The 115,343-nt window shown below is 48.7% G+C and carries 104 protein-coding genes (1 of these 104 running past the window's edge); 61 read left to right on the top strand and 43 right to left on the bottom strand.

What is annotated here, in order from left to right; genetic code table 11:
• The 12 genes from ACFQNF_RS11750 to ACFQNF_RS11695 all read left to right on the top strand — a co-directional run.
• A protein-coding gene (locus tag ACFQNF_RS11750; protein WP_380188148.1) for an EAL domain-containing protein crosses the window boundary here: on the top strand, window positions 1-1,923 show its 3' portion. It extends 642 nt beyond the left edge of the window; the window shows 1,923 of its 2,565 coding nt (coding positions 643-2,565); its start codon lies beyond the left edge, outside the window; it ends in the stop codon at window positions 1,921-1,923.
• A 49-nt stretch (window positions 1,924-1,972) separates the two neighbouring features.
• A complete protein-coding gene (locus ACFQNF_RS11745; protein ID WP_380188147.1) occupies window positions 1,973-3,289 on the top strand; it encodes a sensor histidine kinase in 1,317 nt (438 codons plus the stop codon).
• A gap of 43 nt (window positions 3,290-3,332) precedes the next feature.
• On the top strand, window positions 3,333-4,982 hold the full coding sequence (locus ACFQNF_RS11740) for an ATP-binding protein (RefSeq protein WP_380188146.1): 1,650 nt from the start codon (window positions 3,333-3,335) through the stop codon (window positions 4,980-4,982).
• Window positions 4,983-5,100: 118 nt separating this feature from the next.
• Entirely contained in the window at window positions 5,101-6,429 is a 1,329-nt protein-coding gene (nosR, locus tag ACFQNF_RS11735; protein WP_380188145.1) for a response regulator c-di-GMP phosphodiesterase, NosR family, read from the top strand.
• Window positions 6,429-6,977 carry a response regulator gene (locus ACFQNF_RS11730; RefSeq protein WP_380188144.1) on the top strand — a complete coding sequence of 183 codons (549 nt, stop codon included), beginning with the start codon at window positions 6,429-6,431 and terminating at the stop codon, window positions 6,975-6,977. Before nosR ends, ACFQNF_RS11730 begins: the two co-directional genes overlap by 1 nt.
• A gap of 205 nt (window positions 6,978-7,182) precedes the next feature.
• Complete coding sequence (locus ACFQNF_RS11725) at window positions 7,183-7,788, top strand: glutathione S-transferase N-terminal domain-containing protein (RefSeq protein ID WP_380188143.1); 606 nt, start codon at window positions 7,183-7,185, stop codon at window positions 7,786-7,788.
• Between the two features lie 56 nt (window positions 7,789-7,844).
• Complete coding sequence (locus ACFQNF_RS11720; RefSeq protein ID WP_046351696.1) at window positions 7,845-8,246, top strand: ClpXP protease specificity-enhancing factor; 402 nt, start codon at window positions 7,845-7,847, stop codon at window positions 8,244-8,246.
• Between the two features lie 224 nt (window positions 8,247-8,470).
• Window positions 8,471-8,770 carry an antibiotic biosynthesis monooxygenase family protein gene (locus tag ACFQNF_RS11715; RefSeq protein ID WP_380188142.1) on the top strand — a complete coding sequence of 100 codons (300 nt, stop codon included), beginning with the start codon at window positions 8,471-8,473 and terminating at the stop codon, window positions 8,768-8,770.
• Between the two features lie 25 nt (window positions 8,771-8,795).
• Entirely contained in the window at window positions 8,796-9,836 is a 1,041-nt protein-coding gene (locus tag ACFQNF_RS11710) for a cobalamin B12-binding domain-containing protein (RefSeq protein ID WP_380188141.1), read from the top strand.
• Complete coding sequence (locus ACFQNF_RS11705; protein WP_380188140.1) at window positions 9,836-11,116, top strand: ATP-binding protein; 1,281 nt, start codon at window positions 9,836-9,838, stop codon at window positions 11,114-11,116. The genes ACFQNF_RS11710 and ACFQNF_RS11705 overlap by 1 nt, the downstream gene beginning before the upstream one ends.
• A gap of 153 nt (window positions 11,117-11,269) precedes the next feature.
• Entirely contained in the window at window positions 11,270-13,651 is a 2,382-nt protein-coding gene (locus ACFQNF_RS11700) for an alpha/beta hydrolase family protein (RefSeq protein WP_380188139.1), read from the top strand.
• A 354-nt stretch (window positions 13,652-14,005) separates the two neighbouring features.
• Window positions 14,006-14,230 (top strand): hypothetical protein, encoded by a 225-nt coding sequence (locus ACFQNF_RS11695; RefSeq protein ID WP_099400171.1) that lies wholly within the window; start codon window positions 14,006-14,008, stop codon window positions 14,228-14,230.
• Window positions 14,231-14,718: 488 nt separating this feature from the next.
• Here the strand turns inward: ACFQNF_RS11695 and ACFQNF_RS11690 are convergent, their stop codons facing one another.
• Window positions 14,719-14,943, bottom strand: a complete 225-nt coding sequence (locus ACFQNF_RS11690; RefSeq protein WP_380188138.1) for a hypothetical protein — start codon at window positions 14,941-14,943, stop codon at window positions 14,719-14,721.
• Window positions 14,944-15,052: 109 nt separating this feature from the next.
• On the bottom strand, window positions 15,053-15,274 hold the full coding sequence (locus ACFQNF_RS11685; protein ID WP_380188137.1) for a hypothetical protein: 222 nt from the start codon (window positions 15,272-15,274) through the stop codon (window positions 15,053-15,055).
• Window positions 15,275-15,429: 155 nt separating this feature from the next.
• Here ACFQNF_RS11685 and ACFQNF_RS11680 point away from each other — a divergent pair, with 155 nt between their 5' ends.
• Together ACFQNF_RS11680 and ACFQNF_RS11675 are read left to right on the top strand one after the other, a co-directional pair.
• Window positions 15,430-16,668 carry an HlyD family secretion protein gene (locus ACFQNF_RS11680; RefSeq protein ID WP_380188136.1) on the top strand — a complete coding sequence of 413 codons (1,239 nt, stop codon included), beginning with the start codon at window positions 15,430-15,432 and terminating at the stop codon, window positions 16,666-16,668.
• Window positions 16,669-16,797: 129 nt separating this feature from the next.
• The gene (locus tag ACFQNF_RS11675; protein ID WP_380188135.1) at window positions 16,798-18,918 is read left to right on the top strand and encodes a peptidase domain-containing ABC transporter; all 2,121 of its coding nucleotides are present in this window, start codon (window positions 16,798-16,800) and stop codon (window positions 18,916-18,918) included.
• A 218-nt stretch (window positions 18,919-19,136) separates the two neighbouring features.
• Here the strand turns inward: ACFQNF_RS11675 and ACFQNF_RS11670 are convergent, their stop codons facing one another.
• From ACFQNF_RS11670 to purM, 4 genes are all read right to left on the bottom strand, one after another.
• Window positions 19,137-20,408 carry an RsmB/NOP family class I SAM-dependent RNA methyltransferase gene (locus ACFQNF_RS11670; protein ID WP_380188134.1) on the bottom strand — a complete coding sequence of 424 codons (1,272 nt, stop codon included), beginning with the start codon at window positions 20,406-20,408 and terminating at the stop codon, window positions 19,137-19,139.
• A 5-nt stretch (window positions 20,409-20,413) separates the two neighbouring features.
• Window positions 20,414-21,559, bottom strand: a complete 1,146-nt coding sequence (locus ACFQNF_RS11665) for a DUF3108 domain-containing protein (protein WP_380188133.1) — start codon at window positions 21,557-21,559, stop codon at window positions 20,414-20,416.
• The gene (gene purN, locus ACFQNF_RS11660; protein ID WP_380188132.1) at window positions 21,559-22,194 is read right to left on the bottom strand and encodes a phosphoribosylglycinamide formyltransferase; all 636 of its coding nucleotides are present in this window, start codon (window positions 22,192-22,194) and stop codon (window positions 21,559-21,561) included. The genes ACFQNF_RS11665 and purN overlap by 1 nt, the downstream gene beginning before the upstream one ends.
• Before the next feature lie 113 nt (window positions 22,195-22,307).
• On the bottom strand, window positions 22,308-23,345 hold the full coding sequence (gene purM / locus ACFQNF_RS11655; protein ID WP_380188131.1) for a phosphoribosylformylglycinamidine cyclo-ligase: 1,038 nt from the start codon (window positions 23,343-23,345) through the stop codon (window positions 22,308-22,310).
• Between the two features lie 183 nt (window positions 23,346-23,528).
• Between purM and hda the strand changes: the two genes are divergently transcribed.
• A complete protein-coding gene (gene hda / locus ACFQNF_RS11650) occupies window positions 23,529-24,206 on the top strand; it encodes a DnaA regulatory inactivator Hda (RefSeq protein WP_046351689.1) in 678 nt (225 codons plus the stop codon).
• Window positions 24,207-24,264: 58 nt separating this feature from the next.
• Here hda and ACFQNF_RS11645 read toward each other — a convergent pair whose 3' ends face one another.
• The gene (locus tag ACFQNF_RS11645; RefSeq protein WP_380188130.1) at window positions 24,265-24,915 is read right to left on the bottom strand and encodes a type II secretion system protein; all 651 of its coding nucleotides are present in this window, start codon (window positions 24,913-24,915) and stop codon (window positions 24,265-24,267) included.
• A gap of 105 nt (window positions 24,916-25,020) precedes the next feature.
• Window positions 25,021-25,458, bottom strand: a complete 438-nt coding sequence (locus ACFQNF_RS11640; RefSeq protein WP_380188129.1) for a DciA family protein — start codon at window positions 25,456-25,458, stop codon at window positions 25,021-25,023.
• A 29-nt stretch (window positions 25,459-25,487) separates the two neighbouring features.
• Here ACFQNF_RS11640 and ACFQNF_RS11635 point away from each other — a divergent pair, with 29 nt between their 5' ends.
• Both ACFQNF_RS11635 and secA read left to right on the top strand, forming a co-directional pair.
• Window positions 25,488-26,387 (top strand): M23 family metallopeptidase, encoded by a 900-nt coding sequence (locus ACFQNF_RS11635; protein ID WP_380188128.1) that lies wholly within the window; start codon window positions 25,488-25,490, stop codon window positions 26,385-26,387.
• A 261-nt stretch (window positions 26,388-26,648) separates the two neighbouring features.
• Entirely contained in the window at window positions 26,649-29,387 is a 2,739-nt protein-coding gene (gene secA / locus ACFQNF_RS11630; RefSeq protein ID WP_380188127.1) for a preprotein translocase subunit SecA, read from the top strand.
• Between the two features lie 68 nt (window positions 29,388-29,455).
• On the opposite strand, the gene ACFQNF_RS11625 is transcribed toward secA, so the two are convergent.
• The 11 genes from ACFQNF_RS11625 to ACFQNF_RS11575 all read right to left on the bottom strand — a co-directional run bounded on the left by ACFQNF_RS11625 (window position 29,456) and on the right by ACFQNF_RS11575 (window position 43,001).
• Window positions 29,456-30,202: a type II secretion system protein gene (locus ACFQNF_RS11625; protein WP_380188126.1), complete on the bottom strand. Its 747-nt coding sequence runs from the start codon at window positions 30,200-30,202 to the stop codon at window positions 29,456-29,458.
• Window positions 30,199-31,668 (bottom strand): hypothetical protein, encoded by a 1,470-nt coding sequence (locus ACFQNF_RS11620; RefSeq protein ID WP_380188125.1) that lies wholly within the window; start codon window positions 31,666-31,668, stop codon window positions 30,199-30,201. Before ACFQNF_RS11620 ends, ACFQNF_RS11625 begins: the two co-directional genes overlap by 4 nt.
• Window positions 31,646-31,945 (bottom strand): hypothetical protein, encoded by a 300-nt coding sequence (locus ACFQNF_RS11615; protein ID WP_380188124.1) that lies wholly within the window; start codon window positions 31,943-31,945, stop codon window positions 31,646-31,648. Before ACFQNF_RS11615 ends, ACFQNF_RS11620 begins: the two co-directional genes overlap by 23 nt.
• Window positions 31,942-32,529 (bottom strand): hypothetical protein, encoded by a 588-nt coding sequence (locus ACFQNF_RS11610; protein WP_380188123.1) that lies wholly within the window; start codon window positions 32,527-32,529, stop codon window positions 31,942-31,944. The genes ACFQNF_RS11615 and ACFQNF_RS11610 overlap by 4 nt, the downstream gene beginning before the upstream one ends.
• Window positions 32,526-34,082 (bottom strand): hypothetical protein, encoded by a 1,557-nt coding sequence (locus ACFQNF_RS11605; protein ID WP_380188122.1) that lies wholly within the window; start codon window positions 34,080-34,082, stop codon window positions 32,526-32,528. The genes ACFQNF_RS11610 and ACFQNF_RS11605 overlap by 4 nt, the downstream gene beginning before the upstream one ends.
• Window positions 34,079-35,275: a type II secretion system F family protein gene (locus ACFQNF_RS11600; RefSeq protein ID WP_380188121.1), complete on the bottom strand. Its 1,197-nt coding sequence runs from the start codon at window positions 35,273-35,275 to the stop codon at window positions 34,079-34,081. Before ACFQNF_RS11600 ends, ACFQNF_RS11605 begins: the two co-directional genes overlap by 4 nt.
• 366 nt (window positions 35,276-35,641) lie before the next feature.
• The gene (locus ACFQNF_RS11595; protein WP_046351679.1) at window positions 35,642-36,136 is read right to left on the bottom strand and encodes a hypothetical protein; all 495 of its coding nucleotides are present in this window, start codon (window positions 36,134-36,136) and stop codon (window positions 35,642-35,644) included.
• 21 nt (window positions 36,137-36,157) lie between these two features.
• Complete coding sequence (locus tag ACFQNF_RS11590) at window positions 36,158-37,864, bottom strand: GspE/PulE family protein (RefSeq protein WP_380188120.1); 1,707 nt, start codon at window positions 37,862-37,864, stop codon at window positions 36,158-36,160.
• A 121-nt stretch (window positions 37,865-37,985) separates the two neighbouring features.
• On the bottom strand, window positions 37,986-39,377 hold the full coding sequence (locus ACFQNF_RS11585) for a tetratricopeptide repeat protein (RefSeq protein ID WP_380188119.1): 1,392 nt from the start codon (window positions 39,375-39,377) through the stop codon (window positions 37,986-37,988).
• Entirely contained in the window at window positions 39,374-41,212 is a 1,839-nt protein-coding gene (gene mshL / locus ACFQNF_RS11580; RefSeq protein WP_380188118.1) for a pilus (MSHA type) biogenesis protein MshL, read from the bottom strand. The genes ACFQNF_RS11585 and mshL overlap by 4 nt, the downstream gene beginning before the upstream one ends.
• Window positions 41,213-41,681: 469 nt before the next feature.
• Complete coding sequence (locus ACFQNF_RS11575) at window positions 41,682-43,001, bottom strand: ExeA family protein (RefSeq protein WP_380188117.1); 1,320 nt, start codon at window positions 42,999-43,001, stop codon at window positions 41,682-41,684.
• 456 nt (window positions 43,002-43,457) lie between these two features.
• On the opposite strand from ACFQNF_RS11575, the gene ACFQNF_RS11570 reads away from it, so the two are divergent.
• From ACFQNF_RS11570 to ACFQNF_RS11475, 20 genes are all read left to right on the top strand, one after another.
• The gene (locus ACFQNF_RS11570; RefSeq protein WP_380188116.1) at window positions 43,458-44,267 is read left to right on the top strand and encodes an ABC transporter ATP-binding protein; all 810 of its coding nucleotides are present in this window, start codon (window positions 43,458-43,460) and stop codon (window positions 44,265-44,267) included.
• Window positions 44,260-45,054, top strand: coding sequence for a lipid asymmetry maintenance ABC transporter permease subunit MlaE (gene mlaE / locus ACFQNF_RS11565; RefSeq protein ID WP_231743303.1), 795 nt, complete (start codon window positions 44,260-44,262; stop codon window positions 45,052-45,054). The genes ACFQNF_RS11570 and mlaE overlap by 8 nt, the downstream gene beginning before the upstream one ends.
• A 91-nt stretch (window positions 45,055-45,145) precedes the next feature.
• The gene (gene mlaD, locus ACFQNF_RS11560) at window positions 45,146-45,613 is read left to right on the top strand and encodes an outer membrane lipid asymmetry maintenance protein MlaD (RefSeq protein ID WP_046351673.1); all 468 of its coding nucleotides are present in this window, start codon (window positions 45,146-45,148) and stop codon (window positions 45,611-45,613) included.
• Window positions 45,614-45,642: 29 nt separating this feature from the next.
• Window positions 45,643-46,245 carry an MlaC/ttg2D family ABC transporter substrate-binding protein gene (locus ACFQNF_RS11555; RefSeq protein ID WP_380188115.1) on the top strand — a complete coding sequence of 201 codons (603 nt, stop codon included), beginning with the start codon at window positions 45,643-45,645 and terminating at the stop codon, window positions 46,243-46,245.
• Entirely contained in the window at window positions 46,242-46,508 is a 267-nt protein-coding gene (locus ACFQNF_RS11550; protein WP_380188114.1) for an STAS domain-containing protein, read from the top strand. Before ACFQNF_RS11555 ends, ACFQNF_RS11550 begins: the two co-directional genes overlap by 4 nt.
• A 106-nt stretch (window positions 46,509-46,614) precedes the next feature.
• A complete protein-coding gene (locus ACFQNF_RS11545) occupies window positions 46,615-47,436 on the top strand; it encodes an MlaA family lipoprotein (protein WP_380188113.1) in 822 nt (273 codons plus the stop codon).
• On the top strand, window positions 47,433-48,329 hold the full coding sequence (locus ACFQNF_RS11540; RefSeq protein WP_380188112.1) for an ABC transporter ATP-binding protein: 897 nt from the start codon (window positions 47,433-47,435) through the stop codon (window positions 48,327-48,329). Before ACFQNF_RS11545 ends, ACFQNF_RS11540 begins: the two co-directional genes overlap by 4 nt.
• 106 nt (window positions 48,330-48,435) lie before the next feature.
• Entirely contained in the window at window positions 48,436-49,191 is a 756-nt protein-coding gene (locus tag ACFQNF_RS11535) for an ABC transporter permease (RefSeq protein WP_380188111.1), read from the top strand.
• A gap of 4 nt (window positions 49,192-49,195) precedes the next feature.
• Window positions 49,196-49,435 (top strand): BolA family protein, encoded by a 240-nt coding sequence (locus tag ACFQNF_RS11530; protein WP_046351669.1) that lies wholly within the window; start codon window positions 49,196-49,198, stop codon window positions 49,433-49,435.
• Entirely contained in the window at window positions 49,432-49,611 is a 180-nt protein-coding gene (locus tag ACFQNF_RS11525; protein WP_156455221.1) for a hypothetical protein, read from the top strand. The genes ACFQNF_RS11530 and ACFQNF_RS11525 overlap by 4 nt, the downstream gene beginning before the upstream one ends.
• A gap of 17 nt (window positions 49,612-49,628) precedes the next feature.
• Window positions 49,629-50,879 carry a UDP-N-acetylglucosamine 1-carboxyvinyltransferase gene (gene murA / locus ACFQNF_RS11520; protein WP_046351667.1) on the top strand — a complete coding sequence of 417 codons (1,251 nt, stop codon included), beginning with the start codon at window positions 49,629-49,631 and terminating at the stop codon, window positions 50,877-50,879.
• Window positions 50,880-51,255: 376 nt separating this feature from the next.
• Window positions 51,256-51,660: a DUF4870 domain-containing protein gene (locus ACFQNF_RS11515; RefSeq protein WP_380188110.1), complete on the top strand. Its 405-nt coding sequence runs from the start codon at window positions 51,256-51,258 to the stop codon at window positions 51,658-51,660.
• A 146-nt stretch (window positions 51,661-51,806) separates the two neighbouring features.
• Complete coding sequence (hisG, locus tag ACFQNF_RS11510; RefSeq protein WP_046351665.1) at window positions 51,807-52,457, top strand: ATP phosphoribosyltransferase; 651 nt, start codon at window positions 51,807-51,809, stop codon at window positions 52,455-52,457.
• Between the two features lie 260 nt (window positions 52,458-52,717).
• Window positions 52,718-54,424, top strand: a complete 1,707-nt coding sequence (locus ACFQNF_RS11505; RefSeq protein WP_380188109.1) for a class I SAM-dependent DNA methyltransferase — start codon at window positions 52,718-52,720, stop codon at window positions 54,422-54,424.
• Window positions 54,414-55,814, top strand: coding sequence for a restriction endonuclease subunit S (locus ACFQNF_RS11500; protein WP_380188108.1), 1,401 nt, complete (start codon window positions 54,414-54,416; stop codon window positions 55,812-55,814). The genes ACFQNF_RS11505 and ACFQNF_RS11500 overlap by 11 nt, the downstream gene beginning before the upstream one ends.
• Window positions 55,811-57,817, top strand: coding sequence for an RNA-binding domain-containing protein (locus tag ACFQNF_RS11495; RefSeq protein ID WP_380188107.1), 2,007 nt, complete (start codon window positions 55,811-55,813; stop codon window positions 57,815-57,817). The genes ACFQNF_RS11500 and ACFQNF_RS11495 overlap by 4 nt, the downstream gene beginning before the upstream one ends.
• 133 nt (window positions 57,818-57,950) lie before the next feature.
• Window positions 57,951-61,100 carry a type I restriction endonuclease subunit R gene (locus tag ACFQNF_RS11490; RefSeq protein ID WP_380188106.1) on the top strand — a complete coding sequence of 1,050 codons (3,150 nt, stop codon included), beginning with the start codon at window positions 57,951-57,953 and terminating at the stop codon, window positions 61,098-61,100.
• Between the two features lie 556 nt (window positions 61,101-61,656).
• Window positions 61,657-61,998: a hypothetical protein gene (locus ACFQNF_RS11485; protein WP_380188105.1), complete on the top strand. Its 342-nt coding sequence runs from the start codon at window positions 61,657-61,659 to the stop codon at window positions 61,996-61,998.
• A 328-nt stretch (window positions 61,999-62,326) separates the two neighbouring features.
• Window positions 62,327-65,017, top strand: a complete 2,691-nt coding sequence (gene mgtA / locus ACFQNF_RS11480; protein ID WP_380188104.1) for a magnesium-translocating P-type ATPase — start codon at window positions 62,327-62,329, stop codon at window positions 65,015-65,017.
• Window positions 65,018-65,337: 320 nt separating this feature from the next.
• Window positions 65,338-66,018 carry a PEP-CTERM sorting domain-containing protein gene (locus ACFQNF_RS11475; RefSeq protein WP_380188103.1) on the top strand — a complete coding sequence of 227 codons (681 nt, stop codon included), beginning with the start codon at window positions 65,338-65,340 and terminating at the stop codon, window positions 66,016-66,018.
• A 61-nt stretch (window positions 66,019-66,079) separates the two neighbouring features.
• Here the strand turns inward: ACFQNF_RS11475 and ACFQNF_RS11470 are convergent, their stop codons facing one another.
• Entirely contained in the window at window positions 66,080-66,670 is a 591-nt protein-coding gene (locus ACFQNF_RS11470) for a response regulator transcription factor (protein ID WP_046351661.1), read from the bottom strand.
• Window positions 66,667-68,565: a sensor histidine kinase gene (locus ACFQNF_RS11465; RefSeq protein WP_380188102.1), complete on the bottom strand. Its 1,899-nt coding sequence runs from the start codon at window positions 68,563-68,565 to the stop codon at window positions 66,667-66,669. The genes ACFQNF_RS11470 and ACFQNF_RS11465 overlap by 4 nt, the downstream gene beginning before the upstream one ends.
• Before the next feature lie 126 nt (window positions 68,566-68,691).
• Between ACFQNF_RS11465 and ACFQNF_RS11460 the strand changes: the two genes are divergently transcribed.
• The 3 genes from ACFQNF_RS11460 to ACFQNF_RS11450 all read left to right on the top strand — a co-directional run bounded on the left by ACFQNF_RS11460 (window position 68,692) and on the right by ACFQNF_RS11450 (window position 72,070).
• Window positions 68,692-69,687, top strand: a complete 996-nt coding sequence (locus ACFQNF_RS11460) for a TRAP transporter substrate-binding protein (RefSeq protein WP_380188101.1) — start codon at window positions 68,692-68,694, stop codon at window positions 69,685-69,687.
• Between the two features lie 410 nt (window positions 69,688-70,097).
• Window positions 70,098-70,700 carry a TRAP transporter small permease gene (locus tag ACFQNF_RS11455; RefSeq protein ID WP_380188100.1) on the top strand — a complete coding sequence of 201 codons (603 nt, stop codon included), beginning with the start codon at window positions 70,098-70,100 and terminating at the stop codon, window positions 70,698-70,700.
• Window positions 70,697-72,070 carry a TRAP transporter large permease gene (locus ACFQNF_RS11450; RefSeq protein WP_380188099.1) on the top strand — a complete coding sequence of 458 codons (1,374 nt, stop codon included), beginning with the start codon at window positions 70,697-70,699 and terminating at the stop codon, window positions 72,068-72,070. Before ACFQNF_RS11455 ends, ACFQNF_RS11450 begins: the two co-directional genes overlap by 4 nt.
• 56 nt (window positions 72,071-72,126) lie before the next feature.
• Here ACFQNF_RS11450 and ACFQNF_RS11445 read toward each other — a convergent pair whose 3' ends face one another.
• Window positions 72,127-72,627: a putative periplasmic lipoprotein gene (locus tag ACFQNF_RS11445; RefSeq protein ID WP_380188098.1), complete on the bottom strand. Its 501-nt coding sequence runs from the start codon at window positions 72,625-72,627 to the stop codon at window positions 72,127-72,129.
• Window positions 72,628-72,978: 351 nt separating this feature from the next.
• On the opposite strand from ACFQNF_RS11445, the gene ACFQNF_RS11440 reads away from it, so the two are divergent.
• The 3 genes from ACFQNF_RS11440 (at window position 72,979) to ACFQNF_RS11430 (ending at window position 76,334) form a co-directional block, all read left to right on the top strand.
• Window positions 72,979-73,596, top strand: coding sequence for a nucleoside/nucleotide kinase family protein (locus ACFQNF_RS11440; RefSeq protein ID WP_380188097.1), 618 nt, complete (start codon window positions 72,979-72,981; stop codon window positions 73,594-73,596).
• Window positions 73,597-73,682: 86 nt separating this feature from the next.
• Window positions 73,683-74,978: a histidinol dehydrogenase gene (gene hisD, locus ACFQNF_RS11435; protein ID WP_380188096.1), complete on the top strand. Its 1,296-nt coding sequence runs from the start codon at window positions 73,683-73,685 to the stop codon at window positions 74,976-74,978.
• Window positions 74,979-75,551: 573 nt separating this feature from the next.
• Entirely contained in the window at window positions 75,552-76,334 is a 783-nt protein-coding gene (locus tag ACFQNF_RS11430; RefSeq protein WP_380188095.1) for a helix-turn-helix transcriptional regulator, read from the top strand.
• 105 nt (window positions 76,335-76,439) lie between these two features.
• On the opposite strand, the gene ACFQNF_RS11425 is transcribed toward ACFQNF_RS11430, so the two are convergent.
• The 6 genes from ACFQNF_RS11425 to ACFQNF_RS11400 form a co-directional block, all read right to left on the bottom strand.
• Window positions 76,440-78,650: a carbohydrate-binding protein gene (locus ACFQNF_RS11425; protein ID WP_380188094.1), complete on the bottom strand. Its 2,211-nt coding sequence runs from the start codon at window positions 78,648-78,650 to the stop codon at window positions 76,440-76,442.
• Between the two features lie 336 nt (window positions 78,651-78,986).
• The gene (locus tag ACFQNF_RS11420; RefSeq protein ID WP_380188093.1) at window positions 78,987-80,600 is read right to left on the bottom strand and encodes a glycoside hydrolase family 3 protein; all 1,614 of its coding nucleotides are present in this window, start codon (window positions 80,598-80,600) and stop codon (window positions 78,987-78,989) included.
• Between the two features lie 224 nt (window positions 80,601-80,824).
• Complete coding sequence (locus ACFQNF_RS11415) at window positions 80,825-81,805, bottom strand: ABC transporter permease (RefSeq protein WP_380188092.1); 981 nt, start codon at window positions 81,803-81,805, stop codon at window positions 80,825-80,827.
• Between the two features lie 203 nt (window positions 81,806-82,008).
• The gene (locus ACFQNF_RS11410; protein WP_380188091.1) at window positions 82,009-83,487 is read right to left on the bottom strand and encodes a sugar ABC transporter ATP-binding protein; all 1,479 of its coding nucleotides are present in this window, start codon (window positions 83,485-83,487) and stop codon (window positions 82,009-82,011) included.
• 264 nt (window positions 83,488-83,751) lie between these two features.
• A complete protein-coding gene (locus tag ACFQNF_RS11405) occupies window positions 83,752-84,813 on the bottom strand; it encodes a substrate-binding domain-containing protein (RefSeq protein WP_380188090.1) in 1,062 nt (353 codons plus the stop codon).
• A gap of 287 nt (window positions 84,814-85,100) precedes the next feature.
• Window positions 85,101-86,375: an ABC transporter substrate-binding protein gene (locus tag ACFQNF_RS11400; RefSeq protein ID WP_380188089.1), complete on the bottom strand. Its 1,275-nt coding sequence runs from the start codon at window positions 86,373-86,375 to the stop codon at window positions 85,101-85,103.
• 351 nt (window positions 86,376-86,726) lie between these two features.
• Here ACFQNF_RS11400 and ACFQNF_RS11395 point away from each other — a divergent pair, with 351 nt between their 5' ends.
• From ACFQNF_RS11395 to ACFQNF_RS11325, 15 genes are all read left to right on the top strand, one after another.
• Window positions 86,727-87,053: a TfoX/Sxy family protein gene (locus ACFQNF_RS11395; protein ID WP_380188088.1), complete on the top strand. Its 327-nt coding sequence runs from the start codon at window positions 86,727-86,729 to the stop codon at window positions 87,051-87,053.
• Window positions 87,054-87,226: 173 nt separating this feature from the next.
• Window positions 87,227-87,352, top strand: a complete 126-nt coding sequence (locus tag ACFQNF_RS11390) for a hypothetical protein (protein WP_380188087.1) — start codon at window positions 87,227-87,229, stop codon at window positions 87,350-87,352.
• A gap of 188 nt (window positions 87,353-87,540) precedes the next feature.
• Window positions 87,541-88,134, top strand: a complete 594-nt coding sequence (gene hisB / locus ACFQNF_RS11385) for an imidazoleglycerol-phosphate dehydratase HisB (protein WP_380188086.1) — start codon at window positions 87,541-87,543, stop codon at window positions 88,132-88,134.
• Window positions 88,134-88,592, top strand: a complete 459-nt coding sequence (locus ACFQNF_RS11380; protein ID WP_380188085.1) for a hypothetical protein — start codon at window positions 88,134-88,136, stop codon at window positions 88,590-88,592. The genes hisB and ACFQNF_RS11380 overlap by 1 nt, the downstream gene beginning before the upstream one ends.
• An 8-nt stretch (window positions 88,593-88,600) precedes the next feature.
• Window positions 88,601-89,242 carry an imidazole glycerol phosphate synthase subunit HisH gene (gene hisH / locus ACFQNF_RS11375; RefSeq protein ID WP_380188084.1) on the top strand — a complete coding sequence of 214 codons (642 nt, stop codon included), beginning with the start codon at window positions 88,601-88,603 and terminating at the stop codon, window positions 89,240-89,242.
• 209 nt (window positions 89,243-89,451) lie between these two features.
• Window positions 89,452-90,192 carry a 1-(5-phosphoribosyl)-5-[(5-phosphoribosylamino)methylideneamino]imidazole-4-carboxamide isomerase gene (hisA, locus tag ACFQNF_RS11370; protein ID WP_380188083.1) on the top strand — a complete coding sequence of 247 codons (741 nt, stop codon included), beginning with the start codon at window positions 89,452-89,454 and terminating at the stop codon, window positions 90,190-90,192.
• A gap of 66 nt (window positions 90,193-90,258) precedes the next feature.
• Window positions 90,259-90,600 carry a hypothetical protein gene (locus ACFQNF_RS11365; RefSeq protein ID WP_380188082.1) on the top strand — a complete coding sequence of 114 codons (342 nt, stop codon included), beginning with the start codon at window positions 90,259-90,261 and terminating at the stop codon, window positions 90,598-90,600.
• 12 nt (window positions 90,601-90,612) lie between these two features.
• On the top strand, window positions 90,613-91,386 hold the full coding sequence (gene hisF / locus ACFQNF_RS11360; RefSeq protein WP_046351645.1) for an imidazole glycerol phosphate synthase subunit HisF: 774 nt from the start codon (window positions 90,613-90,615) through the stop codon (window positions 91,384-91,386).
• A 557-nt stretch (window positions 91,387-91,943) separates the two neighbouring features.
• On the top strand, window positions 91,944-92,339 hold the full coding sequence (hisI, locus tag ACFQNF_RS11355; protein ID WP_380188081.1) for a phosphoribosyl-AMP cyclohydrolase: 396 nt from the start codon (window positions 91,944-91,946) through the stop codon (window positions 92,337-92,339).
• 156 nt (window positions 92,340-92,495) lie between these two features.
• Window positions 92,496-92,822 carry a phosphoribosyl-ATP diphosphatase gene (locus ACFQNF_RS11350; RefSeq protein ID WP_046351643.1) on the top strand — a complete coding sequence of 109 codons (327 nt, stop codon included), beginning with the start codon at window positions 92,496-92,498 and terminating at the stop codon, window positions 92,820-92,822.
• Between the two features lie 3 nt (window positions 92,823-92,825).
• The gene (locus ACFQNF_RS11345) at window positions 92,826-93,182 is read left to right on the top strand and encodes a histidine triad nucleotide-binding protein (protein ID WP_380188080.1); all 357 of its coding nucleotides are present in this window, start codon (window positions 92,826-92,828) and stop codon (window positions 93,180-93,182) included.
• A 19-nt stretch (window positions 93,183-93,201) separates the two neighbouring features.
• On the top strand, window positions 93,202-93,393 hold the full coding sequence (tatA, locus tag ACFQNF_RS11340; RefSeq protein ID WP_046351641.1) for a Sec-independent protein translocase subunit TatA: 192 nt from the start codon (window positions 93,202-93,204) through the stop codon (window positions 93,391-93,393).
• A gap of 9 nt (window positions 93,394-93,402) precedes the next feature.
• On the top strand, window positions 93,403-93,822 hold the full coding sequence (gene tatB, locus ACFQNF_RS11335) for a Sec-independent protein translocase protein TatB (RefSeq protein WP_380188079.1): 420 nt from the start codon (window positions 93,403-93,405) through the stop codon (window positions 93,820-93,822).
• Between the two features lie 3 nt (window positions 93,823-93,825).
• Complete coding sequence (tatC, locus tag ACFQNF_RS11330; RefSeq protein ID WP_046351640.1) at window positions 93,826-94,566, top strand: twin-arginine translocase subunit TatC; 741 nt, start codon at window positions 93,826-93,828, stop codon at window positions 94,564-94,566.
• Complete coding sequence (locus ACFQNF_RS11325) at window positions 94,563-96,296, top strand: Wzy polymerase domain-containing protein (RefSeq protein WP_380188078.1); 1,734 nt, start codon at window positions 94,563-94,565, stop codon at window positions 96,294-96,296. The genes tatC and ACFQNF_RS11325 overlap by 4 nt, the downstream gene beginning before the upstream one ends.
• Window positions 96,297-96,544: 248 nt before the next feature.
• Here the strand turns inward: ACFQNF_RS11325 and ACFQNF_RS11320 are convergent, their stop codons facing one another.
• From ACFQNF_RS11320 to ACFQNF_RS11310, 3 genes are read right to left on the bottom strand one after another with little or no spacing between them, the layout of a single operon-like run.
• Window positions 96,545-97,288 (bottom strand): TlyA family RNA methyltransferase, encoded by a 744-nt coding sequence (locus ACFQNF_RS11320; RefSeq protein WP_380188077.1) that lies wholly within the window; start codon window positions 97,286-97,288, stop codon window positions 96,545-96,547.
• Window positions 97,288-97,587 carry an MliC family protein gene (locus ACFQNF_RS11315; protein ID WP_380188076.1) on the bottom strand — a complete coding sequence of 100 codons (300 nt, stop codon included), beginning with the start codon at window positions 97,585-97,587 and terminating at the stop codon, window positions 97,288-97,290. The genes ACFQNF_RS11320 and ACFQNF_RS11315 overlap by 1 nt, the downstream gene beginning before the upstream one ends.
• Window positions 97,587-98,318, bottom strand: a complete 732-nt coding sequence (locus tag ACFQNF_RS11310; RefSeq protein ID WP_046351636.1) for a pseudouridine synthase — start codon at window positions 98,316-98,318, stop codon at window positions 97,587-97,589. Before ACFQNF_RS11310 ends, ACFQNF_RS11315 begins: the two co-directional genes overlap by 1 nt.
• Window positions 98,319-98,507: 189 nt before the next feature.
• Between ACFQNF_RS11310 and ACFQNF_RS11305 the strand changes: the two genes are divergently transcribed.
• Complete coding sequence (locus ACFQNF_RS11305) at window positions 98,508-98,882, top strand: SirB2 family protein (protein ID WP_380188075.1); 375 nt, start codon at window positions 98,508-98,510, stop codon at window positions 98,880-98,882.
• Window positions 98,883-98,932: 50 nt separating this feature from the next.
• Here the strand turns inward: ACFQNF_RS11305 and moaC are convergent, their stop codons facing one another.
• The 11 genes from moaC to ACFQNF_RS11245 all read right to left on the bottom strand — a co-directional run bounded on the left by moaC (window position 98,933) and on the right by ACFQNF_RS11245 (window position 108,448).
• Window positions 98,933-100,060, bottom strand: a complete 1,128-nt coding sequence (gene moaC, locus ACFQNF_RS20840; protein ID WP_465262212.1) for a cyclic pyranopterin monophosphate synthase MoaC — start codon at window positions 100,058-100,060, stop codon at window positions 98,933-98,935.
• 1 nt (window position 100,061) lies between these two features.
• Window positions 100,062-100,529: a molybdopterin synthase catalytic subunit MoaE gene (gene moaE, locus ACFQNF_RS11290; RefSeq protein WP_380188074.1), complete on the bottom strand. Its 468-nt coding sequence runs from the start codon at window positions 100,527-100,529 to the stop codon at window positions 100,062-100,064.
• Window positions 100,526-100,777, bottom strand: a complete 252-nt coding sequence (locus ACFQNF_RS11285) for a MoaD/ThiS family protein (RefSeq protein WP_380188073.1) — start codon at window positions 100,775-100,777, stop codon at window positions 100,526-100,528. Before ACFQNF_RS11285 ends, moaE begins: the two co-directional genes overlap by 4 nt.
• Before the next feature lie 27 nt (window positions 100,778-100,804).
• Entirely contained in the window at window positions 100,805-101,506 is a 702-nt protein-coding gene (locus ACFQNF_RS11280) for a DUF4197 domain-containing protein (RefSeq protein ID WP_380188072.1), read from the bottom strand.
• A gap of 71 nt (window positions 101,507-101,577) precedes the next feature.
• A complete protein-coding gene (locus ACFQNF_RS11275) occupies window positions 101,578-102,783 on the bottom strand; it encodes a molybdopterin molybdotransferase MoeA (protein WP_380188071.1) in 1,206 nt (401 codons plus the stop codon).
• Window positions 102,743-103,297, bottom strand: a complete 555-nt coding sequence (mobB, locus tag ACFQNF_RS11270) for a molybdopterin-guanine dinucleotide biosynthesis protein B (RefSeq protein ID WP_380188070.1) — start codon at window positions 103,295-103,297, stop codon at window positions 102,743-102,745. The genes ACFQNF_RS11275 and mobB overlap by 41 nt, the downstream gene beginning before the upstream one ends.
• 93 nt (window positions 103,298-103,390) lie before the next feature.
• Window positions 103,391-104,059: a carbonic anhydrase gene (locus tag ACFQNF_RS11265; RefSeq protein ID WP_046351630.1), complete on the bottom strand. Its 669-nt coding sequence runs from the start codon at window positions 104,057-104,059 to the stop codon at window positions 103,391-103,393.
• Between the two features lie 224 nt (window positions 104,060-104,283).
• Window positions 104,284-105,027: a peptidylprolyl isomerase gene (locus ACFQNF_RS11260; protein ID WP_380188069.1), complete on the bottom strand. Its 744-nt coding sequence runs from the start codon at window positions 105,025-105,027 to the stop codon at window positions 104,284-104,286.
• A gap of 94 nt (window positions 105,028-105,121) precedes the next feature.
• Window positions 105,122-105,856, bottom strand: a complete 735-nt coding sequence (locus ACFQNF_RS11255; protein WP_380188068.1) for an oxygen-binding di-iron domain-containing protein — start codon at window positions 105,854-105,856, stop codon at window positions 105,122-105,124.
• A complete protein-coding gene (locus ACFQNF_RS11250) occupies window positions 105,853-106,446 on the bottom strand; it encodes a hypothetical protein (RefSeq protein ID WP_380188067.1) in 594 nt (197 codons plus the stop codon). Before ACFQNF_RS11250 ends, ACFQNF_RS11255 begins: the two co-directional genes overlap by 4 nt.
• A 181-nt stretch (window positions 106,447-106,627) precedes the next feature.
• A complete protein-coding gene (locus ACFQNF_RS11245) occupies window positions 106,628-108,448 on the bottom strand; it encodes a TolC family outer membrane protein (protein ID WP_380188066.1) in 1,821 nt (606 codons plus the stop codon).
• Between the two features lie 137 nt (window positions 108,449-108,585).
• Here ACFQNF_RS11245 and ACFQNF_RS11240 point away from each other — a divergent pair, with 137 nt between their 5' ends.
• Window positions 108,586-109,329, top strand: coding sequence for a transglutaminase-like cysteine peptidase (locus tag ACFQNF_RS11240; protein WP_380188065.1), 744 nt, complete (start codon window positions 108,586-108,588; stop codon window positions 109,327-109,329).
• A gap of 98 nt (window positions 109,330-109,427) precedes the next feature.
• A complete protein-coding gene (locus tag ACFQNF_RS11235; RefSeq protein ID WP_380188064.1) occupies window positions 109,428-111,353 on the top strand; it encodes a bifunctional diguanylate cyclase/phosphodiesterase in 1,926 nt (641 codons plus the stop codon).
• Window positions 111,354-111,405: 52 nt separating this feature from the next.
• Here ACFQNF_RS11235 and ACFQNF_RS11230 read toward each other — a convergent pair.
• On the bottom strand, window positions 111,406-115,343 hold a 3,938-nt coding region (locus tag ACFQNF_RS11230; RefSeq protein WP_380188063.1), incomplete at its 5' end, for a type I secretion C-terminal target domain-containing protein.

Here is a 115,343-nt window from a genome sequence, read left to right as displayed (position 1 = left end):
CAGCCTGAGCTGGAAGTCATACGCCGTATCCTGCGTAATCACGGCACAGGCCATTCTATTTTGCAGTGTTTTCGCAAAGATGGGTCCCCCTTTGCCAATGAGCTGTTTATCGCGCCATTACTGGATAAACAAGGCAAAACCAGCCACTACATCAGCATATTTAATGATGTAAGCGAAAGGCTGCGTCGAGAAACCCAACTGGCCCAGCTGGCTACTCACGATCCGCTCACAGGGCTAGCAAACCGTGCCTTACTTAATGACAGGCTGGCGCGCGCCATTACCCGCAGCCAGCGCTACGGCAGCATTGCGGCTATTTTGCTCATTGATCTGGATCGCTTTAAAAATATCAACGATAGCTTGGGGCATGCCGCTGGCGACATCTTGCTGAAACTGGTTGCCACTCGACTAGAATCGCTTATGCGTGCCGGCGACACCGTTGCTCGTATGGGAGGAGACGAGTTTGCCATCGTTACCGATCTGGCGGCTAAAGAAGATGCAGCTACAGTGGCCCGAAAAGTATTGAGCACCCTGTCTGCCCCTTACACCATCGAGCAGGCCGAGCTTTTTGTAACACCCAGCATTGGTATCAGCTTTTCTCCGGACGATGGCATGGATGCAGATTCATTATTGCGCCGGGCTGATGTTGCTCTTTACCAAGTCAAAGAAAATGGCCGTAATCATTTCCGCTTTTTTGCACCAGAAATGAATCAGCGTGCCAGCCGGATTCTGGAAATGGAATCCGCCTTAAGAAACGCCCTTGCACGGAATGAATTTGAACTCTATTACCAGCCAAAAATAGATCTTTTCTCTGGCGCACTAGTCGGAGCAGAAGCCCTGATTCGCTGGCAACATCCCGAAATGGGACAAATACAGCCCATTCAATTTATTCCTTTTGCCGAAGAATCAGGCATGATTTTACCTATTGGCGAATGGGTGCTAAATGAAGCCTGCAAGCAAGCTAAAAAATGGCACGAAAAACTCCCTATCTCCGTAGCCGTTAACTTATCTGCGCTGCAATTCCGACAAGACAATATTGTAGAAATCATCACCGCCGCTTTGCAAAATGCCCAACTAGACGGCAAATATTTAGAGCTGGAATTAACCGAATCCGTGGTGGTGCAAAACTTGGATGCCGCTATTGTTTACTTAAAGCGGCTCAAACAACTGGGTGTAACACTGGCAATGGATGACTTTGGCACTGGCTATTCAAGCCTGAGCTATCTAAAACAATTCCCTTTTGACACGCTTAAAATAGACCGATCATTTATTCAAAACGTGATTACCGAGCCCAATGATGCCATGATTGCCATTGCCATTATCAACATGGCACATAGTATGCGATTAAATGTAGTGGCCGAAGGGGTAGAAACAGAAAGTCAGATGCACTTTTTACATCGCCAGAATTGTGACCAAATCCAAGGATATTATTTTTCTAAGCCACTCACTGCAATCGCATTTGATGAATTTATCAACAAAACACGGCAACATCCGTTTCAAAATTCTAGCGCGGAAAATGCTCCCCGCAGCCTGCTGCTGGTTGATGACGAACAAGATATTCTCAATGCGCTCAAACGATTATTTCGTCGCAGTGGCTATCTGATTTTTACCGCAACTTCGGCCGCCGAAGCACTCGAATTACTCGGACTCAATGCCATTCAAGTGATTATTTCTGACCAGCGCATGCCCCATATGAATGGTTCAGATTTTCTTGGGCGTGTACGCGAGCTTTATCCACACACCGTCAGAATTATGCTCTCCGGTTATACCGAGCTCAGCGCGCTCACCGATGCCATCAATAGTGCAGGTATTTTTAAATTTCTGACCAAGCCCTGGGAGGATGAAAATTTATTAGATGAAGTGCGGCACGCATTTGCCTACTATGATCAAAGAATGAATAACAACAGAAAAAAATCGGACAATTAGCGTGCTGTTCTATTTAAACAAAACCCGATATCCATCGCCAAGGAGTTCGATGATGGCTATATTTAGTTACTGGAAAAGAATTAGCTTACAAAGCCGTTTTTATATCTTACTTTTTCACTGTATGACAGGCGCTTTAATTCTAGGATATATCGCCCTCTGCGCCTCTGATGGCCGCCTGAGTTTGGATACCGCCAAACTTAGAATGACCGGCACTTTTATTGCCATACTGATCAGTGCTCTGATCCTTATTTCTTTACTCAGCAATAGTGTTGTACAAGCAATGTCAGATATTTATGAAGGCTTAAACCAGATCAATGACCATCACGATTGGAATATGCGTTTAAAAGTATATGGCAACGATGAATTCAGCAAACTATCAGATCAGCTTAATTATTTATTTGCTAATATGGAACAACTTGACCAAAAAATAAAAGCTAAAACGATTCATTTAGAAGAAATGAACAAACAATTACGTGAAGAAATGGAAACTAGGCAGCAAATTGAAATACAACTAGAGAAAAAGACCGAAGCACAAGCCTTACTGATTGAGCGACTTGAAACAACACAAATTCAGCTCGCCCAAGCAGAAAAAATGGCCTCGATAGGGCAGCTTGCCGCAGGGGTTGCACATGAAATCAACAACCCAATCGGTTTTATTAGCTCAAATTTAAACACACTCAATGACTACACAACAAAATTAGTTTGCGCACTTGACGAATATAAAAGTAATGAAGAAATCAGCAAAGAAACCAAGCAAAATATTATAAAAAAGCATGATTTAGTTTTTATTTGTGAAGATTTTCCTGAATTAGTAAAAGAATCTAAAGACGGCTTAGAGCGAGTCAAAGTAATTGTACGTGATTTAAAAGATTTTTCCCATGTAGACTCAGGTGAATGGATGCCGGTTGATATTAATAAATCCATAGACCACACCATTAACATGGCAAAGAATGAAATAGAATCAAAAGCTAAAATAATATTAGATTATGCAGAATTACCAAAAATAGAAATTATTGGATCACAATTTAATCAGGTTATTCTTAATTTGCTAACGAATGCCGCACAAGCCATCGATTCATTCGGAAAAATCCTTGTCCGTACACGCTTGCATGATAATAATATTTATGTAGATGTACGTGATACTGGCGGCGGGATTCCTCCCGAAAATATGACTCGTATATTTGATCCATTTTTTACCACCAAACCGGTTGGAAAAGGGACCGGGCTTGGCCTTTCATTAGCATTTGGCCTAATGAAAAAAATGCATGGTGAAATCAGTGTAAAAAGTGAAGTGAATAAAGGCAGCTGTTTTACGCTAAGAATACCTTTGAATGCAATGGATTTAAACAAAAACGATCATGAATAGAGAATGAAGCTTAATAAACTTTTATAAAGATAAAGGTCGTATTATGAGCGCCCCTATTTTAATTAACAGTATTTGCTCACAACTTCCCCTACCCGCATGGCAAAAAGATGCCAAGCTATGCTATGTATGGGCCAATGCTGCGTGGCAAAGTTTTGCTAACCAGCATGGTAGTGATGAATGGCTGGGCAAAAATGATCGTGATTTTTTCTCAGCAAAAATAGCAAACATCATTGAGAAAGGAGATCTGCTTTGCTTAGAAAATGGTGTAAGTGATGAAGAAATCACTCTTAAGAATAAAACAGGGCAAGAAAAAACCATGCAGCTGCACCGGCTGCCGCACTATGATGATGATGGAAAAATAACTGGTATTACTGCACTCGCTATTGATATTACTTACAGCAAACTACTATTAAAACAAATGGAAAACATGATGTCCGAAATGGACATTCAAAGAAATGCGCTTAATAAAAATGCTTTAATTGCGATTACAAAAGAAAGCGGGCAGTTTGTCTATGTGAGTGAGCCACTTTGCTTGCTTTCCGGATATAGCAAAAAAGAGTTAATGTCATTAACCCGATTCGATATTGGTCTCATCCCAGATCAGCATTTCTCTGAATCAATAAAAAACTTAAGCCCTTTGCAAGCTATTCAGTTTGAAACACATGCAAAATCAAAAAATGGCGATGATTACTGGCTGGAAACATTACTTGTTCCTATGGATATTTATGCTGGGCAAGAGAAAAATTATTATGAAATAAGCACTAATATCACAGCCAGTAAACACCGTGAAGAAACACTAGAGCATGAAGTAAAAATACGTGTTGAAGAATCACATAGAAACACCCTTGCCCTAGAGAAAAGAAATGCTGAGCTCATCACACTTAATGACCAGCTACGGAATATTCAAAGCCAATTACTCCAATCAGAAAAACTAGCCTCAATAGGCCAGCTGGCGGCAGGTATTGCACATGAAATCAACAATCCGATAGGTTATGTCAGCTCTAATCTTGGGGCATTAGATGGCTATTTAAGTGATATATTTTATTTAATTGATAAATATGAATCTACCATTCATCCACATATGGAAGAGCATGCCATTCTGATTAACGAGAGGAAAAAAATTGATTTTGATTTTATAAAAGAAGACATTAATTCCTTAATAAAGGAATCAAAAGAAGGCATAAAAAGAGTTAAAAGTATCGTACAAAACCTGAAAGACTTTTCAAGGATAGATTCAAACCAAAAATGGGAAGAATCCGATATTCATGCAGGTATAAACAGCACATTAAATATTGTTCAAAATGAAATAAAATACAAAGCTGAAGTAATAAGAGAGTATAGCGACTTACCTTTAGTAACCTGTGTAATCTCTCAATTAAACCAGATATTCTTAAATATGCTGGTTAATGCCAGCCATGCTATTGAAAAGCAAGGAAAAATTTATATTCGAACCCGACGCAAAGATGAGCAAGTGTGTATCTCATTTAGTGATAATGGCAAGGGAATTGCTGCCGAACATGTAAACCGGATTTTTGATCCTTTTTTTACGACCAAACCAGTAGGTCAAGGCACGGGCTTAGGCCTATCTCTTTCTTACGGAATTGTGAAAGAACACCATGGGCACATCGAAGTTCATAGCGTATTGGGGGAAGGAACCACTTTCGATATTTGGCTGCCAATTAAGCAAGAATGATTTATAAAAAAGTATTCTCTTAAATTAACTTCTTTAGTATTTATGTAAAAGTTTTCCAGTAAGACATGCCAAGCAGCAAGAATCATTGTTATCAATTCTGATAAAAAAAGGAAAAATTGTGTCAGAACTTATTCATCTCGAGCCAGCGGAGCCGCTTTCAGCACCAAGCTTCACTGTGCTATGTGTAGACGACGAGGTGAATATTCTTGCTGCACTACGCCGCTTGTTACGCAAAACGGGCCACACCATCCTGACGGCCGAAAGTGGCGCAGCAGGCTTAGTGATACTGGGGCAAGAAAAAGTTGATCTGATTATTTCTGATATGCGCATGCCGGAAATGACGGGGGCCGAGTTTTTAGCCACCGCTCTGGACTATTGGCCAGATACTGCACGTATTTTGCTAACCGGTTATGCAGATATCCACTCCACCATTGATGCCATTAATAAGGCACGCATTCACCGCTATGTATCTAAGCCTTGGGACGATGAAGAAATGCTGCGCATCGTCGATGATGCTCTGGCTGTTAAACGTTTAGAAAAAGAAAAACTCCAGCTCAGCTCGGTCGTTCAAAGACAAAATGAAACGCTACAGCAGCTTAATAACTCACTAGAAAGCCAGGTCAAAGTTCGCACAGCAGAGCTAGAAATGACCATGCAAGAGTTAAATATGACTCACGATAAACTTAAAAAAGGCTTTATCACCTCGATCAAGGTGTTTGCCAATTTAATGGAAATGCGGGCCGATAGGCTGGCCGGGCACGCCAGAGAGATTGCAGATTTAACCCGGCAAGTCGCAAGACAGCTCAAGCTATCCGAGGCGGAAGTGCAAGATAATTTTATTGCCGCCCTGCTGCATTGCATAGGCAAAATTGGCTTGCCCGACACCCTGCTTGCCAAGCCCTATGTAGAAATGAATTTGCAAGAACGTAATGTGTATGGGACGTACCCCAGCAAAGGGCATGCTGCACTTATGGCCTTAGAGCAATTACAAAATGCCTCACAAACCATACGCAGCCAACATGAGCGCTACGATGGGCTGGGCTACCCCGATAAACTGGCGGGAGGCGAGATTCCAATTGGCGCACGAATCTTAAGCCTGTGCCGTGACTTTGAGGCACTACAAGCGGGCTTTCTTACCGGCAAGCCTATGTCGCGTAATGAAGCTATTAAAAATATAGAAAGCAGTAGCGGCAAACGTTATGACCCCAAGGTAGTAGACGCTTTTTGCACTGTGGTGACTAAGCCGGAAAACACCCCGCAAATAAGCGAGCAAATGATCAGAAGCAAAGATTTAAAACCACAAATGACGCTATCTCGAGATTTAATCGCTTCGGATGTCATGCTGCTAGCCAAAGATCATGTGCTTGATCAACGACTGGTTAATCAGATTCGCGCCTTTGAAATAGCCGACAACACCAGCTTAGAAATTTATATTCAGGTGAAATAATGGCCCGCATACTGCTTGTTGATGATGAAGCGAACATCCTGTCCTCGCTGAAACGTACACTCAATGCCAAAGATGAGTTTGACGGCACCTCGGCCGCTTACGATATCCACACGTTTACCGATCCCAGAGCCGCACTACTGGCTAGCGAAACCAAAGCTTTTGATTTGGTGATCTCTGATTACCGCATGCCCGATTTGGATGGCGTGGCGTTTCTCACCGATTTTCGCTACAGGCAGCCCGATTGTATTCGTATTATTTTATCCGGCATGACCGATTTGGCGGGCTTGGTTCTGGCCATCAATGAAGTTGAGATCTACCGCTTTTTAAGCAAACCCTGGAATGATTTCGAGCTGCGCTCTACGGTGGCTGGTGCATTACGCTTTCAGAAAGTGTGCATAGAAAACCAAAAGCTAGCCGATGAATTAAGACTTATCCGCAGCCAAACACAAAGCAAAGACACAGAACTAAAGCGATTAGAAGACGCCATGCCTGGCATTACCCGTGTTAATTGGGGGCCCGATGGCTCGGTGCTAATTAATGACAAATAAGCAGATCAACACAGTAATTTAATATTACAGCAGCACAGCATTATTGTTTTCAAGCCTAAAAGCATCGCAATTTACTACCAATACGCGCTTGGCATTTTTTACATTTTTTACTTAAAAATCAACACATTATATTCGTTAGCTGGATTAACGCTTTCAAAATGCGTAGAATGCTGCGATTAATATACTTTTGCAGAGATCCGTCACCATGATGAAGCTGTATTCCGGTACATCCTGCCCGTTCAGTCACCGCTGCCGCATTGTCCTGTTTGAAAAGGGCATGGATTTCGAAATCATTGACGTTGATGTTCACAGCAAGCCAGAAGATCTGGCGGTGATGAATCCGTACAATGAAGTGCCTGTGTTGGTTGAACGCGACCTAACGTTGTATGAATCAAACATCATCAATGAGTATATCGATGAGCGTTTCCCGCATCCGCAGCTCATGCCAGCAGATCCTGTGATGCGCGCCCGTGCTCGTTTGATGTTGTTTAATTTCGAGCGCGAGCTGTTTATCCATGTAAAAACACTGGAAACCAGCGGCACCACAAAAAAAGAAATGGAAAAGGCCCGCACAACGATTCGCGACAACCTCACCCAAATCGCACCTTTATTTGCTAAGCAAAAATTTATGCTGGGCGAAGAATTCTCGATGCTCGACGTAGCGATTGCCCCACTGATCTGGCGCTTTGAGCACTACGGTATTGAAGTAACCAAGGCACTTGCGCCAATCATGAAATACGGTGAGCGCCTGTTTAGCCGTCAAGCCTTTATCGATTCGCTGACTGCGAACGAAAAAGCGATGCGTAAGTAATAGCTCAAAGGGGTGATACGGAAACGGCTCACCCCGCTTTAGTTCTTGGAGAGTCTATGCAAACCGTATCTACCAAACCTTATTTAATTCGCGCACTGCATGAATGGTGTTCGGACCATAGCTACACACCCTATCTAGTTGTGCGGGTTATGGGAAAGATGCAAGTGCCGATGGAGCACGTTAAAAATAACGAGATCGTGCTGGATATCAGTTATAACGCCACGCACAATCTGAGTATCGGTAACGACTACATCAGTTTTTCAGCGCGTTTTAGCGGTGTTTCCAGAGAGATTCTGGTGCCGATAGGTTGTGTGGTTTCTATTTTCTCACGTGAAAATGGCGAAGGAATGGGCTTTGAATACGAAGGCCCAAGTGAAACCACAGAAACACCAGATAACGGCCCGGATGACACCCCGCCTCGCCCTAGTGGCAAGCCGCAGTTGCGGATTGTGAAATAATTGAAATCCCACCCAGCGGTGGGATTTTTTATGCCCGCCAGCCATCAAATACCACACGCCCGCTATTCACCCAGATAAGCCCCCCATCTGCTGTACGCCTGCCTATTTCAAACTACACTCATTTTATCTTTCTTATTGCGCTTCATCACTCATAACTCAAGCAGGCTGACCGCCGACTATTTAACACATCACTTCCAGATACCTGCGCGCAGCAAGGACATCCCATGTTTATTGCCATCAGCCACTTTACAGTAGCGAATCATACCCATGATGCAGTTGCAGAGGCCTTTCTGCAGCGGCCCCATCTGGTAGATGGCAGCGAAGGTTTTATACGGATGGAGGTATGGAACCCTGCATCAGATCCCACGCAATTTATGCTCATCACTTGGTGGCAAAACGCAGAAAGCTTTCATAGCTGGCACCACAGCCACAACTATCGGCAATCCCATCAGAGCATTCCCAAAAACCTGAAACTGGTACCCGGTACAACGCGCATCGAATACTTCAACTTACTTTGTGATTGAAAGCTGCAGCACAAGGAAAACCATCATGGCTATTCTCAGCGAGATCCTTCACGAGCACAGCGATGCAGCAGCAGACTATGCCACAGCTAGAATTTACGTCACCCATCCCGACCTGCAACATCGCTTTGGCGACAAGGGTAAACGCAGCTGCCGAGCCGATATTGCACTCCATATCTCATTCTTAACTGGTGCTTTAAGTAGTGGCAATAGCAAACCCTTTACCGAATATATCTGCTGGCTTGATAGTGTGCTGGTTGCACGCAATGTGCCCAGCAACTCGCTTGGCGAATCACTGCACTGGCTGGCCAACTATTTTGAACACAAACTCTGCCCGATTGATCACGCCACTGTTTTAGCAATTTTCAACGATGCCAGCAGTGCACTTTCTACAGCAAGAGTATCAACACAAATCCCCGCATTTATGCAGTGCCTGCCTATACCCCACCAAGCCACTAGTTCACTGACTGATAAACTAGTCGCAGGCAATGTTCGTGAAACTCATGAGCTGCTGCATCAGGCCTACCTTGATGGGGCAGAGTATTTAGATATTACGACCCACCTTTTACAGCCCTCTATGTATCAGGTTGGCCATCTTTGGCAACAAAACCGAATTAGCGTAGCCCAAGAACATCTGGCGACCGCCATTGTGCAAAATGAGCTAACACAAGCATTCAGCATTGCTGACTTTTCCCCTCCAAATGGAAAACGAGCGCTATTTGCCTGCGTAGAAGGCAATTTGCACTCAATCGGTATACGTATGGTGGCTGATTCATTTGAACTAGCAGGCTGGGAAGTACAACAGTTAGGGGCAAATCTGCCCATAACTGCTTTGCTCTCACAGATTTCAGCCTGGCACCCGGAGCTAGTGGGTTTGTCGGTTTCTCAAGCCCAGCATTTAGAAACTTTAAGGCGAACCATTGCAGCCATTCACGGAGAATTTGGCGAACACCGCCCGCAGATCATGATAGGAGGGCTCAGCACCAACGCCCTTAGCGAAATGTGGCGCACGCTGAAGGCCGATAGTTGGTCGCCATCAGCAGATCTTACTCAAATAGAAACCAGCTGATGTCCATCCCTTCTGCCCCACCGCTCCCCCGTGCCATGATTCCCCCCATGCTTAGAGTGCTGGTTTCAGTCAGCTATGCCATCCTCAGTACCGAGGGCACGATCATCGACGCCAACGATGGTTTCTATCAGCTACTGCAGCAAGACCCCGCCTCCAGAGCAGACAATATCACCCCATTTATGATTAACCCCGATTTCAACACCCTTACCGCCCGAATAGCACACAGTGAGGATGGCGTTTTACACCGGGGTATTCTGAATTTTTTAGATCGCCAAGGCCTTGGACATTCTCAGGTAGGCTTGGTCTATTACCGCAATGGCAATATCGAGCTGATCAGTGAGTACGATATAAAAGAAAACGAGCAGCTTATCCAAGCCGTACTCACCTTGAATCAAGAGCTAGCCGATAAACAACGTGAGCTGGTACGCGCTAACCGAGCCCAAGCCAGCCTGCTCAAAAAACTCGAAGATGCCCAGAGCCAATTACTACAAAGCGAGAAAATGGCCTCTATCGGCCAGCTTGCTGCGGGTATCGCCCACGAAATCAATAATCCCATCGCCTTTGTTAGCGCCAATTTAAGAACTATGGGCGAATATATCAACGATATATTGAGCGTGCTCGACGCCTACACCGCTGCCGAAACAATGCTCTCCCCCAGCGCCCTCGCAGCAATCAAGCGGCTCTATCAGGAACGGGATATTCCCTATCTGCGTGAAGACAGCCAGCAGCTCCTTAATGAATCCCGCGATGGGCTACGACGTGTACGGGATATTGTGCAAAATCTGAAATATTTTTCTCAAATTGATCAGGCGAGCGGACAAATGGCTGATCTGCACAAAGGGCTAGAGAGCACCCTGCAGATTATTCAAAGTACGCTCAGCCCCGACACACTTATCCAGCGCGAATACGGCAATATCCCTTTGCTGCAATGCCATTTAGCAGAGATCAATCAAGTTTTTCTTAATCTGCTGACCAATGCCGCACAAGCCATTAGCGGCCAAGGATTAATCACCTTGCGCACAGGCAGCGACAAAGACTGGGTCTGGATAGATATTGAGGATAACGGCTGCGGCATACCGCCAGCGCTGCAATCAAGAGTTTTCGAGCCATTTTTTACCACCCGCCCCGTAGGCAGCGGAACGGGCCTTGGGCTTTCTCTGGCTTGGAAAATCATCTCAGACCACGGCGGCCACATAGCGTTAAATAGCACGCCAAACCAAGGCAGCCTCTTTCGTATTTGCTTGCCATTAGCTAGCCCGGAAAGCAACGCTCAACAATGAGATTAAGTTCAAAAAATACACTAAAGCGGATAGCCAGCTCAACCCAGCGCTATTTCAATATACTTACAAATCGCTGTGTTACAGTGAGGCACAAGATGCAAAGCCTGCCCAAAGCAGCTATTGCCCCGCCCATAAGCTATTGAAAAAGACCCTATGCGCCTACTTCTGCTACTTACCCTGATTATGAGCCCTCTTACCATCGCCGCTTATCAAACCCCGCCAGCCGAACTGCAAGCCATCGTCGATGCCCCGCGTGGCCCCTTATTCCTCCTAGGCCCCAAGCACAACACCGCCCTGCTGCTTAGCCTGCCGGGCTTGCCCAGCATTAGCGATGTGGCCCAGCCCGAGTTAAAACTGGCGGGCCTGCGTATCAACCCAAGAATGAGCAGCCAAAGCCGCTTTGATTTTGCCAATGGTGCCGGCCTGCTGGATATCAAAACCGGCCAAAGCCGCAGCATCAGCGGCTTACCAAAGGATGCGCGCATTGCCGACACCGCTTGGTCGGCCAATGAGCGCTGGATTGCCTTTAGCCGTTGGGGCGATGCAGGTGTTGAGCTATGGCTAATCGATGTAGCCCAAGCCAGCGCCAAGCCTTTGATCAAAGAGCCCATCAACGCCATTACAGGAGCAGGCTTTAGCTGGCTAAGTGCCAGCGAGCAATTACTGGTACAGCTTAAACCCAGAGGCACAGCGCCCACGGCGGCACTCACCCCGAGCGGCCCGAATACCCAAGATAGCCAGCCCGGCGCCAAAAGCGCGATTCGCACCTACGCCGATATGCTGAAAACACCGGGCGATGCTGATCTGCTCGACTGGCATCTACAAAGCCAGCTGGCTACCGTAAACCTAAAAGGCGAGATCAAAAAAATCGCTCAGCCGCTTACCCTGCTGGCGGCTAGCAGCTCCCCTGATGGCGAGTTGATTCTGACTACCTCGCTACGCCGCCCTTATTCTTATTTGCTGCCGGTATCCTACTTTCCGCAAGCAGTAGAAGTTTGGAATAAGCAAGGCAAGCTACTTAAAACGATCGCACTGCCACTGCAAGACCGCATCCCGCCGGGCAACGACGCCGTATCCAAAGAGCCGCGCGATTTTGCATGGCGCAAAGATCTGCCTGCCACACTTACTTGGCTAGAAGCGCAGGATGGCGGCAACCCGGCGACCGAATCAAAAATACGCGATGCGCTTTTCCAGCAAAATGCGCCCTTTACTACTCCGCCACAAAAGCTGATCGAGCTGGCTTGGCGTGCCTCAGCACTTCATTGGGGCAATGGCGATCTGGCCATGGTCGAAGAATCTTGGTGGAAAACGCGCGATACCCGCACTTGGCGCATCCGCCCCGATCACCCAGAGCAAGCGCCTGAGCTGCTCACTGCCCGTAAATCAGAAGACCGCTATGCCGATCCGGGTGAGCCGGTACTGGCAAAAAATGCCTACGGCCAAAACATCATTAAGAGTGACGGCAAGGCTGTTTATTTGATTGGTGAAGGCGCAGGCCCGGAAGGCGATCGGCCCTTTTTAGACCGCTATGAATTAGCGAGCAAAAAATCAGAGCGGCTCTGGCAATCACAAGCACCGTTTTATGAAGTCCCCGTTGCCATGCTGGGCGAGCAGCAAATCATCAGCAGCCGTGAAGCCAATACCGAACGGCCAAACTTTTATCTGCGTGATCTTGCGGGCGATGCCAAACCTCGGGCGCTCACGCAATTCCCTCATCCCACGCCGCAGCTTAAAAACGTGCAAAAGCAAAAAATCCAGTACCCACGCAAAGATGGGGTGATGCTGGATGCCACGCTCTATCTGCCCGCAGGCTATGAAGCAAAACGCGATGGCCCGCTGCCGATGCTGATGTGGGCTTACCCGCGCGAATTCAAAAATGCCCAACTCGCCAGCCAAGTGCGCGAATCGCCTTACCGCTTTAACCGCATCAGCTACAACGGCCCGCAAGCCATGCTGGCCCGTGGCTACGCTGTGCTCGACAACCCCGCCATGCCGATTGTGGGCGAAGGCAAAACGGAGCCGAACGATAACTATCTGCCACAGCTCACCATGAATGCCGAAGCCGCAGTCGATGCGGTAGTGAAGCTGGGTGTAGCGGATCGCAATAAAATCGCCGTCGGCGGCCATAGCTACGGCGCATTTATGACCGCCAATCTGCTGGCGCATACTCGCCTATTTAAAGCAGGCATCGCCAGGTCCGGCGCTTACAACCGCACACTCACCCCATTTGGCTTTCAGGCAGAAGACCGCAATTTTTGGGAAGCCAAACCCGTCTACCAAGCCATGGCTCCATTTAACTTTGCCGATCAGATCAAAGACCCGTTGCTGCTCATCCACGGTGAAATGGACAACAACTCCGGCACCTTCCCCGTGCAAAGCGAGCGCATGTACCAAGCCCTGCAAGGCCTAGGTGCAAGAGCACGCCTCGTGATGCTACCGAATGAAAGCCACGCCTACCGCGCCCGCGAATCCATTATGCAAATGCTGTGGGAACAGGATCAGTGGTTGGAAACCTATATAAAAGCGGATAAATAAAATGCAAAAAACCCATCGAGTGATGGGTTTTTTCTGCTTAAGATGTAGCTCGAAACAACTTTCCAAAATGACTTATTCCAAATAAAACCGTCATCCCCGAGTGTTTTAGTCGGGGATCCAGCAGCGCGACTGGATTCCCACCAAAGGCACGCGAGAATGACGATCTTTCACAAACGGGAAATTATTCTGAACCAGATCCTTATTGAAGGGACACGTTCGTAAAATCCTATTGGCATCGATCGATATCTTTGTCATGCTTACACATACGCAGAAATTTACAGCCGTTTAAAAAATCAACTCAAAGCCCATGGTGTTTCACAGCAATATGGCCTCATTCATATGCAGAAGAGCAAGATGATTAAAGTAAAACAAACGGTACAGTTTCGCAGAAGCCAGATTCAGTACCTTAAACCCGAAATTGGCCGTCTGCTTGATCGGCGCAAAGGCTACGTACTGGATGTATTTGTGCCACTTGGCGGAACAAAAAGCCTGGTCAAAGTCCGCTGGATAGCTCGCCGCCCTACCGAAAACGATGTCACGATGGAGCACCCGCTTGAGGACTTAGAAGTCATCGCTTAAAACCCCCGGCTACCCTGTCAAAACGGTGCTTGTTTTTTCGACGGCCATCAAGAAACACTTTAAATTTAAACCATCATGCTCTGGCGCCTTAACTGATCATGACGATACTAACTACTGCACGCCGCCTGCGCCTAGAAGCAATCAGCGACCGCCAATTTTAACGGGCGGTTCAAGATGAATAGTCAGCCTGAAGTCATGCAATACATCACCGGCAAACCAGAGACACCCGGGCAATGATAGAGCGCGTCAAGGCACGCTGGATAGAATACGGATTCTCCTAGTGGAGTTTCATCGAAATCGACAGCGATGAAATCATAGGAGCAGGCTGCATACAGCACTTGAGGCGTGACCCGGCCAATCCTCTGGAAAAGCAATGGGGTAAGGTCTTACATTTTGCATCAGATAAGATTTACAGTGGTTGGCAATTGTCAAAGTAGGTTGAATTGATTGGTTCATGCCAAATGTAAGACCTTACCCTATAGATTTCTTTAATTATCAAAAGCATCTATTACTTGTCTTTTGTTCTTATATATGTATATGGCCAAAGCAAATAGCACAAGAATACATGATATTCCAAGGATAGCTATTGAACCATAATCACCGTTATCTATATTTATAAATCCGGAGTCAAGCATCGAAATAATAACAAAAATAAATACTATCGATGCTGATGCAAAAAATGTAATAGCCCGCCAAAAATAAGATTTTTCCATTAACGTATCCTTTATTAAAAACTAGCTGCTACTATAAAAAAATGGCAACAACTAGTCAAGTTAGATAATTATGTATAATAATCAATTAACTTTGTGGAATTGCATTTAGTTAATAATGCATAAATAAGCGTCTTAATGTTGAACCAGCAGCATATCCTGCTCCAAATGAAAATCCCAAAGCTGCACCAATTGCGCCTCCTCGAGCAGCACCCGCAGCGGTATTTGAAACAACAATACCAAGTGCAGAGCCCGCGCCTCCACCAATGCTAATGGAGTCCACAAGACTACCACCACTCACAATTTCAACTTCACTCATTGTTAGTTCTTTCATTTTCAAAACTCCTGTGAGATTACCCTACAATTAATTAATACTTTTGAATACAGATTTAAATAAGATTTCTTTCAAAAATCTTAACAAATTATTGCAAAAAAAAAAACAATTCTGTCAACATCTGTTTGTCATTTATTTTAATCAAGTTTTTAAAAATGCAAAGATCCAGCCTTTATCGCAGTGCAGCATTAGAGAGTAGCAAAGCGCAATTACACGGTAATATTCTTTTAATTTTACCGTTTAAAACAGGATTAATAATTAGTATATTTGGTTTTTTATCCTTGATTATTATCACTTTTTTAGTTTTTTCCCAATATTCACGCAAAGCGACATTAAGCGGTGTTATTGCACCACAATATGGAGAGCTAAAAGTCTATACGCCTGCTGCCGCTACCCTACTGGAACAAAAAGTAAGTGAAGGGCAAAGCGTGGTCGCAGAGCAGGTTTTGTTTGTTTTAAGTGGTGAGCGCGAAACGGCAGGGGGTGGAGGGACTCTGGCTCGTGGCAACAATTTACTTACAGAAAAAACCACTAACTTACAAAATGAAATACGGCATTTACAGACACTTGCAGCCGATCAAATGCAAAATCTTAAGCAGCGGCTGCTAGAACTACAGCAAGAAATTGCACAAACCCAGCAAGAGGTGAGCTTAGGCAAGCAGCGAGTTCATCTAGCAGAACAAACCCTATCTAAGTTTCAATCACTACAAGGCTTTGTTTCCAGCTTGCAGATTCAACAAAAGCAGGAAGAAGTGCTTGATTTGCAATCCCGTGTCGCCAGCACGACCCGTAATCAAATGACGCTACAGCGCGAGTTCTCTGGCTTAAAAAGCGAACTATCAACGCTGCCATTACGCAGCCAATCACAAATCAGTGCTTTGCAAAGAGAGATCTCCACCCTAGCGCAAGCACAGGCAGAAAACGAAGGGCAGCGCCAATTTATTGTTACGGCTCCAGCATCTGGCATCGTCGCGGCAATCAATACCCATCGCGGTAATCGAGTCGATCCTAATACTGCCTTAGCCACACTGCTGCCTGCTGGCAGTCAGTTAGAAGCCCAGCTTTACGCCCCCAGCTCCGCAATTGGTTTTTTAAAAATCGGCCAAGCCGTTTATTTACGCCTGCACGCCTTCCCCTATCAAAAATTTGGCCAGCAAGGCGGAATTGTCAGCGAGGTTTCGGACGCCACCACCGACCCTAGCGCACTGGGTTTAGCCAATGGCGAGCCGCTGTATCGTGTGCGGGTAAAACTGAATACTGAATCTTTACAGGCTTATGGAAAAACACAGTATTTCAAACCCGGCATGCGTTTAGAAGCCAGTGTGGAATTAGATCGCCGCCGGATTATTGAATGGCTGTTTGAGCCATTAATTAGTGCGGGGAAAAGGGTTTAGTACTTACTCAGCAATTTAATCCAGTACTACACATGACTTTTTCCTAGGGCGGGTGCAACCCGCGTATTTTTCAGCATCGCTCGCGGGTTGCACCCGCCCTACAAGCTACGCCTTTTATTGAGCACACTAATGAATTATTTACCCGCATTAAATATGGGGTGGAGTACCAGCACTCCTGTTATTTTACAAACAGAGGCCACCGAATGTGGCCTCGCCTGCCTGGCAATGGTAGCCACGCATTTTGGTGATAAGCGTGATTTGAATAGCCTGCGGCGGCAATTCTCACCTTCATTAAAAGGCGCAACACTCAAGCATTTAATGGATATTGCCAAACATTTGGAATTAGCCAGTCGCCCATTAAAACTAGAAATGGAACATCTTACTCAACTCAAATTACCGTGTATTTTGCATTGGGATATGAGCCATTTTGTTGTGCTGGTTGAGGTCAAAAAAAATTCAGTCATCATCCATGACCCCGCCATAGGCAAACATGAATTAAGCCTGCAAGCATCTAGTACGCACTTCACCGGTATCGCATTAGAGCTAACGCCCACCAGCGCCTTCACCCACCAAGAAGAAACACGCCCACTACGCTTTAGCCAGCTATTTGGCAAAGTCAGCGGCTTAAAACGTTCATTATTTCAAGCTTTCTTTCTAACTCTATTATTGCAACTATGCGCCATCGCTCTGCCTTTTCAAATGCAATGGGTGGTCGATGAAGTATTAGTTGCACAAGATAAAGACCTGCTGATGGTATTGGGGCTGGGCTTCGGCCTATTAATTATTGTGCAAGTCGTCATTGGTGCATTACGTGGCTGGGTGCTGATGGCAATGAGTGCAAGCTTGGGATATCAATGGGCGGCACGGGTATTTAGCCATTTATTATCTTTGCCAGTTAGTTGGTTTGAAAAACGCCACTTGGGGGATGTTGTTTCACGCTTCCAATCAATTGATACGATTCAACGCACCCTGACCAATAGTTTCGTTGAAGCCGCCATTGATGGCGTATTAGTAATTGGCACACTGATTATGATGCTGTTGTATAGTGCAAAGCTCGCTGCTATCACCATTATTGCGGTCTCAATCTATGCTCTGATGCGCTTTACCTTATTCAGGCCCATGCGTGCTGCATCACAAGAAGAAATGATTCATACAGCAAAAGCACAATCAAGTTTTATGGAAAGTGTGCGTGGCATTCAGAGTGTAAAACTATTTAACCGTGTTGAAGAACGGCGAGTTGTTTGGCTAAATCAACTGGTTAATCAGTTTAATAGCCACTTAAGCCAACAAAAAATGTTGATCGTTTTTCAAAATGGTCAAACATTATTATTTGGATTAGAGCGCAGCATTGTCATTTGGCTGGGTGCTTTGGCGGTGATGAATTCCAGCCTTAGCGTAGGGATGCTATTTGCCTATTTGTCGTATAAGGATCAATTTAGTAGCCGTATGGCTGCCTTAATTGATAAATTTTTAGAGTTCCGTTTATTAAAGTTACACGGCGAGCGCTTAGCCGATATTGTTTTGGCTGAACCGGAAGAAGCCAAAGCCGTATTGGGGCAATCTCCTGCTGATTTAAATATTTCATTAAATGGCACAGGCTTTAGATATTCACCTCTCGACCCAAGTGTACTTGATCATTTTGATCTGCAAATTAAAGCTGGCGAATGTATTGCCATTACAGGTGGATCGGGTTGCGGTAAAACGACACTGGCTAAAATCATTTTGGGTATTTTAGAACCGACAGCGGGTGACATTAAATTAGGCGGCTTAACACCTAGACAAATAGGTTTAAACCAATATCGCAGCCTGTTTGGTACGGTGATGCAAGATGACAGCCTATTTGCTGGATCCATCGAAGATAATATTACTTTCTTTGACCCTCAGCCCGATCAAAACCGCATGCTGCAATGTGCACTGATGGCCGCCATACATGATGATATTTTAACTATGCCCATGGCGTACAACACACTTGTTGGCGACATGGGAACATCCCTTTCTGGCGGGCAAAAACAACGTGTTTTATTAGCCAGAGCCTTATATAAGCAACCAAAAATCCTTGTACTCGACGAGGCAACATCTCATTTAGATGTTAGTTGCGAGCAGCATGTAAATACCGCGATTAAGCAGCTTAAAATAACGCGCATTATTATTGCTCATCGACCAGAAACCATCGCAATGGCCGATAGAGTGGTGGTGATGGAACGTGGTAAGTTGGTATTTGATCAAAAGAAAGTTTGTGAGCCTGCCTGATTAAGCCCTTATCAATGTTGCAGAATACCGTCATTCCCACGCAGGCGGGAATCTAGTGGCGCGGCTGGATCCCCGACAAAATCACTCGGGGATGACGGGGTTTTGAATGATTAATTTTGGACAGTTATTTCGAGCCATGTCCTTGCTCCGCCATAAATTGATCCTATCCAAAAAAAAAACCCATCGTCGCGATGAGCTTTTTCGTTCCTACAATCGAATCAATCCCTCTGCATTACCGCTGCAAAGAATGCATCAGCCTGATGCAGATGTGGGGATAGTTTGAAGTAGGGGCCAGTTAGTGCGATTTCTACTTGCTCGGCTTTTAATAGCTCTGGTGCATCGAGCAATTTGAAATCTGGATTGGCGGCGAGGAAGGCTTCAACAATGGCTTCGTTCTCCGATGGCAAGAAGCTGCAAGTGGCGTAAACCAAGCGACCTGCAGATTTTACCAAGCGTGAAGCGGACGCCAGAATGCTGGTTTGCATGGCATTCAACTCAAGCACGCTGGCTGGGTTTTGGCGGAATTTCAGATCGGGGTTGCGGCGTACGGTGCCCATGCCAGAGCAGGGTGCATCCACCAGTACCGAATCGATTTTTCCCACTAAACGCTTAATTTTCTGATCGTTTTCGCTAGAAATAAGCTGCGCACTGACGTTGGAAAGGCCGGAGCGGGCCAAGCGTGGCTTAAAGTTATTCAGGCGTTTTTCGGATACATCAAAGGCGTACAAGCGGCCGCTGGAATGCATCATTGCGCCCAACAGCAACGTTTTACCACCTGCACCCGCGCAAAAATCAACGACCATTTGGCCGCGTTTTGCTCCGGTAAGCAGGCCCAGAAGCTGGCTGCCTTCGTCTTGCACTTCAACACGGCCTTCAGTAAAGGCGCGGTATTTATTGATGGCTGGCTTGCCCGTTACACGCAGGCCCCAAGGCGAATAAGGTGTTGGCGTGGTTTCTACACCGCCTACATCCAGCAACTCGGCAGCGACTTGTTCGCGCTTGGCTTTTAAGCTGTTTACACGTAAATCGAGTGCGGCTGCGCCTTGCAGGCCAGCGCCTAGCGCCAGAATATCGGCATCATTCATGCCACCTGCGATTAAATCATTCACTACCCATTCAGGCAAATCAGCGCGCACATAGACCGGTGCTTCGGCGAGTTTTTTGCTTTTACACAGGGCAAAATTGTCTTTTTCAGTGTCTGGGAACCAATCACCACCACATTCACGTAAATTGCGACGCTCGACCACCACTAAGTAAGCAGTAAGCAGGCTACGCGCATTCGCTGGGCCGCCTAAAACCCACTCAAGACGAATTTTATTACGCAAAATACCGTACACGCATTCGGCAATCATATGGCGATCTTGGCCGCCCAGATTGGGATTGCTGCGAAAGAAACGCGACATGGTGGCATCAGATGGGGCGGCAAACACCAGCATTTCGGATAGAACAGAAATGGCGGCGTGGTAACGGGTATTATTTAAAGCAATCATGTCTTTTATCTTCGCATCATGCGGTTGGAGTTGGAGTTATGGTTGTTGCTTTGCGGCTCCAGCACCATTTCCCCATTAATTTTTATATCATTAGCCCAGATATCGAAGCTGCCTTCGCTACCCAGAGATAAGGTCATTCGTACTGGCATATTGTGCCACTGTGGTGCCAGCCAAAAATCAAAGGTACGGTCTTCAAAGCGGCCACGCAGCAAAATCGCTTCGATTTGCTTATCGCCTAAGCGCAGGCTGGCTTGCCCGCTAATTTCAAACGGCACATCTTTATAAATCTTGCGGCCACTGGCTACGGTAAAAGTAAAATCTTTCATGCGTGAGCCTTGCAAGGCCAGCTGAAAAGCAGCAGAGAAAATATCCTGATCACCCGCTTTTAATTCTTCAACCTTTGTCGTGCCGCCATCTTTGATCGTGACTTTCTTTTCATCCCAATTAAATACTGCCTCATTAATCAATTTTTCGTCACGATAATCAGCAAATCGCTGCGGAATAACACCTTGCTGCCCCACATCGCCTTCACTCACAAAAGTACGTGATTTAGAAAACAAAGCCCCACGTAATTTCAAGGCATAGCGGCCATTTTCTGCTTTCCAGCTCATCCGAATCGGAAAAATTCCATAAGCATAGGTAATTTCTACTTGAGTAGGATAAGTTTGCTCTGCTGTCAGCGGGCTCTCTTTGAGCGGCGGCAAAACTTCTTCAACCTCAGGCGCAGAGGCAAGCAAAGGAGCAGGAGCCACGCTGCTTGCTGCACTTGCAAAAATGATCGGTTTCTCAGCAAGTACTGCGCTGGCCTGGCTGGCCACCGCAAGCACACGGCTTGCCGCAACTTTAACGGGCGATGTTTTTTTTACCTTCACAACAGGCTTAGGGGCAGGTGGCTTCTCGCTGATCAAGGGCCCCTTGTGTAAAAACACCAACTGATGTTCTGCTGGTTTTACGCCTTTCAAGCCTTCCGGCCGCGCCTCTTCGGCTTGTGCCACATCACTTAGCTTCTGAGTAACTTTTTTTAATTCACTTTCTGTATAAGGCTGTTGAGTTGCCCAAGCGTAGAGTTGTTCACTAAAAATAGACGCTAAATGCAGTAACAAAGACAGCAGCGCAGCAGATACCAACAATAAACCTGGCCAACGTAACATTAAAGCACCGGCGGAGAAATCAACGCCGCAGCAGGGCTAGGGCAATCTACGTGAACTCTGCCATTCACCAGCCTTAACTTATCCTGCACAAACCAGCGCACGGCCTGCGGATAAATCAGATGTTCTTGCACCAGCATTCTGGCCGATAAACTCGCTACCGTATCATCATCCAATACTGCTACAGCCGTTTGCAAAATAATAGGGCCATGATCCAGCTCCGCGGTCACAAAATGCACAGTGCATCCCGCAATCTTCACACCTTCTGCCAAGGCCCGCTCATGGGTGTGTAAGCCTGTAAAGGCAGGTAAAAGTGAGGGGTGGATATTAATCAGGCGGCCAGCATAATGATTTACAAAGCCAGCCGTCAGAATACGCATAAAGCCCGCTAGCACGACCAGATCCGGCGCATAGCCATCAATCAGCGAGGTGAGTGCGGCATCAAATGCCTCGCGGCCATCATAAAGCTTGTGATCGAGCACGGCGGTGGCAATGCCACGCTCTGCTGCCCAAGCCAAGCCTGCGGCATCAGGGCGATTAGCAATCACGGCGCAGATGTTTGCACCCGCAATTTGCGCATCCACAATGGCCTGCATATTGCTGCCACGGCCAGAAATCAAGATAACAATATTTTTCATAAGTCTCAAAAGAGAAAGGGCGAGGTAAAAGTTCCTCGCCCTATCTGTAGAGCTTTAAACGGCCATTTTATCAAATATTGATAAAATGGCGGGTTTCACCCGCCCTACAAAGATTAAGCAACTTGCGTCTGGTGCTCATCACCTACACGGGCACGAATGCTGCCCATGGTATAAACGGTTTCGCCTTCTGCTTGCAGCAGAGCGATCGCTGCATCGGCCTGGTCTGCCGCCACAATCACCACCATACCCACGCCACAGTTAAAGGTGCGGTACATTTCTTGCGCTTCCACATTGCCTTCTTTTTGCAGCCATTGGAATAACTTAGGCATGGTCCACGATTTTGCATCGATGGCAGCAACTACGTTATCTGGCAGTACACGCGGTACGTTTTCGCTGATCCCGCCGCCAGTAATATGCGCCATACCCTTGACTGGCAAAGCTTGCATTAGCTTCAACAGCGGCTTCACATAAATACGTGTTGCGGCCATCACCACATCAGCAAGGCTCTTACCACCGTCGAATTCCGCAGCGTAATCGGCTTCAGCACGATGCATAATTTTGCGAATCAAGCTGTAGCCATTGGAGTGTGCGCCGTTCGATGCCAAACCAAGCACCACATCACCCGGCGCAATATCGTCGCCAGTAATGATTTTGCTTTTTTCGACGACCCCGACGGCAAAGCCAGCCAGATCGTATTCGCCCAGCGGATACATGCCCGGCATTTCAGCAGTTTCACCACCAATGAGTGCACAACCAGCCTGCTCACAGCCATGAGCAATCCCGCGAATCACTTCAGTTGCATTCGGCACATCCAGCTTGCCGCAAGCGAAGTAATCGAGAAAGAACAATGGCTCGGCACCTTGCACCAAAATATCGTTCACACTCATGGCAACCAGATCAATCCCCACGGTATCGTGGCGATTTAGCTCGAAAGCGAGCTTCAGTTTAGTGCCTACACCATCGGTGCCAGACACTAAAACAGGCTCTTGGTATTTTTTACTGATTTCGACTAAGCCGCCGAAACCGCCAATGCCACTAAGCACCTCTGGGCGCATGGTACGCTTGGCGTAGGGCTTAATATTTTCAACCAACTGATCGCCGGCATCGATATCGACACCCGCATCGCGGTAGCTCAAGCTTTGATTGGTCATGCATGGCCTCGTGAAACTGGCAGCGCCACTAGGGGCTTCTGCGCTAGAATGGCGAACATTCGTTATATTAGTGCAAGTGTAACGCCCAATTTGGGGTACGCCTGCCGCAAAGCCAGACATTTTATCGCATCTTGTGAAAAAACACCCGCACGCTTGTCATCGACCTCTTGGAGCCCCTCCCGCATGAAGCAACTCGTGCTGGATCTGCAACTGCCAGCCCTGCCCTCTTTTGAGGATTTTATCCGTGGTGAAAACGCCGAGCTACTTTATCAGCTGGGTTGTTGGAGCCTTGGCGAGGGAGACGTGCGCTTTCTCTATTTATGGGGAGAACGCGGCAGTGGCAAGAGCCACCTACTCGCCGCCGCGCGCGCCATGCTGCCCGCCGACACTCAGATATTTTTTACCGATGCAGCCCACGACGCCCTGCCCGCATCATTGCCCAAAGAAGCGGCGCTAATCGTAGACAACGTGGATGCGCTTAGCCGTGACGAACAAATTCGCCTGTTTGATCACTTTAATACGCTGAAAGACGGCGGAGGCCTACTGCTAGCCGCAGGGCCTAAGCCACCCATGCTACTGCTACTCAGGCCCGATTTAACGACTCGTCTGGGCTGGGGCTTGGTGTATCAGCTCAAACCATTATCCGACACCGACAAAGCCGCCGCCCTAAAACGCCGCGCCTATGCCTTGGGGTTTGAGCTGGGGGATGATTTAGCCGATTACCTGCTGCGCCACGCCTCGCGCGATTTGCCAACTTTGTATCAGCATTTAGATGCGGCCAATGATTTATCTTTGACCGAAAAAAGACCTGTGACGGTTTCTTTGCTACGGGAAGTGTTGCGTGGGGATTGGACGGAGTAAAGCAATAAACCGCCCAGTTCCAAAATATTTACTCATGAATACAAAGACATAATGCAATTTAAGGCAGTAAACGTAATCCCACGTTAACAGTACCAGTGCGCGCCCAACAATCCGTCGCATTGGTGTACAGCGGGGCTGTCGTGCTTCTTACTGTTGTACCTGCCGCCGCTGCAGCTGCACCACTATCGCCATTGTCTATTAGTCGATCTAAAGCACACACAAAACGAGAATCCGCCACTGCCGCTGCTGCAGTCAATGGCACTGCAGCAGCGGTAGTAAACGATAAATAGTTTGTTCCCGCAGGAGGGAAAAATGCGGACGTAGAAACCGAAACAGCCCAAGGCACGCCAAAAGGCGACTGCACATCAGCAGCAGACAATAAATTAGCATTTTGTAACAAAATTATTGCAGCATTCGCTTCCTGCGCGGTATTGAGCAGTCCATTCTTCGCTCCAGCACAAGGTACAAACGCCTGCCCCAAAGTGATCAAACCACACCCATCCCCAGGATAAGCACCATACCTTTCAAAATAAATATTAAATGCGGCCTGAATTTTATTGTATTGCGTGGCGATACTCTTCACCTTCGCCCCATCAATCAAATCCTTGCCTTTAAACGCCATCCCCAAGATCAAACCAATAATCACCAGCACAATGGCTAGCTCGACCAAAGTAAAACCACTTTGCGTAGGTTGATTTTGCTTCACCATTGTCCGGCTCCTTCATCAATTTAGTCTCAAAACGCATATGGCCCCACTTTTTTAAAACCATTTCATTACAAGGCCTTACGGGTTTTATAGACTAAATATTCAGGATCAACTGCCTTTGCTGGCATGACGCTCTAATAAAGATTCAATGGCCTTTCGTAGTGGCCCTTCTTCTAATGTGTCAGCCAGCTGAGAGAACGCAACGCATGCGCCCTGCTTCAGGTGTAAGTCTTTGCTTCGCATGGCATTTGTGCTTTGCAAGCCAACTTGCACCTTGGGCTGAACTACGGTAGCTTTCCATCCGCCGGCTTGCAGTGCCGCAAGAATCTGAGGCGCGTTCAGACGCACTCTTGATGCCGCAGCACTGCCACTTACACCAATTAATAAAGTATCGCCGGACCAAGCCACTCCAAGACAATGCCCCGCCATCGCTGGCGGCAGCACCGCACGCACTTGGGCTAATACGCTCGCCAAATCATCAACCTGATGCATCAGGCTGGCGAGCTGCCTGTCGTGCCCAACTTGCTTCAGAGTGGTTTTTTTCATGATTGAGGCTTCGCGAGGCTAAGTATTTAATGAATGTTATCGTGATTTCTAATCGTCTTGGCAAAGCTGTTTCTTTAGATGCCAAGCAAATTATCTTACTGGGGCTGGTGGCACTCGTGGCTATCTCTTCACTCACATTTACCATCACTGCCTTTCTTCGGCCGGGGCAAAACCCAGCACTTTGGCGCTTTATGCCAAACGCCAATCAAAATCGCCAAGCCGAAATCGATGCCTTAGCGATTCGCGTTGGCGAATTGCAAGCCAAGCTACTCCGTTTAGATGGTTTAGCAAGCCAAGTGGGCGATAAAACCGGCATTGATATCAAGCCTTTTTTATCTAATCAAGCGGTGCCACGTGGCGGTATACAACACACGGGCACGGCGCTAACCGCCATCAGCCTGGGCCATGAAATTGATGCGGCCAACCAAAACTTAAACGCTAGGCTTGATCAGCTGTCTTTGGCAGAAAGTGTTTTACTGCGGCCTAAAGCATGGCAATTGCCCTCTAAAGCGCCGCTCAATGTCGGCTTACAATCATCCAGCTTTGGTAAGCGGATTGATCCGTTTAACGGCAATCAGGTCTTTCATGAAGGCATCGATTTTGTGGGCGATAGCGGCACGCCTATTATGGCCGCAGCCAGCGGCAAAGTCAGCTTTGCGGCCTTCCATCCCCAATATGGTAATATGGTTGACCTAGATCACGGCAATGGCATCACAAGCCGCTATGCTCACGCATCTAAGCTTGAGGTAAAAGTAGGCGAGCAAGTCAACGCTGGCCAGACTATTGCCTTACTAGGAAGCACAGGCCGCTCTACCGGGCCACATCTGCATTTTGAAATTCGTTATAAGGGCATTGCGCAAAACCCCCTGCGCTTTATTGGCCCTGCCACGAATGAAGTTAATATTGCTGCGACAAAATCCGGCGATTGATCTTGAATTTTGATTGAAACGGTAGCATCTACGGCGGATTAGCTAAGTTGTAAAACGAGCGAGAAGCCCGAGGACAAGGCAAAAAACCTCGAAAAACCTCGAAAAACCGGAATTTACAATTGTAAATGAGGATTTTGAGAGGTTTTTTCGACGCGAAGCTAGTGCATAGCTAGTAGTAATCGGGCTTTATAATGCGTTTTACAGGATGCTTATCCGCCGTTGTCACAATAACCGGGCCTAGCCCATTGCTGGTAGCTTTAGATGATTGCAAATTTGCTCAAAAAAGTTTTCGGAAGTCGTAATGACCGCCTGCTCAAACAATACGGCACCATCGTAAAGCAGATCAACGCCCTTGAAGCGGGCATTGCCGCTCTTTCCGACGATGACTTGCGCGCCAAAACGGAAGAATTCCGCAGCCGCGTCGCCAAGGGTGAAATACTTGATCAAATTCTGCCAGAGGCCTTTGCTGTTTGCCGCGAAGGCTCTAAGCGCAGCTTAGGGATGCGCCACTTTGACGTGCAGCTGATGGGTGGCTTAGCACTGCACCAAGGCAAGATCTCTGAAATGCGTACGGGTGAAGGTAAAACGCTGGTCGCCACGCTGCCTGCTTACCTGAACTCCCTGTCCGGCAATGGTGTACATGTCATTACCGTGAATGATTACTTGGCCAGCCGTGATGCGGCCACGATGAGCAAGCTTTATAGCTTCTTAGGCCTGTCTTGCGGTGTAAACCTCGGCCAAATGCAGCACGACGAAAAACAAGAAGCTTACGCCTGCGATATTACCTACGGCACCAATAACGAATTCGGTTTTGATTACCTGCGCGACAATATGGTGTTCACTGTGGGTGAGCGCGTGCAGGGCAAGCTGAACTATGCCATTGTCGACGAAGTCGATTCGATTCTGATCGATGAAGCTAGAACGCCCTTGATTATCTCTGGCCCAGCCGAAGACAGCGTCGAGCTTTACCAACTGGTTGACGATATTCCCGGCCAGCTGACCCGCCAGAGCGAAGAAGAATCAGAAGGTGATTTCTGGGTAGATGAAAAAGCCCACTCGGTACTGCTTTCAGAAGCAGGCCACGAAAAAGTGGAAGCCATCCTCACCAGCAAGGGCCTGTTAAAAGAAGGCGATAGCCTGTATTCCGCTGGCAATATCAGCTTGGTGCATCATCTGTATGCCGCTATGCGCGCCCACGCCCTATTCCTGCGCGATCAGCATTATGTAGTCACCGACGAGGGCGAAATTGTTATCGTCGACGAATTTACTGGCCGTTTAATGTCGGGTCGTCGCTGGTCTGAAGGTCTGCATCAAGCCGTTGAAGCCAAGGAAGGCGTAGAAATCAATCAAGAGAACCAGACTCTTGCCACGATTACCCTGCAAAACTACTTCCGCATGTATACCAAGCTATCCGGTATGACCGGTACGGCCGATACTGAAGCTTACGAATTCCAGCAAATTTACGGCCTAGAAACCGTGATTGTGCCAACCAACCGCGATATGGTGCGGGACGATAGGCAAGATCAGGTTTACAAAACCGATCGCGAAAAATACAACGCCATCATCACCGATATCAAAGGCTGCCAAGAACGCAAACAGCCCGTCTTGGTGGGTACAACATCGATTGAGCAATCTGAATTGCTCTCCGAAATGCTGACTAAAGACGGCTTTGAGCACAATGTGCTAAACGCCAAACAGCATGCTCGCGAAGCCGATATCGTCGCCCAAGCGGGTGCGCCCGGCGTGATTACCATTGCCACCAATATGGCCGGTCGGGGTACAGATATTGTGCTTGGCGGTAATATCGAGCGCGAAATTAAAGCCATTGAAGCCGATGAAGAATTAAGCGAAGCCGATAAGGCAGCGAAGATCACGGCAATGAAAGCAGATTGGAAAATCATCCATGATGCCGTTGTTGCAGCGGGTGGTTTACATATTATTGGTACCGAGCGGCACGAATCACGCCGTATCGATAACCAGCTGCGTGGCCGTTCTGGCCGTCAGGGCGACCCGGGTTCTAGCCGTTTCTACCTATCACTGGAAGATTCGCTGCTGCGTATTTTTGCAGGGGACCGTGTAGCGATGGTGATGGATCGCCTGAAAATGCCTGAAGGCGAGCCTATCGAAGCGGGTATGGTTTCCCGCGCTATTGAATCAGCTCAACGTAAAGTAGAAGGCCGCAACTTCGATATTCGTAAGCAATTGCTGGAATACGACGATGTATCTAACGAGCAGCGCAAGGCTATTTACGGCCAGCGTAATGAAATCTTAGAAAGCGAAGAAGTCAGCGAAACGATCGGCGCAATGCGCGACAGCATGGTTTCCGATCTGTTTGACACTTATATCCCTGCCGATTCGATGGAAGAGCAGTGGGATGTTGCCGGTTTAGAGCGTGCGCTGAGCGAATTTAATATTGATCTTGCCGTCGCCGACTGGATCAAAAGCGACACCACGCTGACCATTGAAGCCATGAAAGAGCGTGTGCAAGTTGCCGCTGCCGAAAGCTATAACCAGAAAGTTGAAATTGCAGGCGAACAGACTTTCCGTCAATTTGAACGCTCGGTGCTCTTACAACACGTGGATCAAAGCTGGCGCGAGCATTTGTCATCTCTTGATCATTTGCGCCAAGGTATTCATTTGCGCGGCTACGCACAAAAAAATCCTAAGCAAGAATACAAGCGTGAAGCGTTTGAGCTGTTCTCTCAGCTTTTAGAAAACATCAAACGCGAAGTGATTCAGATTGTGATGACGGTACAAGTGCGCTCACAAGAAGACCTAGAAGCAGTACGCCCGCAAGAAGTGCCTGCATCCGCACTGCAATTCAATCATCAGGAATTAGAAGCCTTATTGGCCAGTGGTGATGAAGAGCAAATCAAGGCGGCACTGATGCAAGCAATGGAAGGCGGTGCAAAAGTACAGTTCTCCGGCGTAGGCCGCAACGACGTCTGCCCTTGCGGCTCTGGCAAAAAATTCAAGCACTGCCACGGGCAAATTGCTTAATTGATTACTGCCACAAAAAACCCCGAAGCGTGCTTCGGGGTTTTTTTATGGCCAAACAAACCAGCACATCAAGGTAATTTGCCTGCGGCCAGCATTCTGCTCACTAAAATAGACGGGCTAATCCACTCGCTGATGTCATCGTATTCCTCATCTGCGGGGCTACTGCTATCGTCTTCAACCCGTAGCTTACTGACAAAAGTAAGGTCATTATCGGTATTTTCCTGCTCATCGGTCGAGCCCGCCCCCCCATTAGGCGGGCCATGGCGATAATGCATCACCACCACCGCCACCACATTCGCAGCTAATGGTGTAGCCGCTGCGGCTGTTGCATTAATCATAATATCGCCACGGGAGCAAAGCATAAAACTCATTCCCTGAGGAGCTACGCTGCCAACAGGGCAATTTGCCCCCAACGTTTGATTGCTATCTGTCGCTACTGGCGGCACCGATGGTGGGCCACTGTCTGCAAAATCAAGGCTTACACGATATCTGAACGGCTGATTAAACGGATCGCCAGCGCGGCTAATTCCCAGGGTAGACCAGGGCACCACGCCCTCGGCAAGATTACAGCTCAGATTAGCTAATCTGTCTTCAAGGCCGGTATTGGCGGCAGGGTTGGCCGGGCATGGCAAATGCCCGTATTGCACAGCAAACCCCAGCAGAGATTCTTTGATTTCAGCTAACTGCGCACGCCCGTCGCGCATTCTTTGGCTATCGGTTTGCGCGCGAAAGGCCCCCAGCCCACCTGCCAACATAATGCCGACAATCACCAGCACGATGGCAATTTCAGCCAGCGTAAATCCTTTATTTTTCATGGCCTGTCCTTCATGGCCTCTACCCATTGAACACCAACACGATGGTACAGCCTGTCATTACCCGCATCAGCAGCCCCCAACTTGGCGTATTGATCTGCTTGTGGCGGCAAAATATCCCACGCACGGCGATTAATATCAGGTGCCACAACATAGCTTGGCACTAAATCCAGATAGTTATTTAACAACATTTTATCTGCCGCCAAAGCACGCATTTGCCCGGTTTTCGCCACCCCTGCACCTATCATTACGGCATTCACAACCCCTGCTGGCAACTGCATATTTCTTAATTGCAGCGCGAGCGGCAGAGGGCAGCTCGTGGTGTTGGCCACCGCATAAAAAAACACTTGCTCCCAGCGATTACGATAAAGCCAGTCATATTCCAGCAGCACCCGCTGCCAATCGGCCTGATTAGGCACACTGGCGGGCCGGTTTAAAGGATTCACCAAGTAGCCAGGTAAAACAGGGGCCAAACCGACTCCTGTTAAAGCAATAGATTTGGGCGCGCGGCCCCGGCAAGTGGCTGGATCAGGAATACATCCATTGCTATTCACGGCAGCAATGTCTGCACAGCCTGCATCAGCCGGGCTAGCTGGATTAGGTAAGCCCCCCAGAGCGGGAATCACTTGCACAGCCCATAAATTAAGGAGCTGCTGGTACTCTTTTGCTGCGCGTTTTTCTAAAGGTGCAAGCAGCTCGCTACGCCGGATAGTGATAATTCGATCATTCAGAGTTGGATTAGTACTGCTATCTAAACGAGGCCCATCCAGAAACCGCCCCTGAGTCAGATTGTAATTTGCATAATTATTGGGCACGCCAAGACAAGTGCCGCCAACGGTGAGCCGGTTACATTCAAAATAATTATTGGGGTTTCGCTGCTGGGCTGCCGTATTGCGATTCTGCCCCCCCAGCGCAGCGCCAGGAGCCAGAATCACCACCACCACCGGGTCTTCTGCACTTGATAAGCTTTGCCCGCCATTATTTGCGGCGGCCTGAAACCAGGGATTAACACCTGTGGGTGCCGTATCACTATTAAGCGGCACATTTCTTCTTTCTTGAAAACCGTCGACTACCGCCATCCACAAAGGCTCACCCGAGCTATCACGCAATTCGGCTGCCTGATAATTAAGCCATGGAATCCGGCCAATACGAGCAGCAGCCCCTGCACACGCCGCACCATTTAAGCCGCTTTGCCCGTAGCTCGCTTCACCCTGCACATTACGATCCGGACAAAAAAATTCGCCGGGGCGGGTAATCGGCACGGTATTGCCCCGCTTGGATAAAGCCTCGGCTAATAAGATTTGCTTGGCCTCTGCCAGCACACTTTGTGTTTGCTGATCACGGTAAAGCTTAAACATATGATGGCTAAAACCGGCCAGAATCGCCCCGGCAACGCCCAGCCCCACAACCATTAGCAACAGCAGGGCAATGGCACCACGCTGAAAATTAGCGATCCGACTGGTAAACATCGCGTATTGCACCGCTTTGGCGGCTCAATGTTTGCCCTACTTTAAGCCCCGCAGGGATAGATGCCTGGCTTATTTCACCATTTAGCCAGCGCAATTTTTTACCCCGGCTGCGAATTTCACCATCAAAATGCAGCGTGTCTGCAAAAGCGGCCCCTGCCTGCACTTGCGCTAAATCGCCTCGTGCCGCAGCGCGGTCAGCGGGGCTAAAAAATAAACGCCCCCATTGGGCCTGTGCAAAAGGGCAATAAAGCAGCCAGAACAAAATAAAATACTTCATTGACTTACCTCGCCTTCAGCAAGCAACACCGAGCCTATGCTCAGCCACTCAATATCACACAGCACTTTGATCACCGCGTCCTCACTGCGTGTCATCTGGCACTGCTCCACGGCAGGCCAGCCAGCCAGCTTACGCAAGCCTGCCAGCACGCTAGAAAACACCTCTTCATCTGCAGGCTCAAAACTCAGCATCATTTTGCTGCCGTAAAGTTGCACATTTTCTGCTTTGGCCGCAAAAGCGCGCTGAGCTTCAAATCTAAACGATAGATTAAGCTCAGGCGCATTGCGATGTAGCTCGGTGAGGTGCTCAATCCAATCTAGCCTATGCTCGCCATTTAAAACGCCCCGCTGGCTTAAGGTCTGATAAAGCGAGCGGTATTCTCTGGTGTTATTCCAGGCGCTTTCCTGGCTATCTGCCTGCAAAGTTAAACGTTGCACATTGCTACGCAAGGCTTGCTGCTCACTCTGCGCGTGCCATAAATAAATATGCGATAAGCCAATCAATAGCAGGGCCAAACCAAGGGCAGCGCCTCCCAGAATTAAATCATGTCGAATCAATGGCAAGGCTTGTAGATCGAGTTTCATGGCGCTTTTTGCTCCCAGCTCAGGCGCAAAGAAAAATCAACCCGCTTGCTGTCCGGCGGCACTAATTTTCCTTCCAGCCCCACTTCTGAGCTGGTATTTAAAGGCAAAATAAGCGCTTTAACCTGAACGCCGGGCAAGCGAGATAAACGCTGGCTTAGCCGCTCAACACTGGCAAGTGCCCGCCGGTATTGCAAATCAAAGGGCTCAACCCGGCCTGATAGCTCCAATATCACAGGCGCTGCTACCGGGGCCGAAGCCCCCTCTTCTGCCACTTGCACCGCAGCCGGGTCAGGTGGCGCGCGGCCAGAATTCCAGCGCAATTCATCCAGAACCAGCTCAGGAAAATCCAGCAAAATCTGGCTCACCTGCTGGGCAGGCGGCTCCACACTGGGCCAGGTTAATAATTCATGGGTGTAAAGCTCATAAGCCCCCTTCATGGCAGCAGGATCACTGGCCTTGCTTTGTTTAAGCAAATGGCCAAAATGCCGTAAGCGCTCATCAATCTGGGCCGTTCTTTTCAGCGATTGATTAATCGAAGCTTGAATATCACCCGCCTCTTGCACCAGAAGCGCGCTCCACAACATGGCCAATATTAAGCAGGCAAAAGAGCCCCAGCGCAGCGCTATTCCCCGCTTGCGCCAAGTGGCATGAATCAAATGCCGGGCTTGGCCATAATGATTAGCCGGCGGATGCAGCTCTAACCAGCTGCATAATAAATTAAGCATCGAATCGGCAGGCGGTAAACGCAGCTTTTGTGCCAGCAAATTCAAGGGCACATTGCTCACCACAAATTGAGCCGCCTCACCGCTCTTAGCCAAATGCTCATCAATAGCGCTTTGGCAATCCAAACCTGCGGGGGCCACCACGGCCAGCTGCAATTTATCGTCACGCCCTAGCAAACGCAGCGTTGATAAATACTGCCTAGCCCTCAGTGCCTCAAGCACAATCACATCGGCTAATCGCACTGCATCTTGCAGATCCTCGTCTTCTGGCAGGCTACTCACACGGCTAAATTTAAGGCCGTCGGCGGCTAAATAAGTCTGCCGCATCCCGCCACCCGATGTAAAAGACACCAATAAATAATGCTCAAGGCCCAAGCCCGATTTATGCATCATTTCCCCGGCCAGCAGGGCCGCAGAATAGATCCCTTGCAGAACTATTTTTTTGGCTAATAAGGCATTCACAATGGCATCGATCGGCGGAACCAAGGTAAGGGCAGACATCAGCACCTTATCCTGCCCGCCTGATTTAGCTAAGCTCTGCACAAAGGCACGCCGGTAAGGCGTAGTACGGTAATTTTGATCTAATCGTCTGGCTAATAAGGCATTGCGATCGCTGCGCCCGAGGTGGGGGATTGATTCCAGCTGAAAATCTTCCTCAACCACATCGACTAAAAGACTAAACACAGCTTCTTTCCAAACCTCCAGATAGCCTTCAAAAGCCTCTTTACCCGCATCATCTAAAGCAAAATGCGCATGTTCAAGCAGCTGATTTTTTTCCAAATGAAAGGCAATCAGCCGGGTATTAGATAAGAGAAGTGTGTAGTGGCTCATCGCAATTTACTGATGGTATCGAAAATAGGGCCAAGCACTGAGGACATAATCCACGCCAGAATCAGGCCTAGCACCACGGTAAGCGATGGCTCGATCAGCGCCTGCACACGCTCAATTGATTCTTTTACATCACGGTTATAAAAATAAGCGACATTGAGCAGGGCATGATCCAGCTGGCCGGTGCTTTCCCCTACTTTCAGCATGCGCAGCACCAGAGGCGGAAACATTTCTTCCTGACTAAAACTGGCCGTAACCCCCTGCCCCTCCCTGATTTGCGCCTGAACTCGCTGCAATGATTCGGCCACCACGCTATTACTGACAATCCCTTCCGATATTTTGATGCAATCCAGAATAGGAATCCCTGCGGCATACATCAGCGCAAAGAAATTAGCAAAACGCGCCAGAATAATTTTATGCAAAATAGGACCAAATGGCGGGATTGTCAGCTTCCAGCCATCAAAACGGTGCCGGAACTTTGCATCGTGCCTTAAACGCAAACGAAATATAAAAAACAAAACAACCGGCGTGCTAAATAAGGCCCACCAGTAATGGATAAATATATTTGAAACGGCAATAAGAATACGCGTATTGAGTGGCAACGTTTGCTGCATAGCTGCCACAAAAGAAACCAATTGGGGTACTAAATAAATCATTAAAAATGTAATTACCCCCACCACCAATACCCCGACAAAAGCCGGATACATCACAATTTTTTTTGTTTGCGAAATCAGCTCGTCCTGCCACTTTAATGAATCGCTTAAACTCAGCAATACATCGGGCAATTTTCCACTGGCCTCACCCGCCCGGATCAGATTCACATAAATCAAATCAAATACTTGGGGATGAGCTGCCAGCGCCTGTGAAAACTGCCGCCCACCTTCGATATCTTCAATTAAATTAGCAATCACTTCACGAAAACGCGGCTCTTCCAAACTATCGCGCAAATCAGATAAACCTTCCAGAATCGATACCCCGGCACGGGTAAGCTGCTCCATATGAAAAGTAAACGTAATCAGCTCGCGCCGTGTCACTTTCTTGCCGCCCAGCAAGCCTCCCACCGGAGCGGCCTTACCCGCGATCAGGCTTAGGCCGATCCGCTCCAGACGCAGCTCTAAATCAGCCAGATTATTCGCCTCTGACTTGCCCTTCTGGATCAGGCCTGCATTGTTTACCGCACGATAAATAAACTGCATCTAGCTCCCCAAATAAACAGTGCAAAAGGCGACTTCCTATCATGTCATTCGTAGGGTGCTAATAAAGCCGAGCGCTTTTTGCTTGGCTGCATTACGCCGCATGGCTTGGCTCCCACACGGTGCAATGCTGGAGCCTCAGACTTATTGCACCCTACTGTTAGAGGCGGTTTTATAGGGGGTGCAAGTCGTTTTTCTTGCGCACCGCTCTTCACAATTACAAATTGTTAAATCATCGTAGGGCGGATGAAACCCGCCAGACTTGGGCAGAAAACACTAGGAAACGGCGGGTTTCACCCGCCCTACGAAAAACATTTCACTTAAATTGATGGGATTGGGTTTTACCTGCCCTCTATAAAACCCCTTTAATCACTCCGACGGATTAAACCCCCGTTCCATGAATACTCCGCCGCCCCGTGGCGCTTCTTTCTCGTAGAGGATTTTTTCTAACTTCAGCAGGCAATAAGCATTCAGTGTGAGGTTGTGTTTAGCAGCTTGTGCGATGAGCTGTGCTTTGGTCATTTTGTCTATACGCAGCGTCAGTGTGGTCGTATCGGCTTCACTGCTGGATGCAAAAATTTTTTCCTTGCGCCACGGGCAGTATTTTTCTACCCACTCTTCTGCCTGCTCTAGCGTAATCGGCGTCAGCACGTCAATTGGCCCCCGTTTATCCGCATCCATATAGGGGTGAGGAATATTATGCTCAACCAGAAAATACTGATCGCGCTTGGTGCGATACAGCTCAATTAAATGTGGCACGCCTTGCTCGTCTTTTGATTCGGTATGCATATGGCAATTTAATGCGGTGCGCGTGTTGTAGGTTTTGCCATCAATCACACGCGAAATATGTTCACGGACATACATTGCAATCCTCCTTTCTAAGTCTCAGGCAACCCTGTCGGTTAAATCGATCACCCGGGAAATCTCGGCCAACGAGGTCAAGCCGTCCAGCACATGGCGGCAGGCATCGTCGGCCATGGTTCTAAAACCCTGCGCTTCGGCAGCCTTTTTCATTTCTAAGCGAGTGGCGTGCCTCGCAATCAACTCATCCAATTCAGCGCTCATTTTTAGGACTTCCATCACCGTTAAACGGCCCTTATAGCCTTGGTGATCACACTTGGGGCAGCCACTAGAGCGATACAGCGTGATCGGCTCGCCCTCAGGCGCGATGCCCAATAAGCGCCGCTCAAAAGCATCGGGCTCGTAAGGCTCACGGCAGAGCGGGCACAGTTTGCGGGCGAGGCGCTGGGCGATAATGCCGATGATATTGCCCGCCAACACATCGGGCAGCACGCCGATATCCAAGAGGCGCGGAATCGAGCCGATGGCGGAGTTGGTATGCAGGGTTGAGTAAACTTGGTGGCCAGTCATGGCGGCGCGAAACGCCATATCGGCGGTATCACGATCGCGGATTTCGCCCAGCAAGATAATGTCTGGGTCTTGCCGCATCATTGAGCGTATGCCGTTCACAAAATCCATTTTGGCGGCTTCATTCACCGAGGTTTGCCGCAGCATAGGAATCGGATACTCCACCGGGTCTTCCAGCGTCATGATGTTCACGGCTTCGGTGTTGACGCTGCTTAAAATCGAATAGAGGGTGGTGGTTTTACCCGAGCCGGTGGGGCCGGTGACTAAAATAATCCCTTCCGGCCGGGCAATCATCAACTGCAATAAATAAAGGTTTTCTTTGCTCAGGCCCAGCTTATCCAGCTTCACCAAGCCTTTTTGCCGGTCTAAAATCCGCAGCACAATATTCTCGCCCCAAGTGGTGGGCTGCGCCGCCACCCGAAAATCCAGCGGGCGGCCAGCGAGGGTGAGCGAGATTCGGCCATCTTGTGGCGAGCGGGTTTCGGCGATATTCATATTGCTCATCACCTTCAGCCGCACCACCATCGCTGGCCAATAGGTTTTATGCAGGGCGCGAATTTGCCGTAGCACGCCGTCAATACGATAGCGAATCCGCACAAAAGAGGATTCAGGCTCGAAGTGGATATCCGATGCGCCACGCGTGCAAGCATCGGCCAGCAGTGCATCAATGAGCCGCACCACCGGCTGGTTGTACTCGGCCTCGGCGTGTTGCAAGCTGGCCCAGTCGATCACACCGGTTTCAATTTCATTCAAAATGCCGTCGATCGACAACTCAAAGCCATAATATTGGTCGATGGCATGGACTAAATCAGATTCCGCAGCCAGCAGTGTTTCCAGCTCGTACTTATCTTTTAGCAGCATGCGAACCTGATCAAGTGCGACCAGATTATTAGGATTAGACATCGCTAGCGTCAGCTTATTCCTCTCCAGATCAAGCGAAACCGGCAGCAACATATGCCGCTTAGCGACCTCTTTGGGCACCAGCTTAATCGCCTGCGTGTCGGCCAAAATCTTGGACAAATCGACACTGACCTGCCCCAGATTTTCTGAAAGGGCATCACGCAAAATACCTTCGGAGACAAAGCCCAGCGACACCATCAATTTGCCCAAAGGCACGCCACTACGCCGCTGCTCAAACAGGGTGATGCGCAGTTGATCTTCTGACAGCAGCCCTTTGGATACCAGCAACTCGCCTAGCGGAAGCTTTCTGACTGGCGCGTTCATAGTGATTCCAATGCTTGCAGCAAGCTAGGCCAATGACAACGGTGCTGTAGGGCGGGTGACACCCGCCAAACCTTGACATGAGATGCTAAAGAACGGCGGGTTTCACCCGCCCTACGATGGCTCATTGCGACTCCAAAGCTTTCAATCTTGCTTCGGCGATCGTTCGATCGAATGAGCCTTTCCCTGCTAAAGCTTGCCGGTAATACCTTGCTGCGGTTTTATTCTCTTGTAAGTGCTCCAGACTGATCGCTAGGTTAAATGCGTAATCGGCATTGCCCACATCAAGGATCAGCGCTTGAAAATACGCGCTCTGAGCCTCGCTCCAGCGATTCTGCCCCGCGTAAAGATTAGCTAGGGCAAATGCAGCATCGGCATGCTGCCCTGAGAGCTGGCGTAAACCTGATTCTGAATTCTCATTGCCCGGCGTGAGCGAATACAGAGCGGACTGAGCCACTTCATCTCTCGGATAAAGCGACAAAATTTGCCGATAGAAATGAGCCGCCTCAGCCCCTGCCCCCCGCTTAATCGCAACAGCCGCCATCCCCAGCAAGGCATCACGATTACGCGCATCTAGCTGCAACATGCGGCGGTAGCCCTCTTCAGCGGCTCGGTAATCGCCCTGTTGAAAAGAGCGATACGCCATTGCCAGCGGCAGGGGTACCGCGGCTTCAGCATTTTGCGTATCAAAGCGAATACCCGCACCATTGGGCGCGCCAGATCGCTCCTCCACACTAGCGGCATCTCCCTTAAACACCGAAGCCCGTTTAGCCAGCGTTGCTACGGGGGGCGTCAGGGCTGAGGCCGCCGATGCAATCGGTGCTGCGGGCAATGAGGCCATCTGCGCCACGGGCAGCGCGGGTGATGGAGGCGAGATAATGTCAGGTTCAGCAAGCGGCGCAGCCGCAGCGGGCACGGAAGGCATGACAGGCGACACGCTGAGCGACTGATATTGCCACCAGAAATAGCCCCCCATTGCGCCAGCAATAACCACACCACACAACACCAGCCATGGAAAGGTTTTAGAGCGCAAACGCGGCTTGCTTAGCGCTTGTGCGGGCGATGCAGGCACAGGTGGCGGTGGAGACACCGTTGGGGCCAGCGTGGCAAGGGGTACAGCTTGCGGCTCCACTGGAGGAGGTGATGCTGCAGCTTTGAGCCAGCTTTCTTCTTCCGGTACGGCCACTTGCACAGGTGCAAGCGGTGGCTCGGGATCCGCCAGCAGTGGCTCGGTGGTTACCGGAACAGGCTCAGGAATCTCCTCCTTCTCAGCGCTTATCTCTACAGGTACAAACACCCATTCTTCCGGCATTTCAACAGCGGCACTTGCTTCTAAAGAGACTAATGGTGCAGCGGCATCCACTTGGGCAATAAGCTCTAGCGGGCTGCTCAGGCCCTTCTCTGGCGTCGCATCTTCCGGCTCATTTGCTATAGCAAGCTCTTCGTTCAGCCCGGCGGCTTCACGCAAGCGCTTCGCCTCCTCGGCTTTTTTCAGGGCTTGTAATAGTAAGCTCATGGTTTAGCTCCCAGTGGCACACTCCCCGCCTGAAAAGCCGATAAATCATGATCTGCTTCATTCTTAAAAAACTGATCATTAGGCAAAAACTGCTGATAATTGCCCAAATCCGTACCGCTATCTTTAATCAGCACCGGCCTTAAAAATACAACTAATTCAATTTTTTTCACTTGATCATTGCGATAACTAAATAAATCACCCACATAGGGCATACGAGACAAACCCGGTACGCCTTGCCTATCATTATTTAAAGAATCCTGAATTAATCCGCCTAAAATAGCCACCTGCCCGCTGGCTACTTTTAAAGTGGAATCAAATTCTCTGACTTGTAATATCGGCACTAGGCTTTTAATTTGAGTATTATTGGCCGCCGCTAAAATCGCTACCGCAGGATCTTCAATAAATGAATTAATATTGGTAATGGTTGGCCTTACATTGAGCGCAACCTGGCCATCTTCAGATATTTGCGGTGTAACCTGCATAACCAAACCAATCGGCACGGTATGCAATTCACTATCATACGTTGCTTGCGTGGTGACTTTGCCATCGGTAATCACTGGCGGTGTTACTTTTATCGTAAAGTAAACTTGCTCTTCAACGACTTTCATCACGGCTGTTTGATTATTTAATGCCATAATTTTTGGGCTGGATAACACACGCGTGCGGCCAAATTGCTCTAGCATTTTTATTGTAAAATTAAATGTACCGCTTAAAATACCGCCAGCCTTGGTATAAGAAAGAATACTTAATGGGGCCGTGCCTAGATTATTAGCCAGAGATTTTTGCTGGAAATTTAATTGATTATCGGTTTCGCCAATCCGGCTCCAATCTACACCCGCCTGATACTGATCAGAAAGCAAAACTTCAACAATCGTCGCCTCAATCAGCACCTGCCGCAGAGCGCCGCCTTGTACGGCATTTAAATGCTCAGCCACTTTTGCGTGTTCTTTCTGGCTGGCTCTGATTGTAATCACCCCTGTTTCCGGGTTAAGAATAACGAGCCGGTTGCTATTTAAATCTACAGGAGGGGGCGCTTTATTAATAGGCAAGGATTCGCCTGATTTTAATTTTTCTATTTCAAGATTAATTTTATTAGTTTGTGCCACATCCTTTGCTATTTTTGCAGCATCTGCTGCTGTTTTAACAACTTCTTTTTTATCTGTAGATTCATTGTTTTTGACCGCCTGTGCACTTCGATCTTGCACAATACTGCCAAGCTGCGCACCAGCGCCTTTTGAATCTGCCGATACACCCAATAATTCTTTCAGGTTGTTTTCTATTTGCTTCCATAACTGGTGCTCTGCCAGCATCTCAATTTGTGTACTCGAACTATTCCCAGAGCCAGAGCTGCCACGGCCACTCACCGAATTAGCCAGCGTTACATTCGATTTAACATTTCTAGATAAATTAAAATAATTCATCTTATATGTTTTTAAATATGGAAAATCAGGTGTAACCGTTAATACGCCGTTTTCCAAATCCCAACGTAAATCAACCTGCCTGCTCATCCGCTCAAGGATTTGCGGTAAAGTTTGATTAATTGCGTTCAGAGTAACGCTGCCGCTTACCCCCGCATGCACGTCTACATTGATTTTTGCATCGCGCCCCAAAGCAAACAAAATTTCATTTACAGGCACATTGTGCACAACCACACTATAAGTGGCGGTTTTTGCTGCGGCCTGAGGCTTAGGTAATACCGGGCGGCTCATTACAGGTTTAGGAATCTGGCTGGCAATCGGTTTTGATTCTAAATGGCGGCCGTTTTCAACTTGTAAGCCTGATTGACCTGCACAGGCCGTTAATAAGAAAAATAGAATTAGAATTTGCCACCGCATTATCAGCACTCATGCAAAGTATCGGTATTGCAAAGCCCAGATCATTGCCCTGATCGAGCCAACCCTTTAAATATATAGAAGCTGATTATGCTTCTTGTTCAAACTTATTATAAATATCGTAGGGCGGGTGAAACCCGCATATTTATTCAGCATTGCTCGCAGGTTTTATCCCAATCCTATCAACTTAAGGTGAATTCGTAGGGTGGGTTAGCAGTCTGCGTACGAGGTTTTCCTCGCTCAGCGATAATCGCGTAACCCAACATTCTTTTGCGCCAAATGTTGGGTTACGCTGATTTATCCGCCCTTTAAATAGGCGAATAAACCAGCTAACCCAACCTACAAAAGCATCATTTCCCTTTGGCTTTACTTAAGTTGATAGGATTAGGTTTTACCCGCCCTACCAATTCAAACGCCGAATCCAACGCTCAAGAAATTCATTACACAAAGACATAATCAGGTTTTATTTAGCTTACAAATTCCATAACTCGTCCCTCATTCCACCCACGGTGCGCAGAATCGGTTTATTTTTTCTAAAATATTCAGGCAATGCCGCCATTGCCGACTTAGCTGTGCTTTTATCCGGAAAAAACCCATAAACCAGCCCCCAGCCCTTTTTTCCTTGCACTTCTGCCGGGTAAATAAGCAATTGATCCTTGGGTAAATACTGGCTGGCTTGTGCTAGAAATTTTTCTAGCTCTTCCCCACGCTCCCTATTCGTCACCAACAACATCACTGCGGTATTGTGGACTTCGGCCCGGTTTATTTTTTGCCGTGATTCAGTGAGCTTTTGCCGCAAAGCCGCTGAGAGCTGCATATCTGGTTCCAGCACTTCAGGCGAGCTGCTAGCCAGTTGCAAAGGTGCTGATGCCACGGGGCCCACCGCAACCACGGGCTGATGCGGGGCCTGCGACAAGCCCGCCCATACACCGCCTGTCATGACTCCCGATAGCAATACCCAGCCCCAGATTGCTTGCTTTTTAATCGGCTTAAATGCGCTGTCTTTCACTGCCGCTTTAACATGCTTAGCACTCACAAAATGCTCGCTATGGCTAAACGCGGCCATTAGGGCTTTATCGGCCAGAATATTAATTCGCCGCGTTAAGCCTTCCGAAGCGTGGTAAATCGATTTAAGCGCCTCGGCTTGAAACAACTCCGGCCCGCGATAGCCAGCCGTGCGCATACGAAATTCGATATAAGCTTTAATATCTGTGGCTTTAAGCGGGGCCAACTGAAAAGCGTGCGTAACCCGCTCCCGTAGCTGACGTAAATCCTGTTTAGCCAGGCGATCATCAAGCTCTGTCTGGGCAAATAAGACAATCTGCAATAATTTATGATGACCATGATCCAAATTAGACAGCAATCTGACCGCCTCTAAGCTTTCAGTTGGCATGGCATGCGCTTCATCGATCAAAATCACCACCTGCCGGCCTGCCGCAAACCGCTCAAGCAAAGCCGCTTGCAAATCTCTAACTTTAGCGCTGGTGTGCGTTGCATCGCAGGCTATGCCTAAATCGTCAGCAATCATCAGCATCAGCTCATCGGGCTTCATCACTGGGTTGGCGATATACACACTATCTACATTGGCAGGCAAACGCTCAATCAGCACCCGGCACAGCATGGTTTTGCCGCTGCCTACTTCTCCCAGCACCTTGACCAATCCTTCCCCAGCCAGAACAGCGTAAATCAAGGCCTCAAGGGTAGCGCCCCGTTCAGCACCCACAAAGAAAAACTCAGGATGCGGTGTGATCCGAAATGGCGGCTCGTTTAAACCAAAGTGCTCCAAGTACATAGGTAATCCTGTCTAAGGATGAACGCTTGCTTTCATACTAGTACGTGGATTAAGTAAAAATTGAACAAATATCTTGATGAATAAAGTTATGATTTGTTTTCTGAATAAATACCATTTACTTACAAGGCATATACAGCCCAACCACCACCGCTTAAACAGAGCTGGCAAAAGACGCTCGATCACAAGATAAGATGCACAGATCAGAAGCACACATTCTCCAGCAAGCAGAATGTTGTTTTTTAGTTTTTTGGAAGCCTTTAAAACCAAGGCAAAACAGGCAGGGGCAATATAAAAATACGGTTAAATCCTGTGCCTGTAGGAAGAAAACAAGTTTCCCCGGCACGCCAGCTTTGTTGCATGGCAATAATTCCATACATTTTCATACAAAGTTCATCTACCTGCTAAGGCGATACCCACCTACAATAGCTCTCTTTTATGCCAAGAGTATCGTCTGCCATGCCCTCCTCACTGGTTCAATTTGAGAATGTGAGCTTTGCTTACGGTGAACGTCCGGTGCTTACCGACGTATCGCTGAGCATTAAGCCTGGGCAAGTGGTGGCCATTATGGGCGGATCTGGCTCGGGCAAAACCACCATCCTCAAATTGATCGGCGGGCAAATCCGGCCAGAGCAAGGCAAGCTAACGGTAGCCGGCAATGATGTAGCCACCCTAAACGAGGCCGCGCTTTACGCGATGCGTAAAAAGCTGGGTATGTTGTTTCAGTTTGGCGCGCTGTTTACCGATTTATCGGTATTCGATAACGTGGCTTTTCCACTGAGAGAGCGCACAAATCTGCCCGAATCCATGATTCGTGATCTGGTGCTGATGAAGCTCAACACAGTAGGCTTACGCGGTGTAAGCGATCAAATGCCTTCAGAATTATCTGGCGGTATGGCAAGACGCGTTGCGCTGGCTAGGGCAATTGCGCTTGATCCTGCAGTCATGCTTTATGATGAGCCATTTACCGGGCTAGACCCTATTTCGCTGGCCACCATTGGCAAGCTGATTCGCAATTTAAACGATGCGCTGGGCACCGCATCGGTGATCGTGACACACGATGTAGAAGAATCACTGTCGATTGTGGACTACGTGTATTTCTTAGCCGACGGAAAAATTGTGGCCGAAGGCACACCAGAGCAAGTTCGCGCATCAACTCACCCGTTTGTCAAACAGTTTATCAACGGGGAAACCGACGGCCCTGTGCCTTTCCACAAACCCGCTGCACCCTATGCAAGCGACCTGGGATTGGAGCCACGCCGTGCTTAATTTTTTATTTAATACCTTATCAAAACTGGGCCGACCGTTTAGCAACGTCATCATCAAGCTAGGCTTTGCCTGCCGCTTTATGCTGGCTATCTTGCGTCATTCCCCCACCTCTTTACTTCGATTTCAGCTTACAATGCGTGAAATCTGGTTTGCAGGGGTGCTATCGGTATTGATTATTTCGGTATCAGGCTTATTTGTAGGCATGGTACTGGCTCTGCAAGGCTTTGATACCTTACAGCGCTTCGGTGCAACCGAATCGCTGGGGATTTTAGTGGCTCTGTCTTTAGTCAGAGAGCTTGGCCCAGTCGTGGGCGCTTTGCTCTTTGCCAGCCGTGCAGGATCGGCCATTACGGCTGAAATTGGCTTAATGAAAGCCACAGAACAACTAGCTGCCATGGAAATGATGGCGGTGAACCCCATCGCCCGTGTTGTTGCACCACGCTTCTGGGGCGGTGTGATTTCTATGCCGCTCTTGGCCGCCATGTTTAGCGCCATGGGTATTTTTGGTGGCTATCTGATCGGGGTAAAACTACTTGGTCTTGACGAAGGTGCTTTCTGGTCACAAATGCAGAGCGCTGTTGATTTCCGTCAGGATGTAATCAATGGCGTTATCAAGAGCGTGGTATTTGGTATTGCCATCTCCTTGATCGCTGTCTTTGAAGGGTATGATGCGCCGCCCACAGCTGAAGGCGTATCCGGGGCCACCACACGTACGGTGGTGACCAGCTCTCTGGTTATTCTGGCGCTGGATTTTGTCCTAACCGCCTTTATGTTCAGAGGGATATAAACAATGGTTTTGTGCTTGGTTACGGCTCAAACAGCGTAAACCAAGAGTGATGGGCAAAAAATAACGACTTAGATTGAAGGGAATATAAAAAATGAAACGAGGCATGATTGATTTCTGGGTGGGTCTGTTTGCTGCTGCCGGCATTGCAGCTTTACTGTTTTTATCTTTGCGCGTCAGCAGCCAGACTACGTTACCAGCGTCTAATAGCTACGAGCTCACCGCTAATTTCGATAATGTGGGCGGCTTGAAAGTACGTGCCCCTGTGAAAAGTGCCGGGGTTTTGGTAGGCCGTGTGAGTAGTATCACTCTAGATACAGAGCGTTACGTTGCACGGGTGAAGCTAGATATGGATAGCCGCTATCATTTCAGTAGAGATGCCTCTGCTGAAATTCTCACCTCAGGTCTCTTAGGTGAGCAATACATCGGGGTTACATCTGGCGCAGACGATAAAATGTTACAAGCAGGCAATAGTTTCACCATTACTTCTTCAGCCATCGTGTTGGAGCAGTTAATTAGCCGAGTACTGTTTAATAAAGCAGAAACCGCTGCTGAGAAATGATCGTAAGTAATATTAATGGAGTACACATAATGAAAAAATGGATCCTTGCCCTCTCAATGGGTTTTATCGCTACCTGCAGCCTTGCCGCGCCAGTTGAATCACCAGAGCTCATCGTCAAAAATATCAGCCGCGATGTGCTGGAGATCATTAAGAAAAACGATAAAGACCCGCTAAAAGCCCGTGATTTAGTCGATAGCCGTGTGGCGCCTTTGGCAGACTACACCCGCATGACCATGCTGGCGGTAGGTCGCAACTGGAGAACCGCTACGCCAGAGCAACAACAGGCACTGACCCGTGAATTTCGCACGATGTTGGTTCGCACTTACTTTTCAGCGCTGTCTATCTACAAAAATGCGCAGGTTGATGTAAAAGGCACTCGTCCGGGTAACGATGCCAGCGAAATGGCGGTATTAACTGAAGTAAGCTTGCCAGGCCAAAAGCCAATTCCGCTTGATTTTAGTTTCGAAAAAACCGATGCAGGCTGGAAAACTTACGATATCGCAGTGGATGGCATCAGCTTTATCAATAACAACCGTAATCAGTTTAATGCCATCATTCGCAAAGACGGTATTGATGGCCTGATCAAGCAATTGTCTGATCGCAATAACGCACAGCGTAGCGCCAGCAAATGAAAGTTTTCCAAGCCACAGGCACGCTAACGCTTGAATCTGCGGCGCAGCAGCTTACCACCCTGCCAAGCTTGGCTCAGGGCGAGCTGCTGCAGGTAGACTTAAGCCTGATCAGCGCGGCAGATTCCAGTGCGGTGGCGCTGCTCCTGCACTGGATGCGCAGTGCCCGGAAGCAGGGCGGCGAATTACAGTTTTCTGGCGTACCTGAAGGCTTGGCTGGTTTGATTCGCCTCTACGAAGTGGATGCTCTGCTACCCATAAAGTAACAGGATATAAAATATCTGCTGCTGCACTCAAAGCCGCTCTATAAATCAGCGCCAAACCGCAAATCAGCCTAGAATATCGACCTTGCTCACTTAATTTACGACTCACATGCGCCGTCTTCTTCCCTTATTTGCCCTCTTACTTGGCGCATGTGCGACGCCACAGAATAATTACGACCCTATCGAGCCTGTCAATCGCGGTATTTTTGCGGTTAATAACGCCGTAGACAAAGCCGTGCTCAAGCCTGCGGCAGAAGCGCACGAAAAATACTCGCCAGGCCCGGTTAAACAGGGCGCCAGCAACTTCTTTGCAAATATCGATGATTTCTTTGCCTCCTTTGGCGCCTTGCTACAAGGCAAAGGCAGCGAAGCGAGCCATAGCATGGGCCGGGTGATGGTGAATACCACACTAGGTATGTTTGGTTTGGTAGATTGGGCCAGCGATATGGGCCTCAAAAAAAGCGATGAAGATATTGGTCAGGCCTTGGGCAGCTGGGGAATGGGCTCCGGCCCCTATTTAATGATGCCTTTACGCGGCCCAACCACACTGCGTGACAGCAGCGATATGGCAGTACGTTTCTTTGCCGATCCTTTAGATATCTGGGATGGCACACAAGATCTCAGCACTCAGGTCATTCGCTATGGCGCTTGGGGTATAGAGCAGCGCCGCCAACTTTTGCCGCTTGATCCGCTTATCAATGCGCAAGCCGACCCCTATGCCTATATCCGCGATGCTTATTTGCAACGCAGATACTTCCGCGTCTGGGATGGTAATCCGCCCAAGCCACTGCAATTAGGCCCGACAGATGAAGAGCTCGATGCAATGGATGCAGCCAAAGAGCAAGGTGCAAAAGCATCTACTGCAAGCGCACCAGCAGCCAGCGCCCCTGCCAGCATAGCTGCGAGTGGTGTGGCCGAGGTTGCCCCTTGAGTGCCATTGTTTTTGACTCTGTAGCTAAACAGTTCGGTGATTTCCACGCGCTTAAAGGCGTAAGTTTCACCGTGGAGCAAGGCGATTTCTTTGCCCTGCTCGGGCCGAATGGCGCAGGTAAAACGACTTTGATCTCTGCTCTGGCTGGTTTATCGCGCCCCACTTCCGGGCATATTTCGGTAATGGGCTTTGATGTCCAAAAAAACTACCGCGAAGCACGCCGCGCAGTGGGTATTGTTCCGCAAGAGCTGGTGTTCGATCCCTTTTTTACCGTGCGTGAAACGCTGACATTCCAATCTGGCTATTTTGGCTTACGTAATAACGACGACTGGATCGACGAGATCCTCGCTAATCTGGGCCTTACTGATAAAGCTAATACCAATATGCGCGCCTTATCCGGCGGTATGAAACGCCGTGTGATGGTGGCGCAAGCCTTGGTACACCGCCCGCCGGTTATCGTGCTAGATGAGCCGACTGCGGGTGTAGACGTTGAGCTACGCAAAACACTGTGGGATTTTATTCGCCGCCTCAATAGCGACGGCCACACCATTGTGCTGACTACGCATTATCTGGAAGAAGCCGAAACCCTGTGCAACCGCATCGCCATGCTAAAAAAAGGCGAGCTGATTTCACTGGAAAACAAACACACGCTAATGAGCCGCGGCGCAGCACGCGAACTGTTTATCAAGATTAAGCCTGCCGTACTACCCGCGTCCCTTGCCCCGTTACTCATTTGCGAACGAGATAATGGCTTTGAGCTAAAACTTGCAGATTGCAAAGACTTGGAAGCGATCCTTACCGAGCTTAGAAATAACGCAGTGCAGCTGCGTGATATCGAAGTCGGCAAGGCTGATCTGGAAACGATCTTTGTCGATATGATGCAAAACGCATAGAACCGTAGGGCGGGTGTAACCCGCCGCTTTACATGTATTCCATACCATTATTTGCGAATACGCACCCCTTAAAATAGCCCAAAGCCATCCGCCACAAGAAGACACTATGCAAGGTTTTTACACGCTGTTTTACAAAGAAGTACTGCGTTTTTGGAAAGTTGCTTTTCAAACCGTAGCAGCGCCTGTGCTAACTGCGCTGATGTACTTGCTGATCTTTGCACACGTACTCGACAACCATGTGCAGCCCTATCCCGGCGTGCAATACACCGCGTTTCTGATCCCTGGCCTCGTAATGATGTCGCTACTGCAAAACAGTTTTGCTAATTCATCATCCAGCCTGATTCAATCCAAAGTAACCGGCAGCCTGATTTTTGCCCTGCTGCCACCACTATCGCATCTAGAATTTTTCCTCGCCTATCTGCTGGCCGCCATGGTGCGCGGGCTTGTGGTTGGCGCGGGTGTTTTACTCGTCACCATGTGGTTTAACTTGCCTACTTTTGCCCATCCGCTGTGGATTTTAATCTTTGCGCTGATTAGCTCAGCCATGATGGCGGCGCTTGGCATACTGGCAGGGATTTGGGCAGAAAAATACGATCAGTTGGCCGCATTTCAAAACTTTCTGATTATGCCGCTCACTTTTTTATCCGGCGTGTTCTACTCTATTCACAGCCTGCCCGCCTTCTGGCAGGGCGTGTCGAGCTGGAACCCTATTTTTTATATGATTGATGGCTTTCGCTATGGCTTCTTTGGCGTAAGCGATGTATCGCCTTGGCATGCTTTTGCCGTTGCAGCGTTTTCTTTAGCTATTGTGAGCAGCGCTGCCTACGCATTAATTAAATCTGGTTACAAATTAAGGCAATAACCCCATGACTCCCGAATCAGTACAAGCCTTACTTACCGAGCGCCTAGACGCTACAGCGGTTGAAGTAACAGGCGATGGTCACCATTTTTATGCACGTATTGCATCCCCACGCTTTGAAGGCCTTGGCCTTTTGGCGCGTCATCGTTTGGTGAAAGAATCTGTAAAACCAGAGCTAGACTCCGGCGAACTCCATGCCTTATCGCTAGAAAAAACGCTGACCCCAGCCGAATGGGCTGCGCTGTGAATACCGAAAATCGCTTCAATCTGGACGGCATCGAAAAGAACCGCGCCAAGCTTGAACAAGCCATCGTTGAAGCGAAAAAACCGCTCGATCGCAGCTCGCAAAAACTAGCTGCCCTCACTAATCTGCCTTGGCTGATCGCAGGCGCTGCCGCACTGCTTTGGTATTACCTGAAATAAACATAAGAGTTACAGAAATGGACAAACTAAAAATTACTGGCGGCAACCCGCTCGCTGGCGAAATCTCTATCTCTGGCGCAAAAAATGCTGCCTTACCTATTTTATGCGCCAGCTTGCTGACTGCAGGCACTTTGCGCCTCAGCAATGTGCCTCAGCTGGCTGACGTAAAAACCACGCAAAAATTGCTGCAAGGCATGGGCGTGCGCGTGATGACCGATAACATTCACGAGTACGAAATCACCGCCAATGAAGTCACCACTCTGATTGCGCCTTACGAGCTGGTTAAAACCATGCGCGCGTCGATTTTGGTACTTGGCCCCACTTTAGCGCGCTTTGGCGAAGCTCAGGTTTCCCTGCCAGGGGGGTGCGCCATTGGCGCTCGCCCGGTTGATCAACATATCAAAGGCCTGCAAGCGATGGGTGCCGAGATTGTGATCGAGCACGGCTATGTAAAAGCCACCGGCAAGCTCAAAGGTGCACGTATTGTGTGCGATATGGTCACCGTAACGGGCACCGAAAACCTGCTGATGGCTGCCACACTGGCTGACGGCATCACGATTATCGAAAACGCCGCGCGCGAACCAGAAGTTGTCGATCTGGCAGATTGCCTGATCAAAATGGGCGCAAAAATCAGCGGCCACGGCACGGATACCATTACTATCGAAGGCGTTGCCGAGCTACACGGCGCAGAGCACGCCATCGTGCCAGATCGTATCGAAACCGGTACTTTCCTGATTGCCGCAGCCGTAGCGCAAGGCAAACTGGTCTTACGCAATACCCGTGCTGATATTATGGAAGCCGTGCTGGAAAAACTGCGCGAAGCCGGTGCTTATATCGAAGCTGGGGACGATTGGATCGCCATCGATATGAAACAGCGCCCAAAAGCTGTGAATATCCGCACCATGCCCTACCCTGCTTTTCCAACCGATATGCAAGCCCAATTTATGTTGCTGAACTGCGTAGCGGAAGGCACGGGCGTCATCACCGAAACCATCTTTGAAAACCGCTTCATGCACGCCCCCGAGCTGATCCGCATGGGCGCCAAAATCAATACCGAAGGCAATACCGCGATTGTGACCGGCGTTGAAAAGCTAGAAGGCGCAACCGTGATGGCCACCGACTTACGCGCATCGGCATCCCTCGTGATTGCAGGCTTGATTGCCAGCGGCGAAACCATTGTGGATCGTATTTATCACCTAGATCGCGGTTACGAGCATATCGAGCGCAAGCTATCTGCTGTTGGTGCACAAATTGAGCGCATTGCCTAAGCCTTGACCTGCTTACGAGTTTATAGAACGCAAATTGTCGGCTGTTAGCGAGCAAATTGAACGAATTGCCTAAGCGTTAGTTCAAATTAGCGTCCTTGATTAATTTGTAGGCTGGGTGAAACAGCCCTATCAACTTAACTTTTATCCTAGGATAAATCGGTATTTCGTAGGGTGTACAACGACGTAGTCGTTGCGCACCAAGAACGGTGCGCAAGAAGAACACCTTGCACACCCTACGTAAACCCAAACTTGGCCTTGTTTTTTGCCTTAAGTTGATATGCTGGTGGTGGCCCCCACCAGACTTTGGCATGAAATGCTAGGGAAACGGCGGGTTTCACCCGCCCTACATAACACCGCACCTTTTCTAGGCATAACCATGTTCATCTTCAATCCAAAACCTGCGGCAGAAGAACAAGACGACAAGCCGCGCCCGCCTTCGCAAAATGAAAAGGGGGGTGCCGCGCTAGCGCATCTGGCTGGGGTGTTCTGGCTGCCGATTTTGCCCATGGCAGTGCTAGCCTTGATGATTCCGGTACTGGTACTACAATTTGCCCGTGTTCATTCCGATTACGTGGAGCAACACGCCATCAGCGCATGCAATTTTCAGGTACTGATGGGCTGCTTTTACGCTTTAGCCATGTTAGCGGGCTTTGTATTACATAGCGCCTTGCCACTTTGGTGGGTTGCCATTGGCTCAGCTATTTTTGCATTATGGGAAGGAGCCAAAGCCATCAACGGCTGGCCATCCAAATACCCAGTGAGTTTAAAATTATTTAAGTAAGAACATAAGCATAAGCACTGAAACACCTGCCAATGCCATGTTCTACCACTTACAAAAACATAAAGTATGAGTGACCCATCCTCGGCTTTGAGCTTGAATTTAATCATCACTGTACCGCCGCCAAATTAAATCTACCGGACGTATCCATGATCACCATCGCGCTATCCAAAGGTCGTATCTTCGAAGAAACACTACCCCTGCTGGCTGCCGCAGGCATTGTGCCTTCTGAGGCCCCAGAATCCAGCCGCAAGCTGATTATTGGCACCAATATGGAAGACGTCAGGCTGATCATTGTTCGCGCAACGGACGTGCCGACCTATGTGCAATACGGCGCGGCTGATCTGGGCATTGCCGGTAAAGATGTGCTGCTAGAGCATGGTGGCGCTGGCCTCTACCTACCGCTCGATTTGGATATCGCCAAATGCCGCCTGATGGTCGCCGTGCAAGAGGGCTTTGATTACGAAGGCGCAGTTAAACAAGGCGCTCGTTTACGCATCGCCACTAAATACACCGAATGCGCCCGCGAGCACTTTGCCAATAAGGGCGTACACGTCGATATAATCAAGCTCTACGGCTCTATGGAGCTAGCCCCGCTGGTAGGCCTTGCAGACGCCATCGTCGACCTCGTCTCCACCGGTAGCACGCTAAAAGCCAATCATCTGGTCGCCGTAGAAGACATCCGCGAAATTAGCTCCCGCCTCGTGGTAAACCAAGCTGCGCTTAAGCTTAAACACAGTAAACTCCAGCCAATTATTGATGCGTTTGCTGCGACTGTAGCGGCAAGGCAAGCCGCCTAAATACCCCTGCTTTTACCTCAAAACGCTTTAAAACCAAATCAATCAGGCCACCTAATCAGGTGGCCTGACTGCTACTTGCGTAATCGCCCAGATTTAAAATGGTTTTTCCATCCCCTCTCTCAATGCCTGCCCCAGCATATTAGCGCCGCCACGGCGAAGCAGCGTACAATACCCTCTAATTTTTGACTTGATGCTGACATCTTTAAGAAAGATTGGCATTGCTCCACCCTCTGATGTACCCCTGCAAAGCAAGGCCCCTCATGAACCCCATCGAACAACAGTTTTTTAACGATTTAGAGCGCAAGCTCTGGACCGCCGCCGACAAATTGCGCTCCAGTCTGGATGCTGCGGTGTACAAGCATGTCGTGCTTGGGCTAATTTTCCTTAAATATGTCTCTGATGCATTTGAAGAGCGCCGCTTAGAGTTAGATTCCCAATTCCGTGACCCAAGCCATGACTACTATATGGACCCGGCAGACTACGCCGAAGACTATGCAGCAGACCTAGCTGCCGAGCTGGAAGTCCGCGATTATTACACCGAAAAAAACGTCTTCTGGGTACCGCCGGAAGCACGCTGGCAAGTGCTGCGCGATTGCGCTCAGTTGCCACCAAAATCAGCACTGCCATGGAATAAACCAAACAAAAATGAGCCAGAAGAAATGCGCAGCGTGGGTTGGCTGATCGACAATGCCATGGAAGCGGTTGAGCGCGAGAACGAAAAAAAACTCAAAAATGTACTCAATAAAGACTTTGCCCGCACCGAGCTGGACAGCCACAAACTGGCCGATCTTATCGCGCACTTTTCCGACACCAACTTCAGCCAGCCAAGCTACAACGGCCAGCCACTCAGCCTTAAAAGCAAAGACATTCTCGGCCACGTCTACGAATACTTCCTCGGCCAATTCGCCCTAGCCGAAGGAAAAAAGGGCGGCCAGTACTACACCCCCAAGAGTATTGTGACGCTGATTGTGGAAATGCTGCAGCCCTTCAAAGGCCGGGTATACGACCCAGCCATGGGTTCTGGCGGTTTTTTTGTGCAAAGCGAAGAATTTATCGAGCAGCACGGCGGCAAAGCCGCCAACGGCAAGACTGGCCAGATCAGCGTTTATGGTCAGGAAAGTAACCCCACCACCTGGCGTCTAGCCGCCATAAATATGGCCATTCGTGGCATCGACTTCAACTTCGGCGGCCAGCCAGGTGACACGATGCAAAATGATCTGCACCCAGACTTACGCGCCGACTTTGTGATGGCCAACCCGCCCTTCAATATGAAGGAATGGTGGAGTGAAAAGCTGGCGAACGATCCGCGCTGGATCGCCGCTACCCCACCACAAGGCAATGCCAACTTCGCCTGGCTGCAGCATATGCTTTACCACTTGGCCCCCACCGGCAGCATGGCTCTGCTGCTAGCCAATGGCTCGATGAGTAGCAACACCAATAATGAAGGCGAAATCCGTAAAAAACTGATTGAAGACGACTATGTAGAATGCATGGTGGCCCTGCCCGGCCAGCTGTTCACCAATACACAAATCCCCGCCTGCATCTGGTTCCTTACCCGCGACAAGCGTAATGGTCTGGCGCTCAACAAGCAAAAGCGCAATCGCCGTGGTGAATTTCTGTTTATCGATGCCCGCCAGCTGGGCTATATGAAAGACCGCGTCCTGCGCGACTTTACGCAAGACGACATCAAAAAAATAGCCGATACCCTCCATGCCTGGCAACTGGGAGAGGGCTATGAAGATATGCCGGGCTTCTGCTACTCGGCCACGCTCGCCGACATCCGTAAGCATGAACATGTGCTGACACCGGGGCGTTATGTAGGTGCAGAAGAACAGGAAGAAGACGGTGAAGCCTTTGCTGACAAGATGACGCGGCTGACAGCGCAACTCACAAAGCAATTTGCCGAGAGTACTTATCTGGAAGGTGAGATCAAGAAGAATTTGGCGGGGTTGGGATATGAACTCTAAGCCGGTTACTGTATTCGCTGCAAGAACGGCCATTGGACCATTTGGCTCCAGAATGAAAAGTGATGCCTACACTGACTCAGGTGTTCCAGTTATTCGCGGAACCAACCTAACGGGGGGCAAGGTTCTATCTGGGGAGTGGGTTTATGTTTCCGAGAAAACTGCAGATGGCTTATCAAACTGCTGTGTCTATCCTGGCGATCTTGTTTTCCCTCACCGAGGGGCAATTGGTGAAGTAGGAATAGTTCCAGAACAGTTCAATAGGTATGTTATGTCGTCGAGCCTGATGACACTTTCCTGTGATCGCTCCAAGGCAGATCCTGACTACATTTATTACTTTTTCAAATCGGCCGCTGGACGCCACGAACTGCTAAAGAACGCCTCACAAGTTGGCACCCCAGGCATTGGTCAACCGCTCAGCACACTTCGATCAATTAAGGTTCCACTTCCTCCGCTGCAGTCGCAACGAAGCATAGCAAAAATCCTTGGCGACCTCGACTCAAAGATCAATCTCAACCACCGCATCAACCAAACCCTCGAAGCCATAGCACAAGCCATTTTCAAATCGTGGTTTGTTGATTTTGACCCGGTCAAAGCCAAGATCGCCGCCAAGCAAGAAGGCCGCGACCCGCTACGCGCCGCCATGTGCGCCATCAGCGGCAAGATTGAAGCCGACCTCGACGCCCTGCCGCGTGAGCAATACAAGCAACTCGCCGCCACCGCAGCACTGTTTCCGAACGAGATGGAAGAGTCAGAAGGAATTCCGAAGGGATGGAAACAAGCGACATTAATTGAACTAACTACAAAAATTGGTAGTGGCGCAACGCCGCGTGGTGGCAAAGATGTGTATCTAGAAAATGGCGTAGCACTGATCCGCAGTCAGAACGTCTATGACTCGACCTTTGTATGGAGCGGGCTGGCCAGAATATCTGACAATGCCGCACAACAACTAAAAAATGTTGAAATTAAATCCAGTGACGTTCTGCTTAATATTACAGGTGCATCCATACTTAGAAGCTGCGTCGCGATTCCCGATGTTCTTCCTGCGCGTGTCAATCAACACGTTGCAATCATCAGGCCCAAAGAAAATATCCCTTCGCGATTCATCCACCTGCATCTATTACAGCGAAAAACGAAAGATTACCTTCTTGGCCTAAATACTGGTGGTTCCAGAGAGGCAGTAACCAAGGCGCATATCGAGTCCACTCCAATCATTCGCCCCACTGATCCAGTGCTGGCAGCTTTTCAACGAGCGACCAATGCCATTTATCTAGGTAATGAGTCACTGGCGAGACAAGATAGAAGCCTTGCCGAATTACGCGACACCCTGCTCCCCAAACTTCTCTCCGGCGAACTATCCGTCACCGATGCGCTGACAAAGGTCGAGGCATGATTGAATTTCAGTCATTTGAAGATTTTTCCTTACTTCGCGAATCCATCTCACTGGAGTGCAAGCTGGCACATGGCCGTGATGGTAAGGGAGCCTTGCCAGAGGACTTCTGGCCAAGCTATAGCGCGATGGCCAACACCGATGGGGGTGTGGTGATATTGGGGATGCGCGAGCGCAAAGGGCAGTTCGAACCAGTAGGCATTGAAAACCCAGACAAACTACGTACTGAGTTATTTAATAATTTAAATAACCGCCAGAAAGTTAGCCTTAATCTGCTGTGCGATGCAGATGTGCGGGAATGGCTGGTCAATGGAAAAACCTTGCTGGTCGTCAATATTCCACGGGCCAAACGCCAGCAGCGACCTGTGCATCTAACGCGCAATCCATTGGATGGCAACACCTACCGCCGCTTAAATGAAGGCGATCGCCCCCTGCCCGATGAAGAGGTCAAGCGCATGTTGGCCGAGCAGGTAGAAGACAGCCGCGATGACCGTATTTTGCGTGGCTATGACATCGAAGATCTGGATATGGGCACCTTCCGTGCGTATCGGCAGGTATTTGCAAACCGTGATCCCGGCCATCCTTGGAACGCCGAGGATGACGCCACATTTTTGCGCCTGATCGGTGCTTGGCGCCGTGACCGTGAGTCTGGGGAATCTGGGCTTACGCTGGCTGGTTTGCTGATGTTTAGCCAAATGAGCGTGATTCAGGAAGCGCTGCCCAATTATATGCTGGACTACCAAGAGCGGCCCGAGGCCAAAACGGAAAAGCGCTGGGTAGACAGATTAACGCTGGATGGCAAATGGTCGGGCAATCTGTACGAATTTTACCGCAAAGTGTATTTAAAACTTACTGCAGACTTAAAAGTACCATTCCAGCTTGAGAAGGGCGAACGCCAAGAAGAAACGCCCGTGCACGTCGCACTGCGCGAGGCGCTGGCCAATGTGTTGGTGCATGCAGATTACAGTGAGCGTGCATCGGTACTGGTGGTCAAACGCCCCGATATGTTTGGATTTCGCAATCCAGGATTGATGCGCATTCCGGTAGAGGTTGCATTACACGGCGGAGAACCCGATTGTCGTAACCGCAATTTGCACAAAATGTTCCGCTTTGTCGGGGTGGGTGAGCAGGCTGGCACGGGCATCCCTCGCATCCTGCAAGGATGGGATTCACAACACTGGAACCCACCCAAACTGTACGAATCATCGACACCTTACAATCAAACTTTGTTAGAGCTGCGGATGATTGATCTTTTCCCCCAGCCCGTGATTGCAGAGCTAAGAAGGCGCTTTGGCACGACATTTGAACAACTTAAAACTGAGGAGCGGCTGACTCTAGCCTTGGCAGGTAGTGAGGGCACGGTAAACCATGCTCGGCTTTGCACCGTATCCTCGACTCACCCTGTTGATTTAACCCGCACCTTGCAGCATCTCACTCAACTGGGGATGTTGACCTCGAACGGCAGCGGCCGGGGTGCAGTGTATTTTCTGCCGGGCCAAGACTTACCAACCCCCGATGAAGTATTTGGCTCTGTTCCAGCTAGTATTGGGAGCAGCTCCTCAGTTTTGACGAATAGCTCCTCGGTTTTGACGAATAGCTCCTCGGTTTTGACAGATAGCTCCTCAGTTTTGCGAGATCGCCGCAATGAGGATGGATGTTTGCTGACCGAGCAACTCTCTCTGCCTGTCATTGACTCATTAAGTGCCTTATCTCCTAGCCTACTGGCTCAGCTTGAGGCGCTTGCCCAAGAACCACGAGCTAAGAAAAAAATGGATCGTGCCGTACTTGAGCAAGTTTTACTCAATGTTTGCACAGGGCACTACCTCACTTTGCAATGTTTAGCAGAGCTGATTAAGCGACGGCCAGAATCCTTGCGCAACGACTACCTTTCTCCGATGGTACGTGCACGAACGCTAAGCCTTGCATTCCCCACAACACCGACGCATGAGCGGCAGGCTTACTGCACGACCCACTCCATGCCTGAGGCGATACAACTTGGCAAATGAAAACCGACGCGTACACAGGGTGCAGAGGCGTCGGTCATATTGGGGCGGATCTTAGGGCTCTGGCTGCCTACCCGTCAAGTAGCAAGGTGGTAACTTACACATCAAAATCAGGCCAATGGCACAGGGGTAAAGCATGATTAATGAACAACAACTTGAAGAATTGTGCCTTACTTGGTTTCAGGAAACTGGCTGGCAGTACCTGTACGGGCCGGATATTGCCCCCGAGAGCGAAACGCCTGAGCGTAGCGATTATCGTCAGGTATTACTGAAGCAACGTGTGATGACGGCCTTGGCCAGAATTAACCCGCATATCCCCGCTGCGGCACTAGAGCAGGCTTTTCATACCTTGCAAATGGTGAGCGAGCCCAATCCTGTGGCACGTAATCGCAGTGTGTATCGCTTATTACTGAATGGAGTACAAGTTGAGTTTTCTGTGGACGATCAAAAGCACATTGATTTTGTGCATTTCATCGACTTTACCGAGCCTGGCAATAATGAATTTTTGGTTGTAAATCAGTTCACGATTCAAGGCAGCAAGCAGCCACGGCGCCCAGATCTTATTGCTTTTATCAATGGATTCCCGCTGGCAGTCATCGAGCTAAAAAACCCTGCTAATGAGCAAACCGATGTATGGGATGCATTCAATCAATTGCAGACATACAAAGATGAGATTGCTGATCTCTTTAACTGCAATACCGCTTTGGTGGTGAGCGATGGCTGGACAGCCAGAGTTGGTTCCTTAACCGCCAATGCCGAACGCATGTTGCCGTGGCGTACCATCGCCAATGAAGATGACCGGCCTCGTTTACAAATGGAGCTGGAAACCGTGGTGCGCGGGTTTTTCCAACCAGCATTGTTTCTCGATTACCTGCGCCATTTTGTTTTGTTTGAGCAAGATGGCGATGCCATCAGCAAGAAAATCGCTGCATATCACCAATTTCATGCCGTACGCGAAGCGGTGCGGGCCACGGTTATCGCTGCCGAGTCTCCAGAAAAAGGATTGCTGGAAGTACGTGAAGAGCGCGCAACTTATGGCAAGGAGGTACGCCCCGGTTCGCGTAAAGCGGGAGTGGTTTGGCATACCCAAGGCTCCGGGAAAAGCATCACCATGGCTTGTTATGCTGGCAAATTACTGCAGCAGGCCGAGATGAAAAACCCCACCCTAGTGATTGTGACCGACCGTAATGATCTGGATGGTCAGCTGTTTGGAACGTTCTGCGCCGCTGCCGATTTACTCAAAACAACACCGGTGCAGGCTGGTAGCCGCGATGAATTGCGTGAAATGCTGACTTCACGCCAAGCAGGCGGAATTATCTTCACCACAGTACAAAAGTTTGCCCTATTAAATGACGAGGATGAGCATCCGCAGCTGTCTGATCGTTCCAATATTGTGGTGATCTCGGACGAGGCTCACCGTAGCCAGTATGGAATGAAAGGACGTTTTGACGAAAAAACTGGGCGCTATATCTTTGGCTACGCCAAGCATCTGCGCGATGCCCTCAAAAACGCGACATTTATTGGTTTTACCGGCACACCCATTGCGTTAGAAGACAAAGATACCCGTGCTGTTTTTGGTGATTATGTCAGCATTTATGACATTCAAGATGCCGTAGACGATGGGGCAACCGTTCCTATTTTCTATGAAAGCCGCTTGAGCAAATTAGATGTAAGACAGGCTGAGATTGATGCCCTCAATGCCCAAGTCGATGAAGTGGTTGAAGATGAAGAAGACTTAGCCGCGCGCGAAAAAGCAAAAAGCGAATGGGCAACGTTAGAGAAGCTGGTTGGTGCTGAGCCGCGGTTAGAGCAAATCGCTCTTGATCTGGTAAAGCATTTCGAGGCCCGCACATCGGTAGCGGACGGCAAAGGCATGATCGTATGTATGAGCCGTGATATTTGCGCTCATCTTTACAATGCCATAGTCGCTTTGCGCCCAGATTGGCATAACGACGACCCAGATCAAGGAGTCATCAAAATAGTCATGACGGGATCCGCAGCAGATAAGCCCTTGCTACAGCCACATATTTACAGCAAGCAAGTGAAAAAGCGGCTGGAGAAACGATTTAAGGATGCGAAAGACCCCTTGCAACTGGTCATCGTGCGCGATATGTGGCTTACCGGCTTTGATGCGCCTTGCTGCCACACCATGTATATAGATAAGCCAATGAAGGGCCATAACCTGATGCAGGCAATTGCCCGTGTGAATCGGGTATTCAAGAATAAGCCCGGTGGGCTGGTGGTGGATTACATCGGCATCGCTAACGAGCTGAAGGCGGCACTTAAAACCTATACGGATGCTAAGGGCAAAGGCGATCCTACGCATAATGCCGCTGAAGCGTTAGCGGTGTTGCTGGAGAAACTCGATATCGTTCGCGGCATGATGCATGACTTTGACTACTGCAGCTTTGAAGCAGATACCCTTAAATTATTGCTGCCAGCGACAAATCATATTCTGGGATTAAAAGATGGCAAACAGCGCTTCCTCGATACTATGGTTGCGATGGCAAAGGCTTACTCGCTATGCAGCACGCTGGATGAAGCCTCTGAACTGCGTAAAGAAATTGCTTTTTTCTCTGCTATCAAGACCGCAATTACTAAATTCACCACCGTAGACAAGAAACGCACAGATGCAGAGAAAAACAGTGCACTTAAGCAAATCTTGGACAATGCCATCATCGCCGATGGCGTAGCAGATATATTCGCGCTGGCAGGGCTAGATAAACCCAATATTGGCTTGCTATCGGATGAGTTTCTAGAAGACGTTCGGCAAATGGAAAGCCGCAATCTTGCTGTAGAACTACTGGAAAAGCTGTTGCGTGATGAAATCAAAGCCCGTGCCCGCAATAATGTTGTACAAGAAAAGAAATACGGAGATCGCCTGCTGGAGACTTTGCGCAGATATCACAATCGAGCGATTGAAACGGCACAGGTGATTGAAGAATTGATCCAGATGGCCAAGGAGTTTCAAGCGGTTCTGGAACGAGAGGCTGCACTTGGCTTAAACCATGATGAAATCGCGTTCTACGATGCGTTGGTCAATAATGAAAGTGCTGTGCGTGAGTTAGGCGACGAGATTCTCAAGAAAATTGCCGTTGAGATCACAGAAAAGCTACGTAACAGTACAACAGTGGATTGGCAGGTGCGTGATAGCGTTAGGGCTAGGCTACGAATTCTGGTCCGCCGAACTTTACAGAAATGGAAATATCCACCGGACCAGCAATTAGATGCTGTCGAGCTCGTGCTCAAGCAGGCGGAGTCGCTGTCTGATGAGTGGAGCAGATAACTGTTTCATTTATAAAGCTGTAAAGATAGGGTAACGCTAGTTACCCTATCTTGGCGAAAGAGACTCGCTAAGCAACGTAAAACTTCTTGTGCCTTGGGCAATTTGATACAAATTGAATTGATGTGGCCTGCCCATCAGTTAATGAAGCTTTAATACCCAAAATTTATTTACTCCACTTTGTCATCATCAAAGTAATTAATTAATCCCACACCCCACAATATGCCCATCGCATTCAATTATCATTAATGTTAATTAATCAATAAATTAGGGTTGACATTAATTATTTGATAAGTAAAATGCGCTGCATATTAACTATCTAAGAGGCTGTCCTGTGGACAACGACGGATGTAATCGATCTGTGTTGGTAACCGCGGTATAGCAGGATAAAGTAGATTCAATCTGCCATATCCTGCTACGCAGGGTGTGGTGTCTTTGTGCCCCCCACTCACCGCACCATTGTAATAACAAGTGGCAACTTGCTGCGTATTGTTATGGCTATGGCTGGGTTTCATCCTTATTGATATCAATCGTCCTCCCTTTTTTTCTGGAGGCTAGAATGCATTTTCTAAAACGACTTATCATCGCCATACGGGGCGCGCATGCCCGTGAAATTCATCAATCACAATATTTTTTACAAATAAGCAGCTCTGAATCAACGATTAGTGATCTGCGTAAGATGCTGATTCACAAACTAAATTTTCTTGGCTTTCAAGCCCAGCAGCTAAAGATTTTTCGCCAGCCCGAAGGCACCTTCTGCCTGTCGGTGTTGCTGAATTTATCGGCAGACTTGCGCCAAAGCTTTATCCAGATGGCTATCGGCTTAAGCCAACATCAGGATGTGCGCCGTATTCAGTGGGGGCTGAGAAGCAATAAGCCTCGCCTGCGTAAAGCAGGCTAAACATGTCGAATAAATTGCCAATGGTCGATGCTTAATTAATTAAGCGGCCATAGTCATTATTAATCCATTTAAATCTGGAGAGGAATCTGCTCGCCCAGAATATTTAAATATTTTTTAACTTAACATTATTTAGTTTTTAAATAGCGAAGCTAAATAAGGACTCCAAAATGCCAGACGAACCGATATTGCTCGCTGAATTGCCATTAGGTAATTCAGCGGGCCAATTAAATTTATTACTCTCTCAGCGCCCCGCCCGCGCGAAAGGGGATTGCTTTGCCTAAATAAATGCAATGCACCCTCCTGAACGCTGGCGAACAGGAAAATACCTATGACCCATATCGATCACGCCGCCAGCCAGCAGCCTAAAATCAATGCCCTCAGCGACGCAGCCGCAGCTGAACTGCTCAAAACCAACGGCCTCAACGAAGTCGCGCACGACAAACCACCTCACGCCCTCGTCCAGCTCTATCTCGCCTTTAAAAATCCCTTTGTGATGGTGCTGATAGTTCTTGCCTTTATCACCTACTTCACCGACGTGCAGTTTGCCGAAGCGGGCGAGCAAAGCTGGGTTGGCATTATTATTCTCACCACCATGGTGACTTTAAGTAGCTTATTACGCTTCTTTCAGGAATATCGCACCGGCAAATCGGCCGAAAAACTCAAATCACTAGTCAGCAATACCGCAACAGTGCTGCGCACCCCCGCCAAAGGCCAAACTCGCAAGCTAGAAGTGCCCATGAGCCAAGTGGTAGTAGGCGATATTATCTGCCTGCAAGCGGGAGATATGATTCCGGCAGATATTGAGCTTTTAGAATCGCGTGATTTATTTGTGAGCCAAGCCGTATTAAGTGGCGAAGCGCTGCCGGTCGAGAAATATGACACGCTTGGCGATGTGGCGGAGAAATCTGCCAAGACGGCATCAAGCATAGATGCCGTCGAAAAAGGCGACACAATCATCAATGAGGCTGAGAAATCCACCCAAGCTAGCTCAAGCAGCGATGAAAGTATTCTGGATCGCAGCAATATCTGCTTTATGGGCACCAATGTGGTGAGTGGCATCGCCACCGCTCGAGTCGTTGCCACTGGCAACCATACTTACTTTGGCTCCTTGGCTAAAAACGTACTCAGCCATAAACGCGTAGAAACCAGTTTTGATCGCGGGGTAAGCAGCGTTTCATGGCTGCTCATTCGCTTTATGCTGGTGATGGTGCCGCTGGTATTTCTGATTAATGGCCTGACTAAGGGCGATTGGCTATCATCGCTGACCTTTGCCATGGCCGTTGCCGTGGGTTTAACGCCAGAAATGCTGCCGATGATTGTTTCAGCCAACCTAGCCAAGGGCGCAATCGCCATGGCTAGACGCAAAGTGGTGGTCAAGCGGCTTAATTCGGTACAAAACTTCGGCGCAATGGATGTGTTATGTACCGATAAAACTGGCACGCTGACGCAAGATAAAATCATTCTGGAACAGCATTTTAATTGCGATGGAATGCTCGACGAAGGCATTTTGCATCTGGCTTGGCTCAATAGTGTGCATCAAAGCGGTATGAAAAACCTGATGGACATTGCGGTGATCGAGCGCGCTGCCGAGCTGAATAACCTGCCCTTGGGCTATAGCAAAATCGACGAACTACCGTTTGATTTTATCCGCCGCCGCCTGACCGTGGTGCTAGAAAATCGTAAAATCCAGCAGTTGATGATCTCTAAAGGGGCGGTAGAAGAAATGCTCGCCGTATCCACCCATTACCAAGATGGCGATACTGTCCGCGAGCTAACCCTGCCAGAAAGAACCCGCATCCTGAAGCAAACTCAGGATTACAACGCTCAGGGCTTCCGCGTTTTACTGGTCGCCAGCAAAACCATCAGCAGCAATCAAAAGCAGTACAAAGTCGCCGATGAAAAAGATCTGGTGGTGCGTGGCTTTCTGACTTTTCTTGATCCACCTAAAGCATCCGCCGCTCCAGCGATTAAAGCACTGCAAGAATACGGCGTAACCGTCAAAGTGCTGACGGGCGATAATCCGATTGTCACCAGCAAAGTATGCCGTGATGTTGGGCTCAACCCCGGCACACCACTCTTAGGGCCAGAAATCGAGCTCATGGACGATGTCGCGCTCTGCCAAGCGGTGCGGGAATGCACGGTCTTTGCCAAGCTCACGCCGATGCATAAATCACGCGTGGTGAAAGCCCTGCAAGCCAACGGCCACACGGTGGGCTTTTTGGGAGACGGGATTAACGATGCACCTGCACTGCGCGATGCCGATGTTGGGATTTCAGTCGATAGCGGAGCCGATATCGCTAAAGAAACTGCCGATATTATTCTGCTCGATAAAGACTTGATGGTGCTGGAAGAAGGCGTGATCAAAGGCCGGGAAACCTTCGGCAATATTCTGAAATATCTGAATATCACCGCCAGCTCTAACTTCGGCAACGTGTTCTCGGTGCTCGTCGCCTCGGCTTGGCTGCCTTGGGAGCCGATGCTGGCCATGCATTTGCTGATCCAAAACCTGATTTACGATATCTCCCAACTGGTCTTGCCTTGGGACAAGATGGATAAGGAGTTCCTGAAAAAACCACGCAAATGGGAAGCCGGTAATATCCGCCGCTTTATGGTCTGGCTCGGCCCCACTTCATCAGTGTTTGATATCACCACCTATATCCTGATGTGGACGGTATTTGGTGCCGGAGCCGCGTATTACGCCGACGGCGGTGGCCAGAGCATTATGAATTCAGGCTGGTTTATTGTGGGCTTGGTATCGCAAACCTTGGTGGTGCATATGCTACGCACTCGCAAGATTCCGTTTATCCAAAGCTGCGCCTCGCTGCCGGTCATGATCTCAACCGTGATTGCTGTTGCCATCGGCTGCTGGCTGCCCTTCTCGCCACTGGCTGAATCAATCGGCTTTGTCTCGCTCGATTCATCCTACTGGTACTGGCTAGCCGCCACGATGCTGGGCTATATGATGCTGGCGCAAATGGTAAAAACTATTTACATCCGCCGCTATGGAGTGTGGTTCTAAAAATAGAAGTATTTCAACTTCAATAACTGAAGGGCTTCAAAGACTTATCTCTTTGGAGCCCTTTTCAATTTTGCCAAGCAAACAAAGAAATTCGGCCATTTTTTCAGAAAAAATTCCAGTCATTCACTCAATGTGTTGTAAAACAACAAATATATTACAAGGCAAATCATGTTTCTAAAGTGGCAGAATGCCTAGCCTTGCTGCATCAAAAAGCACTTTTAAATACCATTCACATAACATTAAATGCTTATAAACTTACAATAAAATCAAGCATGTAAGAAAGCATTGTGTATATTCATCTCCTTGCATGAAAAAACCAAATGAATAGGCTCACTTTCAGCGACAGCTGGCACACCAGTTTATTCAAAAGTTATTTAGACGGGGATTCACACTCAATGAAGCTTAAAACCACTACGCAATCCATTTTTTTAGCTGGCAGCCTTGTGCTTTCATCCAACGCTTTTGCTGCGCTAATCGACGTTAACTTTGCTAACTACGCGGCAGGCACGCAATTTTCTAATGAAATTGCCGGCGTTATTTTCTCTGTGCAAGGTGGCCCCGGCCCTTCTGGTAATGCCGCCATTGATACCAGTGGCTGGGGACGCAGAGGGCTAACAAATAGCACTACAGGGACCTACCCTACTGGTTCAATTTTAGATTTAAAATTTACCAGCTTGGTTAATCAAGTGAGCTTCACTTTTGACAACTACGGCTTCAGCGCAAGTGGCAAAGGCGCAAGCTTTTATACCGCCTACAATGCTGCTGGCTCAGTACTGGAAAGTGGTGCCCTTTCTCTTGGCGGCTCCTTTAACTTAGCCTCCGCAGGGATTGCCAGCTTACGTTTTAACAACAATAGCAATGGCGGGGCTAACTGGCTCTTCGGTTTAAACACCTTAAAAGCCAATATCTCTCCTGTACCAGAGCCTGAAACTTATGCGCTGATGGGCATGGGCCTCATTGGTTTATTAGCTGCACGCCGCCGTAAAAGCATGACGGCTTAATAAATAGCCGCGGCGCTAAAAAATCAGCAAAACTCCTTTTTTAGCGCCCAAAATCCAAGCATCAATGCCCAAGTAACTGTGATAAATCCAAAGCCGAGCGCACACCCATTTTGGCGAAGACATTGGCGCGGTGAACTTCTACCGTGCGGATGGCGATTTGCATTTCATCGGCAATTTGCTTGTTAAGCTTGCCCTGCAAAATCCAATCCATCACCTCACGCTCTCGCGGTGTAATCGAGGCGAGGCGCTTTTCTAATAATTGCTGATTACCGCGCACAGACTGGCGGCCAATGGCCACCTCCAACGCATCATTTATCCGCTCGAGTAATTGTTTTTCGCTGCAAGGTTTTTCTAAGAAATCAAAAGCCCCCTGCCGAATCGCCTGCACCGCCATCGGGATATCGCCGTGGCCGGATAAAAACAATACGATTAGCTCGCTACCTAGTTCATACATCTGCTTAAACACGTCCGGCCCACTCAGGCCCGGCATGCGTACATCAAGCAGCACCACGCCTTCGCTACTGGCATCGATGGCGGCTAAAAAGTCCTCTCCGCCTTCAAAGGCATGCACGGTATAGCCATGCGACAGCAATAAAAGGCCGAGTGAATCACGTACGGCAATATCGTCATCAACCAAATAAACTGTTTTCATCGTGGAAGACTCATATAAAAAGTAGTTCCGCCCTGTGGATGGGCTTCAAACCATAGTTTGCCATGATGCTGCTCTAAAATTGAGCGACAAATATTCAGCCCAATCCCCATTCCCAGCGATTTGGTGGTAAAAAACGCATCAAATAGACGGCTAGCCACTTCAGGCGCGATGCCCGAGCCACGATCACCCACCGATAAATACACCGCAACATCGTCGCAATACGTTGCCAAGCACACTTCACGGCGGCTTTGGGGCTGCTCACCACTGGCATCCAAGGCGTTTCGCAGTAAATTGAGCACCACTTGCCCAAGTAAAACTTCATCGGCATCAATCCGCGGCAATGCCCTACCCAAATTAAAATGTACACGCACGCCTTGGCTACGTGCCGTTGAGTCAATTAACTCAAACGCATTGCTGGCAATATGATTGATATCGCAAGGCTCGCAATGAGGGGTGCGTTTTTGTACAAACTCTCGGATGCGCTTCACCACGGCAGCGGCGCGCTGTGCTTGCCCGGCAATTTTGCTGAGCGTTGAATCCAGCATCTCCTGATTATTCTGATTGGCAAACTGACGGGCGGCACTAGCGTAATTGCTCATGGCCATCAGTGGTTGATTTAACTCGTGCGCCAGCGTGGACGCCATTTCACCCATGGTGATTAGCTTGCCGGTGTGGCGCAGCATTTCTTCCTGCTCACGCTCTCTGGCTTCGGCGGCTTTTAAGGCGGTGATATCAACCACCGAGCTCATCCAGCCGCGCTGCTTGCCCGTAGCATCGATCAGCGGCGTGGTGTAAACACGAGTCGCCACCAAAGGCCCATCACGATGGCGCACCATCGATTCAAATCCATCGTGCGGCGCAAGACCGCTGAGCACAATCTCGTTTTGCGCCTGATGCCCGGCGATATCTTCAGGATTCCAATAAGGATAAGGCGGCAATGCGCCAATCAACTCTTCGGCGGTGTAACCGACCATGCCGCAAAAGGCGGGGTTGACATACACAATGCGCCCATCCATATCACGGGCGCGCATGCCTACCGAGAGCGAATCTTCCATGGCGGTGCGAAAAGCGTGCTCTTCCCTGAGCGCGTTTTCTGCCAATAATCGTGCCTGCATCTGGCGGCGCAAACGCCACCAGCTAAACAACACAATCAAAGCCAAGCCCATCACGCTGGCAGTCAGCAATTTTTGTACGAGGCCAGTTGGATGGCGGTAAGCCGTGATGCGCAGCAGTAAGCCACTGCTGACTAAATCAAAGGGCAGTTGATAGCTAAGATTGGTGTCGTCCGCCTCGATTTTTGATTTGCTGGCCACTTCCCGACCATCCGCATCAATCATCGCCAGCCGATATTTATAAGCAAACCACCACGGCACCTGTTGCTGTAAGAGCTTGGGCAAGGCAATCGACGCCACTAGCTCTAAATCATGCTCAGCCAAAATCAGCGCAATCATTCCCTTAGGGTAAAGCGGCACGGTATAGCTAGGCCGCCCTATTCCTTGTGCCAAGGCAATTGCCTCCCGAGTCACCTCAGCCGATAAATGCTGACCATAGCTAAAGCTCTGATTTTTTGTGCGCAGCTGAATACCGGTAATCGCCGCATTTGCGCCAATAATCAAACGTGCACGGCCACGAAACTCGGCCTCGCTTAAGCTGCCATCGCGAGATTGCTCTAATAGTGCGGCCAAGCGTTCTTCAGATTGCCCCAATACAAAACGCAAGTTTTGCTCTACCCACAGCACATCATTAATCAGCACCAGCCGCGCTTCTTCGCGCTCGCCGTGGCGTAAATAGGCAAATAGGCCCAATACCGTGGCCAAAAACAAGACCAGGGCCAACCTTGGAATAAACCATGGATGAGTGCTCAGCCGCCTTGAAATAGGAGTAAGTAATTGCATGCAGCAATGTTAGCACAGGGTAAATTTATGCCGCCTGTGGTTTACCACAGTCGTAACAACCACAATTGAATACGCCTGAATCCTGATCAACAATCCTCAATACATTCAACAGCTTTGGAGATTGTAATGCGTACTTTACTAGCGGCCATTCTGGCTCTTACTGTCACTTCATCCTTCGCGGCCGAAGCACCGATCGTGATCAAATTCAGCCACGTAGTCGCCGTCGATACCCCAAAGGGCAAAGCTGCTGATTACTTCAAAAAAATCGCCGAAGAACGCACCAAGGGCCGAGTAAAAGTAGAGGTTTATCCAAACAGCCAGCTTTACAAAGACAAAGAAGAAATGGAAGCGCTGCAATTAGGCGCAGTACAAATGCTAGCCCCTAGCCTGGCTAAATTTGGCCCGCTGGGCGTCAAAGAATTCGAAATTTTTGATCTGCCGTATATTTTTGATAGCTATGCCGAAGTAGAAAAAGTAATGAAAGGCCCGATTGGCACTAAGCTATTTACCAAGCTAGAAAGCAAGGGCATTAAAGCACTGGGCTTCTGGGAAAACGGCTTTAAAAATTTCTCCAGCAATAAACCAATCCGCACCCCGGACGATCTGCGCGGCATGAAAGTCCGTATTCAATCATCCAAAGTGCTAGACGAAGAAATGCGCACCCTAGGCGCGCTGCCGCAAGTGATGGCGTTTTCTGAGGTTTACCAGGCACTACAAACTGGCGTAGTCGATGGCACCGAGCTAGAGCCATCCAATCTCTACACCAGCAAAGCCTTTGAAGTACAAAAACACCTCACCCTGACTAACCATGGCTTTTTGGGCTATGCCGTGATCGTCAACAAAACCTTCTGGGAAGGTCTGCCTGCCGACATTCGCGCCACGCTCACCACCGCAATGAATGAGTCATCGGTCTACGCCAACCAGATCGCCAAACAAGAAACCGACAAAGCGATTGCCGCCATCAAAGCCAGCGGTAAAACCACCATCTACACCCCAACTGCCGCCGAGCGCGCCGCCTTCCGTAAAGCCCTCATCCCCGTCCACCAAAAAATGGCCTCCCGCTTCGGTCAGGATTTGTTGACTGAGATTTATAAAGAGACCGCGTTTAAGCCTGTTGAATAAAGGGGTTTGAGCAACAGGGGGCGCCAAGCAAAGTCAAAAAGATCTTTTTAGTGCCTTCGGCACCTTGATTTTGGTGCGGTATCCCCGCAGGGGACTCCCTTTCTTGAACGGCCAAGAAAGGAAGCAAAGAAGGCCGCCCCGACCAGCACGAAAACCCCTCAGCTGTGGACAATCGAGTCGGCGGCGAGCGGGATTGGCTCGTTCCTCGCTCCCTTGCCGAAACCCCGCCCCGCTTGTTCCTCGCTTCGGCGTGCTTCAAGGGGACTTTAAAGCCCCGTGCCAAGTGAGTGGTCATTACGTATTTTTCCTAGTTTGCTTATGAAAAACCAAATTGCTTCAAGGTTCCAACCCGCCCTACAAGGGGCAAACCGCCCCTCTTACAAGCCCCCACCGTCCCTTCGGAGACTTTCATGAAAATACTCGATTGCCTAGAAGAATGGCTGATCGCATCGCTGATGGCGGTGGCGACGCTGGTGATTTTTATCGCCGTAGTCCATCGCTACGCTTCAGGCCTCAACATCCCTGTGCTGCAAAGCTATCTGCTGAGCTTCAACCTTTCCTGGGCCCAAGAGCTATGCATTATTTTATTTGTATGGATGGCTAAATTTGGTGCGGCCTATGGCGTGCGCGTCGGCATCCATGTGGGTGTAGATGTCATGATTAACCGCCTAGAACCTAAATATCGTTCAGCGTTTGTGATGATCGGCCTGCTTGCTGGGGCTTTATTCACCGGCATTGTGGCCGTACTAGGTACTGAATTTGTATGGGGAAACGGTGCCCACTACGCTTTTGTGCACGCCTTTGGGCTGACGATAGGCAATCTGTATGAAGGCCCAACCACTCCCGATCTGGAATGGCCAACATGGATGGTATACAGCGCAATTCCACTGGGCACCAGCCTGATGTGTTTCCGCTTTTTACAAGTCGCAGCAGCCTTTATGCGTACTGGCGACTTACCTCACCACGACGTAGCCCACGTTGAAGGCCTAGAAGAAGAAGGAAAACCAGCATGAGCACCATTCCTGCACCAGAAGCGCACTGGTCCATCAAAATACCCGCCCTACTGTTCGGATCTTTAGCGATTATCGCTCTGGTCGGCGGCAATAAAGCGGTGGTGTTCTGCCTGCTGCTGGCCCTGATGGCCACTGGCATGCCGATCTCTATCGCGCTGGGGCTTACCGTACTCACCTTCTTATTCACCATGACCAATGTGCCCATCGAATCGGTGGCGCTGAAATTATTCACGGGGATTGAGAAATTTGAAATCATGGCCATTCCCTTCTTTATTTTGGCCGGTAATTTCTTAACCCACGGTGGTGTCGCCCGCCGCATGATCGATTTTGCCACCAGCATGGTGGGGCACTTTCATGGTGGCTTAGGTCTGGCGGGCGTACTCGCGTGTGCCTTATTTGCTGCGGTTTCCGGCTCCAGCCCGGCCACGGTGGTGGCGATTGGTTCCATCCTATTGCCTGCCATGATTAAGCAAGGTTTTCCACGTCAGTTTGGCGCGGGGGTGATTACTACAGCAGGTGCTTTGGGGATTCTGATTCCGCCATCGATTGCCATGGTGATGTTCTCGGTCGCCACCAATACCTCGGTCGGTGCGCTGTTTATGGCGGGCGTTGTTCCCGGCATCATGCTGGCATTTTTACTGGGGCTAACCACATGGTGGCGCGCGCGTAAATTTGGCTACCCACGCATGCCCAAAGCCACAGCCGGTGAGCGTTGGGCCGCATTTCGCCGCTCGGTTTGGGGGCTGATGCTGATTGTGGTGGTGCTTGGTGGGATTTATACAGGTATTTTCACGCCGACCGAAGCCGCCGCCATTGCCGCCGTTTACGCCTTTATCATTGCCGTATTTGTCTACCGCGATTTGCCGCTGAGCCGTGTGCCTAAAGTGCTGCTCGATTCCGCCAGCATGAGCGCCATGCTGCTCTACATCATTACCAATGCCGTACTATTCTCCTTTGTGATGACTAACGAAGGCATTCCGCAAGCCATGGCCGATTGGCTGCTGGGCATGGGCCTTGGCCCGATTACCTTTTTGCTAGCCGTAAATATTCTGCTGCTCTTGGCGGGGAATGTGATGGAGCCATCATCCATCATCCTGATCATGGCCCCTATCCTATTTCCGGTTGCCATCAAGCTGGGGATTGATCCAATTCACTTCGGGATTTTGATCACGGTCAATATGGAAGTCGGCATGTGCCATCCGCCGGTAGGGCTCAATCTTTACGTGGCATCCGGCATCACCAAAATGGGCATCACCGAGCTCACCATCGCCGTCTGGCCGTGGCTGCTCACCATGCTGGGCTTCTTGCTGGTAGTGACCTACGTGCCTGCCATCTCGCTTTGGCTGCCAAGGGCTATGGGGATGATGTAATGCAATAAGGCCCCGATTGGGGCCTTATTTATCGCTCCGCTTACACGGCAACAGCATTAATTTACATTAATTGGACGAGCATTTTTCCAAGCGGATGCTGGCACATTCTCTGCCAGCACAATGGTCAGCGATCCATCGGCCTTAGAGGTTTTAACATCCAGCGCCTCTAAAGATGTGTTGATCGCATCCGGGGCAAGGCTATACATCGCGCCGGTAATAGGATCCACAATCAAAAACCCGATCAAACCGCCAAATAAAATATTGCCCACATACCAACCGTTTACAGAGCCAGTAATGGTTAAATCTTTAGGCTTAAAACCTTCTTTCTCAATACGAACTGTATATATTTCTGGCTTAAAATAACCCGCTCCGCGCTTTAATGTCACGCTGGCTGGTGTAGTGCCAACGTGAACCTTTTCACCCGCACGATTAGAAATCGTAATCGCGGCAGAATCAGGTACGCTATTAAATGAAAGATGTTGAGTTTTTCCCTCAATAATAGTGGAGCATCCGCTCATAAGAAGTGTGGCAATGCTCGCAGCTAAAACTCTTTTCATTTAAAAATCCTTTCTTATTAAATAGTTATATTTATTTTAAAATAAATCACGCCAACAAATTCAAACCATCCCTAAGCAAGCCAGAGGAAAAAAACAACAATAAATCAGTGCGTTTGCTTAACAAATGAAGACCTTACTAACCACAACAAAATACGATATATGCAAAATGCATGCTGCGCGGTTTATACACCTTAGCGCCATGGCTGGCAATGAGCACAAGCATATTTAAATCCTTATTCATATCATTATTAATCCAGACAGAAATACCAAAACGAATGCATTACACTTCTACATAAAATCTAAATCCATCTGATCTATTTTTTTGAATACGCCGCTTTAATGAGGGAAAAAATGATTGCCAGCAGCTATCAAGCCAGACTCAATACCCTATTAGCCAGTGGCCAGCGCAAACTGCTCGGCATCGTTGGCCCGCCCGGCTCCGGCAAATCTACGCTGGCACAAGAGATTCAACGGCTTCATCCCACACAAAGCATTGTTGTGCCTATGGATGGCTATCATCTGGCCAATAGCGAGCTGGCCCGCCTTGGCAAAGCAGCAAGGAAAGGCGCAGAAGACACCTTCGATAGCGCAGGCTTTGCCGCAATGATTCAGCGGCTAAAAACCCAGCCTAGCGATGAAACCATCTACGCCCCCGAATTTCGCCGCGAAATCGAAGAGCCCATCGCCAACGCCATTCCTATTCAGCCTGAAAACCAGCTCATCATCGTCGAAGGCAATTACCTGCTGCTAAACAGCGGCCATTGGACCAAATTGCACAGCCTGCTCGATGAAACTTGGTATGTAAACGTAGACCACGCCCTCAGGGAGTCCCGCCTCATCCAGCGCCATATGCAATTTGGCCGCAGCGAAGCCGCCGCCATCGACTGGGCAAAAAACACCGACGGCCCGAATGCAAAGCTGATTGAAGCCAGTAAAGAGCGGGCGAATGTGCTGTTTAGCTGGGAATAAATTTTCGGCAAATCAAGGCAATAAGCCGCGCAGATGATTTTCTTACTTGGGTATAATCGTCCCACGATAGATTTTTGGACTCTGCCATGTTGCGTCGCCTTGATTCTCGTTCTGCTGATTTTCAATCACAACTCGCTGCCCTGCTGGCTTTTGAAACCTCGCAAGACCCGGATGTTGATACCCGAGTTGCGGCCATTCTCGACGATGTAAAAGCACGCGGCGATGCGGCGGTGGTGGAATATACCCAGCGCTTTGACGGCGTTGCCGCGCAAACTATGGCCGAGCTGGAGCTGACCCAAGCCGAGCTAAAAGCGGCTTTCGAGCGCCTACCCGATGTGCAGAGAGATGCCTTGGTGGCCGCAGCAGAGCGGGTACGCAAATATCACGAACACCAAAAAATGGCGTCCTGGCAATACACCGATGAAGACGGCACTGTGCTGGGCCAGCAGGTAACGGCGCTCGATAGAGTAGGGATTTATGTGCCGGGCGGTAAGGCAAGCTATCCATCATCCGTATTGATGAATGCCATTCCCGCCCATGTGGCCGGAGTGGCCGAAATTATTATGGTGGTGCCCACACCTCGCGGCGAGCGCAATGATCTAGTGCTGGCCGCAGCCTATGTCGCCGGAGTAAGCCGTGCATTCTGTATTGGCGGCGCGCAAGCCGTGGGCGCGCTAGCTTTTGGCACCCAAACCGTGCCTGCTGTGGATAAAATCACCGGCCCCGGCAACGCTTATGTGGCCGCTGCTAAGCGCCGTGTGTTTGGTGTGGTTGGCATTGATATGGTGGCAGGGCCATCAGAGATTTTAGTGATTTGCGATGGCACCACCGCCCCAGATTGGATCGCGATGGATTTATTCAGCCAGGCCGAGCACGATGAAATCGCCCAAGCGATTCTGCTTTGCCCTGATGAAGATTTCATCCAACAAGTCGCCACCAGCATCGAAAAGCTGCTCCCCACCATGCCACGCCAAGACATTATTCGCGCGTCACTCTCTTGTCGAGGCGCTTTAATCAAGGTGAAAGATCTGCACGAAGCCTGCGAAATTGCCAATTATATTGCGCCGGAACATCTGGAATTATCCATCGCTACCCCAGAAGTCTACCTAGCTGAGCTACGTCACGCGGGTGCGATTTTTATGGGCAAGTTCACCAGCGAGTCTTTAGGCGATTATTGCGCCGGACCAAACCACGTCCTCCCCACCGCCCGCACCGCCCGCTTCGCCAGCCCGCTCGGCGTTTACGACTTCCAAAAACGCAGCAGCATCATCCAAGTTTCAGAAGCCGGCAGCCAAAAACTAGGCCGCATCGCCAGCACCCTCGCCCACGGCGAAGGACTCACCGCCCATGCACGATCGGCGGAATATCGCTTGAAAGATTGATTGCTAAGCAAGCTACGGCGAAAAACCCGCCGTAGCTTGAGGCTGAAAACCCAAATCTTGAAACACGGAGGACACTGAGAACACGGAGTTTCACGGAGAAAAACAGCCCTTGAATTAAGTCATTTTTGTTGGGTTTAAGTACTCAAAAATCAGTTAATCTGGACTCCCATCGCAGCTAGTAGCAGGGGGCTTAAGTCACCCCTTGAAGCACGCCGAAGCGAGGAATAAGCGGATCGGGGTTTCGGAAAAGGGGTAGCGAGGCAGCGAGCGAGCAGCCTTTTTCGCCGAGCCGATTATCCGCAGTGAGGGGCTTTCGTGCTGGTCGGGGCGGCCTTCTTTGCTTACTTTCTTGGCCGTTCAAGAAAGTGAGTCCCCCGCGGGGGATTCCCGCACCAAAATCCACGTGCCGAAGGCACTAAAAATAGGCTTTTGCATCACTTAGCGCTAATTAGATAAGCCCATCACACAAAAACTCCCCCCCGCAACGCAACATTCAATCCCCCCATCCCACAACAGCTAAGCTAAAATGAATCTCGCAAATACCCCGCGCCTTAATCACTTTCAAGCTAAAGAATGACCACTGACCAGACTAAGCAATTGATTGAACAACTTGAAATGAAAATCAGCTCATTTCAATATGTGCTCGCCTATCGCAATATCTTTGTGATTAGCTTTTTTAGCTCGGGTGAGATTCTGGATCATAATTATCCTTCGCACGAAACCGCCACCCAGCTCGATCATTTCAGCTTTTTGATCGGACAGGATAATCTTGCGGCAATTAAAGCGCTGATTAAAACCTCGGTAAGTGGTGCAGACGGCTGGAAGTTTTTTAACCGTGATTTAAAGCTACATTTATTTCGTGTAAATCCCACGCTTTGGCATATCGAAGTAGGCTCTTTAGAAGAAGAAAACGACAGTCATTACCCAAGCCCGGATTTTGCTAAGTTTTATAGCCTTACCGAAACCCTAACCGAATTCAGGGAATGGCAAGATAGCGGCGAAATTGATGAAGTATTAGAGCGTATTCGCAGCCAGCATCTGCCACAAATCAGGCAGGTAAAGGCCACGATTTCTGATCCGATTTTAATGATGTGCCTCGATTTAATCGAAGGCATTGTGGCTTCCGCAATCAATGATAATGGCGATATTGATACCAGCCTATACGCCCTACTCACGCCCTCCGAAGTACAAGTCGCCAAATTTATTAAAGTAGGCATGTCGACCAAAGAAATCGCACAAAGCTTAAGCGTGGCTTCCAAAACCGTTGAAAATCATAGAAATAGCTTAAGAAGTAAATTGGGCATTACCAATAAAGGCATTAATCTGCGTAATTATTTAATTAGTTTATCCACTTAATCAATTTCCAGTATCAGTCATCTCATTATATTTTCGCAAAAAAAGCCCTGCCATCAATCGATGGCAGGGCTTTTATCTTTCACTTACTTCATTAGCACCGATGGCTTATTGGCAAGCAGCGCCTTTAGTCCATACATCGTTTGTGCCTGGCTCATTACCCTGTGTCCACCATTTATTGGTGTACTCAAAGCCTTTATGTGAAACCTTAGTACCGCCAGCAGCGTAAACCTGTGTTGCAGACCAAGCAGCTGCTGCGCAAGTGCTTGAGCTGCCCGCTTCAAAACTGACAGCAACACTGCGTGGACCAGTCACATTCACCAAGGTAAACGCGCTGCTAATGGCTTGTGCTACGCCATCTACAGTAATGCTCTTAATTTTGAAATTGGCGTTAGGTGTAATGGTGAAAACTTGATTGGTTTTATCACGCACTTGCACCACGCCAGAAGGCGCAATCACACCGCCTGCGCCAGCCGAAGCCGTTACAGGGAAGTAAACCGCAGTCGATGGATCATCAATCTTAATATCGCTGTAATTGCCGGTTACGCCGTAGAAATTCTTGGCCGACAAATCAGAGATTTTAGTATTGAGTAAACGCAGCGCTTTAGTATCCCCACCATTAGAAGCTGGGTTTAAAGTCAGTACAACATCAGCACCCTCTTGCTTCAAAGCTAAGGCACCAAAGTTGTAAGCAAATGCGGCTAGATTAACGGTGGTATTTGCGGCTTTAAAGTAATCAACGCTCTTTACCTTGCCCCAGCCCCATGAAGTCGGGTTTAGCAGCACGGTGTATTCAAGCGAAGAATAGCTGCCGGTCATATTGCTAAACATATCGCTAGTCACTTGCGCACGTGTTACGCCCGGTAATTCGATCCAAGAGTAAATACCACCATCCGCAGCTTGTGTACCTATAAACAAGCTACCGTTGTCTTGGAATATTTTCAGGTGCTTAAAGCCTAAGCCTGCAGTCCCTTGAATCTGATCCAGCGCCGGGTTAAAACCAGCCGCGGTTTGCTTGCCCGACCATGCCAGTTTATACACAGCAGAAACAGCGATCACTGCGGCAGGATTTGCCCTAACGGTAGCAGCAGAAACTTTCTCAAGTAAAACAGACTGGCCCGCAAACTGCAGCAATGCACCGCCTGCGCTATCTGTAACGGCTAAATTGGCCAGCGGGTTAGAGCCAGTCCAGCTACGTAATACCAGCTTATCATTACCCACAACAAAGTCTTTTACTGTGGTCGTGCCACCTGGGAACTGGCTAAGATAAATAGTGTTTTTACCGCCGCCGGTATAAACAATGTCATTCCCCAAGCCTGCCGATAACACTTCATCCAGCGGGCCACCACTGATGGTGTCGTCGCTCGGAGTATCAATTTGCGTATCGTAATTACCAAATTTATGGATATACGTTGTGACGCAAGTGCCTTGCTCATCGCAAGCCACTTTATTTGTGATTAATAAATCCGCTGCGCCCCAAGCACCACCCAAATGAGCTGCCGCCAATAAGCCAGACATGGTGGCTTTAATCGTGATCGCATTGCCCTGCTCATCCTTACCCGGCCAAGTTTTAGCTAAAGCCTGTGCCCAAGTGATATTTGCAGCCGCTAATTTTTCTGACATTACGCCATAATTAAAACGCATGGCATCACGAATCACATACTCTTGTTTTGCAGGGTTTTTTAAATCCGCAAAGCTATTTACGCCATTTCTGCCAGAGAACGTTCCTTCCCAGCGATTATTGTGCGTACCGCGAACTTTATTACCGCCAGAGCCAGGAATTTCAATCGTGGCTTCTGTCACGCCATTTGCCCAAACTGAATCAGGCGCAAAAATATAGAATTTATCTAGGCTTTCAGTTGCAGAAACATATTTCACCGGTGTGTAATAACCGGTATCAATCATTAATGCTTCGCCCAGCTGATAGCCAATAAAGCCCCAAGCATTGAGCGAGCTATATTGCATGGTTTTAAACATTGCAGCTTGATCCGCTGCATTGGGATTATAAATAGTATTAAGACCCAGCTTGGTAAAGTACTGATTAACCGTTGTAGGCTCAATAATTAAGCTGCCAGTAGCTGGATCGCGCACTGGCAAGCCAGGGACCACTACTTTGGCATAGTGAAGAATAGGTGAATTAAAATTTTGCTTATAAAACTCTGCTTTAGCAGGATCAATACCCGACTCAAAAGCACGCATATTTTCAAGGAAATCTTGGAAAGATCCCTTAGTTGCAGCAGGTGCGGCAATTGCAACCATTGGTACAGAAACTAATAAACTAGCTAAGATGGTTAAGCGGTGTTTCATTGAATTTTTCATGCGTCTCTCTGTTTAGGATAAATGCTGTTTAAAAAGCAAGTTCTTTATATTTTTTGAAAAATTTAATACACAAACTCAAACCCAGCCTATTTAATTACTGCACCTCCTTTTAATAAAAAAAATAATTCTAAATATTGTAGGGTGGGTAAAACTCCAATTCTGTCAATTTAAGGATAATTCGTAACTTGGGTAGCAGTCTGCGTGCGAGGTTTACCTCGTTCAGCGATATATCGCTTAACCCAACATTCTTTTACGCCAAATATTGTATTACGCTGGTTTATCCGCCATTTAAATGGGCGAATAAACCAACTAAGCCAAGCTACAAAAGCATCCCAATCAGATACTCAGGCAAACCTGCGCCGCAGCGCGTGCGCTGCATTCACGGCTGCCATATGCACATACATGGCCAGCTAATTCCGGCACTGGCTCATAAGCATTACGTAAACCAATCACCACTAATTGCTTACCGAATTTGGCTGCTAATTCAGCAACCAGTGCTTTAGAGGCCGCTTGTTTGAAATCTTCGCCGGGCAGTGGGTAATTTTCGATCACGGCCAGAACCAGCTGCTGAGATGTTACTTTCACCCCGGCAAGCCATGCTTTGGCCTCGGTGTAATCCAGAATACTCAAGCTATTGCTGGCCATGCCCGCGCTTATTTCTGCGGCAAAATAATCAAAAGCGGGTGTTGCTTGATTTGGGCCAATGCCGCGTGGATTCACCAAATTGTCGTAATCGGCCAGCGGCGTGGTTTGCAATACAAAAACTTGCTTCTGCAATTGGATAGGTAGATTGCGAGCTGGATCGGCCAAAATTTTGACGGCTGCTTTGGCTGCGGCTTGCTCCACCTTGCGGTTTACCTCTGGATTAAACTCGCTAAATAAAGGCATACCCACCAAACGCGCCAGCTTGAAAGCCACGACGCGCTCTACAATCTGATTCAGCTCAGCTTCTGGCATACGCCCGTCTTCTACCGCACTGACAATGGCTCCGATCATGGCGAGCTGGTTTTCAAGGTAATTATCGTTGTGATCGTAATGCTCTTCAGAGAGCATCATCATGTCGATACCGGCTTTAAACGCAATAATGGCGGCTTCTACCGGCGGAAAATTACGGCGAATCGCGCCCATATTCATGCTATCGGAAATCACAATGCCTTTAAAACCGAGCTTCTCGCGCAATACACCTTGCAAAATGGCCTTAGATAAGGTGGCCGGATAGACAGGATCGATCTGCGGATAGCAGATATGTGAAGTCATCATCAACTCAACCCGTGCATCAATCGCGGCTTTAAACGGTGCAAGGTCTTCCACCATCAGCGTTGCCAGAGACTTATCCACCACGGGGATTTCACGGTGCGTGTCGCCCGTAGTGTCGCCGTGGCCGGGAAAATGCTTGGCGCAAACGACAATTCCACCATCATGCGCACCATGCACCGCCGCCCCTACTTGCACCGCCACCTGGGCAGGCACTTCACCAAAAGCACGTGTATCGATAATAGGTGAGTTAGGTTGCAAATTAACGTCAGCACATGGGCCAAGCACACAGTTAAAACCAGCCGAGCGCATTTCAATGCCAAACACGCTATACATTTGCGCGCTAAGCGCAGGATTATCGGCGCTGCCCAAGGCCAGATTGCCCGGCCCTGTGGTTGATTCCGGGGTCAGCACGCTCCACGCGCCTTCCTGATCCACACCCAAGAGCATCGGTACGCTATCCACTCGCTGATTCACAATCGCGGCCATCGCTTGAGTCAGCTGACGTGCCTCAGCAAAAGTAGCCGCATTATCCTGGCTTAAGTAACAGCCACCCAAGTTGTAGCGCTCAATCAAAGGCCGAGCTGCTTCGGCGTCTTTGCCGGGGAAAGCCAGAATAAACAATTGCCCCACTTTTTCTTCTAAAGACCAGCCACTTATTTTTTGTGCTGCCTGGCTGCGAAACGATTCAAACATACTAAAACTCCAAATTTAAGCAATAAAGGGCCATAGGCCGTGTAAAACACGGTCTGAGGGGAATAAGGAAATAGGTAATTCAGGAAGAAAGATCTGTAGACACAGAGAACACCGAGCGCACAAAGAACACAGAGAAAAACACACGCAAGCATTAGCTCTCGATTTTCTCTGCGTGCTCTGAGTTCTTCCTTATCTCTGTGTCTACAGACCTTTTAAAGATTTGATCAGCGCTTTTTCTTGCGCAAATTGCCCATGGTCAGCGTAACGGCAAAGATAATAATCAAGCCGCGGAAAATCATTTGCTGATCGACATTTAGCCCCATCAGCACCAGCCCGTTATTCACCATACCCATAATCAGCGCGCCGATAATGGAGCCCATCACCGTACCCTTGCCGCCAAATAGGCTGGTACCACCAATAATCACCGCGGCCACCACCATCATCAGATCATTTTCGCCTAGGGTGTAGCGCGCACTTTGCAAGCGGCCTGAGTAGAGAATGCCTGCCAATGCAGCAAGGAATGCATTAAGCACCAGCACATAGAGCTTGATTCGATTGACATTAATTCCTGAATACATTGCAGCGATTTTATTGCCACCACTGGCCAGCACTTCCTTGCCAAAAGCAGTGCGGCGCAGCAATACATGCCCCAATGCAGCAATCACGATCATCCAGATAAATAACACCGAAACAGGGCCGATATCGCCAGAACCAAACACAAACACAAAAGTTTCGTTCTCTACCGGAATCGATTGCAAGGCGGTAATCCAGCGCGTAACCCCAGTGATAATCCCCGCCATACCGAGGGTCACCAGAAAAGAGGGGATGCCCACTTTCGCCACAAACAAGCCATTAATCAGCCCACACAAAGAGCCTGCAAGTAAGGCCCCCAGCACGGCCCAGCCCATGCCATAAGGCATAAGCATGGCGGCGGTAACGGCGGATAACGCCACAATTGCGCCAAAAGACAAATCAATTTCTGCGGCAGATAAAACAAACGTCATCCCCACCGCCATGATGGAAATCATGGCGGTTTGGCGGGCGATATTCATCAGATTACCCGCGTCTAAAAAGCCCTTGTCGTGCAGGGTGATCGAAAAAAACAAGAAAATGCCGATAAAAACCAGATAAATAACCGAACTTTTCCAATCGATCTGGCGGGCGGGAACAAGCCCTGTTTCCGCTTTATTTGCCGTGATATCCATACCATCCCTTTTAGATTTAGGAATTAGATTTTCTTTTTGCATGGCATGGCGCACTGCGCTTCAGCGAGCGACTAAAAACCGTCGCACGCCGAGCTGCGAGTGCGCCCTACTCTTTGATCTTGTCGCTTGAGCAGATTGGGTTACGCCGGTTTATTCGCTAAAACCCGCGAATAAATCGGCTAACCCAACCTACGCCCTGATCCCTACTGCACCGCAGCTAGCAAACGCTCTTCTGTTTGGCCTTCTTTAATCTGCCCGGAAATCCGTCCTTTATTCACGATATACGTGCTATCGCAAAAACTGGCGATTTCGCTGTATTCGCTAGAAACAAAGATCACAGCATTTCCCTGCGCCGCGTATTCATTCACGATGCGCATAATTTCGTATTTGGAGCTCAGATCAATACCAAAGGTAGGATCGTCCAGCAGCATGACGCGGGCGTTGGTGCTCATGCATTTGCCAATGACCACTTTTTGCTGATTGCCACCCGATAAAAATCTCACCACCTGATCTGGACCACTGGTTTTAATATGCAGGCGTTTAATCAGGCTTTCGACTAATTCCCTGCCGCGTCCCTCATCAAGCAGTAAGGGAGACGACAATTTATCAAACAAAGACATTAGCATATTGTCAGCAACACTAAAATCTAAAACCAAACCTTGGCTGCGCCTATCTTCTGGCACAAGATTGATGCCCAGCTTAATCGCGTCTTTCGGGGTTTTAATTTTAACGCGCTGACCAGAGAGCAAAATCTGCCCGGATTTAATACTCTCCAGACCAAAAATGGCTTCCAGAATCTCGGTACGGCCACTGCCAAGCAAGCCCGCCAAGCCAACCACCTGCCCCGGATATACTTTGAAAGACACATCTTCCAAGACCGACGTCACCACATTGCGTAGCTCTAGCAGCGGCGTTTGCTCCGTATCCACCGCGCGCTGCCAGTTTTCATTGGCATTACGATGGTGGCCCAGCATATCGGCGACGAGCTCTTCAATATTAGTGCTGATCACAGGGCTGCTGCGCACCAGAAAACCATCGCGCAGCACGCTGACTGAATCGCAAATCTTAAAAATATCGCGCAAATAATGAGTGATATAGATAATCGAAACGCCTTGCGATTTCAGCGTGTTCACCACAGCAAACAGCTTTTCGATTTCCTTATCGGATAAAGACGCGGTAGGCTCGTCCAGAATCAAAACCTTGGCATTTTGCGAAATAGCTTTGGCAATCTCGATAAACTGCTGCTGGCCCATCGTCAGCTCGCCCACGCTTTGCCAAGGATCAAGCACGATGCCCATTTTCTCCAGCACCGCCAGCGTGGCCAGCTCCATGGCATGGTGATCGACCATGCCGCCCCGGCCCAGCCAATTGCCCATAAAAATATTTTCAGCCACGCTCATCGTCGCAACGAGGCTTAGATCCTGATAAACCATCACAATGCCAGCATCGCGCGCATCGCGTGGCGACTGAAAATCGACGGGCTTGCCAAATAATTCCAGCTCACCCGCATCGCGCTGATAATAGCCATTCAAAAGCTTCATCAGCGTGGATTTACCCGCTCCATTCTGGCCCACAATCGCATGCACCTCACCCTGCCTAAGGGTGAAATCAACGCCCTTTAATACGGCATTGCCATCAAACGATTTAGTGAGTCCTCGTGCTTGAATTGCAGCTTCATTCATTGAGGTGGAATCCCTGTTGCTTGGCGGGTAAAACCCAATCCTGTCAACTTAAGGTTAAAAACATGGTTGGATTTGCATAAGGTGTGCAAATCGTTGCGCATCACTCTTGGTGACGAGCGACTGCGTGATTACACACCCTGCGAAACTACCCTGAGAAAACAGTGCATCTCAGAATCATCATCTCGTTCTTATGATTTCTCTGTGTGCTGTTTTTAAACTCAGTGTTCTCTGTGTCTACAGACTTAAGGTTTTTATCAACAGCCATTATTTTTTTGCTGCCAATGCCTTCACAACAGCATCTGGCGGCTGGCGAAACAAAGCTTTTTGCCACTGAGTAGACAAATTAGCCGAGGTCACCTTGATCGCGTCCACAGTCACAAAAGCAGGCGTTGGTTTATTGAGCAGGGACATCGCGCCCATCGTGGCCAAGGTTTTACCCATATCGTAAGGTAGATCGCTCACAATCCCCGCCACATTACCGCCCTTCACCATATCCAGCGCATTGGCCGCGCCCAAATCCATAGTGATCACTTTTACGTCTTTACGACCCGCAGCACGAACGGCCGCAGTCACACCTTCAGCAATCGCATCCCAAGGGGCGTAAATGGCTTTCACTGATGGGTTTTGCGTCAGAATCGCCGAAGCAATCACTTCACCATCATTGGGATTAGCGATGCCTTTATCGGCCACCACTTTGATATTTGGATAACGCGCCAGCACTGCTTTTACCGCGTTATCGCGCTGATTGGTCACATAGTAATTAGCCGCGTGGTGCATCACTGCCACATCGCCCTTGCTGCCAATGCTGTCTGCCATCAACTCCGCTGCCGCTTTGCCCATACCAAATAAATCATCGGTCACAATGCCTGCGTAATCTTTGCCCGCTTTATATCCCTGAGGCGCATTGCTGATAAACACCAGCTTCACGCCCTGCTGAGTCGCTTGTTTGAACGCCACAGCACCGGACACGGGATCAATCACCAGCGAAATAATAATATTGGGCTTTAGCGCCAATACGGTTTCTAGATCGGTGCGCTGTTTTTTTGGGTCCATTTCGGCATCAGTCACGGCCACGACTTTAATGCCTAATTCATCAAACACCTTTTTCGCACCCGCAATCAAGGCGGTCGAAAAATCTGAGGTGGTGTGCATCAAAATAGCCGCTTTATAATTTTTCCCCTTAAGCTGAGCAACATCTGGTGCCGCCAGCTTCACTTGGGTATAAGAGGTCGGTATTTCGCCATTTGGCCCCACGGTACGATCAGCAGCTGCAAAGGCAGAGCTACAGCACAGGGTAAGCAGCAGAACTTTCAAACTAGAGCGCATTTTCCAACCTCAGTGCATGGGTGTTTATAGGTGTAGTATAGGTGTTTTATAGGTGCAGTCAATCACTTGACATAAAAAACAAGCAGATTTTGTTGATCTTGATTTAAGCACTACATTTATTGCCGATTTAAGTAAAATAAGATGTATAAAATGGCTCAGCAAACTCTGTTTGCGCCGCTTAATCGATGTGCCCACGGCCGCTCTGCTCAGCCACAATACAAAAAAATTCCTCTGCCTAGGCAGAGGAATAAAATGCCGATTAACCGGCAGAGGAAAACAGAGGTTTATTACTTAGCAGCAATACGCGCATTCCATTTTTTAGCCGCAGTATCCAAAGCTTCTTTAGCCGATTTACGGCCTTCTACTGCTGCCTGCACTTCATCATTAAATTCTTTACGCATCGAAGTATCATCTGGCATCAGCGCTGCAGGCAATGTCAGCGTACGTGCCGCGCCCATTGATTTAGCCGCAGTTGCGCGTGCTACACCCACTGGATCGCCACCATTTGCTCCCGACATAAAGAATGCATTTTCTGCCGCTTTACGAGCCGATGGGAAGGTTGTGCCCGTTGCTTGCGAGAAGCCCAATTGTTGCTCGCTATTAGTTAGGAACAAGCCCAGTTTTGCCGCTGCTTCTGGTGATTTGTAGCCTTTAGGCGCTACAAAAGACATCAGCCATGCACCCAACGCCATTTTGCCATCGCCCGTAGGGAAAGCCATCACCGCAGTTTTATCGTAAGCAGGCTTATTATCTGTTACCAATTTACCCAATGCGGTTGGGCCAGTGGTCATCATGGCGATTTTACCCGCGCCATAGCCCGCAATTTCTTGTTCGTATTCAAGACGGAAGCTGTCTTTTGGCAAGACACCTTGCTTGTAAAGATCAGCAAACAATTGAACTGCCTTTACATGCTTAGGGCTATTAAATGCCGCTTTACCCTTTTCAAAAATAGGCAGGCCCATATATTGGAACCAAGGAATCATGCCGCCATCGCCACTCTTGGTTGCCAATTTAGGCGAGAACGCTGCAACGCCGGTTTTTTTGGTAATTTCACGAGCAGCGCTAATAAACTGATCAAAATTCTTCGGATCATTTTTAATGCCGCTCTTATTTAGGATCTCTTTGTTATATGCAATAACCGATACTGCGTTATAAAAAGGGAAACCATAAATTTTGCCATTAACCGTTAGATCCGCCAAAGCGCCTGGCTGATATTCTGTTTTGTTTTTACCAATTAAAACATCCAGCGGAACAATCAAATCTTTATGAGCAAATTCATGCGTCCATGGCGTATTAAAATTCACCAGCGCCGGTGGATTACCTGCAGCAATTGCAGAAATCAGCTTAGGTTGAATCTGATCCCAGTTCATATCAACCCAAACGGCTTCCAGCTCAGGGTTGGCTTTATTAAAGCGCTGAACGGTATCGTTCCAATATGGGGCAAATTTGGTCAGGTTAAATGTCCAGAATTCAACCTTAGTCGTATCTGCGGCCTGAGCAAATGTTGAAGACAATAAAGCGGCCAGCATCAACGGACGAACTAATTTAAAACGCTTTGACATGATTCTCTCTCCGATTTTATTAAGTGGGTTTTATATCCCACCATTTTTGGAATACGACCTTGTTTTGACTCGACTAGCTAATTGATGCTTTTTTTAAAAATTGAACTTCAAAACACTTAACAGATTTCTCGCGAGAAATGTATTTTAACCACTGAAAACAGCACTTATAAAGCGCTTTGCTTAGGTAATCAAAAGCAAAATGTAGGCATTTCATAGGTACAAGTCAAGACATAGGCATATTCGTTGTATTTTTGGCATAGATAGCAGCACAGAACGCTGATGCAGCCTTAATGTAGTGCCGTGCCATAAACTACATAAATAGTTTAAATTACTCGCAAAAAGGAGGAGAAAATGGCTAAACGAAGTGAATATGTAGCATATTTGCTAGAACTACTCGCCCCAATGGGCACGTTGCGTGCCAAGGCCATGTTTGGTGGCTACGGCTTGTATTGCGATGAAATTTTCTTTGCCATCGTTGCAGACGATATTTTGTATATCAAAACAGATGCAGAATCGAAGCCTGATTTTTGCAAGCTAGGGTCTGTTGACGTTTCATTCACGGCTGCGTTGGCTGCAGTTTTGGGGCTGAACAAGGCAAAAGACGCAAGGTGGTACGAGTACCATGAGCGTCTTTTAACGCCGTGCAGCCCCAAAAATGCAGCCAACCCGAAGGGCTGAGTCGGAAAACGGCCATTCACTGCGTTATGCTCCTCGGAAATAACTAGTTATTGCCTTCGTCGCATGCCTTGTGCTTGGCCGTTTTCCGGCTCAGCGCAATTGTGAATGAAACGTCAACAGACCCTGGGCCTCAAGCCATTTAGCTACAGCAAAAAAACGGCTTAGAACTAAGCATGGCGTATTACCCGCTGCCCGAAGACGCTTTAGAAGAAGCAGCAACAATGATTTTCTGGGCAAAAAATGGCATCGCAGCGGCACTGCGTCAACGCCAACCACTGAAAAACAAAGGTAAAACATAACAAGTCTCTGTAATACGTAAGCAGTAAAGACTTCACGACAAAGCGGTTCTCGTAGACAATTAGCCAAGCATGCGGCCTTCGGGAAGAAGCCTGTCATTCGGGCTGAACCTTGATCGATCGCAAGTGTCTGAATCTATTTGCAGACGGCCATTGTTTAAATCTACTGTCCCTTGATCGAGAGTATCGAAATGCGTCAGATTACTGTTAGTCGTAATACGCTGGAAACCCAGATTACCGTCACGCTCAATCTTGATGGAACAGGGGTATCAAAATTTGATACCGGCGTGCCCTTTTTTGAACATATGCTCGATCAGGTGGCTCGCCACGGTTTATTCGACATCGAAATCAAAGCGATCGGCGATTTACATATCGACGCCCATCACACCGTAGAAGACGTTGGCATTACCTTGGGCCAAGCCTTTGCCCAAGCCGTGGGTGATAAAAAAGGCATTCGTCGTTACGGCCATAGCTATGTGCCACTTGATGAAGCACTGAGCCGCGTAGTGGTCGACTTATCAGGCCGTCCCTGTCTGGAATACAACGTTGAATACACCCGTGCCATGATTGGCGGCTTTGATGTTGATCTGTTTGGCGAATTCTTCAGAGGCTTTATCAATCACGCGGCCATCAGCCTGCATATTGATAACCTGAAAGGCCAGAATGCCCACCATCAGGCCGAAACCGTATTTAAAGCCTTAGGCCGCGCACTGCGTATGGCCGTAGAGCTAGATGAGCGCATGGCGGGCATCACACCTTCTACCAAAGGCACTTTAGTCGGCTAATGCGGCTACTTATCACCACTCTTGCGCTCATTTTGTCCTGCCCAAGCCACGCAGCAGCCAACTGGCTACAATGGGCACAGGATCGCGATTCCAGCGGCTGGATAGATACTGACTCAGTAATAGAGCGGCGTAATCATATTTACTACCGCTATCAGTGGCGCTATTTAAATCTGCAAAACAGCCCGCATGGTGAATACGATAAGCGGCAAACAAGTGCTGCGGTAGATTGCCAGGCAGAGCAGAGCGCCAGCTTAAAGCATCTTTTATTGCGGCAAGATGTAGCAATTGCTGAGCTTAGCGGCCATGATTTCATCTCACAAGATCTGGCCGGCACCGTACATGCTGTCGCTTGCCTGATCGCGGAGCAGAAAAAACGTGGCACAGCCTTGCAACTGTGTCAGTATCAAGCTGATATCAATCACCCGATCTGCGGCAATGAGGCCCTGATCAAACGCTGAAAATCACCATGAAAATTGCAGTCGTCGATTATGGAATGGGTAATTTACGCTCGGTTACCAAAGCTTTAGAACACGTTGCAGGCAACAGCGCTGAAATTGTGCTGACCGCAGACCCTAGCGTCGTGGCCGCTGCCGATAAAGTGGTTTTCCCTGGCCAAGGTGCCATGCCCGATTGCATGAAAGAGTTGACTGAGCGCGGCTTAAAACAAGCCGTACTTGATGCCACCCACAACAAACCTTTTCTTGGCATTTGTGTGGGCGCGCAGCTTTTATTCGAACATAGCGAAGAAGGCAATACCGCTGGCCTTGGCGTTTTTAAAGGCAAGGTAGTGCGCTTTCCAAAAGATAAAATGTTTGATGCCCAAGGCCAAAAACTAAAAGTGCCGCACATGGGTTGGAATGAAATGTTTAAAGTGCATGATCATCCGCTTTGGGCTGGCATTAACGATGCCGAACGCTTTTATTTTGTGCACAGCTATCACTTTCAGCCCACAGAAAATATTGCCGTTTTAGAAAGCAGCTACCCATATCGCTTTGCAGCAGCAGTAGCAAGGGATAATATCTTTGCTATTCAATGCCATCCTGAAAAAAGTCATCATGCTGGTCTAAGCTTATTAAAGAATTTTGTAAACTGGGACGGATGTATCTAAAAGGGAGATGAATGCAAAATATCTGAATGCCGCGCTTTGCAGCATTAAAAGCAAGGAGCTAATAGCAGGGGTTTTCTCAACAATACCCTGCAATTGGGCCCATTTAGAGCAGCCATCCATCGTATTTTTCTTTTATACTGACTTGTAATGTCTTGATTTAATCATGGCAAAACTTTTTCTCCACACTAAATTATAAACCTGACGCCATCATGCTTATCATTCCTGCAATCGACCTTAAAGACGGCCAATGCGTACGCCTACGCCAAGGCGAAATGGACGATGCCACTGTATTTTCTGACGATCCGGCCAGCTTTGTAAGCCACTGGTTAGGCCAGGGCGCCCGCCGCATGCACCTTGTTGATCTAAACGGTGCCTTTGCTGGCAAACCCAAGAATCTATCTGCGGTTAAAAGCATTCTCAAAGCAATCAATGGCGAAGTGCCCGTCCAGTTAGGTGGCGGCATTCGCAGCTTAGAGACCATAGAAATGTATCTGGATGCAGGCATCGATTACGTCATTATCGGCACCGCAGCCATCAAGCAACCCGGCTTTTTACACGAAGCCTGCGATGCTTTCCCCGGCCAGATTATTGTAGGGCTGGATGCCAAAGATGGCTTTGTCGCCACCGATGGCTGGGCCAAGATTACGGATCTGAATGTGATTGATCTGGCCAAGCGTTTTGAAGGCTACGGTGTAGAAAGTGTGATCTACACCGATATCGGCCGCGATGGCATGCTCTCTGGCGTGAATATCGAAGCCACCGTGAAACTGGCCCAAGCACTAACTATCCCCGTGATTGCCTCAGGTGGCCTGACCAATCTGGATGATGTTAGAAAGCTAGCTGAAGTTGAAGCAGAAGGAATCGAAGGCGTGATTACAGGCCGTGCCATTTATGAAGGCACCATAGACTTTAAAGCGGCGCAAGAACTGGCCGACGAACTGTCTAGCTAAAACCGGGCAGAAAAACGATGGCTTTATGCTCCGTTTTTCTTACCCCCATGCCGCGACAAGGTGCCCATGTCACAACCTGACTGGTATGAATGGGCACAAAATGAGCGAGCCATTGGTGAGTATTTTCTTGCAGAAAATCCACTCTGGTTTAAGCAGGTGTGCCAGCTCTTATTTGATTGCAACCCAATGATGATCAATTTGGTGGCAAACCCCGAAGACTATGCGTCTGAAGTGGGGAGTATTTTACGTATTCTGCCGCAATGCCAATCAGTACAAGATGTGCAAGACGTTTTATACAACGTCTTTACCCAGTGGTTTAGCCCGGAATTTGCCGGCGGCCTTAGCCAGTATGCTGATACGGCACAAAAATTATGGGCACTCTGGCTTAACCAGCAACTTGATGACTAACGAAAAAACCTCATGCCTCTCGCAAAACGTATTATCCCCTGCCTCGACGTCACCGCTGGCCGTGTTGTAAAAGGTATCAATTTTGTGGGCCTGCGCGATGCAGGCGACCCGGTTGAAATTGCCAAGAAATACGATGCTCAGGGTGCAGACGAAATCACTTTTTTAGATATCACCGCCTCATCCGATCAGCGCGATATTATTTTGCATGTGATTGAAGAAGTCGCCGCGCAAGTGTTTATTCCGCTCACCGTTGGTGGCGGCGTGCGCGTCGTTGATGATATTCGCCGCCTGCTGAACGCAGGCGCAGATAAAGTCAGTATCAACACCACAGCAGTAACCAATCCGCAAATGGTCAAAGACGCTGCGGATCGCTTTGGCAGCCAGGCCATTGTAGTGGCTATTGATGCAAAACAAGTCAGCCTGCCGGGCGAACCATTACGCTGGGAAGTATTTACTCACGGCGGCCGCAATGCCACGGGGCTGGATGCCATTGAATGGGCCACCCGTATGCAGATATTGGGTGCTGGTGAGATTTTACTCACCAGTATGGATAGAGATGGCACCAAGATCGGCTTTAATCTGCCACTCACCCGTGCAGTGAGCGATGCAGTGGATATCCCCGTGATTGCCTCGGGTGGCGTCGGTAATGTGCAGCACTTGGTAGATGGCGTGATCCAAGGCCACGCCGATGCTGTACTGGCCGCGAGCATCTTCCACTTTGGTGAATACACCATCCGCCAAGCCAAAGAAGCGATGCGTGCAGCGGGAATTGAAGTGCGATTGTGAGCTGCTGTTTTACCTAGCAAAACCCAAATCTTGAAACACGGAGGGCACAGAGAACACGGAGTTTCACGGAGAGAAACAAGGCTTGAGTTAAGTTGTTTTACGTTAGGCTTTAAGTATTTAAAAACCCAGCAATTAGGATTCGTATCGCAGCGAGTGGCACTGGGCTTAATCCCCCTTGAAACACGCCGGAGTGAGGAACAAGCGGGGCGGGGTTTCGACAAGGGAGCGAGGCAGCGAGCCAATCCCGCCCGCCGCCGACTCGATTGTCCGCAGCGAAGGGGCCTTCGTGTTTCGTGGGGTGGCCTTCTTTGGCTTCGTTTCTTGGCCACACAAGAAAGGAAGGTCCAGCGGGACGCCCGCACCTAAATCAACGTGCCGAAGGCACTAAAAAAGGTCTTTTGACTTTGGTTAGCGCGTATGGAGTGAAACCCGCCGTTTACGTAGCTTTTTAGACATAAATGGCGGATTTCACCCGCCCTACGATGACTTAGCTAGCTTGATAGTAGGGTTGTGTGAGGCTTGTCCATTAAATACTCAATGAGAATAAAGGTCGACTGATGAGTTGGTTAGACGAAATTAAATGGGATGAAAAAGGCTTGGTCCCCGTGATTGCACAAGATAAAGACAGCGGCCGGGTGCTGATGTTTGCCTATGCTAATCGCGAAGCCGTGGCACTCACTGCCGAAAAAAACACCGCACATTACTGGACTCGCTCCAGACAAAAGCTCTGGCATAAAGGCGAAGAATCGGGGCATTTTCAGAACGTGTCGGCGATTCAATTTGATTGCGATGGCGATGTACTGATTTACCAAATCGAGCAAGTAGGCGGCATTGCCTGCCACACTGGCCGCAGCAGCTGTTTTTTCCGCACCCTGCTTAATGATGAATGGGTCATCACAGACCAAGTTATCAAAGATCCGTCTACTATTTATGGCTCTACAAATAAGCCATAAATACAGCAGATAGGTAAGGCAGTTTAAAAATACACCGCGGTATCAGTAAAATGATAGATACGTCGCTAAATCCGCAAGATTTCCATATATTCGCCACATACTTGTAACCTAATAGCAATATAATCAAGCTCTGAATTGCATCAGGAATAAAGATCTATGGTTTCCGCAGACATTTTAGAACGCTTATCCGCCACACTGGCCAGCCGCCGTGGTAGCGACCCCGCCACCTCTTATGTTGCTAAATTGTTTCATAAGGGCACGGACGAAATCTTGAAAAAGGTGGGTGAAGAAGCCGTTGAAACAATTATGGCGGCCAAAGACGGCGATAAGCTGCATATTGTTCGCGAAGTTGCTGATCTATGGTTCCACACGTTGGTCCTGCTTGAGCATATTGGCCTTAGCCATGAAGATGTACTGGCAGAATTAGCCCGCCGTGAAGGCATCTCCGGCATTGATGAGAAAAACGCTCGCAAGGAGCTATAAGCAATGAGCGATTGCCTGTTTTGTAAAATTGCGGCTGGCGAGATCCCCGCTAAAAAAGTGTTTGAAGACGATGATGTGATCGCCTTTCACGATATCCATCCTGTGGCCCCTGTGCATTTCTTGCTGGTGCCCAAAATTCATATTGATTCTTTAGCCCATGCGACAGCTGAGCATCAAACTTTGCTTGGTAAAATGCTCTTGCTCACCTCAAAACTGGCTGCAGAACAAGGCTTAAGCGATGGCTATCGCACCATTATTAATACTGGGCACGGCGGTGGGCAGACATTTTTCCACCTGCATATGCATATTATTGGCGGTAAACCGCTATCCACGAATATCTCAGAAATCAGCACACAATAAAGCATAGGAGTTATACATCATGGGTTCATTCAGCATCTGGCACTGGTTAGTCGTATTGGTGATTGTTGTTTTGGTGTTTGGCACCAAAAAGCTGGGCAATATCGGTAAAGATTTAGGCTCGGCCGTAAAAGGCTTTAAAGATGGCATTAAAGACGGTGAAACACCGGCAGCCAAAACAGAAGATAAACCTGTCGACATTAACAAACCTTAAGGCTGGCCCGTGCTTGATGTAAGTTTTGGCGAGCTAATAGTTATTGGCGCCGTCGCCTTAATCGTCGTTGGCCCAGAGAAACTCCCTAAAGTTGCACGCACTGCTGGCGCTTTGCTTGGCCGTGCACAGCGCTTTATCTCAACAGTAAAAGCAGATCTGGATAAGGAGTTTCAACTGGCGGAATTAGCCAAGGTTGAAGCGGAAATCCGTGCCGAAGCCTCAGCGCTTAGCCAGACCATACACCAGCCCTTAGAAGAAGCGGCTCAGGCTTTATCCGAGCCGCAGCCTCTGGAAGAAGCAATTCAAGCCGATCAGCAAGCGGCTCAAGCGCTCGCTGCAAAAACGGTTGAGATTCCACCCGGCCCTCAGGGTGATTTATTCGCTCCTCCCGCACCTCCTCTTTCAGGCTCCAGGCCAGATCGGCGTTAAACAATGACGGATAACCTCCAGCCCCTCTTAGTGCATTTAATCGAGCTGCGTACGCGGATTGTGCGTATTGCTGCGGTTTTCTTAGTTGGATTTATTGCCTGTTTTGCTTTTTCCGAACAGCTTTATGATCTGATGGTGGCCCCGCTTGCCCATGTTTTACCTAATCAAAAACTGATTACCATTGGCATTGCCTCACCCTTTGTTTTGCAAATCAAGATCTCCTCGATGGCCGCGTTTATGCTTACGCTGCCGCACACCCTCTATCAGGTATGGGGCTTTATTGCTCCGGGGCTTTATGCCCATGAAAAAAAGCTGATTTTGCCGCTGGTGCTGGCGTCCACCCTATTGTTTATGTTGGGAGTGGGCTTTGCCTATTTCCTCGTTTTTGGCGTGGTCTTCTCCTTTATTGTTTCTGTTGTACCCGCATCCATGCAATGGCTGCCCGATTCGGGTGAGTATCTTGATTTTGCCATCGGCATGTTTATCTCGTTTGGCGTGACCTTTGAAGTACCTATTCTGGTGATTGTGCTGGTGCGGATGGGTTTTATCAGCATTGCTAAGCTGAAAGAGATTCGTCCCTATGTTATCGTCGGGGCCTTTGTCATCGCCGCTGTTGTTACGCCGCCTGATGTGGTATCTCAATGCCTGCTGGCTATCCCGCTCTGGTTATTGTTTGAAGCAGGTGTGCTGGTTGCCAGCTGGCTGTACCGACCTCCCCAGAAAACTATCGAAAGCGCCCCATGATTCCGCAACTCCGAATATTCCAAACCCTGCTGTTTTTGCTTGCCGCAGTGCCCTGCGGCATTCCTTTTCGTTATCAGCCCAATCCAGTATTTCCATCCGAGCTAGCCGCTTTAGTCTTGGCAGTGCTGATGGTGCTCACCGCCACCCTGCTGCCTCGCCGTGAGAAATCCAACCCGCCCTATGCCAGCCTAATCTGGTTTGGCCTGGCAGCAGTGATTGCGCTGCAAATGGTGTTGATGCCGGTGTTGTATTGGTCTGATCGCACCGAGCCTATTCTCTATGCGCTCACCGCAGCATTCTCGGTGTGGGCCTTGGCACGGGCAACAGATCACTTTGGCAAAATGCAACTCGCTACCTACTTTGCCTGGGGATTACTCGCGGGAGCGATTTTCAACTCTGCGGTATCCGTACAGCAGGTGATTGAGCTGATACAAAATGGGCCACGACTCATCTTTGGCCATTTAGGGCAAAAGAATTTATATGGCCATTATTTAACTTGGGGGCTTGCCGCCGCCGCATGGTTAACCGCCGAGAAAGAGCTGCCTAAAACTTGGTTCTGGCCCGTAGCGGTTTGGCTGGCGCTTGCCATTGCCTGGAGCAGCTCACGCTCACCGCTCATGTATGCCAGTGCATGGCTGGTATTTGGATTGTTGTCGGCATGGCTGGGCAAAGACAGCGTACGCCGCTTTGGCTGGTTGCTCACAGCCTGCGCCGTGCTAATTATAGTGATGCAATTTGTTGCCCCTTGGGTAAACGATGCTTTGCAATCGCTGCTGCATGCTAAGAATGAAGTGCCTACAGGGCTTGATCGCCTCGATTCCAATGGCTCGCGCCGCTTTGTTGAGTGGCAAAAAGCGTGGATCACTTTCCTGGCCCATCCTTGGCTTGGTATAGGCTGGGCAGCTTATCCATCACAAAGTATTGCCCTGCAAATCAATCCTGCTTTTGCCATTGTGCAAGAAAGCGTGCTGTTTACCCACGCACATAATTCGCTGCTCAATATCATGGCCGAAACCGGCTTGGCAGGTACTCTGGTAATGGCAGGCGGCATCTTGTGGATGTTTGTGGCTTTACTGAAGCGTGAACACGATCCAGTCAAAATCTTTGGCGCGGCGATGGTCATCGTTTCGGTGCTGCATAGTCTGGTTGAATACCCTCTTTGGTATTACCACCTGCTTGGCCCCTTTGCATTAGCACTGTTCTTTATGCGCTCTGATGCGCCTCGCAAGCTGCAACTACCTGACTGGGTAGAGCGTGCAAGCCTTGGCACTTATGGCGTTGCAGCGCTGGCTACCGCAGTATTTGGTGGCCTGCTCTACATCCAGATTTACCCGATTATGGATCCATCCGATAAAGCAGCAGAAAACGCTGGCCGGATTAAGACTTTGCAAAAACTAAAGCAAAATCCATTAATCGATTTCTATGCTGATTTTGCGCTGTCTAATTATATTGTCGCCAGCAAGCAAGACATGCCGTGGAAGCTACAGATTTTAGACAGACTCAATCAAGTTCGCCCTTATCCTAGCCAGCTCAGCGATCAAGCCATTATGGAAACGCTCAGTGGCAATAGCAGCAAAGCCCACAAGCTGATGCGCCAAGCTGCGTTTTCCTACCCAGAAAGCCTAGATTACTTCCGCGAAGCAATCTTGGAATTTAAAGAGCCAGAAGTACGCGCTTTAATCAAGGAAGTGGAAGACGCTGAGAAGTTATTTGGGAAGGAAAAGAAGTAGGGAGAGATGGGGTTTCTCCCCATTCGATCAACTTAAGGGAATTTGTAGGTTGGGTTAGCAATCTGCGTGCGAGGTTTACCAAGTTCAGATATATCGCGTAACCCAACATTCTTTTCCACCTCAATGTTGGGTTAGCTGATTTATCCGCCCCAATAGGCGAATAAATCAGCTAACCCAACCTACAAAAACATCATATTCCGCGTGGTTTGCTTAAGTTGATAGGATTGGGGTTTATCCCGCCTCGTAATCTACACAGCAAGAGCATGAATAAAAAACTCACGATTGCCGTCGCCGCCTGTAATTGGGCTAGCGAAGTAATTTTGAGTTGTAAATCCAGCCGCTGTCGCGGCTGTTTTTATTTTGTCTTCGACTTGAGCGTAAAGGCTTTCATCTTTCACGATGCCGCCACGGGCGATTCCGGCTTTGCCTACTTCAAACTGCGGCTTTACCAAAAACAGTACGCTGGCTTGCGGCTGCAACATGGCGCGTAGTGCGGGCAGGATCAGCGTGAGCGAGATAAAAGACACATCGCCCACAATCAATTGCAGCGGTCCGTCTTGCACCTCGGCAATCAGCTCGGGTACTAAATGGCGGGCATTGACGCCCTCAAACTGCACCACTCTGGCGTCGCTAAGCAGCCTTGGGTGCAGCTGGCCGTGGCCAACTTCCACCCCGATTACTTTGCGCGCGCCCGCTTGCAGCAAGCAATCGGTAAAGCCACCGGTAGAAATCCCCACATCAAGCACTTGCCAGCCCGCCACATCCACACCGGCCTGCTCTAAAGCGCCCGCCAGCTTAAACCCGCCACGGGAAACAAAGCGATCACTCTCGTCGCTCGCCACAAAGAGTGGCAGATCTTTTGCGAGCTTTTGACTGGCTTTGGTCATGATCTTGCCAGCGCAGCTGACACGACCTGCTGCGATCATCACTTGTGCGGCAGTGCGAGAAGGGGCAAGCCCCTGCTCTACTAATAAAACATCCACACGCAACATTAATGCACCGATTTCTTCAGGCAATCTTGAGCAACGATGATGTCATTGCGCTCTAAAAAGCTATCGCTGCCCTTAGTCCACCACAGCCATTCGCCATTACCCCAAGCAGCGCCACTGGCTTTGCGCTGCTCATCCAAATCATAGATGCGGCCATCGACTCGCAGACGAACCTGCGCCATATCGGCACTAGAGGTCACGTAAAACGACGCGCCACCTTTGCATTGGTACGAACCAGTAATTTCATTGGGCGTGGCGTAAGCCATACCGCTAAGCAAAACTAAAACCAGTGCGCGCAACATTAGAATTTCTCCGAAGCAGCAAGATAGCGCCATTTTCCCGGCGGTAAATCACCCAGTAAGACGCGGCCAATGCGAATCCGTTTTAACCCCACCACTTCTAAGCCGACTAATTCACACATGCGGCGAATCTGGCGTTTTTTGCCTTCTCTCAAAATAAAGCGTAGCTGATTTTCATTTTGCCAGCTTACCCGAGCAGGCTTCAGCGCCTTGCCATCAAGACTTAGGCCATGATTTAGCTTTTTCATCCCCTCGCTGGAAAGCTGGCCTGACACACGCACCAGATATTCTTTTTCAACATTCGAGTTCTCACCGATCAAGGTCTTTGCCACGACGCCATCTTGCGTCAGCACCAGCAAACCTACCGAATCGATATCCAAGCGCCCAGCAGGGGCAAGATCACGCATATGCGGCGGCACAAAGCGAATACCGCTGGTGTCCCCCTCCCAATGGTTATCCGGCACCACCAGCGCTACCGCAGGGGTATAGCCTTTTTCTGCCTGACCAGACACATAGCCCACCGGCTTATTCACCAAAATGGTCACGCGCCCGGCTTGAGTGGCTTTTGCCGCAGGCTCTAGCGTCACGGTCTGGCTAGGTAAAACCTTGCTACCCAATACATCCACCACCACGCCATCGACCTTTACCCAGCCCTTGGCAATATATTCATCGGCCTCACGGCGCGAGCAAAGACCTAGTTCGGCTAAGCGCTTTGATAAACGTAATTCTTCCATACACTGTTATCCTTTCATTCCACTGACCATGCTTGCCTGAAATTCTAAGCAGACAAGCTGCATCTTTCACAAGGGCACCGCGCATCAAATAAACATATTTTGATTAAACACAACTAATCGCAATACTCAAGACGAGCACATGTCATTAAGATGCAGAACTGACCATTTTCGCACGAGAGAGCCCTCACGATGGAATATCTTGCTGTAAAACATCTACATATGCTGTTTATTGCCCTATCACTAGGGCTATTTTTACTACGCGGAGGGCTGATGCTGGCTGAATCTGCACGCTTGCAACAACGCTTCTTTCGTATTGCCCCGCATATTATCGATACTGCACTTTTAATTAGTGCAATAAGCTTAGCGATGATGTATCCGGGGCCGAAAGCATGGCTGGGAGCCAAGGTAGTTGGCTTGCTGGTGTATATCGTATTGGGGACGATTGCACTAAAACGCGGCAAAACCAAAACCATCCGCACCTGTGCTTTGATCGCGTCACTACTCACCTTTGCTTATATTATTGGTGTGGCATTTAGCAAAAGTGCATTCTTGGGATTTGCATAAGATACGCTTTGACAGGTGGGCAGTAGCTCTTGTGCCCACCACTACAAAAATTAAATCGTATGGCTAGCCTGCCAATGCCCTGATTTACCGCCTTGTTTTTCCAAAAGACGAATCTGCGACATAATCATGCCGCGATCTACGGCTTTGCACATATCGTAGATAGTTAGCAGCGCCACATTGAGTGCCGTCAACGCTTCCATTTCTACGCCTGTACGCCCGACTGTTTCAGCAGTCACTTCACAACGCACCAGGCTGCCCGCCCGATCAATCGTGAAATCGACACTCACACTGGTCAGTGGAATCGGATGGCAAAGCGGGATTAAATCGGCGGTACGTTTAGAAGCCATAATGCCTGCAATCCTTGCCACGCCGAGCACATCGCCTTTTTTATGGCTGCCCGTTTCAATTAAATGCAAGGTAGTGGGCAACATGCGAATTTCGCCCACGGCCCGGGCAATGCGGTGGCTATCTACTTTGCTACCCACATCAACCATATGCGCTTCGCCATTAGCGTTGAAATGCGTTAGCCCCGATGGCGTATCAGCTTGATTCTGATCGGTGGGCCGGTAAGGCATAGGAATGGTGTCAACCCCTGATAAACGTGCGGCACATACGGCTAAATCATCTTGGGTATTTAGGTTTGGAAACGCCAAATCAGGGAAATCAACATACTGAAGCTTCAGGCTTTCTTGCCAAGCCGATAATTTAAGCTCCTGCCGCGATAATCTATCCATCAAAGATGGCAATACATCGTGCCGCAACATGCAAATCGTTGGATGGATTTGCCCATCAGGTGTACGTGCTACCACCACCTGTGCTTCGCTCTGCTCTATACACTCTAACAACCTGCCTACCAGATCAGCAGGCAAGAAAGGCACATCGCAAGGCAAAACCAGCAGATATTCAGCAGGGGACGCCAGTAAAGCAGAATGAATGCCCGCTAAAGGTCCGGGGTGGCCGGGATAAACATCGCGTAAAACAGGCGAGCCAAAGCGCGCATAATCGGGCAGATTCCGATTTGCCGAGATCAAAATGTGATCCACAGGCCGGGTCTGTCGCGATAGTGCTTCTAAACTCCATTCAACCAAAGGTTTACCTGAAAGCTCAACCAAGCCTTTATCGCGCCCGCCCATACGACGCCCTTCACCGCCAGCCAGAATGACAGCATCCAAAATCATCTTAAACCACCCTCAAGTACTGCCAGCGATCGAGCGCGCTCTGATCGCTCTCTCGTGCATCAACCCATTCTAGGCAAGCGCCACTCCCTTCTTTTTTCCAGAATGGCGCCTGTGTTTTTAGAAAATCCATAATAAATGCATTGGCTTCATATGCAGCCTGGCGATGCGCTGATGCCGTGAGTACAAGCACAATTTGCTCAGCAGCGCGTAAATCGCCTACCCGGTGAATCAGCGTAACCGCCTGTAAAGGCCAGTGATCACACGCCTGATCAACAATTTTAGCCAGTGATTTTTCTGTCATGCCCGGATAATGCTCAAGACTCATCGTAGTAATGCTACCGTCAAAATCCCTTACCCTCCCGACAAAAGCGACCATCGCGCCCATATCGGCCCTGCCATCAAAGCGAGCATATTCGGCAGCAAAATCAAAATCTGCACTTTGTACTTGAATTCGGATCTCAGACATCATCCCCCCGTCACCGGCGGAAAAATCGCCACCTCTGCGTGGGCCGGAATCAGCTCATGCAAGCTCGCCATTTCCTGATTGATGGCAACACGAAATACCTTATTCCCCGACAATTCATCGGCCCAAACACCACCACGCCCGACCAAAATAGCAATCAAGGCCGCAACCGTGGCAGGCACAGGCAGGGGCAGCGCTTCTTCACTACAAGCAAATACATCACGCAGCCGGGCAAAATATAAAATACGAATCATTGATTAAAGGCCTAAATTACGAATATTTCATTGGCCTACCGTCAGTAAACCAAATGTTTTTTTAGCGAGTTTACCCACCGCGGCCAGCGGATCCTGACGAATCGCGCGCTCTTCATCGGCAATCACCAGATATAAGCCATCTAAAGCTTTGCGTGTTACATATTGCTCCACCGTTGCGTCTTCAGCTTTCAGCAAACCCAACCCTGACACCTTGGCAGCCAGCGTATTGTATTGCTGAGCCAACTGCAGCTTTGAAGTAGTTTGCCGGACTACCGGTAAGAATTGTTCAGACAACTGCGTCTGGCTTACCGATTTAAAATATTGTGTTGCGGCATCATCTGCGCCTAACAAAATATTTTTTGCGTCTTGTACGCTCATTTTTTTAACCGCATTAATCAGTAATTGCTTAGCACGAGGCACGGCGGCTTCTGCTGCCCGATTCATCGAGATTTGCAAATCATCGATCGATGGCCCAAAACCTAAAGTACGCAGAATCGGCTCTGCCTGGCGCATCGTATCTGGTAAGGGAATACGGACTTTTTCATTGGCTAAAAAGCCATCGCTTTTACTCAATTGCAAAGTGGCATTGCTCACGCCTTGCATCAACGCTTCTTTTAAACCACCTGAGGCATCACGCTCGGAAAGTAAATCAAAACCACCTGCCAATACGGGCAGCGCCAGCAGGGAAAGTAAGCCAAGTAAAATACTACGCCGAAGATTCACTTTCATATCAAGATCCCGTAATTAACGCGAGTCTTACGTACATGGAATAAATTGCAGCATAGCATTAATCCCCCGATTCAACGCATGCCATATAAAGGAATAAACGTCACTTTATCTCCAACACTAATCGTTTCGCCCACGGCAATATCCACTAAACCCGTTCCCCATACCACAGATGTTAATACCCCCGAGCCTTGCTGAGGGTAAATCTCTACCTGCCCCTCACTATTTAATCTGCCCCGCAAAAATTCGCGGCGATTGCCGACTTTTTTCCATTCAAATGCAGCGCTTAGCTTAAAGCGCAATGGCTCTGTATTTAAACAAGCTAGCCGAGCCAATAAAAAGGGGCGAACTAATAAAAGAAAGGTAACAAAACTAGAAACAGGATTCCCAGGTAAACCAATAAAATCGCACTCACCAATTCGCCCATAAGCAAATGGCTTGCCCGGCTTAATAGCGATTTTCCATAAATCTAATGTGCCAAGCTGCTCTACCGCCGCTTTAACATGGTCTTCTTCACCTACCGAAACGCCGCCCGAAGTAATCAACACATCGTGCTCTTTAGCCGCCTGCTGCAAAATATTTCTAGTCAAAGAAGCATCATCAGCAACAATGCCCAAATCGGTGACGATGCAATCATCCAATAAAGCCGTAATTGCATAGCGGTTTGAATTATATATTTTGCCTGCCGTCAGCGGCTGGCCCGGCTCCAGCAGCTCATCCCCTGTCGATAGAAGAGCTACTTTCAAGGGGCGCTTTACAGATAGCTCCGCCACGCCAATCGACGCAGCCAGACCAATCGCAGCCGCGCTTAAGCGGCTGCCAGCGGGCAGGATCATCGTGCCTGCTTCAATATCCTCACCGCGCAAACGAATATTGGCGCCTAGTTTTACTTTTTGAGTGATATAAACCAGCCCATCCTCACAGCGGCAGTCTTCCTGCATGACCACCACATTCGCCCCTGCCGGGATAGGTGCACCTGTAAAAATTCTAGCCGCCTCACCCAAGCCCAGCGCTTGCCCCACTTCACCCGCAGCAATTCGCTGCACCAGCGAAAAATAAGCAGGCCACTCCTCACCCACATTCAGTGCATAGCCATCCATGCCGCTATTATCGAAAGCAGGCACTGCAATTTGCGAAACCACATCTTCAGCCAATACGCGGCCACAGGCCTGATTTAAAGATAATATTTCGGCAGCCTGTGAAACACGGGCTTGCGATAATAAACGGGATAAGGCGCTATCAAAATCCAGCATGGCAACTCGCAGCAATAAACGCTGCAATCGCTGCAGCTTGGTTAAGATCGAAAACAGGCAGGTGACTATCCGGCGAGAAATCGCTGGCAATGGCGATGATGTGCTCATCATCTAAGACGGGAAAACCGGCACGACAGACTGCTATTTTGGGGATAGCGGCCGCTTTAAAGCCTTCTACCAAGACTAAATCCACTGGTGCTAAGCGGGCCAGCAACTCATTAAGTGGCAAAGCCCCCTGATGCAGCAGGGCAAAGCCTTGAGGCGATGCCAGCAATACCTCCCCCGCACCCGCAGCCCGAAAGCGTGTGGTGTCTTTGCCCTCAGGCTCAAACTGCACAGCATGATGGGTATGCTTAATCACGCTCACCGAGAGGCCCAGTTGCGCTAATTCTGGCAGTAGTTTTTCTATCAGCGTGGTCTTACCACTGCCCGACCAGCCTGCAATACCTAACACACGCTGAGCAGATGGCAACGCAGGCGGTGGAGCAGATTCAGACTGCAGCTGCGAGGAGAAGCTTGGTTTAAGAGAAATTTCACGCATTTTTAAGGCAATAACTCCTTATTTTAAAAAGAGTGCATGGAATATCGCTCAACCCAGCGCTCCTGCTGCTGGCCAGCTTTGCCTCACTCTTCATTAAAGCTTGATAGAAAAATCCTGTGCAGGCAAAGCGCTTACAAGCGGCTGAAACTGCTTAGTTTCATCATCAAAGCCCAGCAAAGCGCCGTGCTCAAAATCAAAAAACCAACCATGCACGCTCAGTGCATCAGTGCCCAAACGCTCTTTAATCCAAGGGAAAGTTTCAAGATTATCTAAAGAATCACGAATCGCTTCCAGCTCGCAGGCGCGATACTGGATGGCTTTATCAGCGTTAGGCAGTTGTTGCAGGACACGCTCTTTTGCCTTGCTGGCAATATGAATCCAGCGGCCAAGAAAATCATCTTTCTCTACAATATCCGAGCTATCCATCAGCCCTTTAATACCCCCACAGTGGCTATGCCCAAGCACCACAATACGACTAACATTGAGCACAGTAACAGCGTATTGCAAGGCTGCAGATACCCCTTGATTGGTAGTCCCCTGCTCAAAAGGAGGCACCAAATTGGCCACGTTGCGAATAATAAACATCTCGCCAGGCGCACATTGGGTCAGGATGGCGGGATCAACGCGGGAGTCACAGCAGCCTATCAACACGGTGGTTGGTGTCTGGCCTGCTCGTAAACGGTCAAACAAAGCAGTTTCGCCAGCAAAGTACTGCTGTTGGAATTCACGAAAACCTTCAATAAACTGATGCAAATCGGCCATAAGGGTAAACCCGTAAAGAAACGGGCTGATTATCCATCAGTTTGCGATAAAAATCGCTGTATCTATCGTAATGACTTACAAAATTTATGCCTTTTCAGTATTTTTCAGGCTTGATCCAAGCCCTGCCGGCGTCATGACCATACATTGTTTTATCAGCAAAATTAAAAATGGCCAGCATCGCTGGCCATTAAATGTTGCTCTAAAAGAGCATGCCTATAAAAAGCTTAAACAGCAGCTGGCTCTGCGCCTGGCAAGGTGTAGCCTTCAATCTTGGCGGCATTAACCAAGGTTTGGAGGTACTGATTCATTGCACGGCGTGTGGCCATATTGCTTAAAAACTCGGCCAACTTTTCTTTCACTTCATCAAAAGAAACGGTTGCACCTTCTACCTTGCTGCCTGCGCGAATAATATGCAGACCAAACTGAGTTTCTACCAGATCAGCAGCCACTTCGCCGTCATTCAAGCTAAATACCGCTTGTTCAAATTCAGGCACCATTTGACCGCGGCCAAACTGGCCCAGATTGCCGCCTTGCTGGCCAGACGGGCAAGCTGAATGCTCAAGAGCCAACGCTGCAAATTTTTCCGGATTGGCTTTTACATCGGCCAAAACCGCATTGGCGGTTTCACGAATCACGTCTAAAGAGACCTCTTCGCTTGGCTTAAACAAAATATGGCTGCCTTCAACCATTTCACCACGCACAAAAGACTGTGGATTATTATCGTAATATGCCTGACAAGCCGCCTCGTCTGCATCTGGCACATTTACTTCTGTTTGCAGCAATAAACCAATGGTTTCTTCCGGGCTGCCCGCTTCAATAGCAAGGCCAGCGGCGCGTTGCAGCAACAGCTCGCGCAAAATCAGCTCTTGAATGGTGGCATCCAACATCGATGGTGCATCTTGATGGTGCTGGCTTTCTGCTTCGATCATTGCATCGGTAATTTCAACGCCATTAACAGTGATACTCATCATCTTCCTTGAATGCTTTATTAGTTAAGCAATTGACATGGGGGCTGAATGCACGCATTTCCAGCCCCCACAGAAAATTCCTCAACCTAGTCAATCAAAAAAGCCCTACATGCAGCTCATCAAACCAATTAATAAAACGCTCAACATCTTCACCTGCGTATACCGAGCCATGCTGCGGGCAAATCATATCTATTTTTAGGCTAGCCACCTTTTCACACCAAGCCCGCTTTGCAGTGTTAGAGCCCATCCAGCGCTTATGAAAGCTTTCTGCAAAACGAATATGTCGATCGAACTCAGTCACAAATAAATTACTATTACCCTCGGGCAATAATGCAGAGCCGATGTCGGCGGAAAACAAGATCTTAGCCAGTGGGTCATACAGATGAAAACAGCCAGGCGAGTGTAGATAATGAGCTGGAATTGCATTTAAATGCGCACTGCCCACCACAATCTCCCGCCCTAAATCCGCAATGGGGCTCATGGTTTCTGCCTTACCGCCAAAATGCGGTACAGAGGTCACCCATAGTTCAGAAATATGGCACTTCATTTCTGGATTAAATTCTAACCAGAGGGCAAGAGAAGAAACCACATCCGGGTCTTGGTGCGAGGCAAACATACTTTGAATTAATCGCGGATCAATCACGGTACTCACTGCAGAAAACACCGCTGGAAAAATCTCTAAGCCACCGGGGTTGGTAATTAAAGCCTCACCCGTATTGCTGATCACGTACTCATTGGTATCTATTAAATAATTGGGCCGCTCCGAATCGCGTGAAATAGCAAACCAACGATGATCGTCCTGCTCAAACAGTATTTGCGCTTTTTTCATTTCATCTTCCCAGAGATACGCCTCAGTTCTTCTAACCTTGGTACGATAGAATCCACTTTTCGGGCAAAATCATTGGATAGCTCTGCCAGCACATTCGAATGCTCGCCCGAATAGGCTGATTCAATTCTAGCTGCACGCGCAATAACCACACCAAAAACACAGGCTTGGTAAGCTTCATCAATATATTCTGCCAAGCGCTGATGCACCATGCGTAAGCGTTCAGAATTCTCATCTGCAGCCTTACGGTTTCGCCCAAGTGTTTCCGCCAAATAACACGTGTTTTCAGTAGATAGCGCGGAGGTATGCGCCAACATTTGACTGCGCCGGTCCTGGATCATGCTGTGCGATGATTCTGCCAGCATATCTTGGCTGGCACTGCTTAGCCGGTTCATACTGCCTTGTAACTGCAAAGATAATTCACGTAACTCACCAGAAATCACCCCAAAGCCCCGCGCCATGCGGCCCGCTCTTTTCGCCAATAAAATCGCGTTTAAACCCATTAAATTAATTTCAAAACAATTCCAGATCACCATCTTGATATTCTCATTAATCAAAACGGTGTTTTGTAATTCAGCTGCGATATCCGCCATGAGCTAGCCTCCGTAGCTCGTCCCCAATAACGAGCTATTCCTTTATAGATCACTAAGTCGGTGGAAAGAAGCGTAAGTGCTCATCAATCAAAAAACTGACTCTATAAGAGGGCAAGCCGCTCTCGGCAAAAAAATAGGCCTTCCGAAGAAGGCCCATTCAAAAACTAAGCGCTATAAAAAATTAATATACCTTACCTCTAGTCACTTTCTCAGATTTGATCTTCCACTGCCCGCCCTGCTTCACCATCTCTAAAGTTTTTCCCACCACATCGGTGTAATCCTTAGATTTATAGCTTTGGCTAAAGCTTGCTTCAGCTTGGGTCTCACTTACTTGCTTCAGCTTCATTTTATCCAGAGTAATCGTCAAATCGCCCTGCTTGGCTACACGTTCGCGGCGGAATGCTTTCCATTTATCCACACTCATACCGTTGCTTGGTACAAAGCTATCGGCATAAAACGCTAAGTAATCATCAACCCGCTTCTCTGCCCAAGCTTTCGACCATTTATCAGCAAGGTCATTACCGAACTGCGTTAGATCTTTGCTCACGGGTAAGGCATTTTTAGGCACTTCAGGAGCCGCAGCTGCAGGCGCTAGCGATGGGCGATTCGCCATAACCGCATCCCTGTCCATATTGTACGCAGCAGGCATCTCTGCACTGCAGCGCACACGCTCATCATCCAGCTGGTTATCACTAAGCGCTTCCGGTATTTCGGCTTCCAACGGAACCAGCTTGAGTGCAGAAAGCAATTGATGAGTCTGCGTTAAAATGCCTGCCTCAGACGTTTTCAAATCATAAACCGCAGCCACAACCGCACGTTTAGCAGTAAATAATTCGTTTTCTGTATCTAATAAATCTAATAAGGTGCGCTGGCCAATATCGAATTGCTTACGGTAAGCATCACGTGATTTTTCAGTAGAAAGCTGATGCTGATCGAGGAACTTCATTTGCTCGTTCAGGCGGCGCACATCATTCCAGGCAATTTGCGTGGTTTGACGAATATCACGGCATGTTTTATCTCGCAGCTCGTAAGCCGAGTTAAGCTTTTCAACTGCACCACGCGTACGTGCACTATCACGGCCACCGCTGAACAAGTTGTAATTTAAATTAAGCTGAATCGTGCGGTCTTGAAAAGTGCCGTTGATATTATCGCGATCGCTATCAATCGCTTGCTTAGCAACTAATTCAAGTTTGGGATAGTTATTTGACTTGCGGGTTTCTGCATCACTACGGGCAGAGCGGATATTCGAGACCGCCGCCAAAAAGCCTGGGTTCTGTTTTAAAGCCATTGCTAAAGCAGCATTGCCTTCCTTAGGCAAAGCCGCACGTAAATCTTGTGCGGGCGCTAATGAGGCAGCAGGGGCTTCACCTACAATCCGTTGGAAACGTGCAGATACATCATGCAAATTAGATAAATCTGTCAGCCAGTTCGATTCAGCCAAAGCTAAACGACCAGAGGCTTGTTCTAAATCAACCCGTCGTCCTACACCGGCTTTAACCCGCTCTTCGATCTGGCCTAAAATTTCTTTGTGTAATGCGAAATTATCTTGAGCAAGGGCAACCAATTCCCGATAGCGCAACACATCCTGATAGGCGCGCACACTTTCATACGCAACCTGATCTGATGAAGAGAGTAGCTCGTAATAACGAGTGAGCCTTGCATAGCCTAAGCGCTGAACTTCATTGCTTGTCGCAAAACCATCAAATAACATCTGGCGCAAAGTCAGCGAGGCACCGGGATGATTAAACCCACCGGTATCGCCGCTTGGCCGCTTTTGCCACTCTCGCCCGGCGTAAGCTTGAAAATCCACCTGTGGCAAATAACCACCACGTGCAGCAGCAACATCCTCAACTGAGGCGCGAAACTCAAACCAGCGAGCACGTAACTCCGGATTATTAGTAATGGCCCGCTCCGCCGCATCTTGCAAAGTAGCTGGGGCGGCAGCTTGCACACCTATTCCACTGAATGCCAAGGCAAGGGCAAAGCAAAGTTTCAGATTCATATTGATTAATCCCATGTGTAATTCACAAGTAGTACTTTTTATGTAGCAGCTCATTGAGCTGAATTATCTTATTGATTGATACGAGTAAATTATAACCTTACCATTATTCTTTCGCCCATTACATTTATAATTGTAAGTTGGACAATCGTAGTGAATTAACCCACTATAAGAATAGCTCCCTAAAACTATTTAGACAGATGCATCAGCGCACTCCCTATCCCTTACATAAAAAAGTAATCTGGCTCTTTGTTGGCCTATCTTTCGCCTTGCCTGCAGCTTCTAACCTTGACTTTGATCGTTTGCAAAAATCCTTAGTACAACGCTGGGGCCAAGCCCCCGCTCGCCTATTCAGTGACTGGCAAACTTTGATCAATGATGCACGTAATGTTGCTGAGCCTGATAAGTTAAAGCGTGTTAATGACTTCTTTAATCGTAGAGTTCAATTTAGCGACGATCAAACGGTTTGGACTGCTGCCGATTATTGGGCAACCCCCATTGAAACCATAGGCAAAGGCGCTGGAGATTGCGAGGATTTCGCTATCATTAAATATTTCAGCTTAAAAGAACTAGGTGTTGCAAAAGAGAAACTACGGCTTACTTACGTTAAAGCTAAAATCGGCGGTGCATCAAGTAATGTTAGCCAAGCGCATATGGTTCTTACGTATTACGCCACGACCGACTCAGAACCTTTAGTACTTGATAATTTACTAAATGATATTCGCCCTGCATCACGCCGGCCTGATTTAACACCTGTATTTAGTTTTAATAGTGATGGAATTTTTACTGGCGCTGCCGCACAACCTACAGGCCCAGTCGATAAACTATCTCGCTGGAAAGATTTAATTTCAAAAATGAAAGCCGAAGGCTATGAAACAGATTAAATATATAGTTCACAATACAGCACTATAAAATTTGAAACTATTCTATTCAACGGGCATTGAAATACCGAATAAATGCCCAGCTCTAGCAGGGAAATACCATGTCACTCTTTCGCCAGCTTTGGATAATGATTATTCTGGCTACCTTGGTAGCCTTTGCCGGTAGTTTTATTGTGAGTGTCTACACCGCTCGTGGTTATCTAGAGCAGCAGCTCTTTACACAAAGCAACGATAATGCTTCCTCCTTAGCGCTTTCAATGTCGCAACAAAGTAAAGATCCTGCCACGATCGAACTGAATGTAGCCGCTCTTTTCGATACCGGCCACTTTGAGCTGATCCGCTTTAGCGACAACCACGGAAAAACGGTGGTAGAGCGAACAAATAACGATAAAGCCGATGACGTGCCCAATTGGTTTGTAAAAACTTTCCCCTTGCAAATTGCCTTTGGCAAAGCACAAGTCAGCGATGGCTGGAAGCAAGCAGGCACCATTACCGTCGTCGCCCATTCACGCTTTGCCTATCAGGCACTGTGGGAAGGCGCAATGCGTCTTTTTGTATGGATTATTGGTGCAGGGCTTGTTTGTGGTGCAGGTTTACAAATTTTACTTAATTGGGTAAAAAAACCAATTACCCAAATGGTTGAACAGGCTGAAGCGATTAGCGAACGACGCTTTATTACCATTCCAGAACCACGTTATAAAGAATTAAAAAGTGTCGTCAACGCCATGAACACAATGGTGAGCCGCGTAAAAACGATGTTTTCCGAACAGGCTGCACGCATTGATGCGCTGCGCAGTGAAGCCAACCGGGATCCGCTCACCCAACTTCCTAATCGCAACTTTTTTATGGGGCGTTTATCTCAAACACTAGAAGACGATGAGGCCGCGCCAAGTGGCATTTTACTCATTATGCGCCTGCATAATTTAGCCGATGTAAACCGCCGCTTAGGGCGGGAACGAGCGGATCAGTTTTTACAAATGGCGGCAGGACAATTAGCCTCTTTAACAGGACAAGAGCCTGATCGCTTAGTGGCACGGCTCAATGGAGCAGACTTTGCTTTGCTTGCCCCCGGCCTTGATCGCCAGCAGGGTCTTGATTTAGCCAAAGAGCTTCACCAAGGCTTGGCGGAGCTACGGAGCCATGATTTAACTGACGCAGATGACTTGGCGGCGATTGGCATTGCCACCTATCAGCACAATGACAGCATCAGCCAGCTGTTATCCGGCACAGACCAAGCACTTGCCCAAGCAGAAAGCAGCGGAGCCAATGGCACAGGCCATGTCAGCAGCGCCAATGCCAACCGGGCCTTGCCCGCACAAGACTGGCAGCCTTTACTGCAAAAAGCATTTAAAAACCACAGCTTTGAGCTGGCTTCTTTCCCGGCCATTTTAATTGATGGACAACCCTTGCACCGCGAGTTATTACTGCGATTGCGGCATCCAGAAAGCAATGAATTGCTCACAGCAGGCACATTTATGCCTTTTATCAGCCGCCTTGGGCTGAGTAATACTCTGGATCTGGAATCAGTAAGGCTGGCTTGCGGCGAGCTGAAATTGCACGAAGCCCAGCTGGCGATCAATCTGGAAGCAAAATCGATTGCCGATGAGCAATTTATTGAAGAGCTGCTGGCCATCTTAAGCCAGCATAAAGGCGCAACGCATCGCCTTTGGTTTGAAGTCAATGAGTTTGGCTTCAGAGATGAAATTACCGCCCTGGCTAATTTCGCTCAAAAAATTAGACCATTAGGCTGCAAAGTAGGGATTAAACACTTTGGCCGCCACTTTGGTAGCATCCCTCAACTTTACGAATTGCAATTAGACTATCTAAAAATTGATGGCAGCTTTATTCAAGGAATTGATCAGCACCCTGGCAATCAAAACCTTGTGAAAGCCATTATAGGCATTGCTTCAGGGCATGACATTCTGACTATTGCTGAACGTGTTCAAACTAAAGGGGAGTGGGATATGCTTAAAACTTTAGGCATCAATGGCCTAAGCGGCCCGATTGCCAGCAAGCCACTCAATTAATTAAGCCTCATAAAAGCATCAAGGCCAGCAATGCTGGCCTTGATGCTTTTAATTACACATCCGTAATTAATTTACCCTTATTAAGCAAATCTTGAATAATGGCGGCGTCTGCCAAGCTGCCATTACTGGTTAAATCAACACCGGACAGAATAATCCGCTGATCATCAGCACCCGCATTAAATGGCCCAGAATAACTACCTGCGCTACTCACATGGATAATGGTATCAGTGCCTGATTTTTCAAAATGCAGGTACTGCGTTAGATTGCCGGTTGCCAGCGTATGATTTTCTCCCTGTAGCAGGTCTCTTAAATCAAGCCTATCGCCCCCTGCGCTATAACTAGCCGTAGTAAAGTCAGTAATTTTATCAATCACCGGGGCCCCCACTGCCCCCTTATCTGCCAAAGCCCAAGAGAAGGTATCTGCACCTAAGCCCCCAGCCAAAAGATCACTCCCCGCCCCACCATCTAAGCGATCAGCCCCTGCTCCGGCATTGATTACATCATTTGCTGATCCGCCATGAATAATATCGCGCCCTGCTGAGCCAGTAATCGTATCCGAGAGGTTGGTTCCAGAGACTTCTTGGCCGCTACGAATCAGGTAATGCCCGTTATTAGCTGGGTCTTCAATAATATCTTGCAGCTCGGTCAGCACAGGTGCTTGCGTACCGTGGAAGATTGCCATATCTTCAATCCCCAGCGTGACATACGCGCTATCCGCAGTGCCTGATGGTTTAAATTCAACTTTTAAGACGGCATTGCCTCCTTGCTCCCAATACAAGATCTCCAGGCTATGCATTCCTTCGCTAATCGCGACACCGGTTTGCACACGCGTGGTAGGAGGTTGATTGGCATTGAATTCAAATACCGACTGGCCATCAATTGCAATACGGTAGCCATCGTCAGCACCAACCCGGATATCGTAAGTGCCGGCCGCAAAGTATGCGCCCCCCACCATCCGGATAATCGAGTCTGTGGTATTGCCAAAGCTACTGGTTGCGGCAAGGGCATTGGTATCCGCCCCCGCATTATTTGCCCCAAGGAAGTTATACAAATTACCGGTGGTAATGGCCGAGCCTGCCGTTACCGAATTATTTGTGCCTAAATTGCCTGTAACCGCGGGAGCAACCCCGTATTTAATTGAGTCGGCAATAAACGTAGCATCACTTGCCGCTGCGCTGGCTTCGGTTTGTGTACCAACAATATTGCTACCTTGGCGGCCATTAATAACCGAGCTAATGTCGCTGATATTATCAAGATTACCCACCGTATTATCTTGGCTTTGCACGTTATATGTTGTGCCACCCACTTTATCTGGATCATTGTTATATCCAAAGAATTCACCATGCAGGCCAAGGCTGGTGTCGGCAATTGCAGAGGTTGACGTGGTCAGTTGCAGTGTATTGCCTTGAACTGGCGGCAGTACATTAATGGTGAGTTGGCTATTAGACAGATCAAGATCGCCATCATTATCAATTAAGGTAAAGCCAATGTTTTCACTAGAGCCTGATGTTTTAAGCACCGGAGGGGTGTAGGCATATTTACCATCATCCATATCAATGGCAAATTGCCCGCCTAATAAAGTATTTACCTTTAATTGATGCGTCACGGCATCAAAAGTGTATTTATTTGCCGCAGCGCTTGTCACAATCGAATTATTGGCCACATCAAAAGTGTATTTCACACCATCAACCGTAATGTCATTCATATGGCCACCATCAGCACCGAAGCCTGATGAAGCCCCCGAAATCACACCGCCTGTTAGATCACCAGCGTTTGGTAAAACAATGGTGTCCCGTAAAATTGGCGGCAATTGTGCTAAATCTGTAACGATAATAGCGTTTGCCTCAGACCCCGTGCCTGCGCCTGTGCCGTTGTAAGCAATTGGATTCAGATTAGTCGCAGTAACACCTGATCCCAAGCCCAATGCCAGAGAGTTAATATCTTTGATGTTTAAGAAATTAGTCCAGGCCAGCTCTTCAGTCGCATCTAAACCGAGGCTTGGATTAGGCGCTCCATCCGAGAAGAAATACCCAATATTCTGCCCGCCAGCAATCTTGCCCACATCGTCATAACGCGTCATCACCTGCCCAACCGCCGCATCATAATTAGTACCGCCGGTAGCAGAGAGAGCGGCCAAAATGACTTTTGCTTCGCTAACGCTCATCCATGTTTGTCCGGCACTTTGCTGAGTCACCGAAGAGCTACTAAACGTCACTAGCATCACTTTGACATCACCTAAGATATCGTAATCGTCGATCAGCTTAGTAATTGCCTCCTTAGCAACCTGCAGCCTCGTTTTGCCTGGTATTCCACTTGGGTCAGCCATACTTCCGGATACATCAAGCGTTAGAATTAAATTGCTATCTACATTTGGAATCTGAACATTTGCTGTTTTGCTCTGCCCAACCGGTGCATCGTCTTCCACATTCACCGTCAGCGTGGCTGTGCTGCTCAGGCTACCATCAGACACCTGCACACCAACATTAAATGACTTCACGTCCTCAACGCTATTTAGAGGGTGATCAATAGGCCCTTTTAAGGTGACGGTGTAATTGCCTGCATTATCAATCTGAATTTCGGCAATGGTAGTCGTCCCAACTTTTGCCACCAGATTTTGCGTACCGCTTCCCGTCCAGACTAGAGCTTGTCCACCCGATGACAAAACATCAGTTGGCGCAATCAAAGAGGTTGTTAATACAGGGCTGTCCGGATCGCTAATCGCGATCGTTCCTGTGCGCACAGCACTATTTGTGGTATCGCTTGGCGATCCCGTTGTATCAACAATCCCGCCCAACAAACCTTCTTCAGAAACCGTCGCGCTTGCATTGGCAATCGCTGGTCCATCATTCACCCCGCTCACATTAATCGTGGCCGTTGCCGGAGACGTATCCACCAAGCCAGTATTATCTTTCGCGGCATAATTAAAGCTGGTGCTGCCATTCCAGTTTGAATTGGGCTTAAAGTAAACCGTTAAACTATTACTGTTGGCGGCTAAATCGGTACCGGCAAGCAGCAATTGCGTCATAGCCACATCACGATACAAGGTGCCATTAGCAGGCAGCCCCAGCACACTAAAGCTGGCGACCGTGCCATCAACATCCGTACCTGTCAGCGTGATCGCAATGGGTGCAGCCTGATCCTCTACCCCCGAAGCGCTAACATTATTAGTATTAGGTGCATAATCATTATCCAAAATCCCACCCGTAGCGCTTACTCCACCGATGGTTAATAGAACAGTTTCCCGATAGCCTTCAACCAGCGCATCATCAACCGTTGGCAAGGTCACTGCGAAACTAGTGACGCCTGCTGGAACAGTAATCAAACCTGTCGTCGCGTTATACGTCACGCCGTTACTGAAGGTGGCGGTGCCGTAATCGGCGGTAGACGCGGTGCCACCACCCAAATTAAAGGCGTAAGTCTCAACCTTGGTCGTTGCTGTGCTCAAGGTCACGTTGAAGACCAGATTATTGCCTTCAACGACGTTATCGTCCGCTACGCCCGGATTACCCACTTCAATGCCGGCAATGGCTGGGCTGTCGTTATCCAGAATGCCACCGGTGGCGCTTACTCCACCGATGGTTAGTGGGACTGTTTCTGGGGTGATTTCTACAAGCGCATCGTCGACCGTTGGCAAGGTCACTGCGAAACTAGTGACGCCTGCCGGAACGGTAATCAAACCTGTCGTCGCGTTGTAGGTCACGCCATTGCTAAAGGTAGCTGTGCCGTAATCGGCGGTAGATGCGGTGCCACCACCCAAGTTGAAGGCATAGGTTTCTGGTTTTGTTGTTGCAGTGCTAAGGGTCACGTTGAAGACCAGATTATTGCCTTCAACGACGTTATCGTCCGCCACTCCCGGATTGCCAACTTCAATGCCGGCAATAGCTGGGCTATCGTTATCTAGAATGCCACCGGTGGCTGAAACACCACCAATGGTTAGAGGTACTGTTTCTGGGGTGATTTCTACAAGCGCATCGTCGACCGTTGGCAAGG

Origin of the sequence: Iodobacter arcticus (assembly GCF_042664895.1) — a bacterium.
GTDB lineage: Bacteria > Pseudomonadota > Gammaproteobacteria > Burkholderiales > Chitinibacteraceae > Iodobacter > Iodobacter arcticus.
Note: the sequence above shows the minus strand (reverse complement) of the source record. Positions and strands in the feature narration are given on the sequence as shown.

Bases quoted from the DNA above. Each gene is read 5' to 3' on its own strand.
- ACFQNF_RS11315 (WP_380188076.1), bottom strand. From the start codon at position 97,587: ATGTTGCGCGCACTGGTTTTAGTTTTGCTTAGCGGTATGGCTTACGCC.
- moaC (WP_465262212.1), bottom strand. From the start codon at position 100,060: ATGATTTTGGATGCTGTCATTCTGGCTGGCGGTGAAGGGCGTCGTATG.
- ACFQNF_RS11390 (WP_380188087.1), top strand. From the start codon at position 87,227: ATGGCGTATTACCCGCTGCCCGAAGACGCTTTAGAAGAAGCAGCAACA.
- ACFQNF_RS11690 (WP_380188138.1), bottom strand. From the start codon at position 14,943: ATGGAAAAATCTTATTTTTGGCGGGCTATTACATTTTTTGCATCAGCA.
- purM (WP_380188131.1), bottom strand. From the start codon at position 23,345: ATGACCAATCAAAGCTTGAGCTACCGCGATGCGGGTGTCGATATCGAT.
- hisB (WP_380188086.1), top strand. From the start codon at position 87,541: ATGCGTCAGATTACTGTTAGTCGTAATACGCTGGAAACCCAGATTACC.
- ACFQNF_RS11645 (WP_380188130.1), bottom strand. From the start codon at position 24,915: ATGGTGAAGCAAAATCAACCTACGCAAAGTGGTTTTACTTTGGTCGAG.
- mlaD (WP_046351673.1), top strand. From the start codon at position 45,146: ATGAAACGAGGCATGATTGATTTCTGGGTGGGTCTGTTTGCTGCTGCC.
- secA (WP_380188127.1), top strand. From the start codon at position 26,649: ATGATTGCAAATTTGCTCAAAAAAGTTTTCGGAAGTCGTAATGACCGC.
- ACFQNF_RS11495 (WP_380188107.1), top strand. From the start codon at position 55,811: ATGATTGAATTTCAGTCATTTGAAGATTTTTCCTTACTTCGCGAATCC.
- purN (WP_380188132.1), bottom strand. From the start codon at position 22,194: ATGAAAAATATTGTTATCTTGATTTCTGGCCGTGGCAGCAATATGCAG.
- ACFQNF_RS11320 (WP_380188077.1), bottom strand. From the start codon at position 97,288: ATGTTGCGTGTGGATGTTTTATTAGTAGAGCAGGGGCTTGCCCCTTCT.
- ACFQNF_RS11605 (WP_380188122.1), bottom strand. From the start codon at position 34,082: ATGAGCCACTACACACTTCTCTTATCTAATACCCGGCTGATTGCCTTT.
- ACFQNF_RS11705 (WP_380188140.1), top strand. From the start codon at position 9,836: ATGTCCATCCCTTCTGCCCCACCGCTCCCCCGTGCCATGATTCCCCCC.
- ACFQNF_RS11570 (WP_380188116.1), top strand. From the start codon at position 43,458: ATGCCCTCCTCACTGGTTCAATTTGAGAATGTGAGCTTTGCTTACGGT.
- ACFQNF_RS11430 (WP_380188095.1), top strand. From the start codon at position 75,552: ATGACCACTGACCAGACTAAGCAATTGATTGAACAACTTGAAATGAAA.
- ACFQNF_RS11465 (WP_380188102.1), bottom strand. From the start codon at position 68,565: ATGCAATTACTTACTCCTATTTCAAGGCGGCTGAGCACTCATCCATGG.
- ACFQNF_RS11675 (WP_380188135.1), top strand. From the start codon at position 16,798: ATGAATTATTTACCCGCATTAAATATGGGGTGGAGTACCAGCACTCCT.
- ACFQNF_RS11575 (WP_380188117.1), bottom strand. From the start codon at position 43,001: ATGTACTTGGAGCACTTTGGTTTAAACGAGCCGCCATTTCGGATCACA.
- ACFQNF_RS11665 (WP_380188133.1), bottom strand. From the start codon at position 21,559: ATGTTACGTTGGCCAGGTTTATTGTTGGTATCTGCTGCGCTGCTGTCT.
- ACFQNF_RS11395 (WP_380188088.1), top strand. From the start codon at position 86,727: ATGGCTAAACGAAGTGAATATGTAGCATATTTGCTAGAACTACTCGCC.
- ACFQNF_RS11545 (WP_380188113.1), top strand. From the start codon at position 46,615: ATGCGCCGTCTTCTTCCCTTATTTGCCCTCTTACTTGGCGCATGTGCG.
- ACFQNF_RS11710 (WP_380188141.1), top strand. From the start codon at position 8,796: ATGGCTATTCTCAGCGAGATCCTTCACGAGCACAGCGATGCAGCAGCA.
- ACFQNF_RS11585 (WP_380188119.1), bottom strand. From the start codon at position 39,377: ATGAGCTTACTATTACAAGCCCTGAAAAAAGCCGAGGAGGCGAAGCGC.
- tatA (WP_046351641.1), top strand. From the start codon at position 93,202: ATGGGTTCATTCAGCATCTGGCACTGGTTAGTCGTATTGGTGATTGTT.
- ACFQNF_RS11725 (WP_380188143.1), top strand. From the start codon at position 7,183: ATGATGAAGCTGTATTCCGGTACATCCTGCCCGTTCAGTCACCGCTGC.
- mgtA (WP_380188104.1), top strand. From the start codon at position 62,327: ATGACCCATATCGATCACGCCGCCAGCCAGCAGCCTAAAATCAATGCC.
- ACFQNF_RS11250 (WP_380188067.1), bottom strand. From the start codon at position 106,446: ATGGCGGATATCGCAGCTGAATTACAAAACACCGTTTTGATTAATGAG.
- ACFQNF_RS11265 (WP_046351630.1), bottom strand. From the start codon at position 104,059: ATGGCCGATTTGCATCAGTTTATTGAAGGTTTTCGTGAATTCCAACAG.
- ACFQNF_RS11610 (WP_380188123.1), bottom strand. From the start codon at position 32,529: ATGAAACTCGATCTACAAGCCTTGCCATTGATTCGACATGATTTAATT.
- ACFQNF_RS11410 (WP_380188091.1), bottom strand. From the start codon at position 83,487: ATGAATGAAGCTGCAATTCAAGCACGAGGACTCACTAAATCGTTTGAT.
- ACFQNF_RS11345 (WP_380188080.1), top strand. From the start codon at position 92,826: ATGAGCGATTGCCTGTTTTGTAAAATTGCGGCTGGCGAGATCCCCGCT.
- ACFQNF_RS11550 (WP_380188114.1), top strand. From the start codon at position 46,242: ATGAAAGTTTTCCAAGCCACAGGCACGCTAACGCTTGAATCTGCGGCG.
- hisD (WP_380188096.1), top strand. From the start codon at position 73,683: ATGTTGCGTCGCCTTGATTCTCGTTCTGCTGATTTTCAATCACAACTC.
- ACFQNF_RS11485 (WP_380188105.1), top strand. From the start codon at position 61,657: ATGCATTTTCTAAAACGACTTATCATCGCCATACGGGGCGCGCATGCC.
- ACFQNF_RS11530 (WP_046351669.1), top strand. From the start codon at position 49,196: ATGACTCCCGAATCAGTACAAGCCTTACTTACCGAGCGCCTAGACGCT.
- ACFQNF_RS11260 (WP_380188069.1), bottom strand. From the start codon at position 105,027: ATGAGTATCACTGTTAATGGCGTTGAAATTACCGATGCAATGATCGAA.
- ACFQNF_RS11535 (WP_380188111.1), top strand. From the start codon at position 48,436: ATGCAAGGTTTTTACACGCTGTTTTACAAAGAAGTACTGCGTTTTTGG.
- ACFQNF_RS11720 (WP_046351696.1), top strand. From the start codon at position 7,845: ATGCAAACCGTATCTACCAAACCTTATTTAATTCGCGCACTGCATGAA.
- ACFQNF_RS11325 (WP_380188078.1), top strand. From the start codon at position 94,563: ATGATTCCGCAACTCCGAATATTCCAAACCCTGCTGTTTTTGCTTGCC.
- ACFQNF_RS11695 (WP_099400171.1), top strand. From the start codon at position 14,006: ATGATTAAAGTAAAACAAACGGTACAGTTTCGCAGAAGCCAGATTCAG.
- ACFQNF_RS11460 (WP_380188101.1), top strand. From the start codon at position 68,692: ATGCGTACTTTACTAGCGGCCATTCTGGCTCTTACTGTCACTTCATCC.
- ACFQNF_RS11400 (WP_380188089.1), bottom strand. From the start codon at position 86,375: ATGTCAAAGCGTTTTAAATTAGTTCGTCCGTTGATGCTGGCCGCTTTA.
- ACFQNF_RS11405 (WP_380188090.1), bottom strand. From the start codon at position 84,813: ATGCGCTCTAGTTTGAAAGTTCTGCTGCTTACCCTGTGCTGTAGCTCT.
- ACFQNF_RS11640 (WP_380188129.1), bottom strand. From the start codon at position 25,458: ATGAAAAAAACCACTCTGAAGCAAGTTGGGCACGACAGGCAGCTCGCC.
- ACFQNF_RS11740 (WP_380188146.1), top strand. From the start codon at position 3,333: ATGAGCGCCCCTATTTTAATTAACAGTATTTGCTCACAACTTCCCCTA.
- ACFQNF_RS11255 (WP_380188068.1), bottom strand. From the start codon at position 105,856: ATGAAAAAAGCGCAAATACTGTTTGAGCAGGACGATCATCGTTGGTTT.
- ACFQNF_RS11745 (WP_380188147.1), top strand. From the start codon at position 1,973: ATGATGGCTATATTTAGTTACTGGAAAAGAATTAGCTTACAAAGCCGT.
- ACFQNF_RS11285 (WP_380188073.1), bottom strand. From the start codon at position 100,777: ATGATTCGTATTTTATATTTTGCCCGGCTGCGTGATGTATTTGCTTGT.
- ACFQNF_RS11700 (WP_380188139.1), top strand. From the start codon at position 11,270: ATGCGCCTACTTCTGCTACTTACCCTGATTATGAGCCCTCTTACCATC.
- ACFQNF_RS11415 (WP_380188092.1), bottom strand. From the start codon at position 81,805: ATGGATATCACGGCAAATAAAGCGGAAACAGGGCTTGTTCCCGCCCGC.
- mshL (WP_380188118.1), bottom strand. From the start codon at position 41,212: ATGCGGTGGCAAATTCTAATTCTATTTTTCTTATTAACGGCCTGTGCA.
- ACFQNF_RS11680 (WP_380188136.1), top strand. From the start codon at position 15,430: ATGCAAAGATCCAGCCTTTATCGCAGTGCAGCATTAGAGAGTAGCAAA.
- ACFQNF_RS11555 (WP_380188115.1), top strand. From the start codon at position 45,643: ATGAAAAAATGGATCCTTGCCCTCTCAATGGGTTTTATCGCTACCTGC.
- moaE (WP_380188074.1), bottom strand. From the start codon at position 100,529: ATGATGTCTGAGATCCGAATTCAAGTACAAAGTGCAGATTTTGATTTT.
- ACFQNF_RS11470 (WP_046351661.1), bottom strand. From the start codon at position 66,670: ATGAAAACAGTTTATTTGGTTGATGACGATATTGCCGTACGTGATTCA.
- ACFQNF_RS11440 (WP_380188097.1), top strand. From the start codon at position 72,979: ATGATTGCCAGCAGCTATCAAGCCAGACTCAATACCCTATTAGCCAGT.
- ACFQNF_RS11500 (WP_380188108.1), top strand. From the start codon at position 54,414: ATGAACTCTAAGCCGGTTACTGTATTCGCTGCAAGAACGGCCATTGGA.
- ACFQNF_RS11455 (WP_380188100.1), top strand. From the start codon at position 70,098: ATGAAAATACTCGATTGCCTAGAAGAATGGCTGATCGCATCGCTGATG.
- ACFQNF_RS11365 (WP_380188082.1), top strand. From the start codon at position 90,259: ATGTCACAACCTGACTGGTATGAATGGGCACAAAATGAGCGAGCCATT.
- ACFQNF_RS11425 (WP_380188094.1), bottom strand. From the start codon at position 78,650: ATGAAAAATTCAATGAAACACCGCTTAACCATCTTAGCTAGTTTATTA.
- ACFQNF_RS11730 (WP_380188144.1), top strand. From the start codon at position 6,429: ATGGCCCGCATACTGCTTGTTGATGATGAAGCGAACATCCTGTCCTCG.
- ACFQNF_RS11685 (WP_380188137.1), bottom strand. From the start codon at position 15,274: ATGAAAGAACTAACAATGAGTGAAGTTGAAATTGTGAGTGGTGGTAGT.
- mobB (WP_380188070.1), bottom strand. From the start codon at position 103,297: ATGCGTGAAATTTCTCTTAAACCAAGCTTCTCCTCGCAGCTGCAGTCT.
- ACFQNF_RS11245 (WP_380188066.1), bottom strand. From the start codon at position 108,448: ATGAATCTGAAACTTTGCTTTGCCCTTGCCTTGGCATTCAGTGGAATA.
- ACFQNF_RS11475 (WP_380188103.1), top strand. From the start codon at position 65,338: ATGAATAGGCTCACTTTCAGCGACAGCTGGCACACCAGTTTATTCAAA.
- hisF (WP_046351645.1), top strand. From the start codon at position 90,613: ATGCCTCTCGCAAAACGTATTATCCCCTGCCTCGACGTCACCGCTGGC.
- ACFQNF_RS11235 (WP_380188064.1), top strand. From the start codon at position 109,428: ATGTCACTCTTTCGCCAGCTTTGGATAATGATTATTCTGGCTACCTTG.
- ACFQNF_RS11310 (WP_046351636.1), bottom strand. From the start codon at position 98,318: ATGGAAGAATTACGTTTATCAAAGCGCTTAGCCGAACTAGGTCTTTGC.
- ACFQNF_RS11280 (WP_380188072.1), bottom strand. From the start codon at position 101,506: ATGAAAGTGAATCTTCGGCGTAGTATTTTACTTGGCTTACTTTCCCTG.
- ACFQNF_RS11620 (WP_380188125.1), bottom strand. From the start codon at position 31,668: ATGTTTACCAGTCGGATCGCTAATTTTCAGCGTGGTGCCATTGCCCTG.
- ACFQNF_RS11615 (WP_380188124.1), bottom strand. From the start codon at position 31,945: ATGAAGTATTTTATTTTGTTCTGGCTGCTTTATTGCCCTTTTGCACAG.
- hisA (WP_380188083.1), top strand. From the start codon at position 89,452: ATGCTTATCATTCCTGCAATCGACCTTAAAGACGGCCAATGCGTACGC.
- ACFQNF_RS11305 (WP_380188075.1), top strand. From the start codon at position 98,508: ATGGAATATCTTGCTGTAAAACATCTACATATGCTGTTTATTGCCCTA.
- murA (WP_046351667.1), top strand. From the start codon at position 49,629: ATGGACAAACTAAAAATTACTGGCGGCAACCCGCTCGCTGGCGAAATC.
- ACFQNF_RS11450 (WP_380188099.1), top strand. From the start codon at position 70,697: ATGAGCACCATTCCTGCACCAGAAGCGCACTGGTCCATCAAAATACCC.
- hisG (WP_046351665.1), top strand. From the start codon at position 51,807: ATGATCACCATCGCGCTATCCAAAGGTCGTATCTTCGAAGAAACACTA.
- ACFQNF_RS11715 (WP_380188142.1), top strand. From the start codon at position 8,471: ATGTTTATTGCCATCAGCCACTTTACAGTAGCGAATCATACCCATGAT.
- ACFQNF_RS11600 (WP_380188121.1), bottom strand. From the start codon at position 35,275: ATGCAGTTTATTTATCGTGCGGTAAACAATGCAGGCCTGATCCAGAAG.
- tatC (WP_046351640.1), top strand. From the start codon at position 93,826: ATGACGGATAACCTCCAGCCCCTCTTAGTGCATTTAATCGAGCTGCGT.
- ACFQNF_RS11590 (WP_380188120.1), bottom strand. From the start codon at position 37,864: ATGAACGCGCCAGTCAGAAAGCTTCCGCTAGGCGAGTTGCTGGTATCC.
- hda (WP_046351689.1), top strand. From the start codon at position 23,529: ATGAAGCAACTCGTGCTGGATCTGCAACTGCCAGCCCTGCCCTCTTTT.
- hisH (WP_380188084.1), top strand. From the start codon at position 88,601: ATGAAAATTGCAGTCGTCGATTATGGAATGGGTAATTTACGCTCGGTT.
- ACFQNF_RS11505 (WP_380188109.1), top strand. From the start codon at position 52,718: ATGAACCCCATCGAACAACAGTTTTTTAACGATTTAGAGCGCAAGCTC.
- ACFQNF_RS11490 (WP_380188106.1), top strand. From the start codon at position 57,951: ATGATTAATGAACAACAACTTGAAGAATTGTGCCTTACTTGGTTTCAG.
- ACFQNF_RS11635 (WP_380188128.1), top strand. From the start codon at position 25,488: ATGAATGTTATCGTGATTTCTAATCGTCTTGGCAAAGCTGTTTCTTTA.
- ACFQNF_RS11670 (WP_380188134.1), bottom strand. From the start codon at position 20,408: ATGATTGCTTTAAATAATACCCGTTACCACGCCGCCATTTCTGTTCTA.
- hisI (WP_380188081.1), top strand. From the start codon at position 91,944: ATGAGTTGGTTAGACGAAATTAAATGGGATGAAAAAGGCTTGGTCCCC.
- ACFQNF_RS11420 (WP_380188093.1), bottom strand. From the start codon at position 80,600: ATGTTTGAATCGTTTCGCAGCCAGGCAGCACAAAAAATAAGTGGCTGG.
- ACFQNF_RS11515 (WP_380188110.1), top strand. From the start codon at position 51,256: ATGTTCATCTTCAATCCAAAACCTGCGGCAGAAGAACAAGACGACAAG.
- ACFQNF_RS11445 (WP_380188098.1), bottom strand. From the start codon at position 72,627: ATGAAAAGAGTTTTAGCTGCGAGCATTGCCACACTTCTTATGAGCGGA.
- ACFQNF_RS11595 (WP_046351679.1), bottom strand. From the start codon at position 36,136: ATGTATGTCCGTGAACATATTTCGCGTGTGATTGATGGCAAAACCTAC.
- ACFQNF_RS11625 (WP_380188126.1), bottom strand. From the start codon at position 30,202: ATGAAAAATAAAGGATTTACGCTGGCTGAAATTGCCATCGTGCTGGTG.
- ACFQNF_RS11380 (WP_380188085.1), top strand. From the start codon at position 88,134: ATGCGGCTACTTATCACCACTCTTGCGCTCATTTTGTCCTGCCCAAGC.
- ACFQNF_RS11350 (WP_046351643.1), top strand. From the start codon at position 92,496: ATGGTTTCCGCAGACATTTTAGAACGCTTATCCGCCACACTGGCCAGC.